A 110,403-nucleotide genomic window follows, 5' to 3' on the forward strand; every position below is an offset into this window, starting at 1 on the left:
TAGCATCGACGGACTGAGCATCAACCGGCCCCAGTGGGAAGTAGGCCTGATGGCCGCTCTCTCTGGCGAGATGCGCGATCTCGGTTTGAATGGTGGCTCGATCAGCGGCATTGTCAACGTCGGCGGGCTGGTCGGGATCAACAGCGGCACTATCAGCAATGCCTATGCCACCGCCGCGGTCAGCGGCACCGGTCAGGTTGGCGGGCTGGTCGGGAACAACAATTCCGGCAGCATCGACAATGCCTACGCCAGCGGCACGGTCAGCGGCAGCCATAACGTTGGCGGGCTGGTCGGGTACAACTACGCCGACAGAATCAGCAACGCCTATGCCGGCAGCATCAGCAACGCCTATGCCAGCGGCGCGGTCAGCGGCGGCACCTACGTCGGCGGGCTGGTCGGGTTCAACGCCTCCGGCAGCATCGACAACTCCTATGCCAGCGGCGCGGCCAGCGGCGGTGACTACGTCGGCGGGCTGGTCGGGCTCAACGTCTCGGGAAGTATCGACAACGCCTATGCCAGCGGCGCGGTCAGTGGCAACGACAACGTCGGCGGGCTGGTCGGGTACCACGCCTCCGGCACCATCAGCGCCAGCTATTGGGACAGTTATGCAAGCGGCCAAGCTGTCGGCGTAAACGGCGCCTCCAGCTTCGGCGTCACCGAACTCACCAGCGACCCGGCGAGCGCCGCCGCGGCCAATTACGCCTTTAAGCAGAGCGCCTACAGCAACTTCGACTTCGCCAACACCTGGTTCATGCTGGACGGCAGCAGCCGCCCGTTCCTGCGTTCGGAATGGTCGACCACCATCAGCAACGCCCATCAGTTGCAGCTGATGGCCATGAACCTGGGCGCCGACTATCGCCTGGCGCGGGATATCGACGCCCACGAAACCGGCACTTTCGCCAGCAACCCCAGCGGCATGTGGAATGGCCTGGGCTTTGCGCCGGTGGGCAACGGCGCCAGCCCCTTCACCGGCAGCCTCGACGGTCAAGGCCATAGCGTCTCTGGGCTGAGCATCTATCGGCCGGGGCAAGACTATGTCGGCCTGATCGGCTATGCCGGCAGCGCCGCGCTGCTCCGCAATATCGGCATGATTGGCGGAAGCATAACGGGGCGGATCGGCGTCGGCGGACTGGTGGGACTCACTTCCACCGGCAGTATCGACAATGCCTATGCCAGCGCCACGGTCAGCGGCACCAGAGACGTCGGCGGACTGGTGGGGATTAACCGATTGGGCGACATCCGCAACGCCTTTGCCACCGGCACGATCAGCGGCGCCAATCAGCTTGGCGGGTTGGTCGGTTTTAACGATGGCGAGATCAGCCAAAGCTATTCCCTAGGCTCCGTAACAGGTAGCGCGGATTTCATCGGCGGACTGGTCGGCGTTAATACGGGCGACATCATCGAGAGTCATGCCACCGGCGCTGCTAGCGGCGTTTCGAATGTCGGCGGGCTGGTCGGCTGGAATGGCTTAGCGAACAACGCGGGGTCTATCAGGCAGAGCTTTGCCAGCGGCAGGGTTTCCGCAACCCTCGACGGCGCCGGCGGGCTGGTCGGCTACTTATTCAATGGCAGTATCGAGCAAAGTTATGCCGCCGGCACCGTGACCGGGAACGATTTTATCGGTGGTTTGGCCGGGCATAGCACCGTCAACGGCAGCATCAGTCAGAGCCATGCGACTGGTGCGGTATCGGGCAACGCTCAAGTCGGCGGACTGGTCGGTGACAGCGCCGGCAGTGTCAGCGATGCCTATTCAACCGGCAGCGTCAGCGGTTCCGGCGTCTACATCGGCGGGCTGGTGGGCAATAACCAGTACGGCAGCATCGACACCGCTTACGCCACGGGCAGCGTCACGGGGAACGCGCGGGTTGGCGGACTCGCCGGGGGCAGCTCCGGCAGCATCCGCAACGCCTATGCCTCCGGCGACGTCGCGGGCACCGGCAACCATGTCGGCGGCCTGGTCGGACTCACTTACACCGGCAGTATCGATAATGCTTATGCCAGCGGCAGCGTCTCCGGCCACGGCCGGAATGTCGGCGGCCTGGTGGGGCTTAACCAATTGGGCAGCATCAACAACGCCTATGCCACCGGCAAGGTCAGCGGCACCTCTCAGGTTGGCGGGCTGGTGGGGTACAACAACGGCGGCAGCATCGGCGCCAGCTATTGGGACATCGACCAGACAGGGCAACTGACCAGCGCCGGCGGCGCAGGCAGGACCACCGCCCAGATGCACGATATGTCGACCTACCTGGGCTGGGATTTCGCCGGCACCTGGGCACCTGCCGACAGCACTTACCTGCCGGAACTCTACGGCGTATCGGGCGTGGTCGGCATCGTCACCAATGCCAATGCCACACGCGTGTATGGCGACGCCAACTCGACCATCCAAAACGGGCTGACCGTGGTCGGCACGGGCTTCTGGAACCAGCTCAGCGCCGGCCCCGTGCTCAGCAGCAACGCCGATGCGAGCTCTGCCGTTGGCCGCTATGCGCTCACGGCTTCCGGCGCCGCGGCCACTCGCGTCCAGGGTGGTGCGGCGCGCATCGTCTATCGCAATAACGGCAGCCTGACCATCAGCCAGCGGCAGATCACGGTCACGGCCGACAACGCCACGCGCAGCTACGGCGAGGCCAACCCGGCATTCGCCTGGAGCATCGCCAGCGGCAACTTGGTCAACGGCGACTCGCTCAGCGGCGCGCTGAGCACCGCGGCCAATGCGGCATCCGACGTCGGCCGCTACGCCATCGACCAGGGCACGCTGGGGAACGCTAACTACGCCATATCCTTCACCGGCGGGGCGCTGGATATCACCCCGCGGCAGATCACCGTCACGGCCGACAACGCCACGCGCAGCTACGGCGAGGCCAACCCGGCATTCGCCTGGAGCATCGCCAGCGGCAACCTGGCCAACGGCGACTCGCTCAGCGGCGCGCTGACTACCTCAGCCAATGCGGCAGCCAACGTCGGCCGCTACGCCATCGGCCAGGGCACGCTGGGGAACGCTAACTACGCCATATCCTTCACCGCCGGCTCGCTGGCCATCACCCCGCGCCCGCTGACGGTCAGCGCTACGGGCCAGAACAAGGTCTATGACGGCAACCTCGACGCCGGCGTCGGGCTGCATGACGACCGGCTGAGCGGCGATGCCCTGGATATCGCCTATGCCTATGCCGGTTTCGCCGACAAGCACGCCGGCCAGGGCAAAGCCGTCAGCGTCACCGGCATCACCCTGTCCGGCGCCGATGCCTTCAACTACAGCCTCATCAACAGCAGTGCCACGACCTTCGCCGATATCCTCACCCGGGCCATCAGCGGCAGCTACAGCGCCGAGACCAAGACCTACGACGGCAGCACGCTGGCCACGCTCCACGGCCGCCTGAGCGGCGTACTCGGCAGCGACGAGGTCGCGCTGAACGGCACAGGCCGCTTCAGCGACAGGCACGCCGGCAGCGGCAAGACGGTGACCGTCGGCAACAGCGGCCTCTCCGGCGCGGATGCCGGCAACTATGTATTGAGCAGCCTCAACCCGCTGGCCAGCGCCGATATCCTGCCCCGGCCGATCACGGTGAACGCCCATGCTCTGAGCAAGAACTTCGGCCTGGCCGATCCGCTGCTCAGCTGGTCGCTCGGCGCCGGCAGCCTGGTCGCTGGCGATAGCCTGATCGGCCGCCTGGCACGCGTGCCGGGCGAGGCTCCGGGCAGCTATGTCATCGGCCTCGGCGGCCTGGATGGCGGCGACAACTATACGCTGAGCTTCATCCCCGCCACCCTGACCATTGTCGGGCAGCCGCGTGCCTACCTCGACGCGCTGGTGTCCACGCACACACTGGAAGACCAACCCGCCAGCCGCGCTGACGATCCCGCGTCCCTCTATCGGGTCGTGGACAGCGGTATCCACCTGCCGGAAGGCATTTGAGCCTGGCTATCTCCCCGGTGGAGCAGGCAAGCGTTGCAACGCGCGGCCTGCAGGGGAGGTAGCCGCGTGGCACGGCACTGCGCGCCAAGCGCGGGGTGGCGCGCGCCGTAAGCCAGCGGCCGAGGCCAGCTCGGGCGCCGTTTGGCCGGGTTAGGCGGGCGACGATCCGCTCCGAGCGGCCCTCGCCCCGGACGCAGGACGACCGCCCGGCTGCCGGCGCAGCCCGCTCCGCGGCGATCTGCCTATAGTTGTCAGTGAGCCCTCTTGGTTTGGGCAGCGACGTGAACCACTGATGCACAGCATCCGGCCTTTCCTCTTGCGCGGCATTCTGTTGCTCCTGCCGCTAGCCAGCCAAGGTGCGGGCGCAGTGCTCCTACCAGCGCTGTTCCAGGCGCCGCTCACCCAAGCGCCGCTGCGCCAGCTTTTCGATGAGTTTCCGCTGCCCTGCGCACCGCTGCCGGCCAGCCTGAACGCCGCCGCCCAGGCGCAGCTCGACGCCTTCTACCAGCAGCGCGACGACCGACTGGCCTGGCGCGACGCCGCGCACCTCAGCGCCTTACGCGAGCAACTCGCGCTGCTGGCCGACGACGGCCTCGATCCCAGCGACTACCCGCTGCCCACCGGCCTGGCCAGCGCCGCCGAGGAGAGCCGCCAGGCCTGCGCCGACCTGCTCGCCAGCCATGCCTACCTGCGCGCCCTGCAACATCTGCGCAACGGCCGTCTGCCGCAGGCGCGGCTCGAGCCGCTCTGGCACCCGCAGGATGGCACCCGCGCGGACCCGCACTTGGCGGTGCTGCCCATCGCCCTGCGCGAGCTGGACCAACCCGCCCGCGCCTTCGCCGCCGCACGCCCGACGCTGCCCCAGTACCAGGCCCTGCGCCGCGCCTATGCGCGCATCCGCCAGCAGCCCCTGACGAATTGGCTGCCGCTGGCCGACGGCCCGCTGCTGCACCCCGGCCAAGACGATGCGCGGGTGCCGGCGCTGCGCCGGCGCCTGGCGGCCGAGGACTATCTGCCCGGGGCGCCGACCAGCCGCCTGGACAGCCGCTTCGACCCCGAACTGGTGGCGGCGCTGCAAGCCTTCCAACGCCACCACGGCCTCAAGCCCGACGGCCTCCTCGGCCCGGCCAGCGTGGCCGAGCTCAACGTCGACGCCCGCACCCGCCGCGACCAGCTCAGGATCAACCTCGAGCGCCTGCGCTGGCTGGCCGACGATCTGGCCACGGCGCACGTGGCGATCAACGTGGCCGCCGCCGAACTGCTGGTCCTGCAGGACGGCCAGGTTCTGTGGCGCACCCGCACCCAGGTCGGCCGGCCGGAACGGCCGACGCCGCTGCTCGCCTCGCGGATCGAGCGCCTGACCCTCAACCCGCGCTGGATAGTGCCGCCGACCATTTTCCGCGAGGACAAGCTGCCGGAGATCCGCAGCGACCCGAGCTATCTCGAGCGCCACGAAATGAGCGTCTACGACCACAGCGGCAACCTCCTCGACCCCTGGCTGGTGGACTGGGACAACCCCGGGCCGATCCGCCTGCGCCAGGCCGCCGGTCCGCAGAACCCGCTGGGCCGCCTGGCCCTGCGCTTTCCCAACCCCTTCGCGGTGTACCTGCACGATACCCCCAGCCAACTGCTGTTCGACAAGTCGCCACGGCTGTTCAGCTCCGGCTGCGTGCGCGTCGAAGCGGTGACCACCCTGCTCGACTTTCTCCTCGCACCCGAAGAAGTTGCCGCGGTGCAGCAACGGATCGCCAGCGGGCGCACCCAGGAGTACCGCCTGAGCCAGGCGGTGCCGCTGCTGATCGGCTACTGGACGGTGGAAGTCGACGCCGACGGCCAGCCGCGCTACGTCCCGGACATCTACAGCCACGACCGCCGCTTGTTGCGCGCCCTGCTGCGCACCCGCCCCTGAGACCGGCCCAGCTGCACAGGCGGGCGCGGCTGTGCTTAGATGGGGGCTGGCCGCCCGGCCGTTCACTACAAGGAGAGTGTTGTCATGGAAATTGGTGGCGTATTACTGCTGTTCGTCGCGCTGGCCATCGCCGTCGTGTTCATGGGCTTCAAGGTGGTGCCGCAGGGCTACGAATGGACGGTAGAGCGCTTCGGCCGCTACACCAACACCCTGCGCCCAGGGCTGAACATCATCGTGCCGGTGATGGATCAGATCGGCCGCAAGCTCAACGTCATGGAGAGCGTGCTGGACATCCCGCCGCAGGAGGTGATCACCGCCGACAACGCCACGGTGCAGATTGATGCGATCTGCTTCTTCCAGATCATCAATGCGGCGCAGGCGGCCTACGAGGTCAACAACCTCGAGCACGCGATCCGCAACCTGGTGATGACCAACATCCGCACCGTGCTCGGCTCCATGGAGCTGGACGCCATGCTCGGCCAGCGCGACGCGATCAACGAACGCCTGCTGAAGACCGTCGACGAAGCCACCGCGCCCTGGGGCATCAAGATCACCCGCATCGAGATCAAGGACATCAGCCCGCCCGCCGACCTGATGGCGGCCATGTCCGGGCAGATGAAGGCCGAACGCATCAAGCGCGCGCAGATCCTCGAAGCCGAAGGCCTGCGCGCCGCCGCCATTCTCACCGCCGAAGGGCAGAAACAGGGCGACATCCTCAAGGCCGAAGGCCAGCGCCAGGCCGCCTTCCTCGAGGCCGAAGCGCGCGAACGGGCGGCCCAGGCCGAAGCCGAGGCGACGCGCATGGTCTCCGAGGCGATCGCCGCCGGCAACGTGCAGGCGGTCAACTACTTCGTCGCGCAGAAATACATCGACGCCCTCGGCCAGTTGGCCAGCGCCAGCAACAGCAAGGTGATCCTCATGCCGCTGGAAGCCAGCCAGGTGGTCGGCGCGGTCGGCGGCATCGGCGAAATCGTCAAGGCCACCTTCGGTGACAAGCACGCATGATCAGCTATCTGCAACACCTGTCGTTCTGGGACTGGCTGGCCTTCGGCACCCTGCTGCTGATCCTCGAGGTGTTCGGCGCCGGTGGCTACCTGCTGTGGCTGGGCATCGCCGCCGCCGGCGTCGGCGTGCTCAGCTACCTGTTCCCCGCCCTGCCCTGGACCTGGCAGTTCCTCCTGTTCGGCCTGTTCTCGGTGCTCAGCGCGGTGCTCTGGTGGCGACGCCAGCGCAGTGCGGCCAAGCCCTCGGAGCAGCCGGGCCTGAACCAGCGCGGCCAGGAACTGCTCGGTCGCCAGTTCGTCCTGCACGAGGCGATCAACGCCGGGCGCGGCAAGATCAAGGCCGGCGACTCGCTGTGGCTGGTCAGCGGCCCGGACCTGCCGGCCGGCACCGCGGTCAGGGTGGTCGGTCAGGATGGCGTGCTGCTCAAGGTCGAGGCGCTGTAGGACGCGACTCGGCTGAATGGCGTGGAACTTCCCTGCAGCGGCGGCCTTCCAAATTGTAAGCCCCCCTGCAGGAGTACCCCTCATGCGCCGCTACCTGATCTACGCCAGCCTTGCGTTGCTCGCTTTCCCCGTCGGCTCGGCGATGGCCGACAGCGATTTCTGGAAGGACGTGTTTACCACCGGCGCCACCACCGCCTCGACCTACCTGAGCCTCAAGGACGACGACAAGCTGATCCTGCCGGCCAAGGACGATGCCAGCGCCTTCATCGCCAGCGGCGGGCAGATCCGCGGCCCCTACCTGGAAGCGGCGCTGCAGCAGCTACGCCGCGACCACCCCGGCCTGCAGGCCAGCGACGAGGAGCTGGCCACGGCGATACTCGCCCAGCCCTGAGCGCCTCCCACTCGATTCCCGGCTAAGATGGTGGGCATGATGTCCACCATCGCTCGGGAGCTCAGGGATGAGGGTATTAGGCGCAGTGCTGGGTGCGCTGCTGGCCTTGGCGAGCGCCGGTTGCTCGCTGTTGCAGCTGGATGAACAGCTCAAGGAGGCGCACCAGCAGCTGGTGCGCATCAGCGGCCAGGTGCTGCCCGACAGCCTGGCGCAACCGACCCTGGTGGCCCTGCTCGACCGCCAGGACAAGCTGCAGCTCTACCGCATAGTCGAGCCCGGCGGCGCCTTCCAATTCAGCGTGCCGAAGGGCGACTACCAGTTGCTGGCGTTCATCGACCGCAACGCTAACTTCGTCCTCGACCCCGCCGAGCCGCGCCGCTGGCTGCGCCAGGTGCACGGCGCAGCGCTCGGGTCACCGGCCGAAAGCGGCACGCCGGCGCCCGCGACCTACGCGCTCGGCCTCGCCAGCAGTGACTTGTATCCGGCGCCGCCACTGGACCTGAGCCTGGCGCGGCTGTACCGCGACCAGCCGCGCCTGCGCCACAACTACCTGCAGCAGGTCGACTTCGACGACCCGCGCTTCTCCCCGCAGCGGGTCAGCCAGGGCGCCTGGCAGCCGCTGGATTTCCTCCGCGAGGTCGGTTACGGCCTCTACCTGCTGCAGCCCTGGGACAAGCACAAGGAGCCGGTGGTTCTGGTGCACGGCATCAACGACTCACCGCGCGCTTGGCGCCAGCTGGTCGATAGCCTCGACCCACAGCGTTTCCAGCCGTTGCTGTTCCACTATCCCAGCGGCGTGTCGCTGAACGACAGTGCCTACCTGCTCAGCGAGGCGATCCGCGACGTGCAGCTGCGCCATTCGCCGACGCGCGTCCATGTCGTCGCCCACAGCATGGGAGGGCTGGTCGCGCGGCGAGCGCTGCAGTTGCTCGGCGCCGATGACGGCAGCGCACGCCTCTGTCTGTTTCTCACCCTGGCCACCCCCTGGGACGGCCATCCCGCTGCCGCCGAGGGCCTCGCCCACGCGCCCGTGGTGGCGCCGGCATGGCGCGACCTGGCGCCGGGCAGCCGCTACTTGCAGGACTTGTTCGCCACGCCGCTGCCGGCGCATATCCGCCAGTGGCTGCTGGTCAGCTATGGCGGCAACCGCCGCCTGCTAGCGCAACCCAACGACGGCGTGGTGCCGCTGGCCAGCGAACTGCGCCCGGCCGCTCAAGACGAAGCCGAGCACCTCTACTTGCTGCACGAGAGCCACACCAGCATCCTACGCAGCGCGCGCAGCCGAGCGCTGATCGAGCGCGCGCTGGGTAGCCTGCCGGCGAAAGGCTGCCACCCCTGACCACCCGAAGCGAGAGCCCCATGCAGCAGGAAATCCTCAGTCCCGGCCCACTCCTCACCGCCGAAGACGTTCTGGCCCGCCCGGGCTGGGCGCGCCAGCCGCTCTGGCAGTACCAGCGTGCGGCGATCCGCGCCGCGCGCTGGCGGATCAAGGAGTGGGACTACTATGCGGTGCTGTCCGCCGATCAGCGCTTCGGCATCGCCCTGACCGTCGCCGATCTCGGCTACGTCGGTCTGGTCGCGCTCTGTTATCTGGATTTCGAGCGGCGCTGCTTTCAGCAGGTCGATAGCCTGACGCCGCTGCCACTTGGCCGCTTCGGCCTGACGGCGGACAGCCAGAACGGCCGGCTGCTGCATCGCAGCCGCACGCTGCAGGTGGAGATCGAGGTCGACAACGGTCGCCGCCTGCTGCGCTTCGCCGCGCCCGGCATGCGCGCGGCGGACGGGACGCGTGGACTGACGGGGGAGATCGTCCTGCAGCAGCCGGTCGCGCTGGAGTCGATGAACATCGCCACCTCCTGGGCGGAGAATCGCCGCGCCTTCTACTACAACCGCAAGCTCAACTGCCTGCCGGCCAGCGGCAGCGTCAGCTTCGGCGGCCGCACCCTGACGCTCGACCCGCGCCGCGACGCCGGGGTGCTCGACTGGGGACGCGGCGTGTGGACCTACCAGAACCGCTGGTACTGGAGCTCGGCGTCCGGCTTTCTCGACGGCGTGCCGTTCGGTTTCAACCTCGGCTATGGCTTCAGCGACCGCAGTCCGGCCAGCGAGAACGCGCTGATCCATGGCGACCGCCTGCACAAGCTGGGCGAGGTCCACTTCGCCTACGATCCCGCCGACTATCTCAAGCCCTGGCGGCTCAACGACGACGCCGGGCGCCTCGAGCTGGCCTTCCGGCCGCTGCTGGATCGCCACTCGCGTGTCGACCTGGGGCTGATGAAGTCGGTGCAACACCAGGTGTTCGGCCACTTTTCCGGCCGCGTGGTGCTCGACGACGGCACGCCGCTGCAGCTCAACGACTTCCTCGGCTTCGCCGAAGACGTGTTCAACCGCTGGTAACGACAAGGCCGCCCGAGGGCGGCCTTGTCATTTGGAGCGCGGAAAACCTGTTTACGATCTTGCGAGCTAGAGTCAAACAAGGCGAAAACGGCTGAGGAAGCGGAGTTTACAAGTTGTAAATGAGCATTCCGAAGCCGTTTTCAACGCAGTTTGGCCGACGCGCAGCAGATCGTAGACAGGTTTTTACTCGCGGTAGTCGTCGAGCGGCACGCAGGCACAGAACAGGTTGCGGTCGCCGTAGACGTTGTCGACGCGGTTCACCGTCGGCCAGTACTTGTGCGCGCGGGTGTGCGCGCTCGGGGTCACCGCCTCGGCGATGCTGTACGGCCGCTCCCAGATGCCGATCACGTCGGCGAGGCTGTGCGGCGCGCGCTTGAGCGGGTTGTCCTCGGCCGGCCAATCGCCGCTCTGGACCTTGGCGATCTCCGCGCGGATGCTCAGCATCGCCTCGATGAAGCGATCCAGCTCGTGTTTGGACTCGCTCTCGGTCGGCTCGATCATCAGCGTGCCGGGCACCGGGAAGGACATGGTCGGCGCGTGGAAGCCGTAGTCCATCAGGCGCTTGGCCACGTCTTCCTCGCTGATCCCGGTGTCCGCCTTGAGCGGGCGCAGGTCGAGGATGCACTCGTGGGCGACGCGACCGTTGCGGCCGCTGAACAGCACCGGGAAGGCGCCGGCCAGCTCCTTGGCCAGGTAGTTGGCGTTGAGGATCGCCACCTCGGTGGCATCGGCCAGTTGCGGGCCCATCATGGCGATGTACATCCAGCTGATCGGCAGGATGCTGGCGCTGCCCCAGGGCGCGGCGCTGACCGCGCCGTTGCCCGGGTTCGGGCCGTCGAGCGGCACCACCGGGTGGTTGGCGACGAAGGGTGCCAGGTGGGCTTTGACCCCGATCGGGCCCATGCCCGGACCGCCGCCGCCGTGGGGGATGCAGAAGGTCTTGTGCAGGTTCATGTGCGACACGTCGGCGCCGATGTCGGCCGGGCGGGTCAGACCGACCTGGGCGTTGAGGTTGGCGCCGTCCATGTACACCTGGCCGCCGTGGCTGTGGATCACCTCGCAGATCTCGCGGATGCCCTCCTCGTACACGCCGTGGGTCGAGGGGTAGGTGGCCATCAGGCAGGCCAGCTGCGCACCGGCTTCCGCGGCCTTGCCCTTGAGGTCCTCGAGGTCGACGTTGCCGTCGCCGTCGCACTCGACGATCACCACGCGCATGCTCGCCATCTGCGCCGAGGCCGGGTTGGTGCCGTGCGCCGAGGCCGGGATCAGGCAGATGTTGCGGTGCGCGTCGCCGCGGCTCTCGTGGTACTTGCGGATCGCCAGCAGGCCGGCGTACTCGCCCTGGGCCCCGGAGTTGGGCTGCATGCAGATGGCATCGAAGCCGGTGATGGCGCGCAGCCAGGCTTCCAGTTCGTCGATCATCAGGGTGTAGCCCTGGGCCTGCTCGCGCGGGGCGAAGGGGTGCAGGTTGGCGAACTCCGGCCAGGTGATGGGGATCATCTCGCTGGTGGCGTTGAGCTTCATGGTGCAGGAGCCGAGCGGGATCATCGACTGGTTGAGCGCCAGGTCCTTGTTCTCCAGCTGCTTGAGGTAGCGCAACAGCTCGGTTTCGCTGTGGTGGGTGTTGAACACCGGGTGGCTCAGGTAGTCGGAGCTGCGTTGCAGGCTGGCGGGAATGCCGGCCGGCAGCTCGCCTTCGTCCAGTTCGGCAACCGACAGGCCATGGTCGGCACCAAGGAAGATGGCGAACAGCTGCTCGACCGTCTCTGCCGTGCAGGTCTCGTCGAGGCTGACGCCGAGCTGGCCGCGGCCGAGGATGCGCAGGTTGATGCGCGCGGCCCGGGCCGACTCGAGGATCGCCGTCTGGCTGCCGCCGACGTCCAGGGTCAGGGTGTCGAAGAAGTGCCGGTTGAGGCGGGCGATGCCTTTTTGCTCGAGGCCGGCGGCGAGGACCGCGGTTAGCCGCTGCACCCGCTGGGCGATGCGCTTGAGACCCTGCGGGCCGTGGTAGACGGCGTAGAAGCTGGCGATGTTGGCCAGCAGCACCTGCGCGGTGCAGATGTTGGAATTGGCCTTCTCCCGGCGGATATGCTGCTCGCGGGTCTGCAGCGCCATGCGCAGCGCGACGTTGCCGCGGGCATCCTTGGACACGCCGATGATGCGCCCCGGCATGGCGCGCTTGAACTCGTCACGGGTGGCGAAGTAGGCCGCGTGCGGGCCGCCATAGCCCATCGGCACGCCGAAACGCTGCGCCGAGCCGAACACCACGTCGGCGCCCAACTCGCCCGGCGGGGTCAACAGCAGCAGGCTGAGCAGGTCGGCGGCGACGCAGGCCAGCGCCTGCTGGGCATGCAGGCGTTCGATCAGCGGGCGCAGGTCGCGGATCTCGCCGTGAGTGTCCGGGTACTGCAGCAGCGCGCCGAACACCTGGTAGTCGCCGAGCGTGTCGACGGCGTCGACCACCAGTTCGAAGCCGAAGGCTTCGGCGCGGGTCTGCACCACCGAGATGGTCTGCGGGTGGCAGTTCTCGTCGACGAAGAACAGGTTGCTCTTGCTCTTCGCCACGCGCTTGGCCAGGGCCATGGCCTCGGCGGCGGCGGTGGCCTCGTCGAGCAGCGAGGCGCTGGCCAGGTCGAGGCCGGTGAGGTCGATGGTCAGCTGCTGGAAGTTCAGCAGCGCCTCCAGGCGGCCCTGGGCGATTTCCGGCTGATAGGGGGTGTAGGCGGTGTACCAGCCCGGATTCTCCAGCACGTTGCGCAGGATCACCGTCGGGGTGACGGTGCCGTGGTAGCCCATGCCGATCAGGCTGGTCCACACCTGGTTCTGCGCGGCGTAACCCTTGAGCTTGGCCAGCGCGGCCTGCTCGTCGAGCGCGGCCGGCAACTGCAGCTCGCCGGTCAGGCGGATCGCCGGCGGCACCGTCTGCTCGATCAGCTCATCGCGGCTGGCGAGGCCGAGGGCCTCGAGCATGGCCTGCTGTTCATTGGCGTCGGGGCCGAGGTGGCGGCTGAGGAAGGCGTCGGACTGCTGCAGTTGGGACAGGCGGGGGGTCTGGGACATGGTCACGTTCTCAGAAAAAGACAAAGCCCTGACGAAGCAGGGCTTGTGCAAGGATAGCTAGTTAATCGAGCGTCAGTCGGCGTCCTGATCAGGCGTCGGCGTCGGCGGCAGCCTTGTAGGCGGCGGCGTCGAGCAGCTGGTCGAGCTCGGCGACGTTGCTCGGCTTGAGCTTGAAGAACCAGCTGCCGTACGGGTCGCTGTTGACGTTTTCCGGGGCGTCGGTCAGTGCCTCGTTGATCGCGATCACCTCGCCGGCGATCGGCGCGTAGATGTCCGAGGCGGCCTTCACCGACTCCACCACCCCGGCTTCCTGGCCGGCGGCCAGTTGCTTGCCGAGTTCCGGCAGCTCGACGAACACCACATCACCCAGGGCTTCCTGGGCGTGATCGGAAATGCCTACGGTCACACTGCCATCGGCTTCCAGGCGCGCCCACTCGTGGCTGGCGGCGTAACGCAGATCGGCGGGGATATTGCTCATGTCGGTGTCCTCGGAGACTAGGAGACTAGAAGGCGGATGACCCGCCTGAAAATTTAGCAGGCCGTTGCCAAACCACTGCGTCCACACCGGTCATTTCGCCCGGCGGGCCGTGGTCTGGCCCCAGCCGGTTAGATCAACGCTTTGCCGTAACGCACGAAACTCGCCTGCACCACGCGCACCGGGTACCACTTGCCGCGGATTTCCACCTCGGCGCGTTCGCCGGTGGCCGCCGGGACGCGGGCCAGGGCGATCGACTTGCCGAGCGTCGGCGAGAAGCTGCCGCTGGTGATTTCACCCTCGCCGATGCCCTCGACCCGCACCACCTGATGGGCGCGCAGCACGCCGCGCTCCTCCAGGACCAGGCCGACCAGCTTGGGCTGGGCGCCGGCGGCGCGCTGGGCTTCCAGGGCCTGGCGGCCGACGAACGCGCGCTCGGCCGGTTCCCAGGCGATGGTCCAGGCCATGTTGGCGGCCAACGGCGAGGTTTCCTCGTCCATATCCTGGCCGTAGAGGTTCATGCCGGCCTCCAGGCGCAGGGTGTCGCGGGCGCCGAGGCCGATCGGGGCGATGCCGGCGCCGACCAGGTCATTGAAGAAGGCCGGCGTTTCACCCGCCGGCAGGATGATCTCGAGGCCATCCTCGCCGGTGTAGCCGGTGCGGGCGATAAACCAGTCGCCCTCGGCGACGCCCTGGAACGGCTTGAGTTCGGCGATCAGCGCGGCGCGGGCGGCGCTCACCAGCTCGCTGGTCTTGGCCCGTGCCTGCGGGCCCTGGATGGCGAGCATGGCCAGTTCGCCGCGCTCGCGCAGTTCGACGGCGAAACCGGCGCTCTGCGCCTGCATCCAGGCCAGATCCTTGTCGCGGGTCGCGGCATTGACCACCAGGCGGTAGCCCGCTTCGCTCAAGTAGACGATCAGGTCGTCGACCACCCCGCCACGCTCGTTGAGCATGCCGCTGTAGAGGGCCTTGCCGGGGGTTTGCAGGCGTTCGACGTCATTGGCCAGCAGGTGTTGCAGATAGACCTTGGCCTGGCTGCCGCTGACATCGACCACGGTCATGTGCGAGACGTCGAAGACGCCGCAGTCGCGCCGCACCTGGTGGTGCTCCTCGACTTGCGAACCGTAATGCAGCGGCATATCCCAACCGCCGAAGTCGACCATTTTGGCCCCTAGTGCCAGGTGCTGAGCATAGAGGGGCGTACGCTGTCCCATGGGTTTCTCCTTCCGGGCGTGGCGAAGACGCGGACGGGCTGGGCAACGCGACTGCGCCTGTTGGTCAAGGCACTGGCACGCGTTGCGCACACCCGGTCTGAATGACGGGCCGCATCGAATGGCGCGCATTGTAGCCGCAAGGTCGGCAGCTGGACACCTCAGCCGACGCGCGCTTGCGTCAGTGCCCCGGGCGCCGCGCCGAACGGCGGATCAGGCCGATCACCGGCAGCAGGCCGACCAATACCAGGGTCAGCGCCGGCAGCGCGGCGCGCGCCCATTCGCCCTCGCTGGTCATCTCGAACACCCGCACCGCCAGGGTGTCCCAGCCGAACGGGCGCATCAGCAGGGTGGCGGGCATTTCCTTGAGCACGTCGACGAACACCAGCAGCGCCGCGGACAGCGCGCCGGGCACCAGCAGCGGCAGGTAGACGCTGAAAAACAGCCGCGGGCCGCCGACCCCGAGACTGCGCGAAGCTTCCGGCAGCGACGGCCGGATACGCGCCAGGCTGCTCTCCAGCGGCCCGTAGGCGACCGCCATGAAGCGCACCAGGTAGGCCAGCAGCAGCGCCGCCAGGCTGCCGAGCAGCAGCGGCTTGCCGGCGCCACCGAGCCAGGCGGACAGCGGGATCACCAGCTGGCGATCGAGGTGGCTGAAGGCGAGCATGATCGACACCGCCAGCACCGAGCCGGGCAGCGCATAGCCGAGGTTGGCCAAACCGACCGCCGAGCGCACCGGCCGGGTCGGCGCCAGGCGTCGGGCGAAGGCCAGCAGCAGCGCCAGGGCGACGGTGAGCAGCGCCGCCAGCGCGCCGAGGTAGAGGGTGTGCAGGATCAGGCCGAGGTAGCGCTCGTCGAGATCGAAACGGCCGCGCTGCCAGCACCACGCCAGCAGCTGCAGCAACGGGATGACGAAGGCGCAGGCGAACACCAGGCCGCACCAGGCGCTCGCCGCCAGTGCCTTGAGCCCATGCAGGCGATACAGCACCTGACCGCGCGGGCGCTCGCTGGCCGGGCGGCTGACGCCGCGGGCCCGGCGCTCGCCGTAGAGCACCAGGATCACCGCCAGCAGCAGCAGGCTGGCCAGCTGGGTGGCGCTGGACAAGCTGTAGAAGCCGTACCAGGTCTTGTAGATGGCGGTGGTGAAGGTGTCGAAATTGAACACCGCCACCGCGCCGAAGTCGGCCAGGGTCTCCATGATCGCCAGCGCCAGACCGGCACCGATGGCCGGCCGCGCCATCGGCAGGGCGACGCGCCAGAACGCCTGCCAGGGCGACTGACCGAGCACCCGCGCGGCCTCCATCAGGCCCTTGCCCTGGGCCAGGAAGGCGCTGCGCGCGAGCAGGTAGACATAGGGGTAGAAGACCAGCACCAGGACGATGATCACCCCGCCGGTGGAGCGCACCCGCGGCAAGCGCAAACCGTTGCCGAACCACTCGCGCGCCAGGCTTTGCAGGGGCCCGGAGAAGTCCAGCAGGCCGACGAAGACGAACGCCAGCACATAGGCGGGGATCGCGAACGGCAGCATCAGCGCCCAGTCCAGCCAGCGCCGGCCGGGAAACTCGCAGAGGCTGGTGAGCCAGGCCAGGCTGACACCGAGCAGGGTCACGCCGGCGCCGACGCCGAGCACCAGGGTCAGGGTGTTGCCGAGCAGGCGCGGCATCTGCGTGGCCCACAGGTGCGCCCAGATCTCGCGATCGACCGTACCCCAGCTGAACAGCAGCACCGACAGCGGCAACAGCACCAGGGCGGCGACGGCGAAGGAGATGAGATACCAGCGGCGCTGGGCGGGATGGGCCACGCGAGTCCTCAACAATCAGAAATGACGACGCCCCGGGCTGGCCGGGGCGTCGAAGTATAAGCATTTCGTAGTTTCGTAGGATGGGTTGAATGTAGTGATACCCATCGACCCAGCAGCGATGGGTATCGAGGCTGCGCCTCTCAACCCATCCTACGGACTACCGGCCACCTCAATTCCAGCCGGCACGATCCATCAGTTTGATCGCCTCGGCCTGGCGCTTGCCGGCGACCTCCACCGGCAGGCTGTCGGCCTTGAAGCTGCCCCAGGCCGCCACTTCCGCCGATGGCTTGACCTGCGGGTTGGCCGGGTATTCCTGGTTGATGCCGGCGAACAGGCTCTGCGCCTCGGCACCGGTCATCCATTCCACCAGTTGCTGGGCGGCCTGCGGATGCGGCGCGTACTGGGTCAGGCCGATGCCGGACAGGTTGACGTGCACGCCGCGGTCCTGCTGGTTCGGCCAGAACAGCTTGGCGCGCAGCTGCGGGTTCTGCTGGTGCAGGCGGCCGTAGTAGTAGGTGTTGACGATGCCGACGTCGCACTGGCCGGCATCCACCGCCTGGATCACTGCGTTGTCGTCGGCGAACACATCGGTGGCCAGGTTGTTGACCCAGCCCTGGAGGATCGTCTCGGTCTTGGCCGCGCCGTGGGTCTCGATCAGGGTGGCGGTCAGCGACTGGTTGTAAACCTTCTTGCTGGTGCGCAGGCACAGGCGGCCTTCCCATTCCTTACCGGCCAGCGCCTCGTAGGTGGACAACTCCTGCGGCTGGACCCGCTCGGTGGAGTAGACGATGGTCCGCGCGCGCAGCGACAGGCCGGTCCAGGCGCCGCTGCTGGAGCGGTACTGCGGCGGGATATTGGCCTCGATGGTCTTCGAGGTAAACGGCTGCAGGATGCCCATCTGCTCGGCCTGCCAGAGGTTGCCGGCGTCGACGGTGAGCAGCAAGTCGGCGGTGGCGTTCTCGCCCTCGGCCTTGATCCGCTGCATCAGCGGCGCTTCCTTGTCGGTGATGAACTTGACCGTCACCCCGGTCTTGGCGGTGTAGGCATCGAACACCGGCTTGATCAGCTCGTCGATGCGCGAGGAGTACACCACCACCTCATCGGCGGCGTGGACGGAAGTGGCGGCCAGGCTGAACGCCAGCGCCGCGAGAAGAGGGTTGCGACCCCGCATCGGAAATGCCCCGTATTGGCTCTAAAGTGCAAATGATAGTAAACCTCAGTTGCGAACTGTTACAGGGGTTATGTCGAGGTGTTTCAGGGAACAGCGGCGGCGGATCATTGCCGCTGAGGTAGGTTGGTGCTGAGCGCAGCGAAGCCCAACGAGCGGAGCCGCGATCAGCCGCGATGTTGGGCTAGCCACCGTCCGCCGGGCTTCGTCGCTACGCTCCTCAACCCAACCTACGGCCGCGCCAGCTCCGGCAGGTCGCCGGAGAGGCCGAGCGCCTGACGGACGAACACGGCCTTGGCCTCCGGCAGGCCGTCGACCCAGTTCAGACCGTTGTTGCGCAGCCAGCGCAGCGCCAGCGGGTCGGCCTGGAACAGGCGCTGGAAGCCCTCCATCGCCGCCATCATCGCCAGGTTGTGCGGCATCCGCCGGCGCTCGTAGCGGCTCAGCACGCGCGGCTCGGCCAGCCGCTCGCCGCGCCCATGGGCATGCAGCAGCACCTCGGCGAGCACCGCGGCATCGAGGAAGCCGAGGTTGACACCCTGCCCGGCCAGCGGATGGATGCTGTGCGCGGCATCGCCGATCAGCGCCAGGCCCGGTTCGACATAGCGCTCGGCATGGCGTTGACGCAGCGGAATGCACAGGCGCGGATCGACCGCCTCGATCTCGCCCAGGCGCCACTCGAAGGCACGCCCGAGGGCCGCGCGGAAGGCCTGGTCGTCCAGCGCCATCAGGCGTTCGGCCTCGTTCGGAGTGACCGACCAGACGATCGAACACCAGTGTTCGTCCGCGCCGCGCTGGAGCGGCAGAAAGGCCAGCGGGCCATCGTCGGTGAAACGCTGCCAGGCCGTGCGCCGATGTGGCTCGGCGCAACGCACGCTGGTGACGATGGCGTGGTGCAGATAATCCCACTCGCGGGTGGCGCAGCCGGCCAGGCGACGCACCGCCGAGTTGGCGCCGTCGGCGGCGATCAGCAGCGGCGCGCGCAACTGGCGGCCGTCGTTGAGGGTCAGCAGCCAGTCATCGCCGGAACGGCGCAGCTGCTCCAGGCGCGCGTTGCCGAGCAGGCCCAACTCGCTGGCGTGCAAACGCTCGAGCAGGGCGTCCTGGATGACGCGGTTCTCGACTATGTGGCCGAGCACCTCGGCGTGCACGCTGGCCGCGGAAAAGTGGATCTGCCCGGTGCCCGAGCCGTCCCACACGCGCATCTCGCCATAGGGGCTGGCGCGCCGTGCGCGGATGCCGTCCCAGGCGCCGAGGCGCTCGAGGATGCGCTGGCTGCCCGCCGACAGGGCGCTGACCCGCGGCTCGAACGGCGTCGCCGGGTCGAACGGCTTGACCCTCAGCGGCCCGCCGTCCAGCAGCAGGATGTCCAGGCCACTGTCTTGCAGGGCCAGGGCCAGGGCGCTACCGACCATACCGGCGCCGACGATGATCAGATCCGCACGTAAATCCATGTCAGGCCGCCTGTCGCGCACGCGGCTTGAGCCGCACGTAGAGGGTCTTGTGCACCCGCGCCACCAGCGTGCCCTCGCCGTCGCGCACCTCCACGTGCAGCTCGGGCAGGTGCTTGTCGCCAGCGGCGGTGCGCGCGCGGATCTCCGTCAGCAGCTCGTCGCCGATGCTGAAATCGGCATACACCGGGCCCTTGCCGGGGCTGATGAAGTCGATGCTGGCGGCCTTGTCCCAGACGATGTAATCGCGGCCGAGGGTTTCCATCAGCATCAGCATGAAGAACGGGTCGGTCATGCTGTACAGCGAGCCGCCGAACTGGGTGCCGACATAGTTGCGGTTGTACCAGCCGAGGCCCATCTTCACGCGGATCTGGCGGAAGTCGGCGCTGATGCGCCGCACCCGCACGCCGGCGCCCAAGTAAGGCGGGTAGAAGTTCAGCGCCCAGCGCATCAAGCGCGCCTTGCGGGCCAATCGACGGGAGTGCATGCGAATCCTTAACGGTGGAGACGGGTGCCCAGGCCCATGGCCTGGCGGGCGAACCAGCGCTTGGCCGGCGGCACCAGGTCGAGGCCGAGCAGGCCGAGGTTGCGCCCGGCGGCGAGCAGCGGCGTGGCGTTGGAAAACAGCCGGGTGACGCGGTCGGAAAAACCCACGGTGAGCTGCTGATCGAGCTGCTGCATCTGCTGGTAACGCTGCAGGGTGGCGAAGTCGCCGAGCGGCGCCAGGCTTTCCAGCAGCGCTTCGGCCAGCGCCCAGGTGTCGCGCAGCGACAGGTTGTAGCCCTGGCCGGCGATCGGATGCAGGCTGTGCGCGGCATTGCCGAGCACCACCAGATGCGGGCGCACCTGTTCCTGGGCCTCGACCAGCGCCAGCGGGTAAAGATGACGCGCGCCGACCTGGCGCAGGGCGCCGAGGCGATAGCCGAAGGCCGCCTGCAGCTCGCCGAGGAAGCTGCGCTCGTCCAGCGCCAGCAGCCGTTGGGCATCGGCATGGACGCGGCTCCAGACCAGCGCACAGCGGTTGTCCGCCAGCGGCAACAGGGCCAGCGGGCCGTCGGCGGTGAAGCGCTCGAAGGCCTGGCCGTCATGGGCCTGGGCCGGTGTGATGTTGGCGATCAGCGCGCTCTGCCGGTAAGCGGTGTGCTGGACGTGGATGCCGAGCTGTTCGCGCAACCCCGAGCGGCCGCCGTCGGCGAGCACGGCGAGGTCGCAGTCGAGGCTGCTGTCGTCATTGAGGAACAGCCGATAGCCACCGTCTAGCACCTGCAGGCGGGTGACTTCCGCCGGGCAGCGCCAGTGGATCACCTGGTGATCGATCGCCTGCCACAGGCAGTGGCCGAGCCAGGCGTTCTCGGCCACGTAGCCGAGCGCCGGCACGCCCTCGTCCTCGGCGCGCAGGCGGGTGGCGCCGAAGCGGCCACGGTCGGAAACCTGGATCTCGCGGATTGGCTCGGCCCGTTCGGCGATCCGCGCCCACACGCCGAGACGCTCGTAGATCTGCCGGCTGCCGAACGACAGCGCGGTGGAGCGCGCGTCATAGCTGGGCTGATAGCCGTCGCCGGGGGCGAAGGGTTCGATCAGCACGATGCGCCAGCCGCGCGTCTTGGCCTGGCCCTGCAGGGCCAGGGCCAGGCTGGCGCCGACCAAGCCGCCGCCGATGATCGCCAGATCGAAGCGTGACATCAGGCCGCCTGGCTGCGCGCGGCGGCCATCAGCGCCTCGATCTCGGCGACGGTCTTGGGCACGCCGTTGGTCAGCACCTCGCAGCCGGTCTTGGTCACCACCACGTCGTCTTCGATGCGCACGCCGATGCCGCGCCATTTCTTGGCGACGTTCTGGTTGTCCGGGGCGATGTAAATGCCCGGCTCGACGGTCATCGCCATGCCCGGCTCGAGCACGCGCCACTCGCCGCCGACCTTGTAGTCGCCGACGTCGTGCACGTCCATGCCCAGCCAGTGGCCGGCGCGGTGCATGTAGAAGGGTTTGTAGGCTTCGCTGGCGATCAGCGCATCGACCTCGCCCTCGAGCAGGCCGAGCTGCACCAGGCCGGCGGTGATCACCCGCACCGTGGCCTCGTGCGCCTCGTTCCAGTGCTTGCCTGGGGCGATCTGCTCGAAGGCGGCCATGTTGGCGTCGAGCACCAACTGGTAGATGGCCTTCTGCTCGGGGCTGAAGGTGCCGTTGGCCGGGAAGGTGCGGGTGATGTCGCTGGCGTAGCAGTCGATCTCGCAGCCGGCGTCGATCAGCACCAGGTCGCCATCCTTGAGCGGTGCGTCGTTCTCGCGGTAATGCAGGATGCAGGCGTTGCGGCCGGCGGCGACGATCGAGCCATAGGCCGGCATCTTCGCCCCGCCCTTGCGGAACTCGTAGTCCAGCTCGGCTTCCAGGTGATATTCGGACAAGCCGGCGCGGCTGGCCTGCATGGCGCGTATGTGGGCGCGGGCGGAAATCGCCGCGGCTTCGCGCATCACCTTCACCTCGTTCGCCGACTTATACAGGCGCATGTCGTGCAGCAGGTGGTCGAGGGCGACGAATTCGTTCGGCGGTTGCGCACCCTGGCGCGCCTTGGAGCGGATCACGTTGATCCACTCCATCAGGTGCTGGTCGAACTCCTGGTTGGTGCCGATCGCGTAATAGACCCGCTCGCGGCCCTCGATCAGGCCCGGGAGGATGTCGTCGAGATCGCCGATGGGGAAGGCATCGTCGGCGCCGTAGGTCTTGATCGCCCCGTCCTGGCCGGCGCGCAGGCCATCCCACAGCTCACGCTCGGGATCGCGCTCGCGGCAGAACAGCAGGTATTCGCCATGGGCGCGGCCGGGGATCAGCACCAGCACCGCTTCCGGCTCGGGGAAGCCGGTGAGGTACTGGAAGTCGCTGTCCTGCCGGTAGACGTGCTCGACATCGCGGTTGCGGATGTACACCGGCGCGGCCGGCAGAATCGCGATGCTGTTGGGTTCCATCTGCGCCATCAGCGCCTTGCGCCGACGGGCATATTCCACCTTGGGGATGCTGATCATGGGCAGGACTAATCGCTCAATGCAGGGAAGGTTTCGGCGCGGCGGCCAGCGGCTTGGCACACTCGGTATATAGCAGCAACGGCGCGACACGCAGGTACTCCATGACCTCCATGTAGTCGCTCTCGCCGTCTTCGGACTCTTCCAGGGCGCTCTGCACCTGGGCGATCGCCGCCAGATCCTGGAGCACCTCCATGGCCTCGGCGCTCAGCGCGGCGTCCCGCGCGGTCAAGCCGAAGCCGCCGAGAAAGCCCTGACACCACTGGCCCAGCGCGGCGGCGCGCTCGGCCAACGGCGCCTCGTCGGCGGGCAGCAGCAGCACCACGGCCATGTCGGTGCCGGTCAGTTCGGTCTTGACCATTTCCTGCAGGCCGATCAGCGCCTGGCGCACGCCATCCTGCGGCGCGCCGCCGAGCAGGTCGCCGGCATCGACCAGCCAGGGCTCGGCCTCGAAGCCGGCTCCCGCGCAGCTGCGGCCGAGCAACAGGCCGTGCAGCTCGGCCGGGGAAACGGATTGGCCACTGCTGGCGAGCAGGGCGGCGAAAGCACTATAGGGAGAATTTTGCATGGGTATGGTCAACTAGGCGCAACAGGGCGCAATGACTAGAATGAAGGCCTTGTATCCTAGCACCGGCAGGCGCGCCAAGACCATCGAAGGGCGCCGCCGGGTTTGCCCCATCCCCCGACTGATCCTATATAGTTGCGGTGACTCAACGCCCGAGCGAGAGCCTATGGAAGACGCCGATCTGCGTGCGCTGACAACCAAGCTGGAACTGCTGATCCGCCGCATTGAACAGCTCAAGGCCGACAACCAGCTCCTGCGGGCGAGCGAAAAGGCCTGGCGCGAGGAACGCGCCCATCTGATCGAAAAGAACGAAATGGCCCGGCACAAGGTCGAATCGATGATTTCGCGCCTGAAAGCCCTGGAGCAGGACTCATGACCCAGTCGAACACCGTTAACGTCCAGATCCTGGACAAAGAATATTGCATCGCCTGTCCGCCGGACGAACGCGCCAACCTGGAAAGCGCCGCGCGCTACCTGGACGGCAAGATGCGTGAGATCCGCATGAGCGGCAAAGTCATCGGCGCCGACCGGGTGGCGGTGATGGCCGCGCTGAACATCACCCATGACCTGTTGCACAAGCAGCAGCACCTCGACCAGCAGGCCAGCTCGACCCGCGAACAGGTGCGCGATCTGCTCGAGCGCGTCGATCACGCCCTGGCCGCCGATCAGGATGCCGCGCAGGACTGATCGCGTCATGGCGGATTGGGGTATACTGCCCGCCACTCCCTGGGGTGTGCGCCAGTTGGGAATGTCCCTGAGCCGATACGCACAAACCCGGGGGTTGCAAGTTGGGGCAGGTGTGCATGTCCGCCTGACGGAAAGCCTTAACGCCTCCTGCAACCTCCACCTTGAACTTTCGGGTTCAAGGGCAAAACCGACAGCGGCACGTCGGGGGGTCCTTATCCTGATCTCTGCAGCAACCGGCGCCAACATCCGCGCCGCGACCCGCGCGTCTCATTCGCCAGCACTCCCACGACCATGATCGACGCCCGCGACCTTTCGCGCGACCAGTTGCGCCGCGTGCTGCGCCAGGCGCGCCGCACCCTCGACCGCCACCAGCAGCAGCGCGCCGCCCGCGACCTGTACCGTCAGCTGGCCCACCATCCGCGCTTTCGCCGCGCCCGCCACCTGGCCCTGTACCTGCCCAACGACGGCGAAATCGACCCACGTGCCCTGCTGCGCACCGCCCACCGGCGCGGCAAGCACGTCTACCTGCCGGTACTCAATCCCTGGCCGCGCAGCAAAATGGTGTTCCAGCGCGTGCGCCCGTACGAGCGCCTGCGCCCGAACCGCTTCGGCATCCCCGAGCCGCACCTGAATCGCAAGCGCCAGCGCAAGGTCTGGACCCTGGATCTGCTGCTGATGCCGTTGGTGGGTTTCGACGAGCACGGCGGCCGGCTGGGCATGGGCGGCGGCTTCTACGATCGCAGCCTGGCCTATCGGGCGCGGCGCAAGAATGGGCACAAGCCGACGCTCTTGGGCCTGGCGCATGAATGTCAGAAGGTCGATCGGCTGGCACTGGCCAGTTGGGACGTGCCCCTGCAGGCGACGGTGACGGACAAGGCGTGGTACGGCGAGCACTAGAGCAAGCACCGCGATCCCTGCGGCGCCGAGTGAAGCACTGAACGGTTAAGGCTGCTGCGACAGATTGACCGGCACTTCGTTTTGCCGCTCCCAGAGGCTCTGGGTGTAACCCGTGGTAACCATCCCCAGGCTGAACACAATTACTAAAACCCACAACAGATCTGGTTTACGTTTCATCTATTGCCTCCCCCTTCAAGGCAATGTTCGCACTGACCGGCGACGATTGTTGTTATTAGGCCGAACGCCAGCTTCAAGCTTAAACCGCGGCATTTTCCGGTAAGGTGAAACTTCACGCAATTTCTGACGCCAGCCGGCTGTCGGTAAATCTGCGCAAGCCACGCCGGCCGGCGAAAAGGAGCAAAATTCATGCCTTACTGGCTGATGAAATCCGAACCCGACGAACTGTCCATCCATGCCCTGCAGCGCCTCGGCCGTGCCCGCTGGGACGGGGTGCGCAATTATCAGGCGCGCAACTTCCTGCGCAGCATGCAGGCGGGTGAGCTGTTCTTCTTCTACCACTCCAGTTGCGCGCAACCGGGGATCGCCGGCATCGGCCGGATCGCCGCGGGCGTCTACCCCGACCCGACAGCCCTCGATCCCGACAGCCCCTATTTCGACGCCAAGGCCAGCGCCGAAAAGAACCCCTGGAGCGCCCTGGACGTCGAATTCGTCGAGGCCTTCACCACGGTGATCGCCCTGCCCCAGCTGAAGGCCGCAGCGGCGCTGGCCAACCTGGCCCTGGTGCAGAAGGGCAGCCGCCTGTCGGTGATGCCCGTCAGCGCCCCGGAATGGGCCGCCGTGCTGGACCTGCGATAGACTGAAATGGCCAGCTGCCAGTAGTCGCAGCCATCGCCCGGGAGCGTCAATGCCGCCTGTTCGTTCCGCCTGGCCAGCCCGAGCCGCCCTCGCTCTGCTGCTCATGCTGTTGTGCGGCACCAGCGTGGCGATCTGGCTGCAACTGGAACGCGGTCAGGCGCAACGCCTGCACAAACGGGTCGAGTATCAGGCGCGCGGGCTGGCCCAGCAGCTGGAATCCAATCTCGACGGCCAGCTGCAGGGCCTGCGTCTGCTTGCCGCGCTATGGAATCAGCGCGGCCGCCTGCCGCGCGACGAATGGGAGCTGTATGTGCGCTTCTCGCTGCAGCACTTCGGGGGGCTATCAGGCGATCCAGTGGCTGGATGCCGACCTGCAGATGCGCTGGCTGCTGCCCCTGCGCGGCAACGAGGCGGCCACACATCTCCGCCTCACGCCCGAGCACCCCAACTACCCGCTGGCCATGGAGGCCAAAGCCAGCGGCTTGCCACGTTTCTCCGATAGCTTCGCCCTGGTCCAGGGCGGTCGCGGCTTCATCCTCTACACCCCGCTGTATCTGCCAAGCGGCGGTCAGGAACCGGTATTCGACGGCTTCCTGCAGGGGGTGTTCCGCGTCGAAGGGCTGATGGACGAACTGCTCGACGGCCTCGACAGCCGTCACTTCAACGTCCGCCTGCTGGAGCGGGGCCAGCCGATCTATCGCCGCGAAGTGAGCGCCTGGCTGCCACAGTTACAGCAGCAAGTGCCGCTGCATCTGCTCAACAACCGGCACTTTGCCCTGCAGCTCAGCCCCAGCGCCAACCTCCTCGACCAGCTCAGCTCGCCGCTGCCCAAACTGGTGCTCGGCGCCGGCCTGACCATCAGCCTGCTGCTGGTCGCAGCCCTCGCCCTGGCCCTGGAGAACGCCCGCCGCACGGCAGCCGTGCAAGCCAGCAACCAGCGCCTAAACGAGGAGATCCGTCAGCGCGAGGCGATCGAGCAGGTGCTGCGCGACAGTCGCGAACGCCTGCAACTGGTGCTCGACCTGACCGACGCCAGCCGCGACGGGCTGTTCATTCTCGACCCGCACAGCCGCGAAATCCTGTACATGAACCGCGCCACCCACGCCAGCCTGGGCTACAGCGCCACGGCGTTCAGTCAGCTGCTGAAAGACGATCCCGAACAGCTGCTGCCGGGCTTTCACGCCTGGCTGCAACAACTGCGCGAGGGGCGCGCGGATACCGAGCAGAGCCCGCTGTTCCAGCACGAGATGCGCCGCAGCGACGGCAGCAAACAGGCGGCGGAAATCAGCGCCGAGTTGCTGACGGTGAATGGCCGCGAGTACCTGATCGGCGTATCCCGCGACAACAGTGAACGCCTGCAGCTGGAAGCGCAGCTGCAGCGCCTGTCGCAGCAAGACGGCCTGACCGGCCTGTACAACCGGCGCTTCTTCGACCGCCAGCTGCACGGCGAATGGCGGCGCCTGCGGCGGATCGGCGCGCCGCTGGCGCTGCTGATGCTCGACATCGACCATTTCAAGGCCTACAACGACGCCCTCGGCCACCTGGCCGGCGACGACGCCTTGCGCCGTGTCGGCGCCGTGCTGCAGAGCTGCATGCAGCGGGAAGGCGATGCGGCCTGTCGCTACGGCGGCGAGGAATTTGCCCTGATCCTGATCGACACCGGCCTGGGGGGCGCCGAGCATGTCGCCGCGCGCGTGCATCGGCTGGTCGCCGAACTGCAGCTGCCGCACCCCGCTAGCCCGCACGGCTACCTGAGCATCAGCATCGGCCTGGCCACCTCCGATCCGGCCACCGACCGAGACCCTGAGGAGCTGGTGCAGCACAGCGACCAGGCGCTCTACCAGGCCAAGTACAGTGGGCGCAATTGCACCCGTGTCTGGCGCCCGGAGCCGCCGGTCAGCAGTTAGGCGCTTAGCGCCTGTTTACGATCTCGCGAGCTAGAGCCATGCAAGGCGCAACGCAGCGAAGCGGAGTAACAGCCGCAGGCTGGCCCGCAGGGCGAGCGCAGCGAGTAAATCGGGCGAAGGCGCGCAGTTTACGAGTTGTAAATGAGCAGTACTCGTTTCACTCGCCCTCCGGGCCGCGCTGAAGCGCGTTAGCCGCAAGCGGCTTGCTGAGCCCGACTTCAACGCCGTATGGCCGACGCGCAGCAGATCGTAAACAGGCTCTTATTGAATGATCAGGTTGTTGAACAGTAGATCGTCCACCAGCGGCCGGCCTTCTTCCTGCTCCAGCACCTGGCGCACTTGCTTGAGCGCCTCCTGGCGGAGTTTTTCCTTGGCCTCGAGGTCGCCGAGGCTGGCCTCGGTCTGCTGGGAGAACAGCATCACCAGCTGGTTGCGGATCAGCGGCTCGTGATGTTCGACCTTGTCCTCGGCCTCGCTGCCGGTGACCCGCAGGGCGATATCGGCCTTGAAGAACTTCAACTTGGGCCCCGCGCCGAAATTGCCGACGATCGCCGGCACCAGGCTGACATAGGCCACCTGTGGCGCGGCGCCCGCCTCGCTTTCCTCCTCCTTGGCCTGCACGGTGAACGGCAGGGCTACAGCCAGCAGCAGGGCGATCCAGGCTTTCACGGGGCAGATCCTCGGGACGAATGAGCTGCCTAGCATAGCGACCCGCACGCCGTACCCCAAGCCCACGACTTATGCAGCGCTATCAGGAGCGACCATGCTTGTTGACCGGACAGCTCCCGTTTCGCCACTCTGCGGCCATAACCACCAGAGGAATTCCCCCCGATGAAAGCCATGCTGTGCAAAGCCTTCGGCCCCGCCGAAACCCTGGTGCTGGAAGAAGTTGCCAGCCCCGTACCGAAGAAGTTCGAAGTCCTCCTCGACGTGCACGCCGCCGGGGTCAATTTCCCCGACACCTTGATCATCGAAGGCAAGTACCAGTTCAAACCGCCCTTCCCGTTCTCCCCAGGCGGTGAAGCGGCCGGCGTGGTCGCCGCGGTCGGCGAGAAGGTCAGCCACGTCAAACCCGGCGACCGGGTCATGGCACTGACCGGCTGGGGCAGCTTCGCCGAGCAGGTGGCGGTCTCTGCAGACAAAGTACTGCCGATTCCCGCTAGCCTCGACTTCACCGCCGCGGCCGCCTTCGGCATGACCTACGGCACCTCGATGCATGCGCTGAAGCAACGCGCCAATCTGCAGCCCGGCGAGACCCTGCTGGTGCTCGGCGCCTCCGGCGGCGTCGGCCTGGCCGCAGTGGAGATCGGCAAGGCCATGGGCGCCAAGGTCATCGCCGCCGCCAGCAGCGCGGAGAAGCTGGCCGTGGCCAAGGCCGCCGGCGCCGACGAGTTGATCAACTACAACGAGGAGAACCTGCGCGAGCGGCTCAAGCAGTTGACCGGCGATCAGGGCGTCGACGTGATCTACGATCCGGTCGGCGGCGAGCTGTTCGAGCAGGCCTTCCGCAGCATCGCCTGGAACGGCCGCATGCTGGTGGTCGGCTTCGCCAGCGGCACCATTCCCTCGCTACCGGCCAACCTCACGCTGCTCAAGGGCGCGTCGCTGGTCGGGGTGTTCTGGGGCGCCTTCGCCGCCCGCCAGCCGCAGGACAATGCGGCAAACTTCCAACAGCTGTTCCAGTGGCACGCCGAAGGCAAGCTCAAGCCGCTGGTGTCGCAGACCTTCCCGCTGGCAAACGCCGCCGACGCCATCAACCACCTGGGCCAGCGCAAGGCGGTGGGCAAGGTGGTGGTGCAAGTGCGCTGACATGGAAGCCGGAAGCTAGGCCCTCTAGCTTCCGGCTCTCACTTCCTTTTTTTGTGGACCGGGCCAATCAGGCCCAGAACAGCGAAAGCCACTAACACCAAATTCGCCACCCAGAAGCGCGCTGGATGACTGGCTTGGCTGATCCAGTCAATTCCAGTCCTACCCAAGCTAAGGGTAGTGCCGGTACGGAAGCTCTCGATCACCAGCAGCAGACATACAATGCTGACCAAAGGCTTAATCACGCGGAACAACGCCGAATCTTCCATGAGCGGTTTCAGCTCCTTCTACTCGCGCGGCGCGTAGGCGAACACGTCGGCGCGCATCTGGTGGGCGTCCATGCCGGCCGCCACCAGGGCGTCGAGAGTGCCATAGACCATCGCCGGCGAACCGCTGGCATACACGTGCAGCGGGCCGAGGTCGGCGAAGTCTTCGCAAATCGCCTCGTGCAGCAGGCCACAGCGCCCTTCCCAACCGCACAGGTCGCTGACCACCTTGTGCAGGTGCAGGTTGTCCAGGCGCTGCCAGTCCTGCCAGTGCTCCAGTTGGTAGAAGTCCTCGGGCTGGCGCACGCCCCAGTACAGGTGCACTGGATGCCTGAAGCCGGTCGAGCGGCAGTGCTCGATCAGGCTGTGCATCTGCGCCATGCCGGTGCCGGCGGCGATCAGCACCAGCGGGCCGTCCGGCAGCTCGGCCAGATGGGTGTCACCGAACGGCAGCTGCACCCGCGCCAGGCCGGTGCGTTGCAGCTGCGCGAGCAAGGCCTGGGTACTGGCCTCGCGGCCGAGGATATGCAATTCCAGATCACGGCCCTGATGCGGCGCCGAGGCCAGCGAGAAGGCCGAGGGTTCGCCGTCCTCACGCTCGATCAACAGGTACTGGCCGGCGTGATAGCGCGGCGGTTTGCCGGCCGGTGCACGCAGGCGCACGCGCCAGACGTCGCCGCCGACTTCGACGCATTCGAGCAACTGACAGGCCAGCCTGCGCAGCGGCAATTCGCCCGGCGCCAGCACGCCGTCCCAGTGCAGCATGCAATCTTCCAGCGGTTCGGCCAGGCAAGTGAACAGCTCGCCCTGATCCAGTTCGGCACCACTCTGGCGCACCCGCCCCTCGACCAGTAACGCCGCGCAGATATGGCAGTTGCCGTTGCGGCAGGCCTGCGGGCACTCGTAGCCGAGCCGCCGGGCGGCATCGAGGATGCGCTCGCCGGAATGGACGTCCAGCACCGCGCCGGAGGGTTGCAGGGTGACTTTCATGCCCTTGCTCCTGTAGGAGCGAATTTATTCGCGACGGGGCCTCTCGGAAGCTCGCGAATGAATTCGCTCCTACATAGCTGTACCCGCGACACCATCAGTCGATCCCCAAGCTGGACCAAAGCTCATCGACGCGGCGCTTGACCGCCTCGTCCTGGACTATCGCCCGGCCCCACTCGCGGCTGGTCTCGCCCGGCCACTTGTGGGTGGCGTCCAGGCCCATCTTCGAGCCGAGACCGGAGATCGGCGAGGCGAAGTCGAGGTAGTCGATCGGCGTGTTGTCGATCAACACGGTGTCGCGCTTTGGGTCCATGCGCGTGGTGATCGCCCAGATCACGTCGTTCCAATCACGCGCATTGACGTCGTCGTCGGTGACTATGACGAACTTGGTGTACATGAACTGGCGCAGGAAGCTCCACACGCCGAGCATCACCCGCTTGGCATGGCCGGGGTACTGCTTCTTGATGGTCACCACCGCCAGGCGATAGGAGCAGCCTTCCGGCGGCAGGTAGAAGTCGGTGATCTCCGGAAACTGCTTCTGCAGGATCGGCACGAACACTTCGTTGAGCGCCACGCCGAGCACCGCTGGCTCATCCGGCGGACGGCCGGTGTAGGTGCTGTGGTAGATCGGATCACGGCGACGGGTGATGCACTCGACGGTGAACACCGGGAAGCGGTCGACCTCGTTGTAATAGCCGGTGTGGTCGCCGTACGGGCCTTCGTCGGCCATCTCGCCGGGATGGATCACCCCTTCGAGGACGATTTCGGCACTAGCCGGCACCTGCAGGTCGCTGCCACGCGCCTTGACCAGCTCGGTCTTGTGGCCGCGCAGCAGGCCGGCGAAGGCATATTCGGAGAGGCTATCGGGCACCGGGGTGACCGCACCGAGAATGGTCGCCGGGTCGGCGCCGAGGGCCACTGCCACCGGGTAGGGCTGGCCGGGAAACTTCTCGCACCAGTCGCGGAAATCCAGGGCACCGCCGCGGTGGCTGAGCCAGCGCATGATCACCTTATTGCGGCCGATCACCTGCTGACGGTAGATGCCGAGGTTCTGCCGCTCCTTATGCGGGCCCTTGGTGATGGTCAGGCCCCAGGTGATCAGCGGCGCGACGTCGCCCGGCCAGCAGGTCTGCACCGGCAGCTTGCTCAGGTCGACGTCCTCGCCTTCCTCGATCACCTCCTGGCACGGCGCGTCCTTGAGCACCTTGGGCGCCATGGCCAGGACTTTCTTGAAGATCGGCAGCTTGGCCCAGGCATCCTTCAGCCCCTTCGGCGGCTCCGGCTCCTTGAGGAAGGCCAGCAGCTTGCCAATCTCGCGCAGCTCGCCGACCTCCGCCGCGCCCATGCCCAGCGCCACCCGCTTGGGCGTACCGAACAGGTTGCCGAGCACCGGCACATCGAAGCCCACGGGATTCTCGAACAGCAGCGCCGGACCGCCCTTGCGCAGGGTGCGGTCGCAGATTTCGGTCATGTCCAGCACCGGGGAGACCGGCGTCTGGATGCGTTTCAGCTCGCCGCGCTGTTCCAGGCCGCGGATAAAGTCGCGCAGATCGCGATACTGCATGCGTGAGCCTCGTGTGGGGCGTGCAGGTCGGGGCGCAAAGTTTAGCGCCGAACCGGGGCATTCAGAAGGATGAACGGCGTGCAGATGCGCGAAAGCCGGGTTTCCCCGGCTTTCGCGGCCCAGCCAAGACTTACTTGCGGCGCATCGACATGAAGAATTCGTCGTTGGTCTTGGTGTCTTTCAGCTTATCGATGAGGAACTCGATGGCGGCGATCTCGTCCATCGGGTGCAGCAGCTTGCGCAGGATCCACATGCGCTGCAACTCGTCCTCGGCGGTCAGCAACTCCTCGCGGCGGGTGCCCGAGCGGTTGATGTTGATCGCCGGGAACACGCGCTTCTCGGCGATGCGGCGGTCCAGGGGCAGCTCCATGTTGCCGGTACCCTTGAACTCTTCGTAGATCACCTCGTCCATCTTCGAGCCGGTTTCCACCAGCGCGGTGGCGATGATGGTCAGCGAACCGCCTTCCTCGATGTTGCGCGCGGCGCCGAAGAAACGCTTGGGCTTCTCCAGGGCGTGGGCGTCGACACCACCGGTGAGGACCTTGCCGGAGCTCGGGATCACGGTGTTGTAGGCGCGCGCCAGACGGGTGATGGAGTCGAGCAGGATGACCACGTCCTTCTTGTGCTCGACCAGGCGCTTGGCCTTCTCGATCACCATCTCGGCGACCTGCACGTGGCGGGTCGGCGGCTCGTCGAAGGTCGAGGCGACCACTTCGCCGCGCACGGTGCGCTGCATCTCGGTCACTTCCTCCGGGCGCTCGTCGATCAGCAGGACGATCAGGTGGCACTCGGGATTGTTGCGGGTGATGTTGCTGGCGATGTTCTGCAGCATGATCGTCTTGCCGGCCTTCGGCGGCGCCACGATCAGGCCGCGCTGGCCCTTGCCGATCGGCGCGCAGAGGTCGATCACCCGGCCGGTGATGTCCTCGGTGGAGCCGTTGCCGGCTTCCATGACCAGCCGCTTGTTGGGGAACAGCGGCGTGAGGTTCTCGAACAGAATCTTGTTCTTGGCGTTTTCCGGGCGGTCGTAGTTGATGGTGTCGACCTTGAGCAGCGCGAAGTAGCGCTCGCCTTCCTTCGGCGGGCGGATCTTGCCGACGATGGTGTCCCCGGTCCGCAGGTTGAAGCGGCGGATCTGGCTGGGCGAGACGTAGATGTCGTCCGGGCCGGCCAGATAGGAAGAGTCTGCGGAACGCAGGAAACCGAAGCCGTCCTGGAGGATCTCCAGCACGCCGTCACCGGAGATTTCCTCGCCGCTTTTCGAGTGTTTTTTCAGCAGGGAGAAAATCACGTCCTGCTTGCGCGAACGGGCCATGTTCTCGATGCCCATTTGTTCGGCCATTTCCAGCAGTTCGGTAATGGGTTTTTGCTTGAGTTCGGTCAGATTCATAGGAATGACGTAGTCGTAAGGAAGGGGGAATAAGCTCTGGGCTTAAGAGGCCGCGTCGCGAAAGAAGGCGACTGGATCGCGTACTTATTGGATTAGGAGTGCGTCGACGGCGGCTGGAGGGCAACGGAGAAACCGTTGCGAGGCGAATTTACCACCGCCCTGGCGGAAACGTCTAGTGCCGTGGCAGAAAAAAGCCCTGCATCTGGCAGGGCTTTTACACGGCGGCTTAGATGTTGCTGTCGAGGAAAGCGGCCAGCTGCGATTTGGACAAGGCGCCGACCTTGGTGGCCTCGACGTTGCCGTTCTTGAACAGCATCAGGGTCGGGATGCCACGCACGCCGTATTTCGGCGGGGTGTCCTGGTTTTCGTCGATGTTCAGCTTGCAGACTTTCAGTTTGCCTTGATAGGTCTGGGCGATCTCGTCCAGTACCGGGGCGATCATCTTGCACGGGCCGCACCACTCCGCCCAATAGTCGACCAGCACCGGGCCATCCGCCTGGAGCACGTCTTGGTCGAAGCTGGCGTCGCTGACGTTGGTGATGAATTCGCTCATGGAAAATCTCCGTGGTCGGAAGCAAAAAGTGGCCGCCATCATAGCCCGGCTTGGCCAAGGCCGAAAGCCGCAGCCGATTGAGCTTCGCTATGGCCTGGTGCAGGAAAGCTGATCGTGCGCGGCTTGCAAGGCCGCGCTCGCCGGTGCAACACGCCTGTCACAGGCAGCCCGGCAAAATCGCAAGCGAGGCACGATATTGCTCGCCACCGCCCCGCCCGACAAGCCCTAGCCCACCGCCCATGGCCAGACCTGCGCTGCTGATTGGCACCCCCGCGTCGCGCTTCGCGTTGGCGTTGCTGGCCTATCATGGCACGATGTCGCGGATCCGCCTCGAGACCCTGACCATGCCGCAAAGCCCAGTGAAGAACTTCTCCCTGATCGCCGCCATCGATCTCGGCTCGAACAGCTTCCATATCGTCCTGGCCAAGGCCGATCATGGCGAGATCCGCATTCTTGAGCGGCTCGGCGAGAAGGTCCAACTGGCCGCCGGAATCGACGAGCAGCGCCTGCTGAGCGAAGAGGCGATGCAACGCGGCGTCGATTGCCTGCGCCGCTTCGCCCAGCTGACCAACGGTCTGCCGCCCGGCGCGGTGCGCGTGGTCGGCACCAACGCGCTGCGTGAGGCGCGCAACCGCAGCGAGTTCATTCGCCGCGCCGAGGACGTGCTCGGCCATCCGGTGGAAGTGATTTCCGGCCGCGAGGAAGCGCGCCTGATTCACCTCGGCGTTTCCCACACCCTCGCCGACACCCCCGGCAAGCGCCTGATCGTCGATATCGGCGGCGGCAGCACCGAGTTCATCATCGGCCAGCGCTTCGAGCCGCTGCTGCGCGAGAGCCTGCAGATGGGCTGCGTGAGCTACACCCAGCGCTACTTTCGCGACGGCAAGATCACCCCGGCCCGCTACGCCCAGGCCTATACCGCCGCGCGCCTGGAGCTGATGGGCATCGAGCAGGGCCTGCGCCGCCTCGGCTGGCAGGAAGCGGTCGGCGCCTCCGGCACCATCCGCGCCGTCGGCCTGGCCAGCAAGGGCGGCGGCCAGGGCAATGGCGAGCTCAGCCCGGAAGGCATCGCCTGGCTGAAGCGCAAGCTGTTCAAGCTCGGCGAAGTGGACAAGCTCGAGCTCGACGGCATCAAACCGGATCGCCGGGCGATCTTCCCCGCCGGCCTGGCGATCATCGAAGCAATTTTCGATGCGCTCGAACTCAAGCGCATGGAGCACTCCGAAGGCGCCCTGCGCGAAGGCGTGCTGTATGACCTGCTCGGCCGCCACCACCACGAGGACGTCCGCGAGCGCACCCTCAGCGCGCTGATGGAGCGTTACCACGCCGACCTGGAACAGGCCGCGCGGGTCGAGGCCAAGGCCTTGCAGGCACTGGAGAAAGTCGCCGACGCCTGGCAGTTGGATGATGAGTGGCACGGCGAGCTGTTGAGCTGGGCGGCCCGCGTCCATGAGATCGGCCAGGACATCGCCCACTATCACTACCACAAGCACGGCGCCTATCTGATCGAACATTCCGACCTGGCCGGCTTCTCGCGCCAGGACCAGCTGATGCTGGCGCTGCTGGTGCGCGGCCATCGGCGCAACATCCCACAGGAGCGCTTCGCCGAGTTCGGTGACGAAGGCGTGCAGCTGATCCGCCTGTGCGTGCTGCTGCGCTTCGCCATCCTCTTCCACCACATCCGCGGCAGCCAGGAAATGCCTCAGGTGCAGCTGCACGCCGGCCCACGCAGCCTCGACGTGGTGTTTCCCGCGGGCTGGCTGCAGGCCAACCCACTGACCCAGGCCGACTTCGAGCAGGAAGCCGGCTGGCTGCAGCGGGTCGGCTTCGACCTCAGCGTGCGCTGAGCGGCGGCGGCGCGGTGAGCCTGTCGAACAGACTCTGCTGGGCGCTGCGCGGGTTCTGGTTGCCGCTCGGGCTGTTGCGCAGGTAACGACCGTCCGGCTGGAGCTGCCAGCTCTGGGTGTTGTCGCTGAGGTAGCTCTCCAGCTCCTTCTTCACCCGCAGGATCAATTTGCGCCCCTCCACCGGGAAGCAGGTCTCGACGCGCTTGTCGAGGTTGCGCTCCATCCAGTCGGCGCTGGACAGGTACAGCTGTTCGTCGCCGGCGTTATGGAAGTAATAGATCCGCGTGTGTTCGAGGAAGCGGCCGATGATCGAGCGCACCTGAATGTTGTGCGACACCCCCGGCACGCCCGGGCGCAGGCAGCACATGCCGCGCACCACCAGATCGATCCTCACCCCGGCCTGGCTGGCCTTGTACAGCGCGCGGATGATCTTCGGATCGGTCAGCGAATTGAACTTGGCCATGATGTGCGCCGGCTTGCCCTCGCTGGCGTGCTGGGTCTCGCGGGCGATCAGGTCGAGCATGCCCTTCTTCAGGGTGAAGGGCGCGTGCAGCAGCTTCTTCATGCGCAAGGTCTTGCCCATGCCGATCAGCTGACTGAACAGCTTGGACACGTCCTCGCCGAGCGCCACGTCGGCGGTCAGCAGGCTGTAGTCTGTGTACAGGCGGGCGTTGCCGGCGTGGTAGTTGCCGGTGCCGAGGTGCGCATAGCGGCGCAGCTCGCCATTCTCGCGACGCAGGATGAGGATCATCTTGGCGTGGGTCTTGAAACCGACCACGCCGTAGATCACCACCGCGCCGGCGGCCTGCAGGCGGCTGGCCAGCTGCAGGTTGGACTCCTCGTCGAAGCGCGCGCGCAGCTCGATCACCGCGGTGACTTCCTTGCCGTTGCGCGCGGCCTCGACCAGCGAATCGACGATTTCCGAGTTGGCCCCGGCGCGGTACAGGGTCTGCTTGATCGCCAGGACGTTGGGGTCCTTGGCGGCCTGGCGCAGCAGGTCGACCACCGGGGTGAAGGACTCGAACGGGTGCAGCAGCAGCACGTCCTGCTTGCCGATCACGTTGAAGATGTTCTCGCTGTTCTGCAGCAGCTTGGGGATCACCGGGGTGAACGGCTTGTATTGCAGCTCCGGATGGCTGTCGAGGCCGGTGATGCTGAACAGGCGGGTCAGGTTGACCGGGCCGTTGACCCGGTACAGCTCGGTGTCGCTCAAGTTGAACTGCTTGAGCAGGTAGTCGGACAGGTGCGCCGGGCAGGTGTCGACCACCTCCAGGCGCACGCCGTCGCCGTAGCGGCGCGAGAACAGCTCGCCGCGCAGGGCGCGGGCCAGGTCCTCGACGTCCTCGGTGTCCACCGACAGGTCGGCGTTGCGGGTCAGGCGGAACTGGTAGCAGCCCTTGACCTTCATGCCGGGGAACAGGTCGTCGGCGTGGGCGTGGATCATCGACGAGAGGAACACGAAGTTGTCGCCGCCGCCGCCGATTTCCTCGGGCACGCGGATGATCCGCGGCAGCAAGCGCGGCGCCGGGATGATCGCCAGACCGGAGTCGCGGCCGAAGGCATCGATGCCTTCCAGCTCGACGATGAAGTTCAGGCTCTTGTTCACCAGCAAGGGAAACGGGTGGGTCGGGTCGAGGCCGATGGGGGTGATGATCGGCGCGATCTCGTCGCGGAAATAGCGGCGCACCCAGGCCTTGAGCTTGGTCGTCCAGAAGCGCCGGCGGATGAAGTTGATCTGGTGCTTGGCCAGCGCCGGGAACAGCACGTCATTGAGGATGGCGTACTGGCGGCCGACCTGCGCGTGCACCAGCTCGCTGATCCGCGCCAGCGCCTGGTGCGGCTGCAGGCCGTCGGCGCCGGCCTGTTCGCGGGCGAAGGTGATCTGCTTCTTCAGCCCGGCGACGCGGATCTCGAAGAACTCGTCGAGGTTGCTGGAGAAGATCAGCAGGAACTTCAGCCGCTCCAGCAGCGGATAGGACTCGTCCAGCGCCTGTTCCAGCACGCGGATATTGAATTTCAGCTGCGACAGCTCGCGGTGGATGTACAGGCTGCTGTCGTCCAGGCCCGGCACCGGCGCCGCGGCGAGCGGCTCGGGGACGGCGAGCGGGCTATCGAGTGCGGCCGCGGGCAGCGGCTCGGGCTCAAGCTCGGCGGGCGGCGCCTCGACCAGGGGATCGGCCAGGGGCTGGGCCTTGAGCAATTCAGTATCGGTGAGTCCTGCGCTATTCATTGAATCCTTCCGGGGGCGTTCTACTGCCCCTGTTGTAACAGTTCTGCCGCGCGGGCGGCGAAATAGGTGAGGATGCCATCGGCGCCGGCCCGTTTGAAGGCGGTCAGCGATTCGAGAATCACCGCCTCGGACAGCCAGCCGTTCTGGATCGCCGCCATGTGCATGGCGTACTCACCGCTGACTTGATAGACAAAGGTCGGCACGCGGAATTCCACTTTCACCCGCTGGAGGATGTCGAGGTAGGGCATGCCCGGTTTGACCATGACCATGTCGGCGCCTTCGGCGAGGTCGGCGGCGACTTCGTGCAGCGCCTCGTCGCTGTTGGCCGGGTCCATCTGGTAACTGGCCTTGTTGCCCTTGCCGAGGTTGGCCTTTGATCCGACCGCGTCGCGGAACGGCCCGTAATAGGCGCTGGCGTACTTGGCCGAGTAGGCCATGATGCGCACGTTGGTGTGCTCGGCCAGCTCCAGCGCCTCGCGGATCGCCTGAATGCGGCCGTCCATCATGTCCGACGGTGCCACCACCTGGGCGCCGGCGGCGGCATGCGACAGCGCCTGCTTGACCAGGGCGTCGACGGTGATGTCGTTCTTCACGTAACCGGCTTCATCGAGGATGCCGTCCTGGCCATGGGTGGTGAACGGGTCGAGCGCCACGTCGGCGATCACCCCCAGCTCGGGGAAGCGTGCGCGCAGGGCGCGGATCGCGCGCTGGGCGATGCCGTCCGGGTTCCAAGCCTCGGCGCCGTCCAGCGACTTCTTCTCCAGCGGCGTCACCGGGAACAGCGCCAGCGCCGGAATCCCCAGGGCCACCCAACCCTCGGCCTCCTGCAGCAGCAGGTCGATGGACAAGCGCTCGACACCCGGCATCGACGGCACCGCCTCGCGACGGTTGTCGCCATCGAGGACGAACACCGGCAGGATCAGGTCGTCGACGCTCAGCCGGTTCTCGCGCACCAGGCGGCGGGAAAAGTCGTCGCGGCGGTTGCGGCGCAGGCGGGTGGCGGGGAACAGGCGATTGGCGGGGGTAAAGCTCACGGCAAACTCCAGAGCCCGCACGAACGGGCGAGTGTGACAGTTATAGGCGGCCATTATGACCAAAGTATGAAGCCCGCGCCGCCGGTGCGACCGGAGGCCGCAGCCGAGCGGCGCACCGGCGCTGGGGCGCGTGTCCATTCACGCCAAGCGCCATCGCCGCGCTTTGCCGGAACGCCCCCGGCAGGTTAGGCTGCGCCTTCATTCCGCTTCGCGCGCAGACGATGCTTCAAAACTTCCTTCAGGATTTCGGCTACTTCGCCCTGTTTCTCGGCACTTTTTTCGAGGGCGAAACCATTCTGGTACTGGCCGGCTTCCTCGCGTTCCGCGGCTATCTGGACATCAACGCGGTGATCGCCACCGCGTTCTTCGGCAGCTACGCCGGCGACCAGTTGTGGTACTACCTCGGCCGCCACAAGGGCCGCCAGATCCTCGACCGCCGGCCGCGCTGGCATGCGCTCGGCGAGCGCGCGCTGAAGCACATCCGTCGCCATCCGGATTTGTGGGTGCTGGTTTTCCGCTTCGTCTACGGCCTGCGCACGGTGATGCCGGTGGCCATCGGCCTGTCCGGCTACCCGCCGCTGCGCTACCTGATCCTCAACGGCATCGGCGCGCTGATCTGGGCGGTGGCGCTGGGCCTGGCCGCCTTCCACTTCGGCACCGTGCTGGAAGGCTACCTCGGCAACGTCAAACGCTATGAGCTGTGGGTGCTCGGCGGCCTGCTGGCGCTCGGCGCCCTCCTCTGGCTGCGCCGCCGGCTGAAGATGCCGCGCAACGGTTCAAACGGCGACGACTGACTTGCCGAGACGCGGCAGATACAGGGCCAGCCCACTGACCAGGCTGTAGGCGGCCAGCAGCCCCCAGGCCAGGCCCTCTGCCGACAAGAGCCCGAGCTGCTGTGCCAGCCACAGGCACGGCAGGTTCAGCGCCAGCCGCGCCCCTTCCAGCCACAGTGCCCAGGGGCGGTTCTCCAGCCAGGTCCCGAGCACGTAGAGGCCGCCAGCCATCCAGCCCCAGCCGAGCAGCAGCGCGGCCAGCGGAGCCTGCGCCCCGACCGCCAGCAAATAGCTGCCACCGACCACGTAGAGGGCGAACTGCAGGGCGACATAGCGCTTTTGCCCACGGCTCAGCGGCACCTCGAATTTGACGAAGCTGGCCAGGTCCGGCTTGGCCTGCGGATACTTCGCCGCCACATCGGCCGGTCGCCAGCCGGTGCGCATGAACCAGATGCGCAGCTTGTCCCACCACGCCTCGGCCCGCACCGCGTCGCGCCACAGCATTGTGTAGAACTGCAGGTTGGCCCACAGCGGGTTCCAGCTGGCCAGCGGCGTGGTCACGCCGAAGATCACCGGCTCCTCGTCCAGTTCCTCCTGAAAGCTGCCGAACAGGCGGTCCCAGACGATGAATACGCCGCCGTAGTTGCGATCCATGTACAGCGGATTCTGCGCATGGTGGACGCGGTGGTTGGACGGCGTGATGAACAGCCACTCCAGCCAGCCAAGCTTCGGCACATGGCGGGTATGCACCCAGAACTGGTAGAGCAGATTCAGCGCGCTGACGCTGAGGAACACCAGCGGCGGCACCCCGACCAGCGCCATCGGCAGGTAGAAGATCCAGCCGAACAGGAAGCCGGTGCTGGTCTGCCGCAGGGCGGTGGAGAGGTTGTACTCCTCGCTCTGGTGATGCACCGAATGCGCGGCCCAGAGCACGTTGCGCTCATGACCGAGGCGGTGATTCCAGTAGTAGCAGAAGTCGTAGAAGACGAAGGCCAGCAGCCACACCCAGAGGTTGTCGGCGGCCAGCTCGAACTGCCCCCACTGCTGCCAGGCGAAGCTGTAGGTGAGCAGACCGAGGGCCTTGGTCAACAGGCCGCTGGTGGTCGACAGCACGCCGGCGCTGAGGCTGTTGATGGCATCGGCGAGCCGATAGGTGCTGATCCCGCGCCAGCGATCGGCGAGCAACTCGAGGCCGATCAGCAGGAAGAAAAAGGGTACCGCGAAGAGGATGTAGTTCATGGTTCACCGAATGCGTCGCCCCCGGCCGTGGTCCGGGATCATCAGCGCCGATGCTACTCCTGCCCCTCCCCCACCCCATGGGCGGCGAACGCCAGCCCGGGCGGCATTTGGCGACAGCGCCGCGGCCCACGCATTTGCACGACTGGCCCAACACCTGCGGGCCGCGGCATGGAATAATCGGCGTATTCCACCCTCGGGAAGCGTCCTCCATGCATAAAAAAGTTGCGGTAATCCTCTCCGGCTGCGGCGTCTTCGACGGCGCCGAACTCCACGAAAGCGTGATCGCCCTGCTGCGTCTCGACCAGCGTGGCGCCCAGGTGCAGTGCTTCGCGCCGAACATCGCCCAGCTGCATGTGATCAACCACCTGACCGGCGAAGAAATGCCGGAAACCCGCAACGTGCTGGTGGAGTCGGCGCGCATCGCCCGCGGCAACATCAAGGATGTGCGCGAAGCCAAGGCCGAGGATTTCGATGCGCTGATCGTGCCCGGCGGCTTCGGCGCGGCGAAGAACCTCTCCGACTTCGCCATCAATGGTGCCAACTGCAGCGTGCAGCCGGACGTGCTGGCCCTGGCCCAAGCCTTCGCCGCCGCCGGTAAGCCGGTCGGCCTGATCTGCATCGCCCCGGCGCTGGCCGCGCGCATCTATGGCGAAGGGGTGATCTGCACCATCGGCAACGACGAAGGCACCGCCGCCGCCCTCGAGCAGATGGGCGCCAGCCACGAGGAATGCGTGGTCAGCGAGGTGGTCGAGGACGCCCAGCGCAAACTGGTGACCACTCCGGCCTATATGCTGGCGCAGTCGATCGGCGAAGCCGCGGCCGGCATCAACAAGCTGGTCGACCGCGTACTGGAACTGGCCAGCCACGCCTAAGGCGAGCCCGCGTGGCCAGGGCAGCGTCCTGGCCACAGGCCGATCACGCCATTCCACGCGGCACTCGCGCCGCGTCTCTGGTCAAACCGGCGCCACTGCGGCAGCGTGAAGCCTCATTCCGCCAGTGCCGCGACCACCATGACCGAACAACCCTTCCAGCTCACCGCCGAACTGCAGCAGGCGGTCAGCAGTTTCTTCCAGCGCATCCCGTTCAACCAGGTACTGGGCATCCAGATCGGCGAACTAACGATGGAGCAGGTGACCCTGCACCTGCCGATGAAACCCGAGCTGATCGGCAACTTCATCCACGGCATCCTGCATGGTGGGGTGATTTCCTCGCTGCTGGATGTCTGCGGCGGCGCCATGGCGCTGATCGGCGCGTTCGCCAACCACCAGCACCTGCCGGTCGCCGAGCGCATGGCGCGACTGTCCAAACTCGGCACCATCGACCTGCGCATCGATTACCTGCGCCCCGGGCGCGGCCAGCACTTCACCGCCACGGCGCAGCTGCTGCGCTCCGGCAACAAGGTCGCGGTGGTACGCATGGAACTGCACAGCGACGACGGCACCCTGGTGGCGGTGGGCACCGGCACCTATCTGTGTGGCTGAGGCGAGCGACTGTGTAGGGTGGAAAACCGCGCAGCGTTTTCCACTCGCGAAGCGGTGGAGGTGAAAAGCGACATCCACTCCTAGGGGCTTACTGCTTGGCCAGGCGGGTGAGGATGCGGTCGAGGGCATTGGCGAAGGCCTGCTTCTCGCGTTCGCCGTAGGGCGCCTGGCCGCCGCCGGCCTGGCCCTGCTCGCGCAGGTCGGTGAACAGGTTGCGCACCGCCAGGCGCTCGCCCATGTTGCCCTCGTCGAACTCGCGGCCGCGCGGGTCGAGGGCCGCCACGCCCTTCTTGATCAAGCGGTCGGCCAAGGGCACATCGCTGCAGATCACCAGCTCGCCGGGCGCGGCGTGCTCGACCAGATAGTCGTCGGCCGCGTCCGGACCGCTCGGCACCACGATCAGCCGCACGCAGGCGAAGGCCGGCTTGATCTGCGCCTGCCCGGCCACCAGCACCACCTCGAAACGGCGCCTGAGGGCAAACTTGACCAACTGATCCTTGGCCGCCTTGGGGCAGGCGTCGGCATCGATCCATACACGCATGGGGGCAATCTTCCGGCTGAATGTGGCGATTGTAGGTTGGGTTGAGGAGCGCAGCGACGAAGCCCAGCGAGCGGCGCCTATCACAGCATCGCAGCTGTCCGGCTCCGTCCGTTGGGCTTCGCTGCGCTCAGCACCAACCTACGCGGCGGCAGCGCGCTTGCGCTCGGCCAACTTGCTGCGTCCGTAGAGCAGGATCACCGCCAGCAGTGCCACCGCCTGCGCACTCAACGAGTAGGCATCGGCGTGGATGCCCAGCCAGTCGAAGTCGAAGAACGCCAGCGGATGGGTGCCGAACACTCCGGCCTCCTGCAACGCCTTGACCCCGTGGCCGGCGAACACCACCGACAACCCACAGAGCAGCGCGGCGTTGATGCTGAAGAACAGCGCCAGCGGCAAGCGCGCCGAGCCGCGCAGGATCACCCAGGCCAAGCCGATCAGCAGCACCAGGGCCACGCCGGCGCCGGCGAGCACCGCGCCATGGCCGGCCGGGCCGGCCTGCAGCCAGAGGGTTTCATAGAACAGGATGACCTCGAACAGCTCGCGGTAGACCGCGAAGAACGCCAGCGCGGCGAAGCCGAAGCGGCCGCCGCCACCGACCAGGCTGCTCTTGATGTAGTCCTGCCAGGCCGCCGCATGCCGGCGGTCGTGCATCCACACCCCCAACCACAACACCATGACGCTGGCGAATAGCGCCGTGCAGCCTTCCATCAGCTCGCGCTGGGCGCCACCGACCTCGATGAAGAACGCCGCCAGCGCCCAAGTGGCGAAGCCGGCGAACAACGCCAGGCCCCAGCCGAGGTGCACGCTGCGCGCCGCGGTCTGCTGACCGGTGTTGCGCAGGAAGGCGAGAATCGCCGCCAGCACCAGGATCGCCTCCAACCCTTCGCGCAGGAGGATCAACAGGCTGGAAACGAAGCTCAGCGACTGGCTCAGACCGTTGCCGCCGAGCAGGCCGGCGGCGGCGCGCAGCTTGCCCTTGGCGACTTCCAGCAGTTGCGCCGCCTGCGCCACCGGCAGGCCATCCTGCACGGCTTGGCGGTAGACCATCAGGGCCTTCTCGCTGTCCTGGCGCAGGCTGGCGTCGAGGTTATCGAGCGAGCTTTCGACCAGCTCGAAGCCTTCCAGATAGGCGGCCACCGAGAGGTCGTAGGCCTGCTCGCCGTCACCGGTGCGATAGGCCGCGAGACTCTTGTCCAGGGTGCTGGCGGTGTAGTCCAGCAGCTGCTGCGGGCCGCGCTGCACTTGCGGCGGCTGCGCGCGTTGGGCGCGAAACGCGGCGACGGCCTCCGGGGCCTGGCTGGCGGCGAGCTCCGCCGGGGTCTGCCGGGCCAGTTCGGCGAGGTCGAAGCGCGGGCCCTGGGCGGCGGCCGGGCCGGCGCTGAAGCTGGCGATATAGGCGGCCAGGTCCCAGCGCTGGCGCTCGTCGAGCTGGTCGGCGAAGGCCGGCATATCGCTGCCGTCGATGCCCAGGCCGAGGGTGTTGAACAGGTCGTACAGGCTCAGTTGGTCCAGTCGCGCCGAATCGCGCAAATCGCCCGGCGCCGGCTGCATGCCGATTGCCGCCGGACCGTCGCCGGCCCCGCTGTCACCGTGGCAGACCGCACAATGCTGGGCGTACAAGGGTGCGCCACGACTGGGGTCGGGGGTGATCAATGGCGCCTGGCTGACCTCATAGGCTGCCGCCAGCTGCGCCGCCAGCTGGCGTGCCTGGCGTGCCACGCCGGCGCCCTCCTGACGCTGTTTGACCGCCGCTTGCAGGCTGACGACGCCCTGCTCCAGGGCGGCCCGTTCGGCGTGCGCTGGCAGCGCGACGATCAGGCCCTGCAGGGTGGCGAGGGCCTCCAGCTGCTGGCGGTACTCGCCGTCGTGCTGCACCTGGCCGGCGGCCACCGTGGCCGGATAGTCGGCGCCCAGGTAGTCGAGTAGATGCAGGGCTTGCGCCGCGCCGGCCAGCGGCTCGGCGCGCAGCGACAGGCTAGCCAGCGCCAGCCAAGACAGCAGCAGACAGGAAAGGAAACGCGAGGAAAAGTGCATGAGAAAACGCAAATGAGAATGAAAGAGGGTTAATTCTTACCTTCCTAACGATTTCATGCAACACGCTGAAACAATTTGCCGCGCCCTGCCGCCGAGTTACGACCCGCTGGCTCAGAGCCTGTTCACGATCTCGCGAGCTAGAGCCAGACAAGGCGAAATCGGGCGAAGGCGCGCAGTTTACGAGTTGTAAATGAAGCAGCCTGAGCCCGACTTCAACGCCGTATGGCCGACGCGCAGCAGATCGTGAATAGGCTCTCAGGCCGCGGCTCGGCGGATCGTCGCCAACAGCGCGGCGGCGCCGACGAACAGGCCGGCGAAGGTGCGGTTGAGCAGGCGTTGCTGACGCGGCGAGCGCAGCGCGCGCAGGACCCGCGCGGCCAGGCCGGTGTAGCCGGCCATGACGATCAGGTCGACGCTGATCATGGTCACGCCCATCAACAGGTATTGCGGCAGCAGCGGTGCCTGCGGATCGAGGAACTGCGGCAGCACGGCGAGCATGAAGACGATCGCCTTGGGGTTGCTGATGTTGACCAGGAAGCCGCGCAGCACCAGGGTCAGCGGCCGGCCGATCGGCCGCGGGCCGTCGGCGTGCAGATCGCTAGGCAGCGCCCGCCACTGCTGCACCGCCAGGTAGAGCAGATAGGCGACGCCGAACCACTTGATCAGGCTGAAGGCCATCGCCGAGGCGGCGAGCAGCGCGCCGACCCCGGCGGCGACGATGACGATCTGCAGCGCCAGGCCCAGCTGCAGGCCGAGGGCGTTCCAGTAACCGCGCCAGAAGCCGTATTGCAGGCCGCAGGACATCGAGGCGATGGCGCCGGCGCCCGGCGACAGGCTGATCACCCAACAGGCGACGAAGAAAGCGAGCCAGGTGTGCAGGGCCATGGCGGATACCTCGAAAACAAAAAGGGGCAGGCCGCCTAGCCTACCCCTTGTGTCTAACCCAGCCCAGCGTCGCCGGTCAGTCCGGCGAGCCCTTGCGCAGCTTCACCGGCTCGACCTCGGCCTCGTGACGGCTCTTGGCCAGGGCCGCGCGCAGGCGGATGTTGATCGCCTCCACCGCCAGCGAGAAGGCCATGGCGAAGTAGACGTAGCCCTTCGGCACATGCACCTCGAAGGCCTCGGCGATCAGCACGGTGCCGACCACGATGAGGAACGACAGGGCGAGCATCTTCAGCGACGGGTGCTTGTCGATGAAGGCGCTGATGGTGCCGGCGGCGAGCATCATCACGACGACCGAGATGACGATCGCGGCGACCATCACCGGCACGTTCTGCACCAGGCCGACGGCGGTGATCACCGAGTCGAGGGAGAAGACGATGTCGATGATGGCGATCTGGATGATGATGCCCATGAAGCCGGCCGCCTTGCCGCCGCTCTGCTGCGCCTCCTCGGCGCCTTCCAGGCTGTGCCAGATCTCCATGGTGCTCTTGAACAGCAGGAACAGGCCGCCGAAGAACAGGATCAGGTCGCGCCCGGAGACGCCGTGACCCAGGACGCTGAACAGGTCATTGGTCAGGCGCATCACCCAGGTGATCGACAGCAGCAGGAGAATCCGCGTGCCCATGGCCAGGGCCAGGCCGAAGAAGCGCGCCTTCGGTTGCTGGGCCACCGGCAGGCGGCCGACCAGAATCGAGATGAAGATGATGTTGTCGATGCCGAGGACGATTTCCAGGGCGGTCAGGGTTAAGAAAGCGACCCAAATCTGCGGATCAGCAAGCCATTCCATGTTGTTCAGCTCTCGTTGCTACTAGTGGGAGTTAGGGGTTGAAGCGGGGAAGTCGGCACCGCGCCAGCGGCGCACGGCCTTCTGGAAGAACAGGCTGTTGGGCACCTGGATCAGCGCGCCGAGGTTGTCGGCACTGACATCGCTCAAGGTGGTGTAGAACAGGTTGATGCTGACCACCCGGCCCTTGGGCCCGAGCTTGTCGCTGCTGTCGACCAGTTCGACCACATCGCCGAGGCGGAACGGCCCGAGGGCGAAGATCAGCACCGCACAGAACAGGTTGGAGAGCACGCTCCAGATCGCGAAGAAGGCTACCGCCGCCACCGCGGCGAAACCGGTCAGGGCGGTCCACAGTACTTCGGCGGAAACGCCGAGACGCTCCAGCACCAACATGAAGGCGCTGCCCATGATCAGCCAGCGCAGGCCGCCGCGCAGCGGCAACAGCAGCTCCTGCGGCAACTGCGGGTAATGCCCGCCGAGGCGGCTGATGCCGCGGGTGACCAGGCGCTGGACCAGCCAGGCCAGCAGCAGGATCAGCAGCACCTGGGCGGTGCGCAGCAGCGGCTCGCTCCAGGTGGTAAGCAATTGCAGCTCGGCCATTATTCCGCCGCCTCCAATTGCCGCTGCAGCTCTTCGAGGATCTCCAAGGCCGCCAGCCAGGCCTCTTCCAGCTCGGCTTCGCGGCTTTTCAGGCGGGCCTGCTCGGCCAACGCCTCGCGCAACTCGTCCTTGCGCGCCGCCTCATAGAGGCCGGCATCGCCGAGGCGGGCTTCCAGCGCGGCGAGTTTGGTGTGCACGCCGCCGAGCTCCTGCTCGAGCTTGTCGGCCGTGCGCTTGTGCGGCGCCAGCTGCTGCCGCAGGGCCGCGGCGGCCTGGCGTTGGGCGCGCTTGTCGGTCTTGTCCGCCGCCGGCGCACTATTGTTCGTCGGCTGCTGGCGGGCGCGGTAGTCCACCAGCCAGCGCGCATAGTCCTCGAGATCGCCCTCGAACGGCTGCACGCGGCCGTCGGCGACCAGCAGGAATTCGTCGGTGGTGCTCTTCAGCAGATGACGGTCGTGGGACACCACCAGCACCGCGCCGGAGAAGTCCTGTAGGGCCATGGTCAGGGCCAGGCGCATTTCCAGGTCGAGGTGGTTGGTCGGTTCGTCGAGCAGCAGCAGGTTCGGCTTGCCCCAGGCGATCAACGCCAGGGCCAGGCGCGCCTTCTCGCCGCCGGAGAAGTTCAGCACCGGCTCGTCGCAACGCGCGCCGCGGAAATCGAAGCCGCCGAGGAAGTCGCGCAGGGTCTGCTCGCGCTCGCCGGCGGCGATGCGTTGCAGGTGCAGCAGCGGGCTGGCCTGGTCATCCAGGGCATCGAGCTGATGCTGGGCGAAGTAGCCGATCACCAGGTTCTCGCCGCGCAGCAGGCGCCCGCCCAGCGGCTGCAGCTCGTCCGCGAGGGTCTTGATCAGGGTCGACTTGCCGGCGCCGTTGGGGCCGAGCAGGCCGATCCGCGCGCCGGGCACGAGGCTCAGCTTGACCTTGTCCAGCACGGTCTTGTCGCCGTAGCCGAGACGCGCCTCGGCCAGATCCAGCAGCGGGCTGGAGATCTTCTCGGCCTCGCGGAAGGCGAAATCGAACGGCGAATCGACGTGGGCCGGGGCCAGTTCTTCCAGACGCTCCAGCGCCTTGATGCGACTCTGCGCCTGGCGTGCCTTGGTCGCCTGCGCCTTGAAGCGGGCGATGAATTTCTCCATGTGCGCGCGCTGCGCCTGCTGCTTCTCGTAGGCCTGTTGTTGCTGCGCCAGGCGTTCGGCGCGGGCGCGCTCGAAGGCCGAATAGCCGCCGCGGTAAAGGGTCAGCTGGCGCTGCTCGAGATGGGCGACGTGGTCGACCACGGCATCGAGGAAATCGCGGTCGTGGGAAATCAGCAACAAGGTGCCGGGATAGCTCTTCAGCCACTCCTCGAGCCAGAGGATGGCGTCGAGATCCAGGTGGTTGGTCGGCTCGTCGAGCAACAGCAGATCCGACGGGCACATCAGCGCCTGCGCCAAATTCAGACGCATCCGCCAGCCGCCGGAGAAGTCGCCGACTCGGCGCTCGGTCTGCTCGTTGGCAAAGCCCAGACCGGCCAACAGCTTGCGCGCGCGGGCATCGGCGGTGTAACCGTCGGCGGCATCCAGCTCGTGGTGCAGATGGGCGATGGCGCTGCCGTCGTGGGCCGCTTCGGCGACGGCCAACTCGCGCTGCACCTGGCGCAGACGCTGGTCGCCGTCGAGGACATAATCGACCGCCAGACGCTCGAGGTCATCGACTTCCTGGCGCATGTGGGCGATGCGCCAATCGGCGGGCAGCTGGCAGTCGCCGGCGTCCGGGCCCAGCTCACCGCGCAGCAGGGCGAACAGGCTGGATTTGCCGGCGCCATTGGCACCGATGAGGCCGGCTTTCTGGCCGGCGTGCAGGGTCAGCTCGGCGTCTTCAAGCAGACGCTGCGGACCACGCTGTAGTGTGAGATTTTGCAGTCGGATCATAATGGCGGCGGAGTCTATCAGCTTCGCTGGCCCATCGCCCGGACCGTACCATGCCTTCTGACCTGTGGAGTTTTGCCATTCATTTCTACGCCCGCGCCGGCGTCGAAGCGGCCTGCCTGCAATTGCAGACGGCGGGGGCGGATGTCTGCCTGCTGCTCGCCGGCGCCTGGCTGACCCAGCGCGGCGTGGCCTGTAGCGACGAACGCCTGCAGCACTTGCGCAGCCTGGCCGAGCCCTGGCAACGCCAAGTGGTCACCCCGTTGCGCCAAGTACGCCAGGCCTGGCGGCCGCTGGCCGCGGCGGATGCCGGTCTGCACGGCTTGCGCGAGCAACTGAAGGCCCTCGAGCTGGCCGCCGAGCGGCAGTTATTGCTGAAGTTGGAGAGTAGCGCGCAGGACTGGCCGACCGGCGCAGACACCGAGGCATCCGCCTGGTTGGAATGCCTGGCCGGGCGGGCGGGAGAACTGCACCACGGCGCGCTGCAGGTGCTGCGCGCCGCGGTGGGGACGGGCTAGCTCAGGACGCGCTGCCCGGCGTTGCACCGGTGGTGCCGGCTACCGGAGCGACCGGGGCAGCGGCTGGCGCCGCGGGCGTCACCGGTGCGGCGGGTTTGGCCTGCGTCGCCACGCTGCTGGTCGGCTTGCTGACTGCAGGTTTGGCCAGCGGTTTTTTCGCAACGGGTTTCGCTGCAGGCTTAGCCGCTGCCGGCTTGGCGACGGCTTTGGCTGCAGGTTTCGCCGCGGTCGCTGGCTTCGCCGCAGGCTTGGCACGACTGGCCGTCGCCGGTTTGCTGGCTGGCTGGGCCGCAGGTTTTGCGACAGGTTTGCTGGCTGCTTTCGCCACCGGCTTGGCGGCGGGCTTGGCTGCTGCAGGTTTCGCTGCAGCGACTTTGGCGACGACGGGTTTCTTCGCCGCCGGCTTGGCAACTGGCTTGGCCGCGGGTTTTGCGGCTGCTTTTACGGCGGGCTTGGCAACGGGTTTCGCTGCTGCCTTGACGACCGGTTTCGCTGCGGGCTTGGCCACAGGTTTGCTGGCCGCTTTGGCAGGTGCTTTCGCCGCTACCGGCTTGGCTGCCGGTTTCTTCGCCGCCGGCTTGGCCGCTGCTGCAGGCTTCGCGCTGGCCGCACGGCTGCTCAGCGCCTTACCAACCGCTTCCTTGACCTTGCCGACACCCTGGGCGAGCTTCAGGCTTTCCTGGGCATCGCGCTTGAGCTGGACGATATAGCCGCGCGTCTCGGCCTGGCGGCTCTTGAGCTCGTCGAGCAGCTCTTCGAGCTCGGCCGCCGCCTCCTTGGCCTTGGCCTGCGCCTTGGCCTTGCCGGCCTTGGCCGCATCCTGCACTTTGCTACGCGCGTTGTGCAGTTTTTCCTGGGCCTTACCGCGCTGTTTCTCCAGCTTGGTCAGCAGCTTTTCAGCATCGACCAGGGCTTGCGAGCAAGCATTTTCCAAATGCTCGAGCAGGCTGCTCGAGAGTTGTTGCAGCAGATGTAAGGGGGTTGCGACGGGTTTCTTATTGGCCGGCATGGCTCGCCTCCTGGCGGACATTGGTGCGGCCCATACTAGACGGCGGATTCGCTGACCGCCAACTCCTGTGTTGGCGGTTGGCGGGCGACTGGCATAATCGCCCCCTCCTCCGCCCAGAGAAGCCTGTCATGTCGCGCCATTTTTTCCTCTGCTTTTGCCTGTTCGCACCCTTGCTGCACGCCAGCGAACAACAGCAGGATCTGGCCTACAGCCTGGGCGCGCGACTGGGCGAACGGCTGCAGCAGGAAGTCCCGGACTTACCGCTTGAGTCGCTGCTCGAGGGTTTGCGCCAGGCCTACCGCGGCGAGCCGCTGAGGCTGGAGGATCAGCGTATCGAACAACTGCTCGCCGAGCATGCGGCGCGCCTCGCTGCGGCACCGCCGAGTATGGATGCGGCCCATGCCGCCGAGCGCCGCTTCCTCGCCAACGAGAAAGCCAAAGCCGGTGTGCGCGAGCTGGCGGGCGGCGTGTTGCGCAGCGAGCTACAAGGCGGCCAGGGCAGCAAACCCGGACCGCACAGCAACGTGCAGGTGCGTTATGTGGGACGTCTGGCCGATGGCAGCGTGTTCGATGAAAGCAGCACGCCGCAGTGGTTCCGCCTCGACAGCGTGATCAGCGGCTGGCGCACGGCATTACAGGAAATGCCCAGCGGGGCGAAATGGCGCCTGGTGATTCCCTCCACCGAGGCCTATGGCGCCGAAGGTGTGGGCGATCTGATTCCGCCCTACGCACCGCTGGTGTTCGAACTGGAATTGCTCGGCGTCAGCAACTGAGCACCGCCGTCTTCAGACGGCGGTGGAGGCACTTTGCCGATGGGCGTTGTGCAGCACTTCGATCAGGCAGTCTTCCAGCTCGAAGCGCTCGTGCAGCAACTGGCCGAGACGTTTCAGTTCGGTGCTGATGCCGGTGGTGTCCCGACAGTCGCCATTGTCACAGCGATCATTGAACGCCAGCGCCGCTTCGGTGATCGCTTCGATGCGCGGGTAAATTTGCTTGGCTAGTTCCAATCCACGCTGATCGCCAAAGGCCTTGGCCTCGCCGTTCAATTGTTCGTAGACCTCGAAATGTCCGGCCGACACATAGTCCACCAGAATCTCGCAGAAGCGCTGTATGGCTTCGGCATTGGCAGCCGCTGGTTGCGCATTACTCTGCAAGGTCTGGAAGGCGCTCACCAAGTCGTGGCGCTCCTGCAACCAACGGTCGATTAGCAGGTTGACCCCACCCCAACGTTCCTGGGCGTTCTGACAGCTCTCGAGCATGATGACCTCACTTCCCTTATCGATAGTGCTGTTTTACGTCCGCTCCGAGACGCTTTTTGTCAATCGGTGCTTGGTCACGATAAGGCACCGTCGAAAGGATACTTGTCCGGCGGAGCGTGAAGGCCAGAGTATGCCCGCAGGACCGCACCTTCAAGGCACAGAAACGGAAAAATTCATACGTACGTTTGACCCGTATCCCGCTAGCGGCGCGCCTTGCGAAAAGCCCATGGCGGCCGTCGGCATATGCCAGCCGGCGCGCGGGGCGGCGCATCGGGCGCCTCAGGCGCGGCGCAGCAATTGGAAGAACGCGAACAGAATCATGCCGGCGAACGCCAGCAGGCTCCACTCCGGAATGCTCAGGCCGAACAGCGTCCAGGTCACCTCGGCGCAGTCGGCGGTGCCATGCAGGACCAGCCGTACGATGTCCTGAAACGGCAGCGCCTCCATCATGTAGTCGAGGCTCGGCAGGCACGCTGGCAACTGATCGGCCGGCACGCTCTGCAGCCACACCTGACGCCCGGCGGTGGCCGCCCCGGCGACGGCGCTGAGCCCGGCCAGCAGCGCATAGACGCGCTGGCCCGGGCGCCCCGGCGCATGCACGGCAGCGATCAGGCAGAACACACCGAACAGGATGACGCAGATGCGCTGGACAATGCACAGCGGGCAAGGCTGCAGACCGACCACATGCTCGAGATACAGCGCGCCGCCCATCAGAGCCAGGCAACCGAGAAAGGCGAGGAAGAACAGCGAGCGAGGGCTGGCCAGCGACATGTCGTCTCCAAAGGAGGTGGGAAAGGTGGTTACGGTAGTGGAAACCACCGACGCCTTACAAGCCGAGGCCGCGCCGGTCTGGCGCGGCCTATCGGCGCAGGCCGACGGCGCCTCAGACGCGCGCCGGCGCGGGTAATGGCAGACTCGGCAGGTGCTGATCGAGCAGCGCCAGGCCCTCCTGGAACAGTTGATTGCTGCGCTCGGTCTCCCCCAGCTGGACCAGCAGACGTCCCAGCTCGGCGCAGGTCTGCGGGTGGCGGGCGAAGCTCAGGCTGCTCTCGAAGTACTCCCGCGCCTTGCCCCACAGCTGGTTCTGCAGGCACAGGCGGCCGAGGGCGAGCAGCAGGCTGGCGTCATCTGGATGCTCTTTCAGCCAGCCTTCGGCGGTCTGCAACTGGCGCGCCGGATCGCTGCCGCGCACCAGCCCGTAGAGACTCACGAGCTGGACGTCATAGTGCTGCTTGAGCGCCTTGCGCAGGACCTCCTCGGCCTCCTCCTGCGCGCCCAGCTGGCGCAGCTGCTCGGCATAGGCGGCGACCAGCACGGGATCCTGACGCTGGCCGCTTGGCAGCTGCTGCCAGGCCTGAGTGAGCGGCTGCAGCGCCGCTTCACCACCGTTCAGGCCGGCCTCGCCGGCGACGGCCAGACGCGCACTCCAGGCCTGCCGCTCGAGGGTGGCCAGCTCGTTTTCCGGCAACGCCTTGTGCTTGCGCAATTCCGGAAGCAAGGCGATCAGCGCCGACCAGTCGCCGCGCTGTTGCTGCACCTGCTGCAGCTGGCGCAGCACCTGATGATGCTGCGGATGGCGCTCGCGCATCACCTGCAGGGTTTCCAGCGCCGCGTCCAACTGGCCGCGCGCCTGCTGCAGCTCGGCATGCGCCAGGGCAATGGCCAGCTCGGCCTGCGGTTGGCGCTCCAGCGCGCGTTCCAACAAGGCATCGGCTTCAGCGTCCTCGCCGAGCTGCTGCGCCGCGCGGGCCGCACCGAGGTAATAGATCAGCGGCTGGCGCTCGCCTTCGGCGGCGCGCTTGAGATGGCGCAAGGCACGGGCCCAGCGGCCCTCGGCCAGATCCAGAAAGCCCTGCTCGGCGGCCAGCTGCAGCCGCCGCTGGCGATTGCGCCGCGACCACGGATTGACCACCCCACCGGAAACGAACAGCAGGCGGAACAGCAGACGCAAGGCATACAGCAGCAGCCAGGCCACCGCCAGCAGGGCGAGGAAGGCCCACAGGCTCGACTCGTAGCGAAAGCCCTTGTAGGCGAACAGCACGTAACCGGCATGTTCGCGGACAGCCACCCCGATTAGCGCGGCGGCGGCCAGCAGGACCAGGAGGATCAACACCACGCGCACGCGAGTCCGGGTCATGGCTGGGCTTCCTCCACCGTGGCCGCCGGCGCCGCCGGTTCAGTCGCCTGGCGCGGCGCCTGGCGGCGCAGCAGATACGCCTGCACGGCGGTCAGCGCCGGCCCCAGGTCGGGCATCGCGACCGCCACCGGCCGGTCGATCAACTCGTCGAGGCGCGCACGCAGGGCCTGGCTGTCCGGGTTGTCGGCGTTGAAGCTGGTATCCAGTACGCTGCGCGCCTGTTCCAGCGCTTGCCGATACACCGCGCTCTGACCGTTCAAGGCCGCCCACTGCGCCTGCTCGAGGGCCAAGGTCAAGGCCAGGCGCACCTGGGTCAGGCTCTGCCCGGCAAGCAGCGGGCGGATGTTCTGGTCGGCATCGAAGTCGATGCGGATGTAGCGCGACAAGGCGTCCCACCATTGCGCCCAACGGCTGCTGCCGTCACCCTCGGCGGTCAGGCTGAAGTCGCCGTCGCCCTGGCTGGCGAAGGCCGGCGCCAGGGCATTGAGCTGCGCCGCCTGGGCGCGCAGGGCACCGAGCTGGAGGAACAGGCCGGTGCGGTCCAGTTCGGCCAGGCTGCGCAGGGCCAGCAGGCTCTTGGCCAGTTGCTCGCGGGCGGCGAAGCTGGCCGGGTCGTCCTGATCGCGGAGGATGTCATCGGCGCCCCGCACCAGCACCGTGGCGCTGTTGACGTCCTGCAGGGCCGACAGGCGCAGGCTGGCCAGGCGCAACAGGTGCTCGGCTTCGGCCAGGCGCCAATCCTGGCGGCTGGCGCCGAGCACGGTTTCCAGACGTTTGCTCAGCTGCTGCTGGTCGCCTTGCAACTGGGCGAGCAGGCGCCGGCGCGCTTCCAACTCATCGGCCGTCGGCAGCTGCGTCAGTTGCGCGGCCAACCCCTGCTCGCGCTGGCTGAGCGCCTGCACCTGGCTGCGCGCGTCTTCCAGTTGGCCGAGCTGCTGCTGTGCGCGCGCCTCGAGGTTGTGCATCTGCCAGAGGCCGAAGCCGGCGGCAGCCGCACCAGCGGCGCCGAGCAGCAAGGCGAGGAGCGCCAGACCATTGCCACGGCGCGCGGGCGCTGCGGGCGTTCCCGGAAGCCGTTGCTTGTCGTCTTGGGGAAAGGATGCTTCTTCGCTCACGTATCCGTCCTTTGCATCAGAGGGCTGGTGCGGGCTGTTCCCGCAATGCCGCCAGCAAGGCCGCGGCGCTGGCGCCACGGCAATCCACAACAATCTGGGCCCCGGCCGCGCGCGCCAGTTCGGCGACCCGCGGGCTGGGTACGAACAAGGGTAGCCGCGCCAGCTCGGGCCATGCCGCGGCGGCCAGTTCGCGCAGGTGCTCGAAGCCCTGCCCACTGCTGACCACCAGACCGTTCAGGCGTTCCGCGTCGACCCGCTGCGCCACGGCCTGCGCGGGGTATTCCGGCAGCACGCGGCGATACAGTGGCAGATAGTCGACCGTCACGCCTTGGCCGCGCAAGCAGTCGGCGAGGAACTCTCGGCCACCCTCGCCGCGCAGGATCAACACCCGCGGTGCGGGCACCGCCAGGGCCGCCTGCAGACGCGGCAGCGCCAACAGCGCCTCGCTGTCATCGGCAGCGGCGGGATAGCTGACCTCCAAGCCATAGTCTTCGAGGATCTGCGCGGTGGCGGCGCCGACGCTGAACCAGGCCTGGTGCGCCGGCGGCTGCGGCCAGTAGCGGTCGAGCAGCTCCAGGCCGAGGCGCGCGGCCGGCTTGCTGACGGCGATCACCGCGCAGTAGCGATCCAGCTCGAGAATGGTGGCGCGCTGCTCGGCGCTTTCCGCCAGCGGCTGGATGTCGAGCAGCGGCAGGCTGCTGCTGAACACACCCTGCTCGGCCAGGCTGGCGGCCAGCGCCGCGCACTCGTCGGCCGGGCGCGTCAGCAGCAGGCGCCAGGCCGTCACGGGTGGTCGACCTCGCCGTAGACCCCCTCGAGAATGGCGGCGGCGCCCTGCGCCAGCAGATCCTCGGCGACGCGCACACCGAGTGCTTCGGCCTCGCTCGCCGGGGCATGCGCCTCGGCGCGCAGCAGCAGGCCGCCATCCGGCTGACCGACCAGGCCGCGCAGCCACAGCTGCTCGCCGTCCAGCTCGGCATAGCAGGCGATTGGCACTTGGCAGCCGCCATTCAGACGCTTGTTCAGGGCGCGCTCGGCGCTCACCCGCAGCGCGGTATCGCGGTGATGCAGCGGCGCCAGGAGGGCGTGGATCTCACTGTCGGCGCTGCGGCACTCGATGCCCACCGCGCCCTGGCCACCGGCCGGCAGGCTGTCGGCGACGCTGAGCGCGGAGCGGATGCGCGCCTCGAAGCCGAGGCGGATCAGCCCGGCGGCGGCGAGGATGATGGCGTCGTAGTCGCCGGCATCCAGCTTGGCCAGGCGGGTGTTGACGTTGCCGCGCAGGAACTGGATCCGCAGGTCCGGCCGGCGGGCCAGCAGTTGGGCCTGGCGGCGCAGGCTGGAAGTGCCGACCACGCTACCGGCGGGTAGCTCGTCGAGGCTGGCGTAGGTGTTGGAGACGAAGGCATCGCGCGGGTCTTCGCGCTCGCAGATGCAGTACAGGCCGAGCCCGGCGGGAAAATCCATCGGCACGTCCTTCATCGAGTGCACGGCGATGTCCGCCTCATTCTCCAGCAGCGCGGTTTCCAGCTCCTTGACGAACAGGCCCTTGCCGCCGATTTTCGCCAACGGCGCATCGAGCAGCTTGTCGCCGCGGCTGACCATAGGCACCAGGCTGACCCGCAGGCCGGGATGGGCCTGCTCGAGACGGGCTTTGACGTATTCGGCCTGCCAGAGGGCCAGGGCACTTTTGCGGGTGGCGATGCGGATTACGCGGGACATGATCACTTCCGGGAGCGGGACTTACGGAAATGATAACAGGCCAGCCGACCTCAGGCGCAGCGGCCCGGCCGGCGCCGCGCGGACGTTGGCCTAGGGTCTGTTGACGTTTCGTCGCGAACCGCGTTGCCGCGCAACCCGCAGGGACGGGCCTGTTTTTGCGCGGCGCGTCGTTGCTCGACGCTCATTTGGAACGACCAAACTTCACGTCTCGCGCCTAGCCCCGCGCAAAAACAGGCTCCGTCGCGGCCGTGACGAAACGTCAACAGACCCTAGAGATTCTGCATCAGCTTGCGCACGCCGGCGACATGCCGGCGACTGACGATCAGCGCATCGCCATTGAAGCCCTTGAGGTACAGCTGGAAATGCCCGAGCGGTGTGCGCTGCAAGCGCTCGATACGCTCGCGGGCGACCAGCGCGTTGCGGTGGATGCGCACGAAGCGGTCGCCGAACTCGTCCTCCAGCGCCTTCAGCGGCTCGTCCAGCAGCACCTCGCCGCCCTCGTGGCGCAGGGTCACGTACTTGTGGTCGGCGATGAAATAGAGCACCTGATCCAGCGGCACCAACTCGATGCCTTTGCGTGTACGCGCGCTGATATGGCTGCGCGGGCCTTGACCGGTTTCCGCCGCCGGCCGGGTCAGCGCCGCCAGCTGCACGCGGTTCGGCCGTTCGGCTTTTTTCAACGCCTCGGCCAGATTTTCCGCGCGCACCGGTTTGACCAGATAGCCGACCGCGCTGACCTGGAAGGCTTCGAGGGCGAACTCATCATGGGCGGTGCAGAAAATCACCGCCGGCGGCGCTTCGCGCTCACACAACTTGGCCGCGACTTGCAGGCCATCCAGGCCGGGCATGCGGATGTCCAACAGAACGACATCCGGCTTCAGGCTGTCGATCAGCGTCAACGCCTCTTCGCCATTGCTGGCGCCAGGCTCCAGGACGCGGTAACCCTCGAGTTCGCCGACCATGCGGCTGAGGCGCTCGCGGGCTAATGGTTCGTCATCGGCAATCAGGACATTCATAGTGCTCTGGCTTCCTGCGTGAGTCTCGCACAAGGATAGCGTAGACAGGTGAAGTGGCGCCCGTCACGGCGATCCACGCTCAGACTCGCGCGCGGCCCGAAAAGTGCCGCGAGGCGCGCGTCAATATTCACCAGCGCCTGCTGCGTACCACGCGACGGTTGACGACTGCCGCCTTCGTCATAGGGGTTGCTGACGCAGAGCAGAAACACCCCCTCCGTATATTCGGCCTCGACCCGCACCAGACCGCCCTCGATGCGCGGCTGAATGCCATAGATCAAGGCATTCTCCAGCAACGGCTGCAGCGTCAGCTGCGGAATCGGCAGGTCCGCGGGCACGCCCTCGACCTGCCACTCCAACTGTAGCCGCTCGCCCAGCCGATACTGCTCGATCGACAGGTAGCGCTGGCTCAGCGCCAGCTCCTCGCTCCAGGGCACCAGGCTGCCCGGTTTGGCCAGGCTGGCGCGAAACAGATCGGACAGATCCAGTACCGCCTGCTCGGCCTTGTGCGGATCGACCACCACCAGACTGGCGATGCTGTTCAGGCTGTTGAACAGGAAGTGCGGGCGAATCCGCGCCTGCAGCGACTCGATGCGCGCCCGCAGTTCGGCCTGTTGCTGGCGGCGCCATTGGCTCTGCAGATAGAAGTAGCGTAGCAGCAGCGCCGACATGATCAGGCTGATCAGGCCGTGGCGCAGGTACAGGTTGAGTTCGCCACTGCCCGGCAGTGGACCGCCGAGATCGTAGTAGTCGGCGACGGCGGTGCAGCCGAGCGCCAGCAGCAGCACGATCAGGCAGCACAGCAAGCCGGCATGACCCGCACGCAGGCGCGACAGCAACGGGCGCAGGCGACACAGCAGGGCGGCCGAAAGCAGCACGTTCCACTGCACGAACAGCGAAGTCAGGGCCAGGCGCACCCAGTTGAAGCCCGGCTGCATCGGTTCGGCCAGCACCAGTGCCAGCACCAGCAGCTCGGCGAGCAACACCAGCACCAGCAGTGCCTCGGGCAGGCACAGCTCGGGCAGGAAGAAGTCGTCGTTGGGCGCCGCGGTGTTTTGGTTTGGGGTCGGGTCGATTCGCATCCGCGCAGTTTCCGCATGGCCGGGCGAGGCGGCAAGGTGGCCGGCTCGGCTAATCCACAATAAAAGCACTGAAATAACCAACAGTGCTAAAAATTGTGAGCAAACCAAGGCTTGCGTTGCATTCATGCCCGGCGGCAGACGACAACGCGCCACGCCGCCTTTGCCGTCGAGCCTGTTATTATTCGCCCCACGTTATCCGCCACGCCGGCCGCCGCCCGCGGCCTGCCCGTTCCATGCGCACCAGCCGAGCGAATCCCATGAGCAGCGAAAAAACCAACCAGTCCTGGGGCGGCCGCTTCAGCGAACCCGTCGACGCCTTCGTCGCCCGCTTCACCGCCTCCGTCGATTTCGACCAGCGCCTGTACCGCCACGACATCATGGGCTCGATCGCCCACGCGACCATGCTGGCCAAGGTCGGCGTACTCACCACCGATGAGCGCGACGCCATCGAGGCCGGGCTGAAGCTGATCCAGAGCGAGATCGAGACCGGCACCTTCGGCTGGCGCGTCGACCTGGAAGACGTGCACATGAACATCGAGGCACGCCTGACCGACCGCATCGGCGTCACCGGCAAGAAGCTGCACACCGGCCGCTCGCGCAACGACCAGGTGGCCACCGACATCCGCCTGTGGCTGCGCGACGAGATCGACCTGATCCTCGCCGAAATCAGCCGCCTGCAGCAGGGCCTGCTGGAGCAGGCCGAGCGTGAAGCCGAGACCATCATGCCCGGCTTCACCCACCTGCAGACCGCCCAGCCGGTGACCTTTGGCCATCACCTGCTGGCCTGGTTCGAAATGCTCAGCCGCGATTACGAGCGCCTGGTCGACTGCCGCAAGCGGGTCAACCGCATGCCGCTCGGCTCGGCGGCCCTGGCCGGCACCACCTACCCGATCCAGCGCGAGATCACCGCGCAGCTGCTCGGCTTCGACGCGGTCGGCGGCAACTCGCTGGACGGCGTGTCCGATCGCGACTTCGCCATCGAGTTCTGCGCTGCCGCCGCGCTGGCGATGATGCACCTGTCGCGCTTCTCCGAAGAGCTGGTGCTGTGGACATCCGCGCAGTTCCAGTTCATCGACCTGCCGGATCGCTTCTGCACCGGCTCCTCGATCATGCCGCAGAAGAAGAACCCCGACGTGCCGGAGCTGGTGCGCGGCAAGAGCGGCCGGGTGTTCGGCGCGCTGATGGGCCTGCTGACCCTGATGAAGGGCCAGCCGCTGGCCTACAACAAGGACAACCAGGAAGACAAGGAACCGCTGTTCGACGCCGCCGACACCCTGCGCGATTCGCTGCGCGCCTTCGCCGACATGATCCCGGCGCTCAAGCCCAAGCGCGACGTGATGCGCGAAGCGGCGCGTCGCGGTTTCTCCACCGCCACCGACCTGGCCGACTATCTGGTGCGCAAGGGCCTGCCGTTTCGCGATTGCCACGAGATCGTCGGCCACGCGGTGAAATACGGCGTCGACAGCGGCAAAGACCTGGCCGAGATGAGCCTCGCCGAGCTGCGCCAGTTCAGCGACCAGATCGGCGACGACGTGTTCGCCGTGCTGACCCTGGAAGGCTCGGTCAACGCCCGCGACCATATCGGCGGCACCGCGCCGAATCAGGTGCGTGCGGCGGTGGCACGCGGCAAGGCACTGTTGGCTAGCCGCTGAGGCTGTGCCGCCCCTCTCCCGCTTGCGGGAGAGGGGACTACCCACCGACCGCCGAGTCCCGCCATGAGCCTGCATATCCGCCCCGCCACCCCTGCAGACGCCGCGCTGATCCTGCGCTTCATCACCGATCTGGCCATCTACGAGAAGGCCGAGCACGAGGTGCAGACCGACGTCGCCGGCATCCGGGCCAGCCTGTTCGCCAGCGGCTCCACCAGCCATGCGCTGATCTGCGAGCAGGACGGCCAGCCGATCGGCTACGCGGTGTACTTCTTCAATTACTCGACCTGGCTGGGCAAGCACGGCCTGTATCTGGAAGACCTCTACATCCGCCCCGAGGCACGCGGCCTGGGTGCCGGCAAGGCGCTGCTGCGGCACCTGGCACAGCTTGCGGTGGCGCGCGGCTGCGGCCGCTTCGAATGGTCGGTGCTGGACTGGAACGCGCCGGCCATCCAGTTCTATCAAGCCATCGGCGCCCGCCCGCAGGACGAGTGGGTGCTCTACCGTCTGACCGGCGACGCGCTCACCCGCTTCGCCAGCGGACAGGATTAAGGAGATCCACCCATGACCGACCAGAACGACCGCGACGACGAAGCCTTCGCCGAAGCCACCCTCACCCAGGCCATCGAGAATCAGCTGGAAACCGGCAATCCGCCGGCCGCCCAGGCTGTCTTCAACAAGCTGACCCTGGTCGGCTACGCGCGCGAGGAAATCCTCCAGCTGATGGCCCTGGTGCTGGCCCACGAGATCGACGCCATGCTCGAGGCCGACCGGCCGTTCGACAGCGCCTGGTACGAGCAGGCCCTGCGCGCCCTGCCGGAGCTGCCGGGCGAGGCCGCCGAGAGCGACGACGCCTGAGTTTTCCCCCGCCGCGGCAGCGACGCGGCTACACTGCAGGAACCCGCCGCCGGCTGGCGGCGCGGCGCAGGCCGACCCATCCGGGTCCGGCCGACAATCATAAGAATCGGGAGCGACCATGGCCTTTACCCCTGAGCTGATTGCCGAACTGGAAATCCTCGCGCTGTACAACCTGGACAACACCCAAGAAGGCATCAAGGTCCACAACAACGCCAATCCCAAGGCCCAAGGCGCCATCAGCCGCCTGTACCGCAAGGGCCTGGTCAACCAGCCCGATGGCGGCTATCTGACCAGTCTCGGCCTGGACGCCGCCGAGCATGCCCAGGTGCTGCTGACCATCCTCAGCGCCGAGCCCGCGCACTCAAGCTAAGCCACCTTCGCGCCGATACAGCGAGCACAGCCTGCCCCGCCGTCCGCGACGGCTGCTAGGCTGTGCCACCCCCACTGCTCGGCCCGCACCATGACCCACCGCGAAGAAATCCGCCCGGACATCGACGACGGCATCGACCGTAAGGTCCTGGCGCAGCTGCGCGCGCGCTTTCTCCGGGTCAACGGCGGGCGCCTGCAGCGGGCCATGCAGGCGCTGTCGACGCGCCAGCAACTGGTGCTCAAGCTGCTGCCGCTGCTGCTGCATGTGAACCACCCACTGCTGCCCGGCTATGTCTCCGCGACCACCCCGGCCGGCCTGTGCGGCTACGAGCCGGATGCCGACACCCTCGCCGAAGCCCAGCGCCTGACCCGCTCGTTCACCTACAAGGCCCGCCGCGGCCACCCAGCGCTGCCGCTCCACGGCCTGTTCCTGATGGGCAGCCTGGGCACCGTGGCGCAGGCCGAGCTGAGCGACATGGACCTGTGGGTCTGTCACGCCCCGGAGCTGGACGCCCAGGCGCTGGCCGAGCTGCGCAGGAAGTGCGACTTGCTGGAAAGCTGGGCCGCCAGCCAGGGCGCCGAGGCGCACTGCTTCCTGGTCGATCCGGCGCGCTTCACCGCCGGCGCCCGCGAGGCGCAGCTGAGTTCCGACGACTGCGGCACCACTCAGCATTACCTGCTGCTCGACGAGTTCTACCGCACCGCGATCTGGCTCGGCGGGCGCACGCCGCTGTGGTGGCTGGTGCCAGTGTACGAGGAGGCGCGCTACGCCGAGTACTGCCACACGCTGCTGTCCAAGCGCTTCGTACGCGCCGACGAGGTGCTCGACCTCGGCCATCTGGCGCAGATTCCGCCGGGCGAGTTCATCGGCGCCGGCATGTGGCAGCTGTACAAGGGCATCGAGTCGCCCTACAAGTCGGTGCTCAAGCTGCTGCTCACCGAGGTCTACGCCAGCGAGCATCCGCGGGTCGAATGCCTGGCGCTGCGCTTCAAGCAGGCGGTGTTCGCCAACCGCCTCGACCTCGACGAGCTCGACCCCTATGTGATGGTCTACCGCCGCCTGGAGGAATACCTCGACGCACGCGGTGAACGCGAGCGCCTCGAACTGATCCGCCGCTGCCTGTACCTGAAGGTCAATAAGAAACTCAGCAGCCCGCCGCGCAACCGGCGCAAGAGCTGGCAACGCCTGCTGCTCGAACGCCTGACCGGCGCCTGGCAGTGGGACGCCCGCCAGCTGGCGACGCTCGACAGCCGCAGCCAGTGGAAGGTGCGCCAGGTCGGCGCCGAGCGGCGCCTGCTGGTCAACGAGCTGACCTACAGCTACCGCTTCCTCTCCCAGTTCGCCCGCAGCCAGCAGGCCGTCAGTTCGCTCAACAGCCGCGACCTCGGCGTACTCGGCCGACGTCTGTACGCGGCCTTCGAGCGCAAGGCCGGCAAGGTCGAATTCATCAACCCGGGGATCGCCCCCGACCTCGGCGAGGACAGCCTCACCCTGGTCCACTGCGCGAATGTAGATAATCCCCAGGACAGCCAGTGGGCACTGTTCCACGGCAACCTCAACGCCCAGGAATGGCCGGACTTCGCCCCGCTGAAACGCACGCGCGCGTTGATCGAGCTGCTCGCCTGGTGCCATCGCAACGGTGTGATCGACGCCAGCACGCGCTTGTCGCTGCACCCGGGCGGCAGCGACCTCGGCGAGTTCGAGCTGAACAACCTGCTGAGCAGTCTGCAGCAGGCCATCCCGCTGCCGCTGCCGCCGGTGGCGGAAAGCGCCCTGCTGCAGGCCAACGCGCCGCGCGAAGTGCTGTTGCTGGTCAACGTCGGTCGCGACCCGCTGCGCCAGCACAGCCAGATGAATGTGCACATGACCAGCGAGCGCACCGACGCCCTGGGCTATGCCGGGGTGCGCGACAACCTGGTGCTGAGCCTCGACCAGGTCAGCCTGAACAGCTGGAACGAACTCTTGGTCAACCGCTACGACGGCCCGCACGCATTGCTCGACTGCCTGCGCGACTACCTCAACAGCCTGCCGGCCGACGGGCCCCGCCCGCGCCTGCGGGTGCGCTGTTTCTGCCGCAATCGCGCCACGGCGATCGCCGAACGGGTCGAGCAACTGTTCGCCGACGTGCTCGCCAACTTCAGCGGCGCGCAGCGCGACCGCTACCTGCTGCAGGTACAGCAGCGCTACCACCTGCTGGAGCTGAGCCCCGGCCAGGTCAGCCATACCGCGCTGGACAACCTGCCGGCGCTGCTCGACCAACTCGGCACGGCACGCCCCGGCTACAGCCCGCTGCGCCTCGACCGCCACGCGCTGGAGGGCGAGGACCTGGCGCTGATCCTGCCGCTCGGCCGCGCCGATTGCCTGCAGGTGTTCTACCGCCTGCACGGCGACCAGGCCGAGTTGACCGTGCTCGACGAGCACAATGCGCTGTGGCGCCAACGCCTGCCGTTCCACGATGAACAGAGCCTCTTGACCCCCTTGCAGCGTTTCCTGCAGTCGCTGCTGTATCGGCGCAACGCCATGCTGGCGCTGGACGAGCCGCTGCCACCGGCTCCGCTGGACGTGCTCTATTACCAGGTGCTGCCGGCCGCGCCGCAGCGCGCCCTGCGCCTCGAACCGCGCACCGCGCCCGAGGCCGCGGTCAGCCACCCGTTCTACGACGTGCAGGCCATCGTCGAGCCGCACGAGGGCAGCCGCGCCCAGGTCACCCTGTACTGCAACCACCGCGAATTCTCCGAACTGGAATACGGCGCCGATCTCTATCACGCCGTGGCCCGCCACATCCTCGCCCAGCGCAGCGGCAATGCGCGCTACCCCTGCTACCTCACCGACCTCGACCTGTCGCGGGTGCTCGGTGGCGGGCAGATCCAGAGCATTCACTACCTGCATTACAAGGCGCGCCTGGAAACGGCGCTGAACCAGGCGCTGCAGAACGCCTAATGTCCGGCCTGTAGGTTGGGTTGAGCGCAGCGATAGCCAACGCGGTGTATCAGGACGATTGATGGGTATCGCGTTGCTCAACTTATCCTACGAGTTGCGCCGTGAACCTCAGCGCCGGTATTCGCCGGCCGCTTCGGGCTGATACTCGACGTCGAGCAGGGTCAGCCTGATGGTCTTGCCGGCCGGGCCCGGCCAGTCGATGTGCTGGCCGACCGACAGGCCGAGCAGCGCGCTGCCGACCGGCGCGAGGATCGACACCGTGCCCTCGCCGCCGGCGTCCTGCGGGTAGACCAGGGTCAGGTGGTATTCCCTGCCGCTGTTGTCGTCGCGGCAGTAGACCCGCGAGTTCATCGTCACCACCCCGGCAGGCACCTCATCGAGGCCCACCACCTGGGCCCGCGCCAACTCCTGCTCCAGCGCCAGGGCACCGGGGCCGAATTCCTCCAGGCTGTCGAGCAGACGTTCCAGGCGTTGCAGGTCAAGGCGGGTGATGGTGATCGACGTTGTGTTGCTCATGATGAAGGCCATTCTCCTGGCGACGGACACAGAAAAAGCACAGCCCCCACCGGGCAGGCCGTGTGAAAACGTCGGATAACCGAGCGCTATGGTGTTCACACGGTCTGCGAAGACGGGGGGTTTCGCGCGATTGGGTATAGCCCGACCGTAGCACAGCCGGACAAATAAACAATACTGGCCAGTCCGTCGGCGCCGATCGGCTCAGCCGAGGCGTTGGCCTAGGCGCGCCTGCGCCAGCCGGCAGATCTGCCGCCGGCGCTCGTTGTCGGCCGCGCTCCACTCGCGGATCTCCGCCAGCGAGCGGCCGCAACCGAGGCAGATGTCCTGGCGCTCGAGGCAGCACTGGCGGCGGCAGGGCGACGCCACGGGCGCCGGCGCCGCCTCAGAGCTCGTCGAACTCAAGCGACTCACCGCTCTGCTCGAAGGTGATGCGCGCCAGCATCTCGCCCAGCAGCTCGTCGCTGCTGTCGCACACCCAGCGCTCGCTGGCCGGGTCGTAGTCGAAGTGGAAACCGCCGGAACGCGCCGCCAGCCACAGCTGGCGGATCGGCTCCTGGCGGCTGAGGATCAACTGCGTGCCGTTGGCGAAGCGCACGGTCAGCACCCCGGCAGAGTTTTCCAGATCGAGGTCCAGGTCGCTGTCATCGAAAATGTCTTCCACAGCCTGCTGGGCAGCATCGACCAGATCGTGGAAACGGGCTTCGCTCAAACTCATCGGGTGACACCTCAAAAGGGCTATTCGGTAGCGGCGAGTTCATTCGCCTGAAGGGGTCGGCGGCAAGCTCAGGCTGCGCCGGTATTCGGCCGGGCTCTGCCCGGTCCAGCGCTTGAACGCGCGGGCCAGCGAGCCGGGTTCGCTGAAGCCGACGAAGAAGGCGATGTCGGCCAGCTCCAGCGCCGGGTCACGCAGATAATGCAGCACCAGCAGCTGGCGCGTCTCGTCGACCAACTGACTAAAGGATAACCCGGCCTCGCGCAGGCGGCGCTGCAAGGTGCGCGGGCTCAGTTGCAACTGCTGCGCCAGACGCTCGAGGTCGGGCCCCTGTTCGGCCAACTGGCGCGCCAGCGGCAGACGCGCGCGATCGAGCACGCTGTGGCCCTGCCGCAGTTCGCGCAGCAAGCGCTCGGCATAGGCATCCAGCGGGCCGCGCACCAGCGCATCGGCCTGGCCGAGCGGCGCGGCGAGCAGACGCTTGGGGAACACCAATGCGTTGTCGGCCTGGCCGAACAGCACCGGACAGCGGAACAGGCGCCGGTGCTCGGAAGTATCGGCAGGCGCCGCATGCTGGAAGCGTACCTCGGTCGGCGGCTCGTCCAGGCCGCTGATCCAATGGCCGAAGGTGACCCAGCCGGCCAGGGTTTCCTCGCTGGTCTGGCGCTGCTGCAGGGCCAGCAAGGGCTGCCAGCTGTGCGCGACCTGGGCTTCCTGACCGGCCCGCGGCGGCTCGTCGGCGAGGTCGACGCGGCCGAGATTGCCCACCAGCGCGGCATAGCGCGCCTGGCGATGCAGGGCGTCGCCGAGGGTCGCACAACTCATCAGCAGATAGCCGAGCACGCCGTAATAGCCGGGGCGCACCGCCTCGCCGAGGTGCAGGCCGAGCTGCTCGTCGCCGGTCAGGCTGACGCCCAGGCCGAGCAGCTTGAGGTAAGTGCTGGCGGCGATGCGCTGGTCGCGCTGGCCGAGAATCGCCGGACTCAGCTGGGCCTCGGCGAGCAGCGTCGCCGGCGCGATGCCCTGGCGCTGCAGGTAATCCACCAGCCCCTGCAGGTAGGCGACCGAAACCGAACTGACCAACGTGGCGGGACTGTCCATCGCAACTCCTGAGTGACTCCGCGGCTCCTCGCCGCGCCCCGCCAGCCCCGGCAAAGCCGCGCCGGACGGGAGCCGCGGCGCATAGGCAAGGCGCCGGGGGGTCGGTATACTCCGGCGCAATTCACGCTTTTACAAGGATTTCGCCATGAAGCGCCTGCTGCTTCCCTTCCTCGTCCTTGCCGTCCTTGGCGGCGCGCTCGCCGGCTGCGGCCAGAAAGGCCCGCTGTATCACCCGGGCGACGAAAAAGCCGCGAAACAACACGAAAAAGACGTCTACGAATTCTAAAGGAGGCATCTAGATGGAGGCCTTCAACTACCGCGACGGCACCCTGTTCGCGGAGGGCGTGGCGTTGTCCACCATTGCCGAGCGCTTCGGCACCCCGACTTACGTTTACTCGCGCGCCCATATCGAGGCGCAGTTCCGTGCCTATGCCGAGGCCCTGGCCGGCCTGCCGCATCTGGTCTGCTTCGCGGTCAAAGCCAACTCCAACCTCGGCGTGCTGAATGTCCTGGCGCGCCTCGGTGCCGGCTTCGACATCGTCTCCCGCGGCGAGCTGGAGCGCGTGCTGGCGGCCGGCGGCGAACCTTCCAAGATCGTCTTCTCCGGCGTCGGCAAGACCCGCGACGACATGCGTAGGGCGCTGGAAGTGGGCGTGCACTGCTTCAACGTCGAGTCCAGCGTCGAGCTCGAGCGCCTGCAACAGGTCGCCGCCGAACTCGGGGTCAAGGCGCCGGTGTCGCTGCGGGTCAACCCGGACGTCGATGCCGGCACCCACCCCTACATCTCCACCGGCCTCAAGGAAAACAAGTTCGGCATCGCCATCGCCGACGCCGAGGCGGTCTACGCCCGTGCCGCCGAGCTGGCGAACCTGGAAGTGGTCGGCGTCGACTGCCACATCGGTTCGCAGCTGACCAGCCTGCCGCCGTTCCTCGATGCCCTCGAGCGCCTGCTCGGGCTGATCGACCGCCTGGCCGCGCGCGGCATCCACATCCGCCACCTCGACCTCGGCGGCGGTCTCGGCGTGCGCTACCACGACGAGAACCCGCCGCTGGCCGGCGACTACATCGCCGCCGTGCGCGAGCGCATCCAGGGCCGAGACCTGGCCCTGGTGTTCGAGCCGGGCCGCTTCATCGTCGCCAACGCCGGCGTGCTGCTGACCCAGGTGGAATACCTCAAGCACACCGAGCACAAGGACTTCGCCATCGTCGATGCGGCGATGAACGACCTGATCCGCCCGGCGCTGTACCAGGCCTGGATGGACGTGGTGGCGGTACAGCCACGCGACGCCGCGCCGCGTGCCTACGACATAGTCGGGCCGATCTGCGAAACCGGCGACTTCCTGGCCAAGAACCGCCAGCTGGCGCTGGCCGAAGGCGACCTGCTGGCCGTGCGCTCGGCCGGTGCCTACGGCTTCGTCATGAGTTCCAACTACAACACCCGCGGCCGCGCCGCCGAGGTGCTGGTGGATGGTGAACAGGCCCACGAGGTGCGCCGCCGCGAACCCCTTGCGGAACTCTATGCCGGCGAAAGCCTGCTGCCGCAGTGAGGGTGCAGCCATGCTATTACGCTTCACCAAGATGCACGGCCTCGGCAACGACTTCATGGTCCTCGACCTGATCAGCCAGCACGCGCACATCCTGCCCAAGCATGCCAAGCAGTGGGGCGACCGCCACACCGGCATCGGCTTCGACCAGCTGCTGCTGGTCGAGGCGCCGAACAACCCGGACGTCGACTTCCGCTACCGCATCTTCAACGCCGACGGCTCGGAAGTGGAGCAGTGCGGCAACGGCGCGCGCTGCTTCGCCCGTTTCGTGCAGGACAAGCGCCTGACGGTGAAGAAGCAGATCCGCGTCGAGACCAAGAGCGGCATCATCGAGCTGAACGTGCGTAACGACGGCCAGATCACCGTCGACATGGGCGCGCCGCGGCTTGCGCCGCAACAGATCCCGTTCCAGGCCGACGCCGAGGCGCTCAGCTACCACGTCGGGGTCGGCGCGCAGACGGTCGAACTGGCCGCCGTGTCGATGGGCAACCCGCATGCGGTGCTGCGCGTCGAGGACGTCGACCAAGCGCCGGTGCATGAACTGGGGCCGCAGCTGGAGCACCATCCGCGCTTCCCGCAGCGGGTCAACGTCGGCTTCCTCCAGGTCGTCAACCGCCAGCAGGCCAAGCTGCGCGTCTGGGAACGCGGCGCCGGGGAGACCCAGGCCTGCGGCACCGGCGCCTGCGCGGCGGCGGTGGCGGCGATCCGCCAGGGCTGGATGGACTCGCCGCTGCAGCTGGAACTGCCCGGCGGCAAGCTGGCCATCGAGTGGGCAGGCCCGGGGCAGCCGGTTATGATGACCGGACCCGCCGTTCGCGTGTTTGAAGGACAGGTTCGCCTATGACCGACCAGCGCCAGGATCCGCCCGCGCCACTCGACTCCGCCAGCGTCGTCGCCTATCTGCGCCAGCATCCGGAGTTCTTCGTCGATCACGAGGAGCTGATCCCCGAGCTGCGCATCCCGCACTCGCCGGGCGAGGCGGTGTCGCTGGTGGAACGCCAGGTCAAGCTGCTGCGCGAGCGCAACATTGAGATGCGCCATCGTCTGTCGCAGCTGATGGACGTGGCCCGCGACAACGACCGCCTATTCGACAAGACCCGCCGCCTGGTGCTCGACCTGCTCGACGCCACCAGCCTGGAGGAAGTGGTCGGCGCCGTGGAAGATAGCCTGCGCCATGAGTTCCAGGTCGCGCATGTCGGCCTGATCCTGTTCAACGACAGCCCGCAGCCGGTCGGCCGCTGGGTCAGCAGCGCCGAGGCGCACCAGGCCATCGGCGGCCTGCTGGCCGGCGGCAAGACCGTCTGCGGCGTGTTGCGCAGCCAGGAGCTGGAATTCCTCTTCGGCGCCGAAGCGGTGGCCCAGGTCGGCTCCGCCGCGGTGGTCGCCCTGACTCATCAGGGCCTGCACGGCGTGCTGGCGATTGGCAGCCCGGACCCGCAGCACTACAAGAGCTCGCTCGGCACTCTGTTCCTCGGCTACATCGCCGAAGTCCTCGCCCGCGTGCTGCCGCGCTACGCCATGCCGCTGCGCTCGGTGCGCTAGCCGGCGTAGGATGAGTTGAGCGCAGCGCTAGCCATCGAACCGCGCCCGCCGGGAGCCTCCATGCAAGCTGAACTGGACGCCTATCTCGAACACCTGCGCAGCGAGCGCCAGGTGTCGGCACATACCCTCGACGGCTACCGGCACGACCTGCAGACAGTCCTGACGCTTGCCGAGAAGACCGGCATCGCCACCTGGGCCGCGCTCGATGGCCGCAGCCTGCGCAGCTTCATCGCCCGCCTGCATGCGCAGGGCCAGGCCAGCCGCAGCCTGGCGCGCCTGCTGTCGGCGGTGCGCGGGCTCTACCGCTACCTCAATCGCGAAGGCCACTGCAGCCATGATCCAGCCAGCGGCCTGACTCCGCCCAAGGGCGAACGCCGCCTGCCGCGTACGCTGGATGCCGACCGCGCCAGCCAATTGCTCGACGGCGCGGTCGAGGACGACTTCATCGCCCACCGCGATCAGGCCATCCTCGAGCTGTTCTATTCCTCCGGGCTACGCCTGGCGGAGTTGACCGGATTGAACCTCGAGCAACTGGATCTCGCCGCCGGCCTGGTCGAGGTGCGCGGCAAGGGCAACAAGGTGCGCGTGCTGCCAGTCGGCAGCAAGGCCCGCCAGGCGCTGAATGACTGGCTGCCGTTGCGTGCCCTGAGCAACCCCAGCGATGGCGCGGTGTTCGTCAGCCAGCAGGGCCGCCGCCTCGGCCCGCGGGCGATCCAGTTGCGCGTGCGGCAGGCCGGGGTGCGCGAACTCGGCCAGCACCTGCATCCACACATGCTGCGCCACAGTTTCGCCAGCCATATGCTGGAATCCTCCCAGGACCTGCGTGCCGTGCAAGAGCTGCTCGGCCACGCCGACATCGCCACCACGCAGATCTACACCCATCTGGATTTCCAGCACCTGGCCAAGGTCTACGACAGCGCCCACCCACGGGCCAAACGCCGCAGCAGTGAGTCCGAATGAGCATCCGCCTGATCACCTTCGACCTCGACGACACCCTGTGGGACAACCGCCCGGTTATCCTCGGCGCGGAAGCCGCGATGCGCGACTGGCTGACCCGGCATGCGCCGCTGCTGGCCGCCCTGCCGGTCGAGCATTTGTGGGGCATCCGCAGCCAGCTGCTGGCGGCCGAACCGGCGCTCAAACACCGCCTCAGCGAACTGCGCCGGCGTACCCTGCTGCAGGCCCTGCAAGGCGTCGGCTATTACCCCGCTGAGGCCAAGGACCTGGCCGAAGGCGCCTTCCAGGCGATGCTCCACGCCCGCCATCGCATCACCCTGTATCCGGACACCGTGTCGACCCTGGAACTGCTCGCCACCCGCTATCACCTCGGGGTGATCACCAACGGCAACGCCGACGTGCGCCGCCTGGGCCTGGCCGATTACTTCCAGTTCGCCCTGTGCGCCGAGGAACTCGGCATCGGCAAGCCCGACCCGCACCCGTTCCAGGAGGCCCTGCGCCGTGTCGGCGTCAGCGCCCAACAGGCGGTGCATATCGGCGACCACCCGGGCGACGACATCGCCGGCGCCCGTGCCGCCGGCCTGCGCGCGATCTGGTTCAACCCCGAGGGCAAGGAGTGGGGCGACGACCGGCCGCCGGATGCGCAGATCCGCAGCCTCGGCGAATTGCCGGCGCTGTTGATGAACTGGGGCTGAGCACGCACCGGCACGGGCAGCACAGCCCCCCTCCCAGTCGACACTTCGCCAGGCTGGAGCGCCCTTTCCCGAGCAGATGATAGAATCCGCCAGCCGCAAGCCTTGCACGCTGACCAATCCTTGACCTGACCCAGGCGCTTGGTGAGCAAAGCACGGGCTGACCCGTTGGGATTCCATCGAGCACACATGAGTACACCCATGACTTCCCGCATCCTCGTCACCGGTGGCGCCGGCTTTATTGGCTCGGCAGTGGTTCGCCATCTAATTGCCAACACCAGCGCTGAAGTCGCCAACCTCGACAAGCTGACCTACGCCGGCAATCTGGAGTCGCTGGCCAACGCGGCCGACTCGTCGCGCTACCGTTTCTACCCGGTGGATATCTGTGATGCCGTGGCGCTGGATAAGGTTTTCACCGAATTCCAACCCGATGCCGTGATGCACTTGGCCGCCGAATCCCATGTGGATCGCTCCATCGACGGCCCCGCCGAATTTATCCAGACCAATATCCTCGGCACCTACAGCCTGCTGGAAGCGGCGCGTGCTTATTGGAACGGCCTGAATGGCGAGCGCAAGGCCAGCTTCCGCTTCCACCACATATCCACCGACGAGGTGTACGGCGACCTGGAGGGCACGGATGATCTGTTCAGCGAAACCACACCCTACTCGCCCAGCTCGCCCTACTCGGCCTCCAAGGCCAGTTCCGACCATCTGGTGCGTGCGTGGCAGCGCACCTATGGGCTGCCGGTGCTGATCACCAATTGTTCAAACAACTACGGGCCGTATCACTTCCCGGAAAAACTCATCCCGCATGTGATCCTCAACGCCCTGCACGGCAAGCCGCTGCCGGTGTATGGCGACGGCTCGCAGATTCGCGACTGGCTGTATGTCGAGGACCACGCAAGGGCGCTGGTGGAAGTGGTGACCCGTGGCCAGGTCGGCGAGACCTACAACATCGGCGGGCACAACGAGAAGCGCAATCTCGAGGTAGTGGAGACGATTTGCGAATTGCTGGATGAGTTGGTGCCCATGGCCGGCACGGATGATCGCGAGCAAGCTCGCTCCTACAAAGAGCTGATTACCTTCGTGACGGACCGCCCCGGCCACGATCGGCGCTATGCCATCGATGCCTCGAAGATCGAGCGCGAGCTGGGCTGGGTGCCGCAGGAAAGCTTCGAGAGCGGCCTGCGCAAGACGGTGCAGTGGTACCTGGATAATCGTGAGTGGTGGCAGCGGGTGTTGAGCGGCGATTACCGCCTGGGACGTTTGGGAGAGCGGGCATGAAAGGCATCATCCTGGCCGGCGGCTCCGGCAGCCGTCTGCACCCCATTACCCGGGGGGTGTCGAAGCAGCTGCTGCCGATCTACGACAAGCCGATGATCTATTACCCGCTGTCGGTGCTGATGCTGGCGGGTATCCGCGAGATTCTGGTGATCTCCACCCCCGAGGACTTGCCGAACTTCCGCAAGCTGCTGGGCGATGGTTCGGAGTTCGGCATCGAGCTGAGTTATGCCGAACAGCCGTCCCCGGACGGCCTGGCCCAGGCCTTCCTGATCGGCGAGGAGTTCATCGGCGACAGCAGCGTGTGCCTGATCCTCGGCGACAACATCTTCTACGGCTACGGCTTCAGCGCCATGCTGCGCGAGGCGGCCAGCCGCTCTGCGGGGGCCACGGTATTTGGTTATCACGTCACCGACCCCGAGCGCTTCGGCGTGGTGGAGTTCGATGGCGACGGCAAGGCCATTTCCATCGAGGAAAAACCCCAGCAGCCGAGATCCAACTATGCGGTCACCGGCCTGTACTTCTACGACAACTCGGTGGTGCAGATCGCCAAGCAGGTGCAGCCTTCGGCGCGCGGTGAGCTGGAAATCACCGACGTGAACAACGCCTACCTGCAACGTGGCGACCTGCATGTCAGCTTGCTCGGTCGCGGTTTTGCCTGGCTGGATACCGGTACCCATGAGTCGCTGCTGGAGGCCAGCCACTACGTGCAAACCATCGAAACCCGTCAGGGCCTGAAGGTGGCCTGCCTGGAGGAGATTGCCTACCACCAGGGCTGGCTGTCGGCAGCGCAACTCGGCCGTCAGGCCGAGGCGTTGAGCAAGACCGGCTATGGCCAGTATCTGCTGCGCCTGCTGGCCCAGGAGGCCAAGCCATGAAAGTGATCGAAACGGTGCTGCCGGGTGTGCTGATCATCGAGCCGAAAGTCTTCGGCGATGCCCGCGGCTTCTTCCTGGAGAGCTTCCAGGTGGAACGCTATCGCCAAGCGGGGATCGACCTGCCCTTCGTCCAGGACAACCACTCGCGCTCGCAACGCGGGGTGCTGCGCGGCCTGCACTTCCAGCGCAGCCGGCCGCAGGGCAAGCTGGTCAGCGTCAGCCGCGGCGCGGTGTATGACGTGGCGGTGGACATCGACCCGGCTTCGCCGACCTGCGGCCAGTTCGTCGGCGTCGAACTCAGCGATGACAACCATCGGCAGATGTGGGTGCCGCCGGGTTATGCCCACGGTTTCTGTGTGCTCAGTGAAGTGGCCGATTTCCAGTACAAATGCACCGATTTGTACTTCCCCGCGGATGAGGGCGGGTTGAGCTGGAACGATCCGGACCTGAACATCCCCTGGCCGATCGCCGAGCCGCTGCTGTCCGAGAAGGACAAGCACAATCCCAGCCTGCGCACGCTGCTGGGTCGGGAGGGTTGACGATGCGGGTTCTTGTCACGGGAGCCCGCGGCCAGGTCGGGCATGAGCTGCTGCGCCATGTGCCGGATGGCTTTGCCGCGCAGGGCTTGAGCTCGGCCGAGCTGGATATCAGCGACGCGGCCCAGGTGGCAGAAACCGTCAAGCGCTTGCGCCCGCAGCTGATCATCAACGCCGCGGCCTATACCGCGGTGGACAAAGCGGAAAGCGAGCCCGAGCGCGCCTATGCGGTCAACCGGGATGGCGTCGCCCACCTGGCGCGGGCCGCGGCGGACAGCGGTATCCCGCTCCTGCATATCTCCACCGACTATGTGTTTGCCGGCGACGCCGACCGGCCGTACCGGGAAACCGATCCGACCGCCCCGAGCGGCGTGTATGGCGCCAGCAAGCTGGCCGGCGAACTGGCGCTGGCCGAACACTGCCCGCAGCATCTGGTGCTGCGCACCAGCTGGGTGTTTGGCGCGCACGGCAACAACTTCGTCAAGACCATGCTGCGCCTGGGCCGCGAGCGGGAAGAGCTGGCCGTGGTAGCCGATCAACGCGGCTGCCCGACTTCGGCTGCCAGCATCGCCGCAGCCCTCTGGCAGCTGGCCGGGCAATACCGCAACGCTGGTGCGCTGCGCTGGGGTGTTTATCACTTCAGCGGGGCACCGGCCTGTAGCTGGCATGAGTTCGCCGTGGAAATCTTCCGCCAGGCTCACGCCCTGGGGCTGCTGGCCAGAGCGCCGCGGGTGAAGGCCATCGCGACCCGCGACTACCCGACAGCGGCCAAGCGCCCAGCCTGGTCGGTGCTGGATTGCAGCCAGCTTATCCACAGCCATGGCATTTCCCCAGCCGACTGGCGCCAAGATCTACATCGCGTGCTGCAGGAGCTGGGAGCGCTCGACGCTTAAGTTATCTTCGACCGGATTAGCGCGCCCGGCTCAGCCAAATCGGCTGGTGGCGGGCCGGCTGAGCACCAGACTGTTCAAGCGCACGCGCACTCTAACTCGCGCTGCATGCCCCCATGAAAAAGCCCGCCAAATGGCGGGCTTTTTGCTCTGCATTCGAACCTCAGATGGGCCGGCTGCCGTACTTGCTGTCCGGCTTCTTCGGCGGGTCGGCTACCACGTTGGGCTCAACTTCCTGGACCTTGCCACCGCGGGCGAGGAACTCCTGCATGGCCCGCTCCAGAGCATCGCGCTCTTTCTGCTTGGCCTCGATGCTGGGCAGTTCATCGATGTCCACCGCCGCCTTGGCTTTCTTTCCGGGTTTGACCGGCGCTTCGCCGCTGTCGTCGCTCTCATCTACCTCGGTATCGCCGTCATCGGCAGCTGCCAGCTCCTCGCCGTCGTCCTCGCCGCCACCGTCCAGTTCGTCTTGTTCCAGATCTTCGTCGCTCATGTTCAACCTCATGCCTTGCGAAAGCAGGTTAGTTATAGCCCAGCTACGTACGCTATAGAACGTCGCCGGAAAAATTCAAATGGCCTCGCCATGCAGGGTGGCGAGAACCTGACGCACTCCCGCCTGATCGCAGTGTTCGCCGAGGTAGATGCCTTGCCAGGCACCCAACGCCAGACGCCCGTCCGCCACCGGCAGGCTCAGCTGGCAGCCCAGCAGGCTGGCCTTGAAGTGCGCCGGCAGGTCGTCCGGGCCTTCGTCGTTGTGCTCGTAACCGGGAGCCTCTTGCGGCACCAGACGGTTGAAGAACCGCTCGAAGTCACGGCGCACCGCCGGATCGGCATTCTCGTTGATGCTCAGCGAGGCCGAGGTATGGCGCAGCCACAGGTGTAACAGACCGATGCGGCAAGTGCGCAGTTCCGACAGGGCCGCGACTATTTCATCGCTGATCAGGTGAAAGCCGCGCGGGCGGGCAGCCAAGCTGATCAAACGCTGCTGCCACATACCCTAGCCTCCACACCTTTGGCGCGCATTCTAGCGCGCCGTCAGAAAAAACAAAGGCCGCCGGCCAGAGCCTTTGGTCTGATTGCCCTGACCCCAACGAAAACCGTGCCTGATGGCTCCGCACAAAGCAAAACGCCCGGCAGAGCCGGGCGTTTTGGGCAAGCCGCGCGGGCTTAGAGGTTGTAGCCACGCTCGTTGTGCTGTGCCAGGTCGAGACCGACGGTCTCTTCTTCTTCGCTGATGCGCAGGCCCATCACCAGATCCAGCACTTTCAGGATCACGAAGGTGACGATGGCGGTGTAGACCACGGTGAAAGCGACGCCCTGGAACTGAGTAATGAACTGATCCAGGATGCTGTTCTCTTCCGAGTACACGGTGCCGAAGCCGCCCAGTGCCGGCGCCGCGAACACACCGGTCAGCAGCGCGCCGACGATACCGCCGATGCCGTGCACGCCGAAGGCGTCCAGGGAGTCGTCGTAGCCAAGCTTGCGCTTGAGGCTGGTGGCGCAGAAGTAGCAGATCACACCGGCGGCCAGACCGATCACCAGGGCGCCCATCGGGCCGACGGTGCCGGCAGCCGGGGTGATGGCCACCAGGCCGGCGACCACACCGGAAGCGATGCCCAGGGCGCTCGGTTTACCGTGGGTGATCCACTCGGCGAACATCCAGCTCAGCGCGGCGGCGGCGGTGGCGATCTGAGTCACCAGCATGGCCATGCCGGCGGTGCCGTTGGCCGCGACCGCGGAGCCGGCGTTGAAGCCGAACCAGCCAATCCACAGCATGGCGGCACCGATCAGGGTAAAACCGAGGTTGTGCGGCGCCATCGGGGTGGTCGGGTAGCCTTTACGCTTGCCCAACACCAGGCAGGCGACCAGGCCGGCGATACCGGCGTTGATATGCACCACGGTGCCACCGGCGAAGTCCAGCACGCCCCAGTCCCACATCAGGCCGCCGTTGCCGCTCCACACCATATGGGCAATGGGTGCATACACCAGGGTGAACCACACGGCCATGAAGACCAGCATGGCGGAGAACTTCATGCGCTCGGCAAAGGCACCGACGATCAGCGCCGGGGTGATGATCGCAAAGGTCATCTGGAAGACGATGAACACGCTTTCCGGGATGGCATAAGTCAGGCTGGCTGGCGTGACGCCGGCGAGGAAGGCTTTGGACAAGCCGCCGATGAAGGAATTGAAGTTGACGACACCCTGTTCCATACCGGTGACGTCGAAGGTGATGCTGTAGCCGTAGACGACCCACAGAATGCTGATCAGGCCGGTGATGGCGAAGCATTGCATCATCACCGACAGCACGTTCTTGGACCGCACCATGCCGCCGTAGAACAGCGCCAGGCCGGGGATGGTCATGAACAGCACGAGTGCGGTGGCGACGATCATCCACGCGGTATCGCCGCTGTTCAGCACAACCTCGTCGGCCGCCATGGCCAGGCCAGGGGTAACGAGGGACAACAGGGCTCCTAGCCCTGCGAGTTTACGCAGAGTCATATTGTTTTCTCCTGGGGCGTGGGGTTCGGCGGCTTAGATTGCGTCTGTGTCGGTTTCGCCGGTACGGATGCGGATGGCCTGTTCCAGATTGACCACGAAGATCTTGCCGTCACCGATCTTGCCGGTGTTGGCCGCCTTGGTGATGGCTTCGATGACGCGATCCAGCTGATCGTCGGCGATGGCCACGTCGATCTTCACCTTGGGCAGGAAGTCGACGACATATTCGGCGCCGCGATACAGTTCTGTGTGGCCCTTCTGCCGCCCAAAGCCTTTGACTTCAGTGACGGTAATGCCCTGCACGCCGATCTCGGACAACGACTCGCGCACGTCGTCGAGCTTGAACGGCTTGATGATGGCAGTGACTAGCTTCATGAAACTCTCTCCCGTTTTGGTGGACTTGCCCCAGGAAAAACGAACCCGGCTCAAGTCTAAGCGCAGTGTCTGGCTTTGTAACGCATCGGGCGCCCTAGCTTGGCCACTCCGACAGCAACCAATCGCTTCCGGCGAAACAGCTCCCCCGCTTCGCCTCGTGCACCGAACTGCATCAGTGCATGCGTCACAGGCGTCTAAGCAGAAACCTTGCCATGTCGACTAAAAAGAGGTTTTTCAGGCAGTTACTGGCATAGGGCCGCCCTGGTACGGCCGTACGCCGGTGAACCTCGCACAACAACGGTGCACTGCCGCCACCGAGGCTGCTCAAAAAGCGTGCAAATCCTGACCCGCTAGCCGCGTGTTACACTGCGGCGGTCATTACTGGAACCCCCGCCATGCTGCCACCCAAATCCCTGCTCGACGCCCTCAGCACCCACGCCGCGCGCCTGTTCGGCGGCGACAGCCCGTTGCCGCGCGCGGAGCTGGAAAGCCAGTTCAAGGCCCTGCTGCAGAGCGCGTTCAGCAAGCTGGATCTGGTCAGCCGCGACGAGTTCGACAGCCAGATGGCCGTGCTGGCGCGCACCCGCGCGCGCCTGGAGGCACTGGAGGCCAAGGTCGCCGAGCTGGAAGCCAAGCAGAATCCACCCGCCAGCTAATCCCTAGCCGGCGGGACTGATCAAGGAGTGATCATGTCCCTGGCCATCGTCCACAGCCGCGCACTGGTCGGCGTCGAAGCGCCGGCCGTCAGCGTCGAAGCCCATCTGGCCAACGGCCTGCCCGCACTGGCGCTGGTCGGCCTGCCGGAAACCAGCGTCAAGGAAAGCAAGGACCGCGTGCGCAGCGCGATCCTCAACTGCGGTTTCGATTTTCCGCCACGGCGCATCACCCTCAACCTGGCGCCTGCCGACCTACCCAAGGACGGCGGGCGTTTCGACCTGGCCATCGCCCTCGGCATCCTCGCCGCCAGCGGCCAGATTCCCGCCGCGGCGCTGAGCGAAAGCGAATGCCTCGGCGAACTGGCGCTGTCCGGCGCGCTGCGCCCGGTGCAGGGCGTGCTGCCGGCCGCCTTGGCCGCACGCGCGGCGGGACGCACCCTGATAGTGCCGAAAGCCAATGCCGAGGAAGCCAGCCTGGCCTCGGGACTCAGCGTACTGGCCGCCGAGCATCTGCTGGAACTGGCGGCCCACTTCAACGGCAGCCAGCCGCTCGCGCCCTATCAGGCCCAGGGCCTGTTGCGGCAGACGCCGCCCTACCCGGACCTCGCCGAGGTGCAGGGCCAGCAAGCGGCCAAGCGCGCCCTGCTGGTCGCCGCCAGTGGCGGCCATAACCTGTTGCTCAGTGGCCCGCCGGGCACCGGCAAGACCCTGCTGGCCAGCCGCCTGCCCGGCCTGCTACCGCCGCTGGACGAAACGGAAGCCCTGGAGGTCGCCGCGATCCATTCGGTGGCTATCCATGCGCCGCTGGAGGCCTGGCCGCAGCGACCGTTTCGCCAGCCGCATCACAGTGCCTCGGGGCCGGCGCTGGTCGGTGGCGGCAGCCGCCCGCAGCCGGGCGAAATCACCCTGGCGCACCAGGGCGTGCTGTTTCTCGACGAGCTGCCGGAGTTCGACCGCAAGGTGCTGGAGGTGCTGCGCGAGCCGCTGGAAAGCGGCCATATCGTCATCGCTCGGGCCCGCGACAAGGTGCGCTTCCCGGCGCGCTTCCAGCTGGTGGCGGCGATGAACCCCTGCCCCTGCGGCTACCTGCACGACCCCAGCGGGCGCTGCCGCTGCACCCCGGAACAGATTCAGCGCTACCGCGGCAAGCTGTCCGGGCCACTGCTCGACCGCATCGACCTGCACCTCACCGTGGCGCGCGAGAGCACCTCGCTGCAGGCCCCCGCCGAACCCGGCCAGGACAGCGCCAGCGTCGCCGCCCGGGTCGCCGCCGCGCGTCAGCGCCAACTGCGCCGCCAGGGCTGCGCCAACGCCGTGCTCGACCTGACTGGCCTGCGTCAGCACTGCAGCTTGCGAGCCGACGACCAAGGCTGGCTGGAGCAGGCCTGCGAGCGCCTCAACCTGTCGCTGCGCGCCGCCCACCGGCTGCTCAAGGTCGCACGTACCCTGGCCGATCTCGACCAACAGGACGCCATCGGCCGGCCGCATCTGGCCGAGGCGCTGCAGTACCGGCCAAGCGCGGCGCCGTGATCCGGAGGCTCGTCGGCAGGCTGTCTGTGGCGCAGCGCGCCCCCCCCTCAGCCGTAGCCGAATGCAAGCCGGGGAGCGCGGAGTTGCCGGCGTTCCCGGATTACATCCGGGCTATCTGCACACCCTCCGGCGCCGCCGTGACCCGCGCGCGCAACTGCTCCAGGCCTTGCTCGAACGCGCCGCCGCACATCTTGTCCGGATCGAACAGCAGGCCCATGGCCTTGGCGATGAAGTTGTTGCGTCCGTCCAGCCCCCACACCACGCGCGTGCCAGCGCCTTCCGGGCGCAACTGAAAGGTGGCGACGCTGCTGGCGCGGAACGGCTTGAGGAATTCCAGTTGCATGCGCACCAGCTGGCCTGGCCGGCTCTCGACGATGGTGGCGCTGCCTTCGCCGACCTCCTTGTTGCCGGCCCAGCGGTACAGCGCGCCCTCGCCGCTCGCCGAGCCCAGGTATTCGACACGCATGTCGGGGTCGCGGGCGAACGGTGACCACTGGTGCCAGTGGTGGAAGTCGTTGATCTGCGCGAACACCGCCTCGGGCGGCGCGGGGATCAGCGCCGAGCGTTCGACATGGAAGTGGTCCGGCCGCCGGGCGATCCAGAGAGCCAGGCCGACGAGCACGAGCACCATGACGATCAGTAGGGTTGCCATTGCATCTCTCCTTCAGAATTGTGCCGGCGCCAGGCGCGAAGCCTCGCTCCAGGTCTGCCAGACCAACTGGTGGCTGATAACGAAGTCCTTATCCATATCGATCATTTCCTCAGGGTTGGGCATCGAAAATCGCCTTGCCGCTTTCCATGTCGAACGGCATAGAGAAATGCTCATGGACGATCAGCCAGCGCCCGGCCTGCTTGCGGAATCCCTGAGTCACGCGCATCCAGCAACCCTGAGGTTGGCCGTTGGCATCGGTGCCGCCGCAATAGCATAGGTAATGGGCAAGTCCCAGGTCGCCGCTGATGTCGATGTGCTGCTCGCGCACCTCGTAGGTCGGCTTGCCGGGGCACATCGCCATGCACGCTTGCCAGTGCTTCCGATAGGCCTCACGGCCTTTGAATTGCAGCTGGGCGATGGCATCGAAGGCGATGATGTCCTCGGCGTAGGTGGAGATGACGGTGGCCACGTCCTTGGCCAGGAAGCCTTTGACCCAGGTGTCGAGCAGTTCGTGAATCTGGTCGTGGTCGTTCTTGAGTTGGGTGGCGGTATTCATGCTGAGTCCCTCGCTTCAGTTGGCTTTGGCTTTGGCCGTGGCGCAGCAGTCGTGCGCCACGGCGGGGGTTTCGTCGTAACGGTCGTGCAACTTGGCCCAGAATTTCCCTTGGCCGCCCAGGTCGGGCATGCCGTCCCAGCCTTCCAGGCGGCCGAAGGGCGTGAGGTCGAGGTAGTTGGAGGTGCCATCGAGCAAGTCCAGGCCACGCCCGTAGCTGGAGTAGCTGTGGAACACCCGCTCGCCGTCGCGCAGGAACACGCTGAGGCCGGGCTGCTCGCCCTCGAGGTGATAGTCCAGACCGAGGCGCTTGAGCTCGGCCTTGTCACGGTAGTTGTACTGCACCGGCACCACGCGCTCGTCGAGGCTGACGTGGAAGTCGTAGTTGAACGGGCTGCCGAACGACGAGTACCAGGGCAGGTTCCAGCCCATGCGCCGTTTGAACGCCTCCAGCTCCGCCAACGGTGCGCGCGAGACCAGCACCAGATTGGTGTCGCGGGCATGCAGGTGGGCCTGGTGGCCGATGTTGTCGACCAGGTAGGAGCAGCCTGGGCAGCCTTCGCCACGGTCGCGGTGGAACATGTAGTGGTAGACGATCAGCTGGCTGCGGCCGTCGAACAGATCGAGCAGGCGCACCTCACCCTGCGGCCCCTGGAAGCGGTAATCCTTGTCTACGGCGACCATCGGCAGCTTGCGGCGCTCGGCATTCAAGCGGTCGCGTTCATGGGTGAAGGCCTTTTCCTTGGCCAGCAGGGCCAGGCGCGCCTGCAGCCATTCGGCGCGGCCGGCGATCTTCGGATAATCACTGGGTTTCATGGTTCGCTCTCCCGATGGGGGTTGGCGGGGATGGCTTGGTGGCGCGACGCTTGCCGAGCAGGCAAGCGCCGAGCCCGCCGGCGGCCAGCAGGCCGCTGCCGCCGAGGGTCAGCGCGGCCAGGCAGAAGGGGCACATGGCGCGGCGCTCAGATCTGCAGTTGGCGCACGGGGCGCACTTCGACGCTGCCGACCCGCGCCGCCGGGATCTTGCCGGCGACCTGCAGCGCCTCGTTGAGATCGCGCGCCTCGACTAGGTAGAAGCCGGCCAGCTGCTCCTTGGTCTCGGCGAACGGGCCGTCGGTGATCGACTGCTTGCCGCCGCGCAGACGCACGGTGGTGGCGCTGCGCACCGGTTCCAGGGCCTCGGCGGCGAGCAGCCGGCCGCTGGCGCGCACCGATTCGCAGTAGTCGTTGCACTCGGCGTCGTGCGGGCTGTCGGGCAGGCTGTGCATGAGGCTTTCGTCGCCGTAGACCAGCAGCAGGTATTTCATGGCGAATCTCCTTGGGTGGTTGGAGCGGCTTGGTTATTCAGTAGTCGAGCGGCCAGCGGACCAATCGACAAAGACGCGAAAAAAATTCGCCGGTCATTACTGCTGGGTTAGAGGCCAGCCGGAGAGCGGGTGCAACCCATCGGGCATCGCGACACGCGGGTTTCACCCGCCCTACCGAAGCTCGCAGGATGGGTTGAGCGTAGCGATACCCATGTCTCCGGGCCAAACACCAAGCTCAACCCACCCTAGGGCTACGGGCCTGCTCAGCCGTCGGCCAACTCGGCCAGCCGGCGCTCGAGGAACTGCCGGTCCGCGCCCTGCTGGCTCAGCTGCAGGGCCCGCTGGTAGGCGGCGCGCGCCTCGTCGACACGGCCCAGACGGCGGCACAGATCGGCGCGGGCGGCATGCGCCAGGTGGTAGTCGTCCAGCTCGCCGCCCGCCAACAGCGCGTTGACCAGCGCCAACCCGGCCGCCGGACCGTCGCGCATGGCCAACGCCACCGCGCGGTTGAGCGCCACCACCGGCGAGGGCGCGAGGCGCAGCAGGGCGTCGTAGAGGCCGACGATCTGCGCCCAGTCGGTGGCCGCGGCACTCGGCGCCTCGGCATGCACGGCGGCAATCGCCGCCTGCAGGCTGTAGGGGCCGAAGCGCCGCGAACGCAGCGCGGCGAGGACCAGCTCATCGCCCTCGGCGATCAGCGCCGGGTCCCACAGGCTGCGGTCCTGCTCCTCGAGCAGCACCGGCTCGCCGCTGGCCGAGGTCCGTGCCGGGCGCCGCGCCTCGTGCAGCAGCATCAGCGCCAGCAGGCCCTGGGCCTCCGGTTCGGGCAACAGTTCGAGCAAGAGGCGGCCCAGGCGGATCGCCTCGGCGGACAACTGGCTGCGGGTCAGCGACTCGCCGGAGCTGGCGAAATAGCCCTCGTTGAACACCAGGTAGACCACCCGAAACACCGCCTCCAGGCGCTCGGCCAACTCGCCGCGACCGGGCACCTCGTAGGGAATGTGTGCCTCGCGGATCTTCGCCTTGGCGCGCACGATGCGCTGTGCCACGGTGCTCGGCGGACAAAGGAAAGCGCGGGCGATTTCCTCGGTCGTCAGGTCGCAGACCTCGCGCAGGGTCAACGCCACCTGAGCGTCGGCCGCCAGAGCCGGGTGACAGCAGGTGAAGATCAGGCGCAAACGGTCGTCTTCCAGATGCTCGCCGTCCCAAACTTCGGCGGCATCGACCGGCTCGAGGCTATCGCCGAGGGTCTCCAGGGTCTGGAAGCGTGCCTGTCGACGCAGCCCATCGATCGCCTTGAAGCGCCCGGCGGAGACCAGCCAGGCGCGCGGATTGGCCGGCACGCCAGCGCCCGGCCACTGCTCCATGGCCGCACGGAAAGCCTCGTGCAGGGCCTCCTCGGCCAGGTCGAAATCCCCCAGCAGGCGGATCAGGGTGGCCAGCACCCGCCGCGATTCGTTGCGATACAGAGTCTCCAGCGTGGCGTGCAGGCTGGCGGCGTTCTGATGCATATCCATGAGCTGACTGTCCAAGCGGTCGCCTCCCGAGGGTAGCGCCCGGATGCATGGTGCGTGAGGTAGCTGACCGACGGCATTTTTCAAGCGCGCAGACGCTGCACCGCCGGCAACCGCATGGCCGCCACCTCGGCCTGCAGGTAGTCGCGCAGGCGGCGCAGGCGCTCCTGGCCGCGGCGCGCCTTGGGCCACACCAGGTAGTAGCTGCAGCCGCTGGACACCGCGGTCGCCCAGGGCAGGCCGAGGCGGCCGGCGGCGACATCCTCGGCGACCAGCAGCAGGTCGCCGATCGACACTCCGTAGCCGCGCGCGGCGGCGACTATGCCCAGCTCGAGCATGTCGAACACTTGGCCGCCCTTGAGCGGCACCTGCTCGCTGAGGCCGGTGGCCTGCAGCCACTGCCGCCAGTCGCGGCGATCCGGGGTCGGGTGCAGCTGTTCGGCGGCCTGCAGACGGGCCAGATCCCAGGGTCCGGCGGCGGCCGCCTCGGGGGCGCAGACCGGGATCAGCCACTCCTCGAACAGCAGCGCGCTGTGCCAGTCCTCGGGGAAACTGCCATCGCCGAGCAGCACCGCACAGTCGAACGGCTCGTGCTGGAAATCGACCTTGTCGACGTCCATCCAGGCGCTGGTCAGCTGCACCTCGCTGTCCGGGTGATGCAGGCGAAAGCGCGACAGCCGGGCGAGCAGCCAGCGCATGGTCAGGGTCGAGGGCGCCTTCAGGCGCAGCACGCCCTCCTCGCTGCGCAGGCTGGCGCAGGCCTGCTCGAGCGCCGCGAAGCCGTCGCGCAGGCCGGGCAACAGCAGGCGCCCGGACTCGGTCAGGCGCAGGCCGCGGCCGGCGCGCTCGAACAGGCGGCAACCGAAGTCCGCCTCGAGGGTGCGGATGTGCCGGCTCACCGCACTCTGGGTCAGGACCAGTTCCTCGGCGGCGCGGGTATAGGACAGGTGGCGCGCCGCGGCCTCGAAGGCGCGCAGGGCGTAGAGCGGCGGCAAACGGCTCATCGATGACTAATACTCATGGCTGATATGGCTTTTATCCCTTTGTGGCGGGTGCCAGCGTCTCAGGAGAATAGCGAGTATTGCCGGGCAGAGGACAATCCGACTGCCACTCGAATGATGATTCTCGCTTATGTCTGACAGTCTCCGCAGCGAACTCGCCGCCCTGCTGCGCCTGGCCGGGCCGCTGGTGGCGGCGCAGTTGGCCCATGTGCTGATGGTGTTCACCGACACGGTGATGATGGGCCTGCTCGGCCCGGCGCAGCTGGCTGCCGGCGCGCTCGGCGCGGCTGGCTACAACTTCGTGTCGATCTTCTGCGTCGGAGTGATCGCCGCGGTCGGCAATCTGGTGGCGATCCGCCATGGCGCGCAGGACGCCGCCGGGGTGCGCGCCATGACCCAGGCCGGGCTATGGGTGGCCTTCAGTCTGGCGCTGCTCGCCGGCCTGCTGCTCTGGCATCTGGCGCCGCTGCTGCGGTTGGCCGGCCAGGATGAGGCCAACATCGCCGGCGCCATGCAGTTCCTCTCCACCCTGATGTTCGCCCTGCCCGGCTATCTGTTGTTCATGACCCTGCGCGGCTTCACCGGCGCGCTCGGCTGCCCCGGCCCGGTGCTGGCGATCAGCCTGGGCGGCGCGCTGCTGAATTTCCTCCTCAACTACACGCTGATCCACGGCCTGTTCGGCCTGCCGCGCATCGGCCTGGCCGGCATCGGCCTGGTCACCGCGGTGGTGATGAACCTGATGGCCCTGGGGCTGGCCCTGTACATCCGCTGGCAGCCGTTCTACCGGCCCTGGCCGCTGCTGGCCGGGCTGGCGCGGCCGAACCTGGCGGCGCTGGGCGAGAATCTGCGCCTGGGCCTGCCGATCGGCGGCACCTATGTGGTCGAGTCCGGGCTGTTCTTCGTCGCCGCGCTGTGCATGGGCGCGCTCGGCAGCACCGAGCTGGCCGCGCACCAGATCGCCATCCAGGCCGTTTATGTGGCCTTCATGGTGCCGGTGGGGATTTCCTACGCGGCGAGCTTCCGCATCGGTCAGCATTTCGGCGCCGGGCGCTTCCACGCGGCGCGGCAGACCGGGCGCCTGGCGATCGGTCTCGGCGGCCTGTGCATGCTCGGTTTCGCCCTGCTGTTCTGGCTGGCGCCGCAGGCGGTGATCGGCCTGTTCCTCGACGCCGGCGCCGCCGAGCACCAGGCGGTGATCGCGCTGGCCGTACAGCTGCTGGCGATCGCCGCCTGGTTCGAGCTGTTCGACGGCCTGCAGACCATCGCCATGGGCGCGATTCGTGGGCTCAAGGATGCCAAGACCACCTTGCTGGTCGGCCTGGTCTGCTACTGGGCGATCGGCGCGCCGCTGGCCTGGGCGCTGGCCCTGCCGCTCGGCTGGGGCGCCGCTGGGGTGTGGTGGGGCCTGGCCGTGGGCCTGGCCTGCGCGGCGCTCGGGTTGAGCCTCGGTTTCGAGTGGAAGACCGCCAAGCTGTTGCGCGCGGAGCAGCCCCCGGGCCAGGCGTGCCTGAGCTAGGTGCGCGGGGATGAGGGTGGCGGCAGGCTCCTCTTCAGCTCGTCACTCTGCGCCGCCTGGTAGGTTGGAAAACCGCGCAGCGTTTTCCACCACCGCGCCGGTGGATGTGCAAAGCGACATCCACCCTACAACGGCTGTAGGCGCGGGCCTGGCCCGCGCCTCCAGCGCGGCTAACCCGGCAGCTCGGCCACCCGCTCCTCGCGCTTGCCGAACACCAGGAAGCGCGCCAGCTCGGCCAGCGGCAGCGGCTGGCTGATCAGGTAGCCCTGCACCTGGTCGCAGCCGAACTGGCGCAGCAGCGCCAGCTGCTCGGCGCTCTCGACCCCCTCGGCGACCACCTCGAGGTTGAGGTTATGCGCCAGGTTGATCATCGCCCGCACCAGCTGACGGTTCTCGGCGCGCTCGCGCATGCCGCCGACGAAGCTCCTGTCGATCTTCAGCAGGCTGATCGGCAGGCTGTTGAGGTGCTGGAACGAGGAATAGCCGGTGCCGAAATCGTCCAGCGAGAAGCGCACGCCGAGCGCGGCGAGGCTGTCCATGGTCTGCCGCACCGACTCGCTGCGGCGCATCACCGCGGTTTCCGTCAGTTCGAATTCCAGCCACTGGGCATCGACGCCGCGTTCCTCGATCAGGCGGCCGAGGGTCGCCAGCAACTGGCTGTCGAGGAACTGGCGGAACGACAGGTTGACCGCCATGTGCAGCGCCGGCAGGCCGCGCCCGCGCAGCCACTGCATGTCGCGCAGGGCGCGGGCCATCACCCAGTAGCCGAGCGGCACGATCAGCCCGCTCTGTTCGGCCAGCGGCACGAATTCGTTGGGCGCCAGCAGGCCGCGCTCGCGGTGGCGCCAGCGCACCAGCGCCTCGAGGCCGAGGATGCGGCCGCTGTGCAGGCACAGGCGCGGCTGGTAGTGCAGCTCCAGCTCGTCGCGGCGCAGCGCCCGGCGCAGCTCGCCTTCCAGGTCGGCGAGGCTGCGCGCGTTGCGGTTGATGCGCGCGTCGAAGACGTGGAAGGTGCAGCCCTGGGTGCTCTTGGCCTGCTGCATGGCGATGTGCGCATGCCACATCAGCGGGTCGGCGCCGGCCTCACAGGCATGGGCCAGGCCCAGACTGCAGCCGAGCAGCAGGCTTTCGCCGTCGATCCAATAGGGCTCGGACAGCGCCTCGGTGAGGCGCTCGGCCAGCTGCGCGGCGCGCTGCGGATCGTGGCGGGTGTCCAGCAGCAGGGCGAACTCGTCGCCGCCCAGGCGCGCCAGCTGGTCGCCGGCCGCCAGTAGCACCTTGAGCCGCGCCACCACCTGGAGGATCAGGCGGTCGCCGGCCTGGTGACCAAGGGCGTCGTTGGCGTGGCGGAAGTTGTCCAGATCGAGATGGCCGAGGGCCAGGCCGCGCCCGCCGCACTCGGCCAGACGCGCCGCCAGCAGGGTCTGGAAGCCCTGGCGGTTGGCGATGCCGGTCAGCGGGTCCTGTTCGGCCAGGCGCAGCAGGGTGAGCTTGAGGTTGCTGTGTTCGCACACATAGCGCAGGCAGCGGCGCAGCACATCGGCGCCGAGGCTGCCGCGCACCAGCCAGTCGCTGACGCCGAGCGGCGCTTCGGCCGGCTCCTCGTCGAGCAACAACACGGTGGGCCACGGGCAACGGCCGGGCGCCGGCTGACGCGCTGGGGTGGTCAGCAGCAGGGCCGGATTGGCGGCGTCGAAGAGATTACTAGCGGCGTCCCAGGACGGTGCGGTGATCAGCGGGACAAGGCTGCCCAGCGCGGCCAGATGCTCGCGCAATGATTCGGCCCATTCCGGCCGTTCGGCCAGCAGGACTATCCGCACAGGTTCGACGAACGCGGACAAGCAACCTCCCCAACACAAGACAGTGGCGATCGAGTCGCCTGAGTGCGCCGCTCACAGCGTCTATTTCGCACGTCCTGTGCAGATTCGGGGCATCCTGCGGGAAAGCCGAATGCGCGGCAACCCCGACGAATGGCACCAGCGTACTGGATCACAGCAATAAGCCAAGGCTGGCGTGTTGCCATCACGCAGTCCGTCACAAGCCTCCACCCGGTCGAGGCATCGGCGCCACGGCCTGCTAGAATGCGCGCCCACTTCCCTCGCGATTCGATCCGCATGTCCCGACTCAATCCCCGGCAGCAAGAAGCCGTGAACTACGTCGGCGGTCCCCTGCTGGTGCTCGCCGGCGCCGGCTCCGGCAAGACCAGCGTAATCACCCGCAAGATCGCCCATCTGGTGCAGAACTGCGGCATCCGCGCCCAACACATCGTCGCCATGACCTTCACCAACAAGGCCGCGCGGGAGATGAAGGAGCGCGTCGGCACCCTGCTGCGCGGCAGCGAGGGCAAGGGCCTGACGGTCTCGACCTTCCACAACCTGGGCATGAACATCATCCGCAAGGAATATGCGGCGCTGGGCTACAAGCCGGGCTTCTCGATCTTCGACGAAGGCGACATCAAGGCCCTGCTGACCGACATCATGCAGAAGGAATACGCCGGCGATGACGGCGCCGATGAGATCAAGAACTACATCGGCAGCTGGAAGAACGACCTGATCCTGCCCGAGGCGGCGCTGGCCAACGCGCGCAACCCCAAGGAGCAGACCGCGGCGATTGTCTACCTGCACTACCAGCGCACGCTCAAGGCCTACAACGCGGTGGACTTCGACGACCTGATCCTGCTGCCGGTGAAGTTGTTCCAGGACCATCCCGAGATCCTCGAGAAGTGGCAGAACCGCATCCGCTACCTGCTGGTCGACGAATACCAGGACACCAACGCCAGCCAGTATTTGCTGGTCAAGCTGCTGGTCGGCCTGCGCAACCAGTTCACCGTGGTCGGCGACGACGACCAGTCGATCTACGCCTGGCGCGGCGCGCGCCCGGAAAACCTGATGCTGCTGAAAGACGACTACCCGTCGCTGAAGGTGGTGATGCTCGAGCAGAACTACCGCTCGACCAGCCGTATCTTGAAGTGCGCCAACGTGCTCATCGCCAACAACCCGCACGCCTTCGAGAAGCAGCTGTGGAGCGAGATGGGCCACGGCGACGAGATTCGCGTGATCCGCTGCAAGAATGAGGAAACCGAGTGCGAGCGGGTGGCGATGGAGATCCTCACCGAGCACCTGCGCACCGAGCGCCCGTACAGCGACTTCGCCATCCTCTACCGCGGCAACTACCAGGCCAAGCTGATGGAGTTGAAGCTGCAGCACCACCAGATTCCCTACCGGCTGTCCGGCGGCACCAGCTTCTTCGCCCGCCAGGAGGTCAAGGACCTGATGTCCTACTTCCGCCTGCTGGTCAATCCGGACGACGACAACGCCTTCCTGCGGGTGATCAACGTGCCGCGCCGCGAGATCGGCTCGACCACCCTGGAAAAGCTCGGCAACTACGCCACCGAGCGCAAGATCAGCATGTATGCGGCCTGCGACGAAGTCGGCCTCGGCGCCCATCTCGACAGCCGCTACGGCGAGCGCCTGCAGCGTTTCAAGCGCTGGATGGACGGCATCCGCCAGCAGTGCGCGCAGAACGAGCCGATCGCCGTGCTGCGCAGCATGGTGATGGACATCGACTACGAGAACTGGCTGCGCCAGAACGCCTCCAGCGACAAGGTCGCCGACGCGCGCATGGGCAACGTCTGGTTCCTGGTCGACGCGCTGAAGAACACCTTGGAGCGCGACGAAGACGGCGACATGACCATCGAGGAAGCCATTGGCAAGCTGGTGCTGCGCGACATGCTCGAGCGCCAGCAGGAAGAGGAAGAAGGCGCCGAGGGCGTGCAGATGCTGACCCTGCACGCCTCCAAGGGCCTGGAATTCCCCTCGGTGTTCATCATCGGCGTGGAGGAGGAAATCCTCCCGCACCGCTCCAGCATCGAGGCCGACACCATCGAGGAAGAGCGGCGCCTGGCTTACGTCGGCATCACCCGCGCGCGCAAGAACCTGACCATGACCTTCGCCGCCAAGCGCAAGCAATATGGCGAGATCATCGACTGCTCGCCGAGCCGCTTCCTCGACGAACTGCCGCCGGAAGACCTGGTCTGGCACGGCCAGGACGACGCACCGGTGGAGGTCAAGGCGGCGCGCGGCAATGATGCCCTGGCGAATATGCGCGCCATGCTGAAACGACCGGCGGCGGAGTGAGCGCAGATCCTCCGTTTACGCGCAGGTCCTGAATGACGCTCCCGTAGGATGGGTTGAGGAGCGTAGCGACGATACCCATCGAACCCATGCCGATGGGTATCGCTTCGCTCGACCCATCCTACGGATTACATCCCGTAGCCCGGATGTGATCCGGGCTAGGGTGCACGAACCGGCTTAACCCCGGCACCGACCGGGCTTCATCGACACAACGAGGGCAAGAGCGTGGAAGCGCTGAAACAGAAGATTCGCGACGAGGGCATCGTGCTCTCCGAACAGGTGCTGAAGGTCGACGCCTTCCTCAACCACCAGATCGACCCGCTGCTGATGCAGCAGATCGGCCATGAATTCGCCGAGCGCTTCCGCGATCAGGGCATCACCAAGATCGTCACCATCGAGGCCTCGGGCATCGCCCCGGCGGTGATGGCCGGCCTCGAGCTGGGCATCCCGGTGATCTTCGCGCGCAAGTTCCAGTCGCTGACCCTGAAGAACGACCTGCTGATCTCCAAGGTGTTCTCCTTCACCAAGCAGAGCGAAAGCACCATCGCCATCTCCGCCAAGCACCTGAACAGCAGCGATCATGTGCTGGTGATCGACGACTTCCTCGCCAACGGCCACGCCGCCAAGGCGCTGCTCGATTTGATCGGCCAGGCCGGGGCGAGCGTCGCCGGCATCGGCATCGTCATCGAGAAGTCCTTCCAGGAAGGTCGCGACCTGCTGGAAAGCGAGGGTTACCGGGTCGAGTCACTGGCGCGGGTGCAGTCGCTGCAAGGCGGCAAGGTCAGCTTCCGCGACTGAACCCCTGGGCTGCAGCGTGTCGGCTTGACGCCCTCGCCCGCGGAAGAGGGCTGGAGTGACCGGGCCGCCTACCCATCTCCCGGGCAGGGGTGACTCCCGCGCCGCAGAAACGACAAAGCCGCCCGGAGGCGGCTTTGTTGCAAGCGATGTGGACCTTAGAGCCTGTTTACGATCTCGCGAGCTAGAGCCAGACAAGGCAAAAATGGCCGAGGGAGCGGAGTTTACGAGCTGTAAATGAGCATCCCGAGGCCATTTTTAACGCGGTATGGCCGACGCGCAGCAGATCGTAAACAGGCTCTTAGAGGCCGGACATCTTTTTGATAGTGGCTTTCAGGTCAGCATCGGTACAGTCGGCGCAGGTGCCTTTCGGCGGCATTGCGTTGACTCCGCTGATGGCCTTGGCCAGCAGGCCGTCGAGGCCGCCTTCCTTGTCGGCACGGGCCTTCCACGCCGCGCCGTCGCCGATCTTCGGCGCACCCAGCACGCCGGCGGTGTGGCAGGCACCGCAATGAGCGGTGATGATGTCGTCCGGGGTTTTCGCCCCGCCACCCGCGGCGGCGGCCACGGCTGCGACACCCTTGCATTCTTGACCTTGCACGCACACTTCGCCGACCGGCTTCAGTCGCGCGGCGATCTCATCATTGGTCGCGGCCTGAGCGCTCACAGCCCACAGAGCCAGGACGGCAGCATGAGCCGCCAGCATTTTCTTAATTAGGTTCACGCTTACACCCTCATCGTGGCTAGTACGCCCGCGGCCACGGTTTCGCGAGCGGGCGCCAGTATAGCGGTTCACCCGCCAAGTCGAAACAACCCAACTTGTCGCAGGGGCATAGCCCGCGCCAGGTGGAACCTAGACAGGATCGACGCGGGCGCAGGGTCAGGCAAGGGACTTAGAAATTCGCCGGAGTGGTGGCACTGATCAGCCGTGCCGGCGCATCGAACGGGTTGCGGAAACGGTGCGGCTTGGAGCTTTCGAAGTAGTAGCTGTCGCCGCTTTCGAGAATGTAAATCTCACCGCCGACGGTCAGCTCCAGTCGGCCTTCGACCAGCACGCCGGCTTCCTCGCCATCGTGCGCGTACATCTCGTCACCGGTATCGGAGCCCGGCGGGTAGGTTTCGTCGAGAAAGGCGATGGCGCGGCTGGGGTGCGCCCTGCCGACCAGCTTCATGGTGACCGCGCCGCTGGACAGGTCGATCAACTCATTCGCCTTGTAGACCACCTGGGTATGGTTGTCCTGCTCCATCTCGAGGGAGAAGAACTCCACCAGCGACATCGGGATGCCCGCCAGCACCTTCTTCAGCGAACTGATCGAGGGACTGACGCTGTTCTTCTCGATCATCGAAATGGTGCTGTTGGTGACCCCTGCGCGCTTGGCCAGCTCGCGCTGGGAAAGGCCTTTAAGTTTGCGAATGGATTGTAGTCGAACGCCGACGTCCAATGCTGGTGTCCCCCTCGGGAAGATACGGAAAGTTGGCCGTATCATGGCAACAGCGTTCAGTATTTACAACAGTACGAGCGCAAATCCTGCGCGGCTAGTTTTCCGAATAGATCAGCGGCACCCGCCGCAGGTTGCAGAACAGCTGATAGGGGATGGTCCCGGCCTGGGTGGCGACGTCGCTGGCCAGCACCTGCTTGCCCCACAGCTCGACCCTGCTGCCGAGGCCGGCCTGCGGCAAATCGGTGAGGTCGACGGTGAGCATGTCCATCGACACGCGGCCGATCAGGCGGCTGGGCTGGCCGTCGATGCACACCGGAGTACCGGTCGGCGCGTGGCGCGGGTAGCCGTCGGCATAGCCCATGGCGACCACGCCGACGCGGGTCGGCCGCTCGCTGATGAAGCGTGCGCCATAGCCCACCGGCTCACCGGCTGGCAGCTCACGCACGCTGATGATCTTCGATTCCAGGGTCATTACCGGCCGCAGTTGCGCCGCCAGGGCCTGCGCCTGTTCGAACGGGGTGGCGCCGTAGAGCATGATGCCAGGGCGCACCCAGTCACTCGGGATGCTCGGCCAGCCGAGCACGGCCGGCGAGTTGCGCAGGCTGATCTCGGCGTCCAGGCCTTCGCGCGCCTGCTCGAAGGTCGCCAGTTGTTCGGCACTGCGCGGGCAGTCGGGTTCGTCGGCGCGGGCGAAGTGGCTCATCAGCACGATCTTGCCGACCTTGCCGCAGGTCTGCAGGCGCCGGTAGGCGGCCTGGTAGTCGGCCGGATGCAGGCCGACCCGGTGCATGCCGGAGTCCAGCTTCAGCCACACGGTGAGCGGCCGGCTCAGCGGCGCGCGCTCGATGGCGTCCAGCTGCCACAGTGAATGCACCACGCACCAGAGCTCGTGCTGCTCGATCAGGGCCAGCTCCTCGGCCTCGAAGAAGCCTTCGAGCAGCAGGATCGGCTGGCGGATGCCGGCGGCGCGCAGCTCCAGCGCTTCCTCGATGCAGGCCACGGCGAAGCCGTCGACTTCGCCCTCCAGGGCCTGGGCGCAGCGCACCGCGCCATGCCCGTAGGCATCCGCCTTGACCACCGCCAGGGCCTTGGCGCCGGACACTTCACGGGCCAGCCGGTAGTTGTGGCGTAGGGCGTTGAGATCGATCAGGGCACGGGCGGGACGCATGGCAACAGGTTTCCATCCAGGCAAGGGAATAAAAAAGCCCGGGGTGAAATCCGGGCAAAGCAGGGTTCAAAGCTGGGCGGCGATCACCGTCATTTCCACCAGCACTTCGGGCGCATACAGCCGCGACTCGACGGTGGCGCGGGCCGGGGCGGCGCCTTTGGCCACCCAGGCGTCCCACTCGGCGTTCATGCCGGCGTAGTCGGCGTCGGTGTCCTTCAGGTAGATGGTCACCGAGAGGATGCGCGACTTGTCGCTGCCGGCCTCGGCGAGCATGCGGTCGATGTTGGCCAGGGTCTCGCGGGTCTGCTGGCGAATGTCGCCACCGAGGTCATCCGCCAGCTGGCCGGCCAGGTAGACGGTGCCCTGGTGGATGACGATCTCGCTGTAGCGTTGTTCAGTGCGCAGGCGCTGGATGTCCATTTTCGGAGTTCTCTTTGCGGTTGCCATAACGGGAAATGTCCAGACCTTCGGCGCTGATCTGCGGGCGCCGGCGGGCCATCAGGTCGGCGAGGAAGCGCCCGGAACCGCAGGCCATGGTCCAGCCCAGGGTGCCGTGACCGGTGTTGAGGAACAGGTTGCGGAACGACGTGGCGCCGACGATCGGCGTGCCGTCCGGCGTCGCCGGGCGCAGGCCGGTCCAGAAGCTCGCCTGGGCCAGGTCGCCGCCCTCGGGGTAGAGGTCGGCGGTGATCATTTCCAGGGTCTCGCGACGGCGCGGGTTGAGGCTCAGGTCGTGGCCGGCGATCTCGGCCATACCACCGACGCGGATGCGGTTGTCGAAGCGGGTGATGGCGACCTTGTAGGTCTCATCGAGGATGGTCGAAGTCGGCGCCATTTCCGCGTTGGTGATCGGCACGGTCAGCGAGTAGCCCTTCAGCGGGTAGACCGGGGCCTTGATGCCCAGCGGCTTGAGCAGCTGCGGCGAGAAGCTGCCGAGCGCCAGCACATAGCGGTCGGCGGTTTCCAGTTGGCCGTTGATCCACACGCCGTTGATGCGGTCGCCGGCAAAATCGAGGCGCTCGATGTGCTGGCCGAAGCGGAACTCGACCCCGAGCTTGGCGGCCATCTCCGCCAATTGGGTGGTGAACAGCTGGCAATCGCCGGTCTGGTCATTGGGCAGGCGCAGGGCCCCGGCGAGCTTATGGGCGACGTTGGCCAGGGCCGGTTCGACGCGGGCGATGCCGGCGCGGTCGAGCACCTCATAGGGCACCCCGGAACGCTCGAGCACGGCGATGTCCTTGCCGGCGGCATCCAGTTGCGCCTGGGTGCGGAACAGCTGGGTGGTGCCGAGGCTGCGGCCTTCGTAGGCGATGCCGGTCTCGGCGCGCAGTTCGTCGAGGCAGTCGCGGCTGTACTCGGACAGGCGCACCATGCGCTCCTTGTTCACCGCGTAGCGGGCGGCGGTGCAGTTGCGCAGCATCTGCGTCATCCACAGGTACTGGTCGAGGTCGGCGGTGGCCTTGATCGCCAGCGGCGCGTGACGCTGCAGCAGCCACTTCATGGCCTTCAGCGGGATGCCGGGGGCGGCCCAGGGCGAGGCATAGCCGGGCGAGACCTGGCCGGCGTTGCCGAAGCTGGTCTCCATGGCCGGGGCAGCCTGACGGTCGACCACGACCACCTCAAAGCCGGCACGGGCCAAGTAGTACGCACTGGCGGTGCCGATCACACCGCTGCCAAGCACCATTACACGCATGTCTGTCTCCTCGCCGCGAGTTTACGCTGACGTTTGTTATCTTGAGCGTAGATGCGCGCAGTATATGGAGCGTTGACCAGTGCTTTTCACTATAGTTGTGGTTATATTTGGAGAGAATTCTCGGCAACAATTCAATTTACGGAGTGGCATCCCCCATGAGAACCCAGCATCAGAGCCGCCGCGAGCTGGATAAGATCGACCGGAATATTTTACGTATCCTCCAGGATGACGGCCGCTTGTCGTTCACCGAACTGGGCGAGCGGGTCGGCCTGTCGACCACGCCGTGCACCGAGCGGGTCCGCCGCCTGGAGCGCGAAGGCATCATCATGGGTTACAGCGCGCGGCTGAATCCGCAGCACCTGAAGGCCAACCTGCTGGTGTTCGTCGAGATCAGCCTGGATTACAAGTCCGGCGACACCTTCGAGGAATTCCGCCGCGCCGTGCTCAAGCTGCCGCACGTGCTGGAGTGCCATCTGGTGTCCGGCGACTTCGACTACCTGGTGAAGGCACGCATCAACGAGATGGCCTCCTACCGCAAGCTGCTCGGCGACATCCTGCTCAAGCTGCCGCACGTGCGCGAGTCGAAGTCGTACATCGTCATGGAAGAGGTGAAGGAGTCGCTGAGCCTGCCGGTGCCGGAATGACTCCCCTCGCCCATTTATGGGAGAGGGGCCGGGGGAGAGGGTAAACCGGCAACGCTGCCCCACCCTCTGCGGCAAGCGACAGCGATAACAGCCCTACACCAGCACCTGGCGGGTGCTGGCGATCAGCCGATGCACCTGCTGCTCGACCGGCGCCGCGGTCGGGGTTTCCGGCCCCTGCCCGCGGGGGCACGGCAGGCTTGGCGTGGTGCCGAACAGGCGGCAGATCAGCGGCCGCTGCTCATACACCTGGCAGCCCTGGGGGCCGAGGTGCACGCAGTTCCACTCGGCCAGCGCCGCCTCATGCGCGGCGGCGCTCTTGACCGGCAGACGGGCCATTTCTTCCGACGAGGCGGTCACCGGGCCACAGCAATCGTGGCAGCCGGGCACACAGTCGAAACGCGGAATCTGCCGGCGCAGGTGATCAATCTTGCGGTTGGTGCAGCTCATCGGCGGCGTCCTGGGAAAGTCGCCGGCATCTTACCCTGGCCCGCCACACGGTAGCGGTCCAGCGGCGGACTGGCCGACGGAAACCGGTTTTTTTGCCCTCCCCCTTGGCGCTGCGCCGAAGCCGCGCTTATCCTGCGTTGAATTTTCCAAACACCACAATCAGGATTTCGCACATGAACGCCCGCGTTCGCCAGCCCGTGCACAGCGATCAACACGCCGCCTCCTACTACGCCGCCAGCGTCAATCGCCAACTCGCCTACCCGCCCCTGGCCGGCGAGGTGCAGGCCGACGTGTGCATAGTCGGCGGCGGCTTCTCGGGGCTGAACACCGCCATCGAACTGGCCGAACGCGGCTTCTCGGTGGCGCTGCTGGAGGCCCATCGGGTCGGCTGGGGCGCCAGCGGGCGCAACGGTGGCCAGCTGATTCGCGGCGTCGGCCACGACCTCGAGCAGTTCAGCGCGGTGATCGGCAGCGACGGCGTGCGCGAGCTGAAGTTGCTCGGCCTGGAGGCAGTGGAGATCGTCCGCCGGCGCATCGAGCACTTCGCCATCGACTGCGACCTGACCTGGGGTTACTGCGACCTGGCCAATACCCCGCGCGACCTGGCCGGCTTCCTCGAGGACCGCGAGGACCTGCGCGAACTGGGCTATCGCCACGAACTACGCGTGCTCAAGGCCGACGAGATGCATCAGGTGGTCGGCTCCGACCGCTATGTCGGCGGCCTGATCGACATGGGCTCCGGCCATCTGCACCCGCTCAACCTGGCCCTCGGCGAAGCCGCCGCCGCGCAGGCGCTCGGCGTGCAGCTGTTCGAGCAGTCGCCGGTGACGCGCATCGACTACGGCGCCGAGGTGCGCGTGCACAGCGCCCAGGGCCAGGTGCGCGCCAAGCAGCTGGTGCTGGCCTGCAACGCCTACCTCAACGATCTCAACCCCGAGCTCGGCGGCAAGGTGCTGCCGGCCGGCAGCTACATCATCGCCACTGAGCCGCTCAGCGTGGCCCAGGCGCGCAGCCTGATCCCGCAGAACATGGCGCTGTGCGACCAGCGCGTGGCGCTCGACTACTATCGCCTGTCGGCCGACCGGCGCCTGCTATTCGGCGGCGCCTGCCACTACTCCGGCCGAGATCCGGCGGACATCGCCGGCTATATGCGACCGAAAATGCTGCAAGTCTTCCCGCAGCTGGAAAACGTCAGCATCGACTTCCAGTGGGGCGGGATGATCGGCATCGGCGCCAACCGCCTGCCGCAGATCGGCCGCCTGAAAGATCAGCCCAATGTGTTCTACGCCCAGGCCTATGCCGGCCACGGCGTCAACGCCACCCACCTGGCCGGGCGCCTGCTCGCCGAGGCCATCGCCGGCCAGGAAAGCCGCGGCTTCGACCTGTTCGCCCAGGTACCGCACCTGACCTTCCCCGGTGGCAAGCTGCTGCGCTCGCCGCTGCTGGCCCTGGGCATGCTCTGGTACCGCTTCAAGGAAACACTGGGCAGCCGCAACCTGCTGTAGCGGGCTGCGGGCGCCGCTCACACGGGTGCCGGCTCGGCGAAGTCATCCTGCCGCCAGACCAGCCAGACGAAACCGGCCGCGCCGAGCGCCATCAGCAGCGGCAAGGCGTGGCCGCTCAGCCACTGGCTGGCGGCGCCGGTGAACAGCGGCCCGATCAGACAACCGATGCCCCACAACTGGGAAACATGGGCATTGGCGCGCACCAGCTCGTCGTCGCGATAGCGCTCGCCGATCAGGATCAGCGCCAGGGTGAACAGGCCGCCGGCACTGGCGCCGAACAGCAGCAGCAGCGGCCAGACCAAGTCCGTGTGCAGCAACAGCGGCAGGCTCAGGCTGGACAGCAACAACAGCAAGCCGCAGGCGCGGAACAGGCTGATACGCGGCATGTAATCGGCCAGCCAGCCGATCGGCAGCTGCAACGCAGCATCGCCGACCACCACCACGCTGACCAGGGTCAGCGCCAGGCTCTCGCCGAAACCTTCGCGCAGCATATACACCGGCATCAGGGTGAGGATCATCGCCTCAAACGCGGCGAACAGCGCCACCGCCCAGGCAATCGCCGGCAAGCGCCGGCAGAACGCCCACAACCCGCGCCCGGAGGCGCTGTGGGCGTCGACCCGCGGCGCGCCGCTGCGGCCGAACAGCACCAGCGAACCGCCGATCAGTAGACCGGTGCCAGCCCAGAAGCCCGAGTCGGTGGCGCTGCCGAGGGCGCCCAACAGCAGCGGCCCGGACAGCTGGCTGAGGGCATAGCCGGTGCCGTACAGCGCCACCAGGCGACCGCGCCACCGCTCCGGCGCCAGCTGATTGATCCAGCTTTCACCGAGAATGAACACCACCGTCAGCGCCACCCCGATCACCAGGCGCAGCGCCAGCCACAACGGATAACTCGGCAGCAGGGCGAGCAGCGCCACCGATAGCGCGCTGAACAGCAGGCACGCCTGCATCAGGCGGGTCACCCCCAGGCGCGCCGCCCAGCGCCCGGCCACCAGCGCGCCGAGCAGCACGCCGAGCGCCGGGGTGGCGGCCATCACGCCGATGGCGAAGCTGTCGTAGCCCCAACTTTCCAGGCGAAGCGACACCAGCGGCATGGTCACGCCCAGCGCCAGGCCGATGCTGATCACCGCCGCGCACACGGCGAAATAGGTTCCCCAACGCATGCCGTCCTTCTCCCTCGCATGGCAAACCGCAGTGCCTGAAAGCAAAACGGCCGGGTTCCGCAAGGAAACCCGGCCGCAGGTGTGGCTCAACGCAGAGCCGGCCCCGAAGGGCGGACCTTCAGGCGGTTGCCCGCCCGACTTGCAGGATCTTAGAGCTTGATCCAGGTGGCTTTCAGTTCGGTGTACTTGTCGAACGCATGCAGCGACTTGTCGCGGCCGTTGCCGGACTGCTTGAAGCCGCCGAACGGCGCGGTCATGTCGCCGCCATCGTACTGGTTGACCCACATGCTGCCGACGCGCAGCGCCTTGGCCGCCAGGTGCGCCTTGGACAGGTTGCTGGTCCAGATCGCTGCGGCCAGACCATAGATGCTGTCGTTGGCGATGGCGATGGCTTCCTCGGTGCTGTCGAACGGGATCACCGTCAGCACCGGACCGAAGATTTCTTCCTTGGCGATACGCATGGCGTTATGCGCGTCGTCGAAGATGGTCGGCTCGACATACACGCCACCGGTCTCCTCCAGGGTGCGCTTGCCGCCGCAGAGCAGCTTGGCCTTGTCCGCATGGCCGGCTTCGATGTAGGACAGCACGGTATTCAGGTGGCCAGCGTCGACCAGCGCGCCGACCTTGGTCGCCGGGTCCAGCGCATGGCCGGCCTGCCAGCCGCGCATGGCCTCCAGCACCAGCGACATGAACTGCTCCTTGATCGAGCGCTCCACCAGCAGGCGCGAGCCAGCGGTGCACATCTCGCCCTGGTTGAAGCAGATCGCCGCGGCAGCCGCTTCGGCAGCAGCCTTGAGGTCCGGCGCATCGGCGAAGACGATGTTGGCGCTCTTGCCGCCGGCCTCCAGCCAGACGCGCTTCATGTTCGATTCGCCGGCGTAGATCATCAGTTGCTTGGCGATCTTGGTCGAGCCGGTGAACACCAGGGTATCGACATCCATGTGCAGCGCCAGGGCCTTGCCCACTGTGTGGCCATAGCCCGGCAGGACGTTGAGCACGCCGGCCGGAATGCCGGCCTCGATGGCCAGTTGGGCGATGCGCAGGGCGGTCAGCGGCGACTTCTCGGACGGTTTGACGATTACCGAGTTACCAGTGGCCAGCGCCGGGCCGAGCTTCCAGGCGGTCATGATCATCGGGAAGTTCCACGGCACGATGGCGGCAACCACGCCGACCGGCTCGCGGGTGACCAGGCCCAACTCGTCATGCGGGGTGGCGGCCACTTCGTCGTAGATCTTGTCGATCGCCTCGCCGCTCCAGCGGATCGCGCGCGAGGCGCCCGGCACGTCGATGCCCAGGGCGTCGCTGATCGGCTTGCCCATGTCCAGTGTTTCCAGCAGGGCCAGCTCCTCGGCATGGGCGTCCATCAGGTCGGCGAAGCGGATCATGATCTTCTTGCGTGCAACCGGCGCTAGACGCGACCACACGCCCGACTCGAAGGTGGCGCGGGCGTCCTGCACGGCCAGTTCGGCATCCGGCGCATCGCAGCTGGCGACCAGGCCGAGCAGGCGGCCATCGACCGGGCTGACGCACTCGAAGGTGGCGCCGGAGAGCGCATCGCGATATTCGCCGTGGACGAAGGCGCGGCCCTCGATCTTCAGGGCATCGGCGCGCTGTTCCCAATCGGCACGGGTCAAGCTGGTCATACGGGCATCCTCTTATTGTGCTGGCTGCGCGGCAATTCCCGCGCGCCCGAAAACGGCATGGCCTCGTCGGCCAAGGTGCGACAACACTAAACCGGGCATGCGCCATTTTCAATATTTTTGACATAAGCGCGATAAACGCCCTTGTCATGTTCGTTTTATTAAACATAGACTGCCGCCATCCGGCCCTAACAGGCCGCCACCACCTGCCAATGACGTCGCCCCGCATGAACATTCAGCAGATCGTCGATTTCGCCAGCGCCACCAGCACCGCCGAACACTACCGCCCAGCCGCGGAAAAAGTCCTCAAGGGTGACCCGCAGCAGAGCGTGCGCAACCACTACGCCAGCCCCTGCGGCCAGTTCAGCGCCGGCATCTGGGAAGGCGCGGTCGGCCAGTGGACGGTGAGCTACAGCGAACACGAGTATTGCGAGATCCTCCAGGGCGTCTCGGTGCTGCGCGATGCCGACGGCAACAGCAAGACCCTGCGTGCCGGCGACCGCTTCGTCATCCCCGCCGGTTTTCGCGGCACCTGGGAAGTGCTGGAGCCGTGCCGCAAGGTCTATGTGATCTTCGAACAGGCCAGCGCCTGATCCCAGTCGATTCCTGCGTGAACCTTGGCCCGCCACTTGGCGGGCATTTTCTTGCCTGCGGTTCAGGTGAAAAAACCCAGGCAAAAAACTGCAGGCAAAAAAAACCCGCCGGAGGGCGGGTTCTTTTCAGCAGGAGCGGATCAATTACTTGATCTTGGCTTCCTTGTACATCACGTGCTTACGGATGGTCGGATCGAATTTTTTGATTTCGATCTTATCCGGGGTGGTGCGCTTGTTCTTGTCGGTGGTGTAGAAGTGGCCGGTACCGGCGCTGGACACCAAACGGATCAGTTCACGCATGACTTGCTCCTTAAACCTTTTCGCCGCGAGCGCGCAGCTCGGACAACACGACATCAATACCACGCTTGTCGATGATGCGCATACCCTTGGCGGACAGACGCAGACGGACGAAGCGGTTCTCGGACTCGACCCAGAAGCGGTGATGCTGCAGGTTCGGCAGGAAACGACGGCGGGTTTTGTTGTTCGCGTGGGAAATGTTATTCCCGGTTACCGGACCCTTACCGGTAACTTGACAGACTCTCGACATACCTCAGCCCTCTAAAACCACATGCCCAACCCGGCATGGGTTGGCCGCTTAAACTCATAGTCAGTTGGCGCTCTGCGCCGCGTTTCTTCAGGGTCTTACCGGCCACACCTACAAGCGAAGGAACCGGGCCCCTAGAAAAGAGCGCTGCTTTATACCAGAAAGCCCTGCCAGCAACAAGGACAACGCTGCCCGCAGCGACGCCCTCGACAGCCGGCATCCATGACGCACGCCGCCGGCTCATGGCTCTCAGGAGCGCCGACCGTTCGTCAGCCGCCGGCGTTGTTCCGTGCCGGCCCATGGTCTAGGGTAAGCCCTTTCCAGCGCGCCCGCGGATGGGCCGCCGCCTCGCCCAGGAGTAATGCCATGCGTTTCGCTGCCTTGCCACTACTGTTCGCCCCGCTACTGGCCCAGGCCGCCACCCTCAGCGTCTGCACCGAAAGCAGCCCGGAAGGCTTCGACGTCGTGCAGTACAACTCACTGACCACCACCAACGCCTCCGCCGACGTGCTGATGAACCGCCTGGTCGACTTCGACGCCGCCAGCGGCGAGCTGCGTCCGAGCCTGGCCGAACGCTGGGAGGTCAGCGCCGACGGCCTGAGCTACAGCTTCACCCTGCGTCCCGGGGTCAAGTTTCACCACACCGACTGGTTCAGCCCCAGCCGCGAGCTGAACGCCGCGGACGTGCTGTTCAGCTTCCAGCGCATGCTCGACCCGGCCAACCCCTGGCACCGGGTGGCGCAGAGCGGCTATCCGCACGCCCAGTCGATGCAGCTGCCGAGCCTGATCAAGAGCATAGAGGCGCCCGATCCGCTGCACGTGCGCTTCACCCTCGCCCACCCCGACGCGACCTTCCTCGCCACCCTGAGCATGGGCTTCGCCTCGATCTATTCCGCCGAGTACGCCGAGCAACTGCTCAAGGCCGGCACGCCGGAGCAGCTCAACAGCCAGCCGATCGGCAGCGGCCCCTTCGTGTTCAAGCGTTTCCAGAAGGACGCACTGGTGCGCTACGGCGCCAATCCCGAGTATTTCGCCGGCAAGCCCGCAGTCGATCAGCTGGTGTTCGCCATCACCCCTGACGCCAATGTGCGCCTGCAGAAGCTTCGCCGCGGCGAGTGCCAGATCGCCCTGTCGCCGAAACCGCTGGACCTGCGCGCCGCCGCCGGCGAGCCGAGCCTGCAAGTACTCGACACCCCGGCCTTCATGACCGCCTTCGTCGCCCTCAACAGCCAACATGCGCCGCTGGACAAGGCCGAGGTACGCCAGGCGATCAACCTCGCCTTCGACAAGACCAGCTACCTGAAGGCGGTGTTCGAGGACGGCGCCCGCGCCGCCAACGGCCCCTACCCGCCGAACACCTGGAGCTACGCCGGCGAGCTGCCCGGCTACGCCCACGACCCCGCGCAGGCCCGCGCGCTGCTGGCCAAGGCCGGGCTGGCCGAGGGCTTCAAGACCACAATCTGGACCCGGCCGTCGAGCAGCCTGCTCAACCCCAACCCCAGCCTCGGCGCCCAGCTGCTGCAGGCCGACCTGGCCGAAGTCGGCATTCAGGCCGAGATCCGCGTGGTCGAATGGGGCGAGCTGATCCGCCGCGCCAAGGCCGGTGAGCATGACCTGCTGTTCATGGGCTGGGCCGGCGACAACGGCGATCCGGACAACTTCCTCACCCCGCAGTTTTCCTGCGCGGCGGTGCAGGCCGGGACCAACTTCGCACGCTATTGCGACCCCGAACTGGATCGCCTGATCGACGCCGGCAAACGCAGCAGCGCTCAGGCCGAACGCAGCCGGCTATATAAGGCAGCGCAGCAGCTGATCCAGCAGCAGGCGCTGTGGCTGCCGCTGGCGCACCCGCGCGCCGCGGTGCTGGCGCGCAAGGAAGTCACGGGTTATCAAGTCAGCCCATTCGGCCGCCAGGACTTCGCCAGAGTCAGCCTGCAACGCTGAGCGCTCAGCCCGCCAAGGTGGATGGAACCGCGTCATCCACCCTACACCCAGCCCAGTTCGGCCATCGACAGCGGCTCGCCGTCGCCGACGATGAAATGGTCGAGCACGCGCACGTCGACCAGCGCCAGCGCCTCCTTCAGGCGCTGGGTCAGCACCCGGTCGGCCTGGCTCGGTTCGGCCACCCCGGACGGATGGTTGTGGGTCAGGATCAGCGCCGCCGCGTTGTGCGCCAGGGCGCGCTTGACCACCTGGCGGGGATAGACGCTGGCGCCGTCCACCGTACCCTGGAACAGCACCTCGAAGGCCAGCACCCGGTGCTTGGCGTCGAGAAACAGGCAGGCGAACACCTCATGCGGCTCGTGGCGCAGCCGGGCCTTGAGGTAGTCGCGTACCGCCTGCGGGCTTTCCAGCGCCGAGTCGCGGCGCAGGCGCTCGGCCAGATGCCGGCGGGCCATCTCCAGCACCGCCTGCAACTGGGCGAACTTGGCCGGTCCGAGACCCAGATGCTGGCTGAAACTGGCCTGATCGGCCTCCAGCAACGGCCGCAAGCCGCCGAAAGCGCTCAATAGATGGCGCGCCAGATCCACCGCACTCTTGCCGGCTACCCCGGTGCGCAGGAAAATCGCCAGCAACTCGGCGTCGCTCAAGCTCGCCGCACCCAGCTCCAACAGCTTCTCCCGCGGGCGCTCCGCCGCGGGCCAATCACGAATGCTCATAGCCTCTCCCTGTCGAGCCGGCCCGCTGCTCCGGTGCGGGCGCTGTGATATCGTAGCCGAACTTTTTTGCGCGGCGACAGGCCAGGGGAGGCGGCGTCACCGCCGACTCCATTCACTCTGTATTTAAGGCAGTTCTATGCAGCGGCTGTATCGGAAACGCATCGTCCTCGGCGTGGGTGGCGGCATTGCCGCGTACAAGAGCGCCGAACTGGTTCGCCGCCTGCGCGACCAAGGCGCCGAAGTGCGGGTGGTGATGACCCAGGGCGGACGCGAATTCATCACCCCGCTGACCCTGCAGGCGCTATCCGGCCATCCGGTGCACCTGGATCTGCTCGACCCGGCTGCCGAGGCTGCCATGGGCCATATCGAACTGGCGCGCTGGGCCGACCTGGTGCTGATCGCCCCGGCCACCGCCGATCTGCTGGCACGCCTGGCCCAAGGCGTGGCCAACGACCTGCTGACCACCCTGGTGCTGGCCACCGACGCCACCATTGCCCTCGCCCCGGCGATGAATCAAGCCATGTGGCGCGACCCGGCGACCCAGGCCAACCTCGACCTGCTCGCCCAGCGCGGCCTGCGTGTGTTCGGCCCCGCCTCGGGCAGCCAAGCCTGCGGCGACGTCGGCCTCGGCCGCATGCTGGAGGCCGACGATCTGGCCGAGCTGGCCGCCGACTGTTTCCAGCGCCAGGTGCTGGATGGCAAGCACGTGCTGATCACCGCCGGACCGACCCAGGAAAACATCGACCCGGTGCGTTACATCACCAACCACAGCTCCGGCAAGATGGGCTTCGCCCTCGCCGAGGCCGCCGCCGAGGCCGGCGCGCGAGTGACCCTGGTTACTGGCCCGGTGTATCTGCCGACCCCCGACCGGGTCAACCGCATCGACGTGGTCAGCGCCCGCGACATGCTCGCCGCCTGCGAAGCGGCGATGCCCTGCGACCTGCTGATCGCCGCCGCCGCGGTGGCCGACTACCGCCCGGAAGTGGTGGCCGAGCACAAGCTGAAGAAAGACCCCACCACCGGCGACGGCCTGTTCCTGCAGATGGTGCGCAACCCGGACATTCTCGCCACCCTGGCCGGCCGCGCGGATCGCCCGTTCAGCGTCGGCTTCGCCGCCGAGACCGAGAACCTGCTGGCCTACGCCTCGCGCAAGCTGCGCGACAAGAACCTCGACCTGATCGTCGCCAATGATGTGGCCAACCCCAGCATCGGCTTCAACAGCGAAGAGAACGCCATCACCATCATCGATCGCGACCAGCACCAGCACGGCTTCGCCCAGACCAGCAAGGGCAAGATCGCCCGCCAACTGATCGCCTTCATCGCCGACCGCCTCAACCAAGCCTGAGACCCCATGCACTCACTGCAAGCCAAGATTCTCGACCCCCGCATTGGCCGCGACTTCCCGCTGCCGCACTATGCCACCCCGGGTTCCGCCGGCCTCGATCTGCGCGCCATGCTCGACGCCGAGGTCACCCTCGAGCCGGGCCAGACCCTGCTGATCCCCACCGGCCTGGCCATTTATGTCGCCGACCCTGGCCTGGCGGCGTTGATCCTGCCGCGCTCCGGACTCGGCCATAAGCACGGCATCGTCCTCGGCAATCTGGTCGGCCTGATCGACTCCGACTATCAGGGCGAACTGATGGTGTCCTGCTGGAATCGCGGCCAGAGCGCCTTCACCATCGCCGTCGGCGAGCGCATCGCCCAACTGGTGCTGGTGCCGGTGGTGCAGGCGCATTTCGAGCTGATCGAGCAATTCGACGAGAGCCTGCGCGGCGCCGGCGGCTTCGGTCACTCCGGCAGCCACTGAAGCAGCCGCTACCGTTCAGGATGAATTGCCGGGGAGATTGTCTGTGAAACTCTTCAAGCGCTCCGCCAAGGACCGGGCCGGCGACAGCCTGACCCTAACCAGCTCACCGTCCGCCGCCGCCGAGCCGCCGGCGAACCTGCCGGCGCTGCTGCCGAGCCTCGCGGCGGCGCTCGCTGGCCTGCTCGCCGCCGCCGCGCTGCTGTGGTTCGGCGGCCTGCACAGCCAGCAGCAAGCCCAACGGCAGCAGCTCGCCGAGGCCTGGGGCGGCAGCCAGGCCGCCGCCCTGCAGCAGGCCCTCAAGCAACTGCACGCCGACACCCTGGCGGCGGCGCGCAACCCGCAACTGCAACAAGCCCTGCAGAGCCAGGACAGCGCACAGATTCGCACCGCCGAACGCGGCCTCGGCTACTGGGACGGCGTGATCGGCGCCCACCTCAACCTGCCAGGCCAAGCCGTGCAGGACGCCAATGGCGTGGCGCCGGTGAACTTCGCCGCCCTCGACCTGCTGCGACGGGTGGAAAACGGCCAGAGTCCGGCCCCGGAAGCCTACAAGAATGGTCAGCGCTGGCTGCTCTACAGCGCCGCGGCGCTGCGGGCGAGCGACAACGAGGCGGTGCAGGGCTCGCTGCTGCTGGTGGTCGATCTGCAGCGCCTGCTCGCCAGCCTGCCACCCCTGCCGGCGGGCGTCGGCCAGCTGCAACTGACCCAGCAATTCGGCAACAACCCGGCGCAACTGCTGGCCCAGCGCGGCGAGAATGCGGCCGGCGCGGCGCTGGCCTTGGACAGCGGCAACCCGAACTGGAAGCTCAGCTTCGTCCCCGGCCCGACCCTCGAACAGCCCGGCCTCTCGCCGCTGCTGCTGGTCCTCGCCGCTCTGCTGATCCTCGCCGGCGCCCTGCTCGGCCTGTTCTTGCAGCAACGCAGCCAGCAGCGCCGCCTGCACGGCGACGTGCAGCAGCTCGGGCAAATCTTGAGCGAACTCTCCAGCGGCAAAGCCGTCAAAGCCTTCAGCCTGAGCCTGAACGAACTGAATGGCCTGGCCCAGTCGCTGGCGCGCCTGCAGCGCCCGGCCAAGAATGGCAACGGCAACAGTAATGGTCATAACGGCAACCACAGCACTGCCGGCCCGACCCACAACCCGAGCACCGCCACCCCGGCCAAGGCCGCCGAGGCGGTCGACCCGCTCTTTCAAGACACCGATATTCTCGATATCGACATCCTCGACGAAGACCAGGATCTCCTGGGACTGGAGCAAGCCCCCACCATGAGTGCCACCGCAATTACCGCCCCCAACCTGCCCGCCAGCATTTTCCGCGCCTACGATATCCGTGGCGTGGTCGGCGACACCCTGACCAGCGAAACCGCTTACTGGGTCGGCCGCGCCGTCGGCGCGGAAAGCCTCGCCCGCGGCGAGTCGAATGTCTCGGTGGGCCGTGACGGCCGGCTGTCCGGCCCCGAGCTGGTGCAGGCGCTGATCCAGGGCCTGGTGGAAGCCGGCTGCGACGTCAGCGACATCGGCATGGTGCCGACCCCGGCGCTGTACTACGCGGCCAACGTGCTGGCCGGCAAGTCCGGGGTGATGCTCACCGGCAGCCATAACCCGCCGGACTACAACGGCTTCAAGATCATGGTCGCCGGCGACACCCTGGCCAACGAACAGATCCAGGCCCTGCGCCTGCGCATCGAGAACAACGACCTGTCCAGCGGCAACGGCAGCGTCGAGCAGGTCGAGATCCTCGAACGCTACTTCCAGCAGATCCGCGACGACATCGCCCTGGCCAGGCCGCTCAAGGTGGTGGTCGACTGCGGCAACGGCGCCGCCGGGGTGATCGCCCCGCAGCTGATCGAGGCCCTGGGCTGCACGGTGATCCCGCTGTTCTGCGAGGTCGACGGCACCTTCCCCAACCACCATCCGGACCCGGGCAAGCCAGAGAACCTGGTCGACCTGATCGCCAAGGTCAAGGAAGTCCAGGCCGATGTCGGCCTGGCCTTCGATGGCGACGGCGACCGCGTCGGCGTGGTGACCAACGAAGGCACCATCGTCTACCCCGACCGCTTGATGATGCTGTTCGCCAAGGACGTGGTGTCGCGCAACCCCGGCGCCGACGTGATCTTCGACGTCAAGTGCACCCGCCGCCTGGGCGCGCTGATCAGCGGCTACGGCGGCCGTCCGGTGATGTGGAAGACCGGCCACTCGCTGATCAAGAAGAAGATGAAGGAAACCGGCGCGCTGCTGGCCGGCGAGATGAGCGGCCACATCTTCTTCAAGGAACGCTGGTTCGGTTTCGATGACGGCATCTACAGCGCCGCCCGCCTGCTGGAAATCCTCAGCCTCGACAAGCGCGACGCCGAACGGGTGTTCTCCGCCTTCCCGCTCGACGTGTCGACCCCGGAAATCAACATCCAGGTCACCGAGGAGAGCAAGTTCGCCATCATCGACAAACTGCAAAGCGACGGCCAGTGGGGCGACGGCAGCGTGACCACCCTCGATGGTGTGCGCGTCGATTACCCGAAAGGCTGGGGCCTGGTGCGCGCCTCCAACACCACCCCGGTGCTGGTGTTGCGCTTCGAAGGCGACAGCGCCGAAGAGCTGGAACGCATCCAGACGATCTTCCGCGCCCAGCTGCTAGCCGCCGTCCCTGACCTCAATCTGCCGTTCTGATCGGAGTCTGTTCCCATGACCCTCAACCGTGACGCCGCCACCAACATCGCCCAGGTGCTTTCCGAAGCGCTGCCGTATATCCGCCGCTTCGTCGGCAAGACCCTGGTGATCAAGTACGGCGGCAACGCCATGGAGAGCGACGAGCTGAAGGAAGGCTTCGCCCGCGACATCGTGCTGATGAAGGCGGTCGGCATCAATCCCGTGGTGGTCCACGGCGGCGGCCCGCAGATCGGCGACCTGCTCAAGCGCCTGTCGATCGAGAGCCACTTCATCGACGGCATGCGCGTCACCGACGCGCAGACCATGGACGTGGTGGAGATGGTCCTCGGCGGCCAGGTCAACAAGGACATCGTCAACCTGATCAACCGCCACGGCGGCAGCGCCATCGGCCTGACCGGCAAGGACGCCGAGCTGATCCGCGCGAAGAAGCTCACCGTGACCCGCCAGACCCCGGACATGACCCAGCCGGAAATCATCGACATCGGCCATGTCGGCGAAGTC

Annotated in this window: 109 protein-coding genes and 1 other RNA gene (2 of these 110 only partly in view); 48 read left to right on the forward strand and 62 right to left on the reverse strand. The window is 66.9% G+C overall.

Annotated features, from left to right (window positions below):
* The 7 genes from D3880_RS21225 to D3880_RS21255 all read left to right on the forward strand — a co-directional run.
* Positions 1-3,913: the 3' portion of a GLUG motif-containing protein gene (locus D3880_RS21225; RefSeq protein ID WP_119895392.1), read on the forward strand. 1,574 nt of this gene lie to the left of the window's left edge; 3,913 of the gene's 5,487 nt are visible here — the last part of the coding sequence; its start codon lies off the left edge, out of view; the stop codon is at positions 3,911-3,913.
* Positions 3,914-4,205: 292 nt separating this feature from the next.
* Positions 4,206-5,822 carry a L,D-transpeptidase family protein gene (locus tag D3880_RS21230; protein ID WP_119895393.1) on the forward strand — a complete coding sequence of 539 codons (1,617 nt, stop codon included), beginning with the start codon at positions 4,206-4,208 and terminating at the stop codon, positions 5,820-5,822.
* Between the two features lie 84 nt (positions 5,823-5,906).
* The gene (locus D3880_RS21235; protein ID WP_119895394.1) at positions 5,907-6,827 is read left to right on the forward strand and encodes an SPFH domain-containing protein; all 921 of its coding nucleotides are present in this window, start codon (positions 5,907-5,909) and stop codon (positions 6,825-6,827) included.
* A complete protein-coding gene (locus D3880_RS21240; protein ID WP_119895395.1) occupies positions 6,824-7,270 on the forward strand; it encodes an NfeD family protein in 447 nt (148 codons plus the stop codon). Before D3880_RS21235 ends, D3880_RS21240 begins: the two co-directional genes overlap by 4 nt.
* Before the next feature lie 82 nt (positions 7,271-7,352).
* Positions 7,353-7,661, forward strand: a complete 309-nt coding sequence (locus D3880_RS21245; protein WP_119895396.1) for a DUF2388 domain-containing protein — start codon at positions 7,353-7,355, stop codon at positions 7,659-7,661.
* A 67-nt stretch (positions 7,662-7,728) separates the two neighbouring features.
* Positions 7,729-9,000: an alpha/beta fold hydrolase gene (locus tag D3880_RS21250; protein ID WP_119895397.1), complete on the forward strand. Its 1,272-nt coding sequence runs from the start codon at positions 7,729-7,731 to the stop codon at positions 8,998-9,000.
* Positions 9,001-9,020: 20 nt separating this feature from the next.
* The gene (locus D3880_RS21255) at positions 9,021-10,058 is read left to right on the forward strand and encodes a DUF2804 domain-containing protein (protein WP_119895398.1); all 1,038 of its coding nucleotides are present in this window, start codon (positions 9,021-9,023) and stop codon (positions 10,056-10,058) included.
* Positions 10,059-10,241: 183 nt separating this feature from the next.
* On the opposite strand, the gene gcvP is transcribed toward D3880_RS21255, so the two are convergent.
* The 10 genes from gcvP to D3880_RS21305 all read right to left on the reverse strand — a co-directional run bounded on the left by gcvP (position 10,242) and on the right by D3880_RS21305 (position 22,812).
* The gene (gene gcvP / locus D3880_RS21260) at positions 10,242-13,118 is read right to left on the reverse strand and encodes an aminomethyl-transferring glycine dehydrogenase (protein WP_119895399.1); all 2,877 of its coding nucleotides are present in this window, start codon (positions 13,116-13,118) and stop codon (positions 10,242-10,244) included.
* Positions 13,119-13,206: 88 nt separating this feature from the next.
* Positions 13,207-13,596 carry a glycine cleavage system protein GcvH gene (gcvH, locus tag D3880_RS21265; protein ID WP_119895400.1) on the reverse strand — a complete coding sequence of 130 codons (390 nt, stop codon included), beginning with the start codon at positions 13,594-13,596 and terminating at the stop codon, positions 13,207-13,209.
* A gap of 128 nt (positions 13,597-13,724) precedes the next feature.
* On the reverse strand, positions 13,725-14,807 hold the full coding sequence (gene gcvT, locus D3880_RS21270; RefSeq protein ID WP_119895401.1) for a glycine cleavage system aminomethyltransferase GcvT: 1,083 nt from the start codon (positions 14,805-14,807) through the stop codon (positions 13,725-13,727).
* 178 nt (positions 14,808-14,985) lie between these two features.
* Positions 14,986-16,605: an ABC transporter permease gene (locus D3880_RS21275; protein ID WP_119895402.1), complete on the reverse strand. Its 1,620-nt coding sequence runs from the start codon at positions 16,603-16,605 to the stop codon at positions 14,986-14,988.
* A 169-nt stretch (positions 16,606-16,774) separates the two neighbouring features.
* Positions 16,775-17,776: an extracellular solute-binding protein gene (locus D3880_RS21280; RefSeq protein ID WP_119895403.1), complete on the reverse strand. Its 1,002-nt coding sequence runs from the start codon at positions 17,774-17,776 to the stop codon at positions 16,775-16,777.
* Positions 17,777-18,003: 227 nt separating this feature from the next.
* Positions 18,004-19,227 (reverse strand): 2-octaprenyl-3-methyl-6-methoxy-1,4-benzoquinol hydroxylase, encoded by a 1,224-nt coding sequence (locus D3880_RS21285; RefSeq protein WP_119895404.1) that lies wholly within the window; start codon positions 19,225-19,227, stop codon positions 18,004-18,006.
* A 1-nt stretch (position 19,228) separates the two neighbouring features.
* The gene (locus tag D3880_RS21290; RefSeq protein ID WP_119895405.1) at positions 19,229-19,711 is read right to left on the reverse strand and encodes a DUF4442 domain-containing protein; all 483 of its coding nucleotides are present in this window, start codon (positions 19,709-19,711) and stop codon (positions 19,229-19,231) included.
* A gap of 8 nt (positions 19,712-19,719) precedes the next feature.
* Complete coding sequence (ubiH, locus tag D3880_RS21295; RefSeq protein WP_119895406.1) at positions 19,720-20,907, reverse strand: 2-octaprenyl-6-methoxyphenyl hydroxylase; 1,188 nt, start codon at positions 20,905-20,907, stop codon at positions 19,720-19,722.
* On the reverse strand, positions 20,907-22,241 hold the full coding sequence (gene pepP / locus D3880_RS21300; RefSeq protein ID WP_119895407.1) for a Xaa-Pro aminopeptidase: 1,335 nt from the start codon (positions 22,239-22,241) through the stop codon (positions 20,907-20,909). The genes ubiH and pepP overlap by 1 nt, the downstream gene beginning before the upstream one ends.
* A gap of 16 nt (positions 22,242-22,257) precedes the next feature.
* Entirely contained in the window at positions 22,258-22,812 is a 555-nt protein-coding gene (locus D3880_RS21305; protein ID WP_119895805.1) for a YecA/YgfB family protein, read from the reverse strand.
* A 157-nt stretch (positions 22,813-22,969) separates the two neighbouring features.
* Between D3880_RS21305 and D3880_RS21310 the strand changes: the two genes are divergently transcribed.
* The 4 genes from D3880_RS21310 (at position 22,970) to D3880_RS21325 (ending at position 24,387) form a co-directional block, all read left to right on the forward strand.
* The gene (locus D3880_RS21310) at positions 22,970-23,179 is read left to right on the forward strand and encodes a TIGR02449 family protein (RefSeq protein ID WP_119895408.1); all 210 of its coding nucleotides are present in this window, start codon (positions 22,970-22,972) and stop codon (positions 23,177-23,179) included.
* A complete protein-coding gene (locus D3880_RS21315) occupies positions 23,176-23,490 on the forward strand; it encodes a cell division protein ZapA (protein WP_119895409.1) in 315 nt (104 codons plus the stop codon). The genes D3880_RS21310 and D3880_RS21315 overlap by 4 nt, the downstream gene beginning before the upstream one ends.
* 33 nt (positions 23,491-23,523) lie before the next feature.
* Positions 23,524-23,702: non-coding RNA, 6S RNA (gene ssrS, locus D3880_RS21320), on the forward strand.
* A gap of 79 nt (positions 23,703-23,781) precedes the next feature.
* Entirely contained in the window at positions 23,782-24,387 is a 606-nt protein-coding gene (locus D3880_RS21325) for a 5-formyltetrahydrofolate cyclo-ligase (protein ID WP_119895410.1), read from the forward strand.
* A 45-nt stretch (positions 24,388-24,432) separates the two neighbouring features.
* Here the strand turns inward: D3880_RS21325 and D3880_RS23230 are convergent, their stop codons facing one another.
* On the reverse strand, positions 24,433-24,564 hold the full coding sequence (locus D3880_RS23230; RefSeq protein ID WP_274381172.1) for a hypothetical protein: 132 nt from the start codon (positions 24,562-24,564) through the stop codon (positions 24,433-24,435).
* Positions 24,565-24,753: 189 nt separating this feature from the next.
* Between D3880_RS23230 and D3880_RS21330 the strand changes: the two genes are divergently transcribed.
* Complete coding sequence (locus tag D3880_RS21330; RefSeq protein ID WP_119895411.1) at positions 24,754-25,203, forward strand: EVE domain-containing protein; 450 nt, start codon at positions 24,754-24,756, stop codon at positions 25,201-25,203.
* 308 nt (positions 25,204-25,511) lie between these two features.
* Complete coding sequence (locus tag D3880_RS21335) at positions 25,512-27,110, forward strand: sensor domain-containing diguanylate cyclase (protein WP_338014445.1); 1,599 nt, start codon at positions 25,512-25,514, stop codon at positions 27,108-27,110.
* Between the two features lie 261 nt (positions 27,111-27,371).
* Here D3880_RS21335 and D3880_RS21340 read toward each other — a convergent pair whose 3' ends face one another.
* Positions 27,372-27,779 (reverse strand): flagellar basal body-associated protein FliL, encoded by a 408-nt coding sequence (locus tag D3880_RS21340; protein WP_177412187.1) that lies wholly within the window; start codon positions 27,777-27,779, stop codon positions 27,372-27,374.
* 162 nt (positions 27,780-27,941) lie between these two features.
* Here D3880_RS21340 and D3880_RS21345 point away from each other — a divergent pair, with 162 nt between their 5' ends.
* Positions 27,942-28,919: an NADPH:quinone oxidoreductase family protein gene (locus D3880_RS21345; protein WP_119895413.1), complete on the forward strand. Its 978-nt coding sequence runs from the start codon at positions 27,942-27,944 to the stop codon at positions 28,917-28,919.
* 38 nt (positions 28,920-28,957) lie between these two features.
* On the opposite strand, the gene D3880_RS21350 is transcribed toward D3880_RS21345, so the two are convergent.
* The 5 genes from D3880_RS21350 to trxA all read right to left on the reverse strand — a co-directional run bounded on the left by D3880_RS21350 (position 28,958) and on the right by trxA (position 33,676).
* Positions 28,958-29,185 carry a hypothetical protein gene (locus D3880_RS21350; protein ID WP_119895414.1) on the reverse strand — a complete coding sequence of 76 codons (228 nt, stop codon included), beginning with the start codon at positions 29,183-29,185 and terminating at the stop codon, positions 28,958-28,960.
* Between the two features lie 18 nt (positions 29,186-29,203).
* Positions 29,204-30,172: a CDP-6-deoxy-delta-3,4-glucoseen reductase gene (locus tag D3880_RS21355; RefSeq protein ID WP_119895415.1), complete on the reverse strand. Its 969-nt coding sequence runs from the start codon at positions 30,170-30,172 to the stop codon at positions 29,204-29,206.
* Between the two features lie 94 nt (positions 30,173-30,266).
* Positions 30,267-31,733 carry a 4-hydroxy-3-polyprenylbenzoate decarboxylase gene (gene ubiD / locus D3880_RS21360; protein ID WP_119895416.1) on the reverse strand — a complete coding sequence of 489 codons (1,467 nt, stop codon included), beginning with the start codon at positions 31,731-31,733 and terminating at the stop codon, positions 30,267-30,269.
* A gap of 130 nt (positions 31,734-31,863) precedes the next feature.
* Positions 31,864-33,123: a transcription termination factor Rho gene (gene rho, locus D3880_RS21365; RefSeq protein WP_119895417.1), complete on the reverse strand. Its 1,260-nt coding sequence runs from the start codon at positions 33,121-33,123 to the stop codon at positions 31,864-31,866.
* Positions 33,124-33,349: 226 nt separating this feature from the next.
* Positions 33,350-33,676 carry a thioredoxin TrxA gene (gene trxA / locus D3880_RS21370; RefSeq protein WP_119895418.1) on the reverse strand — a complete coding sequence of 109 codons (327 nt, stop codon included), beginning with the start codon at positions 33,674-33,676 and terminating at the stop codon, positions 33,350-33,352.
* Between the two features lie 344 nt (positions 33,677-34,020).
* Here trxA and ppx point away from each other — a divergent pair, with 344 nt between their 5' ends.
* Positions 34,021-35,523: an exopolyphosphatase gene (ppx, locus tag D3880_RS21375; protein ID WP_119895806.1), complete on the forward strand. Its 1,503-nt coding sequence runs from the start codon at positions 34,021-34,023 to the stop codon at positions 35,521-35,523.
* Here the strand turns inward: ppx and ppk1 are convergent.
* Positions 35,510-37,753 (reverse strand): polyphosphate kinase 1, encoded by a 2,244-nt coding sequence (gene ppk1 / locus D3880_RS21380; RefSeq protein ID WP_119895419.1) that lies wholly within the window; start codon positions 37,751-37,753, stop codon positions 35,510-35,512. The two genes, ppx and ppk1, sit on opposite strands and share 14 nt — an antisense overlap.
* A 20-nt stretch (positions 37,754-37,773) precedes the next feature.
* Complete coding sequence (hemB, locus tag D3880_RS21385; RefSeq protein ID WP_119895420.1) at positions 37,774-38,787, reverse strand: porphobilinogen synthase; 1,014 nt, start codon at positions 38,785-38,787, stop codon at positions 37,774-37,776.
* 221 nt (positions 38,788-39,008) lie between these two features.
* On the opposite strand from hemB, the gene D3880_RS21390 reads away from it, so the two are divergent.
* Positions 39,009-39,581, forward strand: a complete 573-nt coding sequence (locus tag D3880_RS21390; RefSeq protein WP_119895421.1) for a DedA family protein — start codon at positions 39,009-39,011, stop codon at positions 39,579-39,581.
* On the opposite strand, the gene D3880_RS21395 is transcribed toward D3880_RS21390, so the two are convergent.
* Complete coding sequence (locus tag D3880_RS21395; RefSeq protein ID WP_119895422.1) at positions 39,564-40,799, reverse strand: sterol desaturase family protein; 1,236 nt, start codon at positions 40,797-40,799, stop codon at positions 39,564-39,566. The genes D3880_RS21390 and D3880_RS21395 overlap by 18 nt on opposite strands.
* 209 nt (positions 40,800-41,008) lie before the next feature.
* Between D3880_RS21395 and elbB the strand changes: the two genes are divergently transcribed.
* Both elbB and D3880_RS21405 read left to right on the forward strand, forming a co-directional pair.
* The gene (elbB, locus tag D3880_RS21400) at positions 41,009-41,671 is read left to right on the forward strand and encodes an isoprenoid biosynthesis glyoxalase ElbB (protein ID WP_119895423.1); all 663 of its coding nucleotides are present in this window, start codon (positions 41,009-41,011) and stop codon (positions 41,669-41,671) included.
* 138 nt (positions 41,672-41,809) lie between these two features.
* Entirely contained in the window at positions 41,810-42,280 is a 471-nt protein-coding gene (locus tag D3880_RS21405) for a thioesterase family protein (protein ID WP_119895424.1), read from the forward strand.
* 88 nt (positions 42,281-42,368) lie between these two features.
* Here D3880_RS21405 and D3880_RS21410 read toward each other — a convergent pair whose 3' ends face one another.
* The 6 genes from D3880_RS21410 to D3880_RS21435 form a co-directional block, all read right to left on the reverse strand.
* A complete protein-coding gene (locus D3880_RS21410; protein WP_119895425.1) occupies positions 42,369-42,821 on the reverse strand; it encodes a YaiI/YqxD family protein in 453 nt (150 codons plus the stop codon).
* Between the two features lie 138 nt (positions 42,822-42,959).
* On the reverse strand, positions 42,960-44,855 hold the full coding sequence (locus D3880_RS21415) for an FTR1 family protein (RefSeq protein WP_119895426.1): 1,896 nt from the start codon (positions 44,853-44,855) through the stop codon (positions 42,960-42,962).
* A gap of 255 nt (positions 44,856-45,110) precedes the next feature.
* The gene (rhtB, locus tag D3880_RS21420) at positions 45,111-45,740 is read right to left on the reverse strand and encodes a homoserine/homoserine lactone efflux protein (RefSeq protein WP_119895427.1); all 630 of its coding nucleotides are present in this window, start codon (positions 45,738-45,740) and stop codon (positions 45,111-45,113) included.
* Positions 45,741-45,816: 76 nt separating this feature from the next.
* The gene (locus tag D3880_RS21425) at positions 45,817-46,584 is read right to left on the reverse strand and encodes a TerC family protein (RefSeq protein ID WP_119895428.1); all 768 of its coding nucleotides are present in this window, start codon (positions 46,582-46,584) and stop codon (positions 45,817-45,819) included.
* 21 nt (positions 46,585-46,605) lie between these two features.
* Positions 46,606-47,181 carry a mechanosensitive ion channel family protein gene (locus tag D3880_RS21430; protein WP_119895429.1) on the reverse strand — a complete coding sequence of 192 codons (576 nt, stop codon included), beginning with the start codon at positions 47,179-47,181 and terminating at the stop codon, positions 46,606-46,608.
* Positions 47,181-49,091: an ATP-binding cassette domain-containing protein gene (locus tag D3880_RS21435; RefSeq protein WP_119895430.1), complete on the reverse strand. Its 1,911-nt coding sequence runs from the start codon at positions 49,089-49,091 to the stop codon at positions 47,181-47,183. Before D3880_RS21435 ends, D3880_RS21430 begins: the two co-directional genes overlap by 1 nt.
* Before the next feature lie 50 nt (positions 49,092-49,141).
* On the opposite strand from D3880_RS21435, the gene D3880_RS21440 reads away from it, so the two are divergent.
* Complete coding sequence (locus D3880_RS21440) at positions 49,142-49,606, forward strand: TIGR02444 family protein (protein WP_119895431.1); 465 nt, start codon at positions 49,142-49,144, stop codon at positions 49,604-49,606.
* A gap of 1 nt (position 49,607) precedes the next feature.
* On the opposite strand, the gene D3880_RS21445 is transcribed toward D3880_RS21440, so the two are convergent.
* Positions 49,608-50,615 carry an AlgP family protein gene (locus D3880_RS21445; protein ID WP_119895432.1) on the reverse strand — a complete coding sequence of 336 codons (1,008 nt, stop codon included), beginning with the start codon at positions 50,613-50,615 and terminating at the stop codon, positions 49,608-49,610.
* 128 nt (positions 50,616-50,743) lie between these two features.
* Here D3880_RS21445 and D3880_RS21450 point away from each other — a divergent pair, with 128 nt between their 5' ends.
* Positions 50,744-51,388, forward strand: coding sequence for an FKBP-type peptidyl-prolyl cis-trans isomerase (locus D3880_RS21450; protein WP_119895433.1), 645 nt, complete (start codon positions 50,744-50,746; stop codon positions 51,386-51,388).
* Between the two features lie 12 nt (positions 51,389-51,400).
* Here D3880_RS21450 and rsd read toward each other — a convergent pair whose 3' ends face one another.
* From rsd to D3880_RS21495, 8 genes are all read right to left on the reverse strand, one after another.
* Positions 51,401-51,874 carry a sigma D regulator gene (gene rsd, locus D3880_RS21455; protein ID WP_119895434.1) on the reverse strand — a complete coding sequence of 158 codons (474 nt, stop codon included), beginning with the start codon at positions 51,872-51,874 and terminating at the stop codon, positions 51,401-51,403.
* A gap of 279 nt (positions 51,875-52,153) precedes the next feature.
* Positions 52,154-52,645: a disulfide bond formation protein B gene (locus D3880_RS21460; RefSeq protein ID WP_119895435.1), complete on the reverse strand. Its 492-nt coding sequence runs from the start codon at positions 52,643-52,645 to the stop codon at positions 52,154-52,156.
* A gap of 112 nt (positions 52,646-52,757) precedes the next feature.
* Positions 52,758-54,011, reverse strand: coding sequence for a heme biosynthesis protein HemY (locus tag D3880_RS21465; protein WP_119895436.1), 1,254 nt, complete (start codon positions 54,009-54,011; stop codon positions 52,758-52,760).
* Positions 54,008-55,126: a uroporphyrinogen-III C-methyltransferase gene (locus D3880_RS21470; protein ID WP_119895437.1), complete on the reverse strand. Its 1,119-nt coding sequence runs from the start codon at positions 55,124-55,126 to the stop codon at positions 54,008-54,010. The genes D3880_RS21465 and D3880_RS21470 overlap by 4 nt, the downstream gene beginning before the upstream one ends.
* Positions 55,127-55,142: 16 nt before the next feature.
* On the reverse strand, positions 55,143-55,913 hold the full coding sequence (locus tag D3880_RS21475) for a uroporphyrinogen-III synthase (protein WP_119895438.1): 771 nt from the start codon (positions 55,911-55,913) through the stop codon (positions 55,143-55,145).
* Complete coding sequence (gene hemC, locus D3880_RS21480) at positions 55,910-56,851, reverse strand: hydroxymethylbilane synthase (protein WP_119895807.1); 942 nt, start codon at positions 56,849-56,851, stop codon at positions 55,910-55,912. Before hemC ends, D3880_RS21475 begins: the two co-directional genes overlap by 4 nt.
* Before the next feature lie 266 nt (positions 56,852-57,117).
* Complete coding sequence (locus D3880_RS21490) at positions 57,118-57,864, reverse strand: LytR/AlgR family response regulator transcription factor (protein WP_119895440.1); 747 nt, start codon at positions 57,862-57,864, stop codon at positions 57,118-57,120.
* A complete protein-coding gene (locus tag D3880_RS21495) occupies positions 57,861-58,943 on the reverse strand; it encodes a sensor histidine kinase (RefSeq protein WP_119895441.1) in 1,083 nt (360 codons plus the stop codon). The genes D3880_RS21490 and D3880_RS21495 overlap by 4 nt, the downstream gene beginning before the upstream one ends.
* Positions 58,944-59,200: 257 nt before the next feature.
* On the opposite strand from D3880_RS21495, the gene argH reads away from it, so the two are divergent.
* The 5 genes from argH (at position 59,201) to D3880_RS21520 (ending at position 64,760) form a co-directional block, all read left to right on the forward strand.
* Positions 59,201-60,595 (forward strand): argininosuccinate lyase, encoded by a 1,395-nt coding sequence (gene argH, locus D3880_RS21500; RefSeq protein WP_119895442.1) that lies wholly within the window; start codon positions 59,201-59,203, stop codon positions 60,593-60,595.
* A gap of 63 nt (positions 60,596-60,658) precedes the next feature.
* Positions 60,659-61,144 (forward strand): GNAT family N-acetyltransferase, encoded by a 486-nt coding sequence (locus D3880_RS21505; RefSeq protein ID WP_119895443.1) that lies wholly within the window; start codon positions 60,659-60,661, stop codon positions 61,142-61,144.
* 12 nt (positions 61,145-61,156) lie between these two features.
* Positions 61,157-61,450 carry a hypothetical protein gene (locus D3880_RS21510; RefSeq protein WP_119895444.1) on the forward strand — a complete coding sequence of 98 codons (294 nt, stop codon included), beginning with the start codon at positions 61,157-61,159 and terminating at the stop codon, positions 61,448-61,450.
* Positions 61,451-61,568: 118 nt separating this feature from the next.
* Entirely contained in the window at positions 61,569-61,820 is a 252-nt protein-coding gene (locus D3880_RS21515; RefSeq protein WP_119895445.1) for a TIGR02647 family protein, read from the forward strand.
* A gap of 90 nt (positions 61,821-61,910) precedes the next feature.
* A complete protein-coding gene (locus D3880_RS21520; protein WP_119895446.1) occupies positions 61,911-64,760 on the forward strand; it encodes a class I adenylate cyclase in 2,850 nt (949 codons plus the stop codon).
* A gap of 108 nt (positions 64,761-64,868) precedes the next feature.
* On the opposite strand, the gene rnk is transcribed toward D3880_RS21520, so the two are convergent.
* The 4 genes from rnk to D3880_RS21540 form a co-directional block, all read right to left on the reverse strand.
* Positions 64,869-65,276 carry a nucleoside diphosphate kinase regulator gene (gene rnk / locus D3880_RS21525; protein ID WP_119895808.1) on the reverse strand — a complete coding sequence of 136 codons (408 nt, stop codon included), beginning with the start codon at positions 65,274-65,276 and terminating at the stop codon, positions 64,869-64,871.
* Positions 65,277-65,477: 201 nt separating this feature from the next.
* Positions 65,478-65,642, reverse strand: a complete 165-nt coding sequence (locus D3880_RS21530; protein WP_119895447.1) for a DUF1289 domain-containing protein — start codon at positions 65,640-65,642, stop codon at positions 65,478-65,480.
* A 16-nt stretch (positions 65,643-65,658) separates the two neighbouring features.
* Entirely contained in the window at positions 65,659-65,991 is a 333-nt protein-coding gene (cyaY, locus tag D3880_RS21535) for an iron donor protein CyaY (RefSeq protein WP_119895448.1), read from the reverse strand.
* Between the two features lie 39 nt (positions 65,992-66,030).
* Complete coding sequence (locus tag D3880_RS21540; RefSeq protein ID WP_119895449.1) at positions 66,031-67,089, reverse strand: AraC family transcriptional regulator; 1,059 nt, start codon at positions 67,087-67,089, stop codon at positions 66,031-66,033.
* Between the two features lie 145 nt (positions 67,090-67,234).
* On the opposite strand from D3880_RS21540, the gene lptM reads away from it, so the two are divergent.
* The 10 genes from lptM (at position 67,235) to rfbD (ending at position 75,412) form a co-directional block, all read left to right on the forward strand.
* Positions 67,235-67,375, forward strand: a complete 141-nt coding sequence (lptM, locus tag D3880_RS21545) for an LPS translocon maturation chaperone LptM (RefSeq protein ID WP_119895450.1) — start codon at positions 67,235-67,237, stop codon at positions 67,373-67,375.
* Between the two features lie 13 nt (positions 67,376-67,388).
* Positions 67,389-68,636, forward strand: coding sequence for a diaminopimelate decarboxylase (lysA, locus tag D3880_RS21550; protein ID WP_119895451.1), 1,248 nt, complete (start codon positions 67,389-67,391; stop codon positions 68,634-68,636).
* Between the two features lie 10 nt (positions 68,637-68,646).
* Entirely contained in the window at positions 68,647-69,477 is an 831-nt protein-coding gene (gene dapF / locus D3880_RS21555) for a diaminopimelate epimerase (protein WP_119895452.1), read from the forward strand.
* Positions 69,474-70,175: a DUF484 family protein gene (locus D3880_RS21560; RefSeq protein ID WP_119895453.1), complete on the forward strand. Its 702-nt coding sequence runs from the start codon at positions 69,474-69,476 to the stop codon at positions 70,173-70,175. Before dapF ends, D3880_RS21560 begins: the two co-directional genes overlap by 4 nt.
* Before the next feature lie 60 nt (positions 70,176-70,235).
* Complete coding sequence (gene xerC / locus D3880_RS21565) at positions 70,236-71,135, forward strand: tyrosine recombinase XerC (RefSeq protein WP_119895454.1); 900 nt, start codon at positions 70,236-70,238, stop codon at positions 71,133-71,135.
* Entirely contained in the window at positions 71,132-71,827 is a 696-nt protein-coding gene (locus D3880_RS21570; RefSeq protein ID WP_119895455.1) for an HAD family hydrolase, read from the forward strand. Before xerC ends, D3880_RS21570 begins: the two co-directional genes overlap by 4 nt.
* Before the next feature lie 198 nt (positions 71,828-72,025).
* Positions 72,026-73,108 (forward strand): dTDP-glucose 4,6-dehydratase, encoded by a 1,083-nt coding sequence (rfbB, locus tag D3880_RS21575; protein WP_119895456.1) that lies wholly within the window; start codon positions 72,026-72,028, stop codon positions 73,106-73,108.
* Positions 73,105-73,983, forward strand: coding sequence for a glucose-1-phosphate thymidylyltransferase RfbA (gene rfbA / locus D3880_RS21580; protein ID WP_119895457.1), 879 nt, complete (start codon positions 73,105-73,107; stop codon positions 73,981-73,983). The genes rfbB and rfbA overlap by 4 nt, the downstream gene beginning before the upstream one ends.
* On the forward strand, positions 73,980-74,522 hold the full coding sequence (rfbC, locus tag D3880_RS21585; protein ID WP_119895458.1) for a dTDP-4-dehydrorhamnose 3,5-epimerase: 543 nt from the start codon (positions 73,980-73,982) through the stop codon (positions 74,520-74,522). The genes rfbA and rfbC overlap by 4 nt, the downstream gene beginning before the upstream one ends.
* A 2-nt stretch (positions 74,523-74,524) precedes the next feature.
* Positions 74,525-75,412, forward strand: coding sequence for a dTDP-4-dehydrorhamnose reductase (gene rfbD / locus D3880_RS21590; RefSeq protein WP_119895459.1), 888 nt, complete (start codon positions 74,525-74,527; stop codon positions 75,410-75,412).
* Between the two features lie 160 nt (positions 75,413-75,572).
* On the opposite strand, the gene sutA is transcribed toward rfbD, so the two are convergent.
* From sutA to glnK, 4 genes are all read right to left on the reverse strand, one after another.
* A complete protein-coding gene (sutA, locus tag D3880_RS21595; RefSeq protein ID WP_119895460.1) occupies positions 75,573-75,902 on the reverse strand; it encodes a transcriptional regulator SutA in 330 nt (109 codons plus the stop codon).
* A 75-nt stretch (positions 75,903-75,977) separates the two neighbouring features.
* Entirely contained in the window at positions 75,978-76,403 is a 426-nt protein-coding gene (locus tag D3880_RS21600; RefSeq protein ID WP_119895461.1) for a secondary thiamine-phosphate synthase enzyme YjbQ, read from the reverse strand.
* A gap of 173 nt (positions 76,404-76,576) precedes the next feature.
* Complete coding sequence (locus tag D3880_RS21605) at positions 76,577-77,908, reverse strand: ammonium transporter (protein WP_119895462.1); 1,332 nt, start codon at positions 77,906-77,908, stop codon at positions 76,577-76,579.
* Positions 77,909-77,941: 33 nt separating this feature from the next.
* Positions 77,942-78,280, reverse strand: coding sequence for a P-II family nitrogen regulator (glnK, locus tag D3880_RS21610; RefSeq protein ID WP_003096476.1), 339 nt, complete (start codon positions 78,278-78,280; stop codon positions 77,942-77,944).
* A 395-nt stretch (positions 78,281-78,675) separates the two neighbouring features.
* Between glnK and D3880_RS21615 the strand changes: the two genes are divergently transcribed.
* Complete coding sequence (locus tag D3880_RS21615; RefSeq protein ID WP_119895463.1) at positions 78,676-78,936, forward strand: accessory factor UbiK family protein; 261 nt, start codon at positions 78,676-78,678, stop codon at positions 78,934-78,936.
* Between the two features lie 33 nt (positions 78,937-78,969).
* Positions 78,970-80,466, forward strand: a complete 1,497-nt coding sequence (locus D3880_RS21620) for a YifB family Mg chelatase-like AAA ATPase (RefSeq protein WP_119895464.1) — start codon at positions 78,970-78,972, stop codon at positions 80,464-80,466.
* Positions 80,467-80,566: 100 nt separating this feature from the next.
* On the opposite strand, the gene D3880_RS21625 is transcribed toward D3880_RS21620, so the two are convergent.
* From D3880_RS21625 to D3880_RS21650, 7 genes are all read right to left on the reverse strand, one after another.
* Positions 80,567-81,118 (reverse strand): SRPBCC family protein, encoded by a 552-nt coding sequence (locus tag D3880_RS21625; protein ID WP_119895465.1) that lies wholly within the window; start codon positions 81,116-81,118, stop codon positions 80,567-80,569.
* A 109-nt stretch (positions 81,119-81,227) separates the two neighbouring features.
* Complete coding sequence (locus D3880_RS21630) at positions 81,228-81,674, reverse strand: YybH family protein (protein ID WP_119895466.1); 447 nt, start codon at positions 81,672-81,674, stop codon at positions 81,228-81,230.
* 15 nt (positions 81,675-81,689) lie between these two features.
* Positions 81,690-82,487, reverse strand: a complete 798-nt coding sequence (locus D3880_RS21635; RefSeq protein ID WP_119895467.1) for a DUF899 domain-containing protein — start codon at positions 82,485-82,487, stop codon at positions 81,690-81,692.
* Positions 82,474-82,623, reverse strand: coding sequence for a hypothetical protein (locus tag D3880_RS22835; RefSeq protein WP_162935029.1), 150 nt, complete (start codon positions 82,621-82,623; stop codon positions 82,474-82,476). The genes D3880_RS21635 and D3880_RS22835 overlap by 14 nt, the downstream gene beginning before the upstream one ends.
* 10 nt (positions 82,624-82,633) lie before the next feature.
* Complete coding sequence (locus tag D3880_RS21640; protein ID WP_119895468.1) at positions 82,634-82,978, reverse strand: YciI family protein; 345 nt, start codon at positions 82,976-82,978, stop codon at positions 82,634-82,636.
* A gap of 263 nt (positions 82,979-83,241) precedes the next feature.
* Entirely contained in the window at positions 83,242-84,489 is a 1,248-nt protein-coding gene (locus D3880_RS21645) for an RNA polymerase sigma factor (RefSeq protein ID WP_119895809.1), read from the reverse strand.
* 86 nt (positions 84,490-84,575) lie between these two features.
* Positions 84,576-85,496, reverse strand: a complete 921-nt coding sequence (locus D3880_RS21650; RefSeq protein WP_119895469.1) for a LysR substrate-binding domain-containing protein — start codon at positions 85,494-85,496, stop codon at positions 84,576-84,578.
* A 127-nt stretch (positions 85,497-85,623) separates the two neighbouring features.
* On the opposite strand from D3880_RS21650, the gene D3880_RS21655 reads away from it, so the two are divergent.
* The gene (locus tag D3880_RS21655; RefSeq protein WP_119895470.1) at positions 85,624-87,009 is read left to right on the forward strand and encodes a NorM family multidrug efflux MATE transporter; all 1,386 of its coding nucleotides are present in this window, start codon (positions 85,624-85,626) and stop codon (positions 87,007-87,009) included.
* A gap of 170 nt (positions 87,010-87,179) precedes the next feature.
* On the opposite strand, the gene D3880_RS21660 is transcribed toward D3880_RS21655, so the two are convergent.
* Positions 87,180-88,850 carry a putative bifunctional diguanylate cyclase/phosphodiesterase gene (locus tag D3880_RS21660; protein ID WP_119895471.1) on the reverse strand — a complete coding sequence of 557 codons (1,671 nt, stop codon included), beginning with the start codon at positions 88,848-88,850 and terminating at the stop codon, positions 87,180-87,182.
* Between the two features lie 273 nt (positions 88,851-89,123).
* Between D3880_RS21660 and rep the strand changes: the two genes are divergently transcribed.
* Together rep and D3880_RS21670 are read left to right on the forward strand one after the other, a co-directional pair.
* A complete protein-coding gene (gene rep, locus D3880_RS21665; RefSeq protein WP_119895472.1) occupies positions 89,124-91,145 on the forward strand; it encodes a DNA helicase Rep in 2,022 nt (673 codons plus the stop codon).
* Between the two features lie 222 nt (positions 91,146-91,367).
* Positions 91,368-91,940 (forward strand): xanthine phosphoribosyltransferase, encoded by a 573-nt coding sequence (locus tag D3880_RS21670; protein WP_119895473.1) that lies wholly within the window; start codon positions 91,368-91,370, stop codon positions 91,938-91,940.
* Between the two features lie 298 nt (positions 91,941-92,238).
* On the opposite strand, the gene D3880_RS21675 is transcribed toward D3880_RS21670, so the two are convergent.
* The 5 genes from D3880_RS21675 to dadA all read right to left on the reverse strand — a co-directional run bounded on the left by D3880_RS21675 (position 92,239) and on the right by dadA (position 96,240).
* The gene (locus D3880_RS21675; protein ID WP_119895474.1) at positions 92,239-92,661 is read right to left on the reverse strand and encodes a c-type cytochrome; all 423 of its coding nucleotides are present in this window, start codon (positions 92,659-92,661) and stop codon (positions 92,239-92,241) included.
* A gap of 169 nt (positions 92,662-92,830) precedes the next feature.
* Positions 92,831-93,379, reverse strand: coding sequence for a cupin domain-containing protein (locus D3880_RS21680; RefSeq protein WP_119895475.1), 549 nt, complete (start codon positions 93,377-93,379; stop codon positions 92,831-92,833).
* Between the two features lie 94 nt (positions 93,380-93,473).
* Positions 93,474-94,547 (reverse strand): alanine racemase, encoded by a 1,074-nt coding sequence (gene alr / locus D3880_RS21685; RefSeq protein WP_119895476.1) that lies wholly within the window; start codon positions 94,545-94,547, stop codon positions 93,474-93,476.
* A 66-nt stretch (positions 94,548-94,613) separates the two neighbouring features.
* A complete protein-coding gene (locus D3880_RS21690; RefSeq protein ID WP_119895477.1) occupies positions 94,614-94,967 on the reverse strand; it encodes a RidA family protein in 354 nt (117 codons plus the stop codon).
* Positions 94,942-96,240, reverse strand: coding sequence for a D-amino acid dehydrogenase (gene dadA / locus D3880_RS21695; protein ID WP_119895478.1), 1,299 nt, complete (start codon positions 96,238-96,240; stop codon positions 94,942-94,944). The genes D3880_RS21690 and dadA overlap by 26 nt, the downstream gene beginning before the upstream one ends.
* 155 nt (positions 96,241-96,395) lie before the next feature.
* Between dadA and D3880_RS21700 the strand changes: the two genes are divergently transcribed.
* A complete protein-coding gene (locus D3880_RS21700) occupies positions 96,396-96,884 on the forward strand; it encodes an Lrp/AsnC ligand binding domain-containing protein (RefSeq protein WP_119895479.1) in 489 nt (162 codons plus the stop codon).
* A gap of 93 nt (positions 96,885-96,977) precedes the next feature.
* On the opposite strand, the gene D3880_RS21705 is transcribed toward D3880_RS21700, so the two are convergent.
* Positions 96,978-97,331, reverse strand: coding sequence for a YkgJ family cysteine cluster protein (locus D3880_RS21705; RefSeq protein ID WP_119895480.1), 354 nt, complete (start codon positions 97,329-97,331; stop codon positions 96,978-96,980).
* Positions 97,332-97,504: 173 nt separating this feature from the next.
* Here D3880_RS21705 and D3880_RS21710 point away from each other — a divergent pair, with 173 nt between their 5' ends.
* Positions 97,505-98,836: an NAD(P)/FAD-dependent oxidoreductase gene (locus D3880_RS21710; protein ID WP_119895481.1), complete on the forward strand. Its 1,332-nt coding sequence runs from the start codon at positions 97,505-97,507 to the stop codon at positions 98,834-98,836.
* 17 nt (positions 98,837-98,853) lie between these two features.
* Here the strand turns inward: D3880_RS21710 and D3880_RS21715 are convergent, their stop codons facing one another.
* Positions 98,854-99,996 carry an MFS transporter gene (locus tag D3880_RS21715; RefSeq protein ID WP_119895482.1) on the reverse strand — a complete coding sequence of 381 codons (1,143 nt, stop codon included), beginning with the start codon at positions 99,994-99,996 and terminating at the stop codon, positions 98,854-98,856.
* A gap of 149 nt (positions 99,997-100,145) precedes the next feature.
* A complete protein-coding gene (locus D3880_RS21720; protein ID WP_119895483.1) occupies positions 100,146-101,639 on the reverse strand; it encodes an aldehyde dehydrogenase in 1,494 nt (497 codons plus the stop codon).
* Between the two features lie 224 nt (positions 101,640-101,863).
* Between D3880_RS21720 and D3880_RS21725 the strand changes: the two genes are divergently transcribed.
* On the forward strand, positions 101,864-102,229 hold the full coding sequence (locus D3880_RS21725; protein WP_119895484.1) for a cupin domain-containing protein: 366 nt from the start codon (positions 101,864-101,866) through the stop codon (positions 102,227-102,229).
* 144 nt (positions 102,230-102,373) lie between these two features.
* Here the strand turns inward: D3880_RS21725 and rpmG are convergent, their stop codons facing one another.
* Together rpmG and rpmB are read right to left on the reverse strand one after the other, a co-directional pair.
* Positions 102,374-102,529 (reverse strand): 50S ribosomal protein L33, encoded by a 156-nt coding sequence (gene rpmG / locus D3880_RS21730; protein WP_108108871.1) that lies wholly within the window; start codon positions 102,527-102,529, stop codon positions 102,374-102,376.
* Positions 102,530-102,539: 10 nt separating this feature from the next.
* Positions 102,540-102,776 (reverse strand): 50S ribosomal protein L28, encoded by a 237-nt coding sequence (rpmB, locus tag D3880_RS21735; protein ID WP_003291677.1) that lies wholly within the window; start codon positions 102,774-102,776, stop codon positions 102,540-102,542.
* 363 nt (positions 102,777-103,139) lie between these two features.
* Between rpmB and D3880_RS21740 the strand changes: the two genes are divergently transcribed.
* The gene (locus tag D3880_RS21740) at positions 103,140-104,717 is read left to right on the forward strand and encodes an ABC transporter substrate-binding protein (protein ID WP_119895485.1); all 1,578 of its coding nucleotides are present in this window, start codon (positions 103,140-103,142) and stop codon (positions 104,715-104,717) included.
* 41 nt (positions 104,718-104,758) lie between these two features.
* Here the strand turns inward: D3880_RS21740 and radC are convergent, their stop codons facing one another.
* Positions 104,759-105,433, reverse strand: coding sequence for a RadC family protein (gene radC / locus D3880_RS21745; RefSeq protein ID WP_119895486.1), 675 nt, complete (start codon positions 105,431-105,433; stop codon positions 104,759-104,761).
* A 136-nt stretch (positions 105,434-105,569) separates the two neighbouring features.
* Between radC and coaBC the strand changes: the two genes are divergently transcribed.
* The 4 genes from coaBC to argB all read left to right on the forward strand — a co-directional run.
* The gene (gene coaBC, locus D3880_RS21750) at positions 105,570-106,778 is read left to right on the forward strand and encodes a bifunctional phosphopantothenoylcysteine decarboxylase/phosphopantothenate--cysteine ligase CoaBC (RefSeq protein WP_119895487.1); all 1,209 of its coding nucleotides are present in this window, start codon (positions 105,570-105,572) and stop codon (positions 106,776-106,778) included.
* A gap of 6 nt (positions 106,779-106,784) precedes the next feature.
* Positions 106,785-107,240: a dUTP diphosphatase gene (dut, locus tag D3880_RS21755; RefSeq protein WP_119895488.1), complete on the forward strand. Its 456-nt coding sequence runs from the start codon at positions 106,785-106,787 to the stop codon at positions 107,238-107,240.
* Between the two features lie 1,264 nt (positions 107,241-108,504).
* Positions 108,505-109,902: a phosphomannomutase/phosphoglucomutase gene (gene algC / locus D3880_RS22965; protein ID WP_218567616.1), complete on the forward strand. Its 1,398-nt coding sequence runs from the start codon at positions 108,505-108,507 to the stop codon at positions 109,900-109,902.
* 15 nt (positions 109,903-109,917) lie between these two features.
* Positions 109,918-110,403 carry the 5' portion of an acetylglutamate kinase gene (gene argB / locus D3880_RS21765; RefSeq protein WP_119895490.1) on the forward strand. It continues 420 nt past the right edge of the window, so 486 of the gene's 906 nt are visible here — the first part of the coding sequence; its start codon is at positions 109,918-109,920; its stop codon lies beyond the right edge, outside the window.

It is taken from the genome of Pseudomonas cavernae, assembly GCF_003595175.1.
In the GTDB taxonomy this organism is placed as follows: Bacteria; Pseudomonadota; Gammaproteobacteria; order Pseudomonadales; family Pseudomonadaceae; genus Aquipseudomonas; species Aquipseudomonas cavernae.

Bases quoted from the DNA above. Each gene is read 5' to 3' on its own strand.
- rnk (WP_119895808.1), bottom strand. From the start codon at position 65,276: ATGAGCAACACAACGTCGATCACCATCACCCGCCTTGACCTGCAACGC.
- D3880_RS21250 (WP_119895397.1), top strand. From the start codon at position 7,729: ATGAGGGTATTAGGCGCAGTGCTGGGTGCGCTGCTGGCCTTGGCGAGC.
- coaBC (WP_119895487.1), top strand. From the start codon at position 105,570: ATGCAGCGGCTGTATCGGAAACGCATCGTCCTCGGCGTGGGTGGCGGC.
- ppx (WP_119895806.1), top strand. From the start codon at position 34,021: ATGCCGCAAAGCCCAGTGAAGAACTTCTCCCTGATCGCCGCCATCGAT.
- D3880_RS21690 (WP_119895477.1), bottom strand. From the start codon at position 94,967: ATGGACATCCAGCGCCTGCGCACTGAACAACGCTACAGCGAGATCGTC.
- D3880_RS21700 (WP_119895479.1), top strand. From the start codon at position 96,396: ATGAGAACCCAGCATCAGAGCCGCCGCGAGCTGGATAAGATCGACCGG.
- algC (WP_218567616.1), top strand. From the start codon at position 108,505: ATGAGTGCCACCGCAATTACCGCCCCCAACCTGCCCGCCAGCATTTTC.
- rfbD (WP_119895459.1), top strand. From the start codon at position 74,525: ATGCGGGTTCTTGTCACGGGAGCCCGCGGCCAGGTCGGGCATGAGCTG.
- lptM (WP_119895450.1), top strand. From the start codon at position 67,235: ATGAAGCGCCTGCTGCTTCCCTTCCTCGTCCTTGCCGTCCTTGGCGGC.
- D3880_RS21605 (WP_119895462.1), bottom strand. From the start codon at position 77,908: ATGACTCTGCGTAAACTCGCAGGGCTAGGAGCCCTGTTGTCCCTCGTT.
- D3880_RS21280 (WP_119895403.1), bottom strand. From the start codon at position 17,776: ATGCGGGGTCGCAACCCTCTTCTCGCGGCGCTGGCGTTCAGCCTGGCC.
- D3880_RS21330 (WP_119895411.1), top strand. From the start codon at position 24,754: ATGCCTTACTGGCTGATGAAATCCGAACCCGACGAACTGTCCATCCAT.
- rep (WP_119895472.1), top strand. From the start codon at position 89,124: ATGTCCCGACTCAATCCCCGGCAGCAAGAAGCCGTGAACTACGTCGGC.
- D3880_RS21520 (WP_119895446.1), top strand. From the start codon at position 61,911: ATGACCCACCGCGAAGAAATCCGCCCGGACATCGACGACGGCATCGAC.
- D3880_RS21315 (WP_119895409.1), top strand. From the start codon at position 23,176: ATGACCCAGTCGAACACCGTTAACGTCCAGATCCTGGACAAAGAATAT.
- D3880_RS21430 (WP_119895429.1), bottom strand. From the start codon at position 47,181: ATGGCCGAGCTGCAATTGCTTACCACCTGGAGCGAGCCGCTGCTGCGC.
- D3880_RS21235 (WP_119895394.1), top strand. From the start codon at position 5,907: ATGGAAATTGGTGGCGTATTACTGCTGTTCGTCGCGCTGGCCATCGCC.
- D3880_RS21310 (WP_119895408.1), top strand. From the start codon at position 22,970: ATGGAAGACGCCGATCTGCGTGCGCTGACAACCAAGCTGGAACTGCTG.
- pepP (WP_119895407.1), bottom strand. From the start codon at position 22,241: ATGATCAGCATCCCCAAGGTGGAATATGCCCGTCGGCGCAAGGCGCTG.
- D3880_RS21350 (WP_119895414.1), bottom strand. From the start codon at position 29,185: ATGGAAGATTCGGCGTTGTTCCGCGTGATTAAGCCTTTGGTCAGCATT.
- D3880_RS21335 (WP_338014445.1), top strand. From the start codon at position 25,512: ATGTGCGCTTCTCGCTGCAGCACTTCGGGGGGCTATCAGGCGATCCAG.
- rfbB (WP_119895456.1), top strand. From the start codon at position 72,026: ATGACTTCCCGCATCCTCGTCACCGGTGGCGCCGGCTTTATTGGCTCG.
- D3880_RS21715 (WP_119895482.1), bottom strand. From the start codon at position 99,996: ATGCGTTGGGGAACCTATTTCGCCGTGTGCGCGGCGGTGATCAGCATC.
- D3880_RS21390 (WP_119895421.1), top strand. From the start codon at position 39,009: ATGCTTCAAAACTTCCTTCAGGATTTCGGCTACTTCGCCCTGTTTCTC.
- D3880_RS21640 (WP_119895468.1), bottom strand. From the start codon at position 82,978: ATGAAATACCTGCTGCTGGTCTACGGCGACGAAAGCCTCATGCACAGC.
- D3880_RS21505 (WP_119895443.1), top strand. From the start codon at position 60,659: ATGAGCCTGCATATCCGCCCCGCCACCCCTGCAGACGCCGCGCTGATC.
- D3880_RS21465 (WP_119895436.1), bottom strand. From the start codon at position 54,011: ATGACCCGGACTCGCGTGCGCGTGGTGTTGATCCTCCTGGTCCTGCTG.
- rpmB (WP_003291677.1), bottom strand. From the start codon at position 102,776: ATGTCGAGAGTCTGTCAAGTTACCGGTAAGGGTCCGGTAACCGGGAAT.
- trxA (WP_119895418.1), bottom strand. From the start codon at position 33,676: ATGAGCGAATTCATCACCAACGTCAGCGACGCCAGCTTCGACCAAGAC.
- argH (WP_119895442.1), top strand. From the start codon at position 59,201: ATGAGCAGCGAAAAAACCAACCAGTCCTGGGGCGGCCGCTTCAGCGAA.
- D3880_RS21645 (WP_119895809.1), bottom strand. From the start codon at position 84,489: ATGCATCAGAACGCCGCCAGCCTGCACGCCACGCTGGAGACTCTGTAT.
- D3880_RS21570 (WP_119895455.1), top strand. From the start codon at position 71,132: ATGAGCATCCGCCTGATCACCTTCGACCTCGACGACACCCTGTGGGAC.
- ubiD (WP_119895416.1), bottom strand. From the start codon at position 31,733: ATGCAGTATCGCGATCTGCGCGACTTTATCCGCGGCCTGGAACAGCGC.
- D3880_RS21435 (WP_119895430.1), bottom strand. From the start codon at position 49,091: ATGATCCGACTGCAAAATCTCACACTACAGCGTGGTCCGCAGCGTCTG.
- gcvP (WP_119895399.1), bottom strand. From the start codon at position 13,118: ATGTCCCAGACCCCCCGCCTGTCCCAACTGCAGCAGTCCGACGCCTTC.
- rfbC (WP_119895458.1), top strand. From the start codon at position 73,980: ATGAAAGTGATCGAAACGGTGCTGCCGGGTGTGCTGATCATCGAGCCG.
- elbB (WP_119895423.1), top strand. From the start codon at position 41,009: ATGCATAAAAAAGTTGCGGTAATCCTCTCCGGCTGCGGCGTCTTCGAC.
- D3880_RS21495 (WP_119895441.1), bottom strand. From the start codon at position 58,943: ATGCGAATCGACCCGACCCCAAACCAAAACACCGCGGCGCCCAACGAC.
- D3880_RS21515 (WP_119895445.1), top strand. From the start codon at position 61,569: ATGGCCTTTACCCCTGAGCTGATTGCCGAACTGGAAATCCTCGCGCTG.
- D3880_RS21395 (WP_119895422.1), bottom strand. From the start codon at position 40,799: ATGAACTACATCCTCTTCGCGGTACCCTTTTTCTTCCTGCTGATCGGC.
- glnK (WP_003096476.1), bottom strand. From the start codon at position 78,280: ATGAAGCTAGTCACTGCCATCATCAAGCCGTTCAAGCTCGACGACGTG.
- D3880_RS21415 (WP_119895426.1), bottom strand. From the start codon at position 44,855: ATGCACTTTTCCTCGCGTTTCCTTTCCTGTCTGCTGCTGTCTTGGCTG.
- dapF (WP_119895452.1), top strand. From the start codon at position 68,647: ATGCTATTACGCTTCACCAAGATGCACGGCCTCGGCAACGACTTCATG.
- dadA (WP_119895478.1), bottom strand. From the start codon at position 96,240: ATGCGTGTAATGGTGCTTGGCAGCGGTGTGATCGGCACCGCCAGTGCG.
- D3880_RS21325 (WP_119895410.1), top strand. From the start codon at position 23,782: ATGATCGACGCCCGCGACCTTTCGCGCGACCAGTTGCGCCGCGTGCTG.
- D3880_RS22835 (WP_162935029.1), bottom strand. From the start codon at position 82,623: ATGTGCCCCTTCTGCCTGGCCGCGCTGACCCTCGGCGGCAGCGGCCTG.
- D3880_RS21290 (WP_119895405.1), bottom strand. From the start codon at position 19,711: ATGCACTCCCGTCGATTGGCCCGCAAGGCGCGCTTGATGCGCTGGGCG.
- D3880_RS21540 (WP_119895449.1), bottom strand. From the start codon at position 67,089: ATGGACAGTCCCGCCACGTTGGTCAGTTCGGTTTCGGTCGCCTACCTG.
- D3880_RS21510 (WP_119895444.1), top strand. From the start codon at position 61,157: ATGACCGACCAGAACGACCGCGACGACGAAGCCTTCGCCGAAGCCACC.
- D3880_RS21630 (WP_119895466.1), bottom strand. From the start codon at position 81,674: ATGAATACCGCCACCCAACTCAAGAACGACCACGACCAGATTCACGAA.
- rsd (WP_119895434.1), bottom strand. From the start codon at position 51,874: ATGCTCGAGAGCTGTCAGAACGCCCAGGAACGTTGGGGTGGGGTCAAC.
- D3880_RS21405 (WP_119895424.1), top strand. From the start codon at position 41,810: ATGACCGAACAACCCTTCCAGCTCACCGCCGAACTGCAGCAGGCGGTC.
- D3880_RS21410 (WP_119895425.1), bottom strand. From the start codon at position 42,821: ATGCGTGTATGGATCGATGCCGACGCCTGCCCCAAGGCGGCCAAGGAT.
- xerC (WP_119895454.1), top strand. From the start codon at position 70,236: ATGCAAGCTGAACTGGACGCCTATCTCGAACACCTGCGCAGCGAGCGC.
- rpmG (WP_108108871.1), bottom strand. From the start codon at position 102,529: ATGCGTGAACTGATCCGTTTGGTGTCCAGCGCCGGTACCGGCCACTTC.
- rhtB (WP_119895427.1), bottom strand. From the start codon at position 45,740: ATGGCCCTGCACACCTGGCTCGCTTTCTTCGTCGCCTGTTGGGTGATC.
- D3880_RS23230 (WP_274381172.1), bottom strand. From the start codon at position 24,564: ATGAAACGTAAACCAGATCTGTTGTGGGTTTTAGTAATTGTGTTCAGC.
- ppk1 (WP_119895419.1), bottom strand. From the start codon at position 37,753: ATGAATAGCGCAGGACTCACCGATACTGAATTGCTCAAGGCCCAGCCC.
- D3880_RS21230 (WP_119895393.1), top strand. From the start codon at position 4,206: ATGCACAGCATCCGGCCTTTCCTCTTGCGCGGCATTCTGTTGCTCCTG.
- D3880_RS21490 (WP_119895440.1), bottom strand. From the start codon at position 57,864: ATGAATGTCCTGATTGCCGATGACGAACCATTAGCCCGCGAGCGCCTC.
- D3880_RS21560 (WP_119895453.1), top strand. From the start codon at position 69,474: ATGACCGACCAGCGCCAGGATCCGCCCGCGCCACTCGACTCCGCCAGC.
- D3880_RS21445 (WP_119895432.1), bottom strand. From the start codon at position 50,615: ATGCCGGCCAATAAGAAACCCGTCGCAACCCCCTTACATCTGCTGCAA.
- D3880_RS21355 (WP_119895415.1), bottom strand. From the start codon at position 30,172: ATGAAAGTCACCCTGCAACCCTCCGGCGCGGTGCTGGACGTCCATTCC.
- rho (WP_119895417.1), bottom strand. From the start codon at position 33,123: ATGAATCTGACCGAACTCAAGCAAAAACCCATTACCGAACTGCTGGAA.
- D3880_RS21600 (WP_119895461.1), bottom strand. From the start codon at position 76,403: ATGTGGCAGCAGCGTTTGATCAGCTTGGCTGCCCGCCCGCGCGGCTTT.
- sutA (WP_119895460.1), bottom strand. From the start codon at position 75,902: ATGAGCGACGAAGATCTGGAACAAGACGAACTGGACGGTGGCGGCGAG.
- rfbA (WP_119895457.1), top strand. From the start codon at position 73,105: ATGAAAGGCATCATCCTGGCCGGCGGCTCCGGCAGCCGTCTGCACCCC.
- D3880_RS21425 (WP_119895428.1), bottom strand. From the start codon at position 46,584: ATGGAATGGCTTGCTGATCCGCAGATTTGGGTCGCTTTCTTAACCCTG.
- D3880_RS21255 (WP_119895398.1), top strand. From the start codon at position 9,021: ATGCAGCAGGAAATCCTCAGTCCCGGCCCACTCCTCACCGCCGAAGAC.
- gcvT (WP_119895401.1), bottom strand. From the start codon at position 14,807: ATGGGACAGCGTACGCCCCTCTATGCTCAGCACCTGGCACTAGGGGCC.
- D3880_RS21635 (WP_119895467.1), bottom strand. From the start codon at position 82,487: ATGAAACCCAGTGATTATCCGAAGATCGCCGGCCGCGCCGAATGGCTG.
- dut (WP_119895488.1), top strand. From the start codon at position 106,785: ATGCACTCACTGCAAGCCAAGATTCTCGACCCCCGCATTGGCCGCGAC.
- D3880_RS21450 (WP_119895433.1), top strand. From the start codon at position 50,744: ATGTCGCGCCATTTTTTCCTCTGCTTTTGCCTGTTCGCACCCTTGCTG.
- D3880_RS21460 (WP_119895435.1), bottom strand. From the start codon at position 52,645: ATGTCGCTGGCCAGCCCTCGCTCGCTGTTCTTCCTCGCCTTTCTCGGT.
- D3880_RS21440 (WP_119895431.1), top strand. From the start codon at position 49,142: ATGCCTTCTGACCTGTGGAGTTTTGCCATTCATTTCTACGCCCGCGCC.
- alr (WP_119895476.1), bottom strand. From the start codon at position 94,547: ATGCGTCCCGCCCGTGCCCTGATCGATCTCAACGCCCTACGCCACAAC.
- D3880_RS21625 (WP_119895465.1), bottom strand. From the start codon at position 81,118: ATGGCAACCCTACTGATCGTCATGGTGCTCGTGCTCGTCGGCCTGGCT.
- D3880_RS21345 (WP_119895413.1), top strand. From the start codon at position 27,942: ATGAAAGCCATGCTGTGCAAAGCCTTCGGCCCCGCCGAAACCCTGGTG.
- D3880_RS21245 (WP_119895396.1), top strand. From the start codon at position 7,353: ATGCGCCGCTACCTGATCTACGCCAGCCTTGCGTTGCTCGCTTTCCCC.
- radC (WP_119895486.1), bottom strand. From the start codon at position 105,433: ATGAGCATTCGTGATTGGCCCGCGGCGGAGCGCCCGCGGGAGAAGCTG.
- D3880_RS21615 (WP_119895463.1), top strand. From the start codon at position 78,676: ATGCTGCCACCCAAATCCCTGCTCGACGCCCTCAGCACCCACGCCGCG.
- D3880_RS21620 (WP_119895464.1), top strand. From the start codon at position 78,970: ATGTCCCTGGCCATCGTCCACAGCCGCGCACTGGTCGGCGTCGAAGCG.
- D3880_RS21285 (WP_119895404.1), bottom strand. From the start codon at position 19,227: ATGGATTTACGTGCGGATCTGATCATCGTCGGCGCCGGTATGGTCGGT.
- cyaY (WP_119895448.1), bottom strand. From the start codon at position 65,991: ATGAGTTTGAGCGAAGCCCGTTTCCACGATCTGGTCGATGCTGCCCAG.
- lysA (WP_119895451.1), top strand. From the start codon at position 67,389: ATGGAGGCCTTCAACTACCGCGACGGCACCCTGTTCGCGGAGGGCGTG.
- ubiH (WP_119895406.1), bottom strand. From the start codon at position 20,907: ATGTCACGCTTCGATCTGGCGATCATCGGCGGCGGCTTGGTCGGCGCC.
- D3880_RS21705 (WP_119895480.1), bottom strand. From the start codon at position 97,331: ATGAGCTGCACCAACCGCAAGATTGATCACCTGCGCCGGCAGATTCCG.
- D3880_RS21710 (WP_119895481.1), top strand. From the start codon at position 97,505: ATGAACGCCCGCGTTCGCCAGCCCGTGCACAGCGATCAACACGCCGCC.
- D3880_RS21240 (WP_119895395.1), top strand. From the start codon at position 6,824: ATGATCAGCTATCTGCAACACCTGTCGTTCTGGGACTGGCTGGCCTTC.
- D3880_RS21720 (WP_119895483.1), bottom strand. From the start codon at position 101,639: ATGACCAGCTTGACCCGTGCCGATTGGGAACAGCGCGCCGATGCCCTG.
- D3880_RS21725 (WP_119895484.1), top strand. From the start codon at position 101,864: ATGAACATTCAGCAGATCGTCGATTTCGCCAGCGCCACCAGCACCGCC.
- D3880_RS21650 (WP_119895469.1), bottom strand. From the start codon at position 85,496: ATGAGCCGTTTGCCGCCGCTCTACGCCCTGCGCGCCTTCGAGGCCGCG.
- D3880_RS21740 (WP_119895485.1), top strand. From the start codon at position 103,140: ATGCGTTTCGCTGCCTTGCCACTACTGTTCGCCCCGCTACTGGCCCAG.
- D3880_RS21655 (WP_119895470.1), top strand. From the start codon at position 85,624: ATGTCTGACAGTCTCCGCAGCGAACTCGCCGCCCTGCTGCGCCTGGCC.
- gcvH (WP_119895400.1), bottom strand. From the start codon at position 13,596: ATGAGCAATATCCCCGCCGATCTGCGTTACGCCGCCAGCCACGAGTGG.